This window comes from Phaeobacter sp. 11ANDIMAR09 (assembly GCF_001294455.1).
Lineage (GTDB): Bacteria > Pseudomonadota > Alphaproteobacteria > Rhodobacterales > Rhodobacteraceae > Pseudophaeobacter.
Genome location: NZ_LIKT01000017.1, coordinates 1 through 101,858, shown reverse-complemented (window position 1 = coordinate 101,858; position 101,858 = coordinate 1). Strand labels below are relative to the sequence as shown.

100 protein-coding genes are annotated in these 101,858 nt (G+C 58.9%); 55 read left to right on the top strand and 45 right to left on the bottom strand.

Annotation, left to right across the window (positions count from 1 at the left end; all coding sequences use genetic code 11):
* On the top strand, positions 1–191 hold a 191-nt coding region (locus AN476_RS23405; protein WP_054462346.1), incomplete at its 5' end, for a hypothetical protein.
* Positions 192–302: 111 nt separating this feature from the next.
* Here AN476_RS23405 and leuB read toward each other — a convergent pair.
* Both leuB and AN476_RS14690 read right to left on the bottom strand, forming a co-directional pair.
* A complete protein-coding gene (leuB, locus tag AN476_RS14695; RefSeq protein ID WP_054462345.1) occupies positions 303–1,406 on the bottom strand; it encodes a 3-isopropylmalate dehydrogenase in 1,104 nt (367 codons plus the stop codon).
* 36 nt (positions 1,407–1,442) lie between these two features.
* A complete protein-coding gene (locus AN476_RS14690; protein WP_054462344.1) occupies positions 1,443–2,387 on the bottom strand; it encodes a LysR family transcriptional regulator in 945 nt (314 codons plus the stop codon).
* Between the two features lie 95 nt (positions 2,388–2,482).
* Between AN476_RS14690 and AN476_RS14685 the strand changes: the two genes are divergently transcribed.
* Positions 2,483–3,394 (top strand): epimerase, encoded by a 912-nt coding sequence (locus tag AN476_RS14685; RefSeq protein ID WP_054462343.1) that lies wholly within the window; start codon positions 2,483–2,485, stop codon positions 3,392–3,394.
* Positions 3,395–3,403: 9 nt separating this feature from the next.
* On the opposite strand, the gene AN476_RS14680 is transcribed toward AN476_RS14685, so the two are convergent.
* From AN476_RS14680 to AN476_RS23090, 5 genes are all read right to left on the bottom strand, one after another.
* A complete protein-coding gene (locus AN476_RS14680) occupies positions 3,404–4,486 on the bottom strand; it encodes an endonuclease/exonuclease/phosphatase family protein (protein WP_054462342.1) in 1,083 nt (360 codons plus the stop codon).
* Positions 4,486–5,319, bottom strand: a complete 834-nt coding sequence (locus tag AN476_RS14675; RefSeq protein ID WP_054462341.1) for a hypothetical protein — start codon at positions 5,317–5,319, stop codon at positions 4,486–4,488. The genes AN476_RS14680 and AN476_RS14675 overlap by 1 nt, the downstream gene beginning before the upstream one ends.
* 471 nt (positions 5,320–5,790) lie before the next feature.
* Positions 5,791–6,396 (bottom strand): 3-isopropylmalate dehydratase small subunit, encoded by a 606-nt coding sequence (gene leuD / locus AN476_RS14670; protein ID WP_054462340.1) that lies wholly within the window; start codon positions 6,394–6,396, stop codon positions 5,791–5,793.
* A gap of 13 nt (positions 6,397–6,409) precedes the next feature.
* Positions 6,410–7,816 carry a 3-isopropylmalate dehydratase large subunit gene (gene leuC / locus AN476_RS14665; RefSeq protein WP_054462339.1) on the bottom strand — a complete coding sequence of 469 codons (1,407 nt, stop codon included), beginning with the start codon at positions 7,814–7,816 and terminating at the stop codon, positions 6,410–6,412.
* A gap of 161 nt (positions 7,817–7,977) precedes the next feature.
* On the bottom strand, positions 7,978–8,178 hold the full coding sequence (locus AN476_RS23090; protein ID WP_054462338.1) for a hypothetical protein: 201 nt from the start codon (positions 8,176–8,178) through the stop codon (positions 7,978–7,980).
* Positions 8,179–8,211: 33 nt separating this feature from the next.
* On the opposite strand from AN476_RS23090, the gene rsfS reads away from it, so the two are divergent.
* Together rsfS and rlmH are read left to right on the top strand one after the other, a co-directional pair.
* The gene (rsfS, locus tag AN476_RS14655) at positions 8,212–8,643 is read left to right on the top strand and encodes a ribosome silencing factor (protein ID WP_172684834.1); all 432 of its coding nucleotides are present in this window, start codon (positions 8,212–8,214) and stop codon (positions 8,641–8,643) included.
* Positions 8,644–8,781: 138 nt separating this feature from the next.
* Entirely contained in the window at positions 8,782–9,252 is a 471-nt protein-coding gene (gene rlmH / locus AN476_RS14650; protein ID WP_054462337.1) for a 23S rRNA (pseudouridine(1915)-N(3))-methyltransferase RlmH, read from the top strand.
* Positions 9,253–9,308: 56 nt separating this feature from the next.
* On the opposite strand, the gene rpiB is transcribed toward rlmH, so the two are convergent.
* Together rpiB and AN476_RS14640 are read right to left on the bottom strand one after the other, a co-directional pair.
* Entirely contained in the window at positions 9,309–9,758 is a 450-nt protein-coding gene (gene rpiB, locus AN476_RS14645; protein WP_054462336.1) for a ribose 5-phosphate isomerase B, read from the bottom strand.
* Positions 9,759–9,875: 117 nt separating this feature from the next.
* Positions 9,876–10,232: a hypothetical protein gene (locus AN476_RS14640; RefSeq protein ID WP_054462335.1), complete on the bottom strand. Its 357-nt coding sequence runs from the start codon at positions 10,230–10,232 to the stop codon at positions 9,876–9,878.
* Between the two features lie 150 nt (positions 10,233–10,382).
* Between AN476_RS14640 and AN476_RS14635 the strand changes: the two genes are divergently transcribed.
* The 8 genes from AN476_RS14635 (at position 10,383) to AN476_RS14605 (ending at position 17,717) form a co-directional block, all read left to right on the top strand.
* Positions 10,383–11,831, top strand: coding sequence for an FAD-linked oxidase C-terminal domain-containing protein (locus tag AN476_RS14635; protein WP_054462334.1), 1,449 nt, complete (start codon positions 10,383–10,385; stop codon positions 11,829–11,831).
* 74 nt (positions 11,832–11,905) lie between these two features.
* Entirely contained in the window at positions 11,906–13,015 is a 1,110-nt protein-coding gene (locus AN476_RS14630; RefSeq protein ID WP_054462333.1) for an FAD-binding protein, read from the top strand.
* Positions 13,012–13,320 (top strand): CPCC family cysteine-rich protein, encoded by a 309-nt coding sequence (locus AN476_RS23575; protein ID WP_083464347.1) that lies wholly within the window; start codon positions 13,012–13,014, stop codon positions 13,318–13,320. Before AN476_RS14630 ends, AN476_RS23575 begins: the two co-directional genes overlap by 4 nt.
* 1 nt (position 13,321) lies before the next feature.
* A complete protein-coding gene (glcF, locus tag AN476_RS14625; protein ID WP_054462358.1) occupies positions 13,322–14,644 on the top strand; it encodes a glycolate oxidase subunit GlcF in 1,323 nt (440 codons plus the stop codon).
* Between the two features lie 142 nt (positions 14,645–14,786).
* A complete protein-coding gene (locus AN476_RS14620) occupies positions 14,787–15,617 on the top strand; it encodes a trypsin-like serine protease (protein WP_157063767.1) in 831 nt (276 codons plus the stop codon).
* A 169-nt stretch (positions 15,618–15,786) separates the two neighbouring features.
* Positions 15,787–16,257 (top strand): Hsp20 family protein, encoded by a 471-nt coding sequence (locus tag AN476_RS14615; RefSeq protein ID WP_054462332.1) that lies wholly within the window; start codon positions 15,787–15,789, stop codon positions 16,255–16,257.
* Positions 16,258–16,476: 219 nt separating this feature from the next.
* Positions 16,477–17,082, top strand: coding sequence for a TetR/AcrR family transcriptional regulator (locus AN476_RS14610; protein WP_054462331.1), 606 nt, complete (start codon positions 16,477–16,479; stop codon positions 17,080–17,082).
* Between the two features lie 209 nt (positions 17,083–17,291).
* The gene (locus tag AN476_RS14605; RefSeq protein WP_083464346.1) at positions 17,292–17,717 is read left to right on the top strand and encodes a globin domain-containing protein; all 426 of its coding nucleotides are present in this window, start codon (positions 17,292–17,294) and stop codon (positions 17,715–17,717) included.
* Positions 17,718–17,813: 96 nt separating this feature from the next.
* Here AN476_RS14605 and AN476_RS14600 read toward each other — a convergent pair whose 3' ends face one another.
* Complete coding sequence (locus AN476_RS14600) at positions 17,814–19,286, bottom strand: NAD-dependent succinate-semialdehyde dehydrogenase (protein WP_054462330.1); 1,473 nt, start codon at positions 19,284–19,286, stop codon at positions 17,814–17,816.
* Between the two features lie 188 nt (positions 19,287–19,474).
* On the opposite strand from AN476_RS14600, the gene AN476_RS14595 reads away from it, so the two are divergent.
* The 5 genes from AN476_RS14595 to AN476_RS14575 all read left to right on the top strand — a co-directional run bounded on the left by AN476_RS14595 (position 19,475) and on the right by AN476_RS14575 (position 23,809).
* Positions 19,475–20,263, top strand: coding sequence for an alpha/beta hydrolase (locus AN476_RS14595; protein WP_054462329.1), 789 nt, complete (start codon positions 19,475–19,477; stop codon positions 20,261–20,263).
* Positions 20,264–20,474: 211 nt separating this feature from the next.
* A complete protein-coding gene (locus tag AN476_RS14590) occupies positions 20,475–21,683 on the top strand; it encodes an aminopeptidase P family protein (protein ID WP_054462328.1) in 1,209 nt (402 codons plus the stop codon).
* A 387-nt stretch (positions 21,684–22,070) separates the two neighbouring features.
* On the top strand, positions 22,071–22,820 hold the full coding sequence (gene pssA / locus AN476_RS14585) for a CDP-diacylglycerol--serine O-phosphatidyltransferase (protein WP_054462327.1): 750 nt from the start codon (positions 22,071–22,073) through the stop codon (positions 22,818–22,820).
* Positions 22,821–22,888: 68 nt separating this feature from the next.
* The gene (locus AN476_RS14580; RefSeq protein ID WP_054462326.1) at positions 22,889–23,155 is read left to right on the top strand and encodes a hypothetical protein; all 267 of its coding nucleotides are present in this window, start codon (positions 22,889–22,891) and stop codon (positions 23,153–23,155) included.
* 12 nt (positions 23,156–23,167) lie between these two features.
* Complete coding sequence (locus tag AN476_RS14575) at positions 23,168–23,809, top strand: DUF1523 family protein (protein WP_054462325.1); 642 nt, start codon at positions 23,168–23,170, stop codon at positions 23,807–23,809.
* 65 nt (positions 23,810–23,874) lie between these two features.
* Here AN476_RS14575 and AN476_RS14570 read toward each other — a convergent pair whose 3' ends face one another.
* Entirely contained in the window at positions 23,875–25,452 is a 1,578-nt protein-coding gene (locus AN476_RS14570; protein ID WP_054462356.1) for a DUF5928 domain-containing protein, read from the bottom strand.
* Between the two features lie 139 nt (positions 25,453–25,591).
* On the opposite strand from AN476_RS14570, the gene AN476_RS14565 reads away from it, so the two are divergent.
* On the top strand, positions 25,592–26,410 hold the full coding sequence (locus AN476_RS14565) for a sulfotransferase family protein (protein WP_054462324.1): 819 nt from the start codon (positions 25,592–25,594) through the stop codon (positions 26,408–26,410).
* 506 nt (positions 26,411–26,916) lie between these two features.
* On the opposite strand, the gene ilvD is transcribed toward AN476_RS14565, so the two are convergent.
* Positions 26,917–28,767 (bottom strand): dihydroxy-acid dehydratase, encoded by a 1,851-nt coding sequence (gene ilvD, locus AN476_RS14560; protein ID WP_054462323.1) that lies wholly within the window; start codon positions 28,765–28,767, stop codon positions 26,917–26,919.
* 173 nt (positions 28,768–28,940) lie between these two features.
* On the bottom strand, positions 28,941–30,104 hold the full coding sequence (locus AN476_RS14555) for a benzoate/H(+) symporter BenE family transporter (protein WP_054462322.1): 1,164 nt from the start codon (positions 30,102–30,104) through the stop codon (positions 28,941–28,943).
* A 128-nt stretch (positions 30,105–30,232) separates the two neighbouring features.
* Between AN476_RS14555 and AN476_RS14550 the strand changes: the two genes are divergently transcribed.
* From AN476_RS14550 to AN476_RS14525, 6 genes are all read left to right on the top strand, one after another.
* Positions 30,233–30,796: a helix-turn-helix domain-containing protein gene (locus AN476_RS14550; RefSeq protein WP_054462321.1), complete on the top strand. Its 564-nt coding sequence runs from the start codon at positions 30,233–30,235 to the stop codon at positions 30,794–30,796.
* A gap of 51 nt (positions 30,797–30,847) precedes the next feature.
* Positions 30,848–31,702: a DMT family transporter gene (locus AN476_RS14545; RefSeq protein WP_054462320.1), complete on the top strand. Its 855-nt coding sequence runs from the start codon at positions 30,848–30,850 to the stop codon at positions 31,700–31,702.
* 44 nt (positions 31,703–31,746) lie between these two features.
* Complete coding sequence (gene smpB, locus AN476_RS14540) at positions 31,747–32,223, top strand: SsrA-binding protein SmpB (RefSeq protein ID WP_054462319.1); 477 nt, start codon at positions 31,747–31,749, stop codon at positions 32,221–32,223.
* A gap of 296 nt (positions 32,224–32,519) precedes the next feature.
* Entirely contained in the window at positions 32,520–33,068 is a 549-nt protein-coding gene (locus AN476_RS14535; protein WP_054462318.1) for a hypothetical protein, read from the top strand.
* A 186-nt stretch (positions 33,069–33,254) separates the two neighbouring features.
* Positions 33,255–34,109 (top strand): 3-mercaptopyruvate sulfurtransferase, encoded by an 855-nt coding sequence (sseA, locus tag AN476_RS14530; protein WP_054462317.1) that lies wholly within the window; start codon positions 33,255–33,257, stop codon positions 34,107–34,109.
* Entirely contained in the window at positions 34,109–35,293 is a 1,185-nt protein-coding gene (locus AN476_RS14525; protein WP_054462316.1) for an amino acid aminotransferase, read from the top strand. The genes sseA and AN476_RS14525 overlap by 1 nt, the downstream gene beginning before the upstream one ends.
* Before the next feature lie 143 nt (positions 35,294–35,436).
* Here the strand turns inward: AN476_RS14525 and AN476_RS14520 are convergent, their stop codons facing one another.
* Both AN476_RS14520 and AN476_RS14515 read right to left on the bottom strand, forming a co-directional pair.
* Complete coding sequence (locus AN476_RS14520) at positions 35,437–36,747, bottom strand: ammonium transporter (RefSeq protein ID WP_009810666.1); 1,311 nt, start codon at positions 36,745–36,747, stop codon at positions 35,437–35,439.
* Between the two features lie 23 nt (positions 36,748–36,770).
* Entirely contained in the window at positions 36,771–37,109 is a 339-nt protein-coding gene (locus AN476_RS14515) for a P-II family nitrogen regulator (protein WP_054462355.1), read from the bottom strand.
* A 282-nt stretch (positions 37,110–37,391) separates the two neighbouring features.
* Between AN476_RS14515 and AN476_RS14510 the strand changes: the two genes are divergently transcribed.
* Positions 37,392–39,671: a transglycosylase domain-containing protein gene (locus tag AN476_RS14510; protein ID WP_054462315.1), complete on the top strand. Its 2,280-nt coding sequence runs from the start codon at positions 37,392–37,394 to the stop codon at positions 39,669–39,671.
* 99 nt (positions 39,672–39,770) lie between these two features.
* Here AN476_RS14510 and AN476_RS14505 read toward each other — a convergent pair whose 3' ends face one another.
* A complete protein-coding gene (locus AN476_RS14505; protein ID WP_054462314.1) occupies positions 39,771–40,361 on the bottom strand; it encodes a phospholipid-binding protein MlaC in 591 nt (196 codons plus the stop codon).
* A 3-nt stretch (positions 40,362–40,364) separates the two neighbouring features.
* Positions 40,365–41,126, bottom strand: coding sequence for a VacJ family lipoprotein (locus tag AN476_RS14500; protein WP_054462313.1), 762 nt, complete (start codon positions 41,124–41,126; stop codon positions 40,365–40,367).
* Between the two features lie 194 nt (positions 41,127–41,320).
* Between AN476_RS14500 and AN476_RS14495 the strand changes: the two genes are divergently transcribed.
* The 6 genes from AN476_RS14495 (at position 41,321) to AN476_RS14470 (ending at position 47,207) form a co-directional block, all read left to right on the top strand.
* Complete coding sequence (locus AN476_RS14495) at positions 41,321–43,054, top strand: type I secretion system permease/ATPase (protein ID WP_054462312.1); 1,734 nt, start codon at positions 41,321–41,323, stop codon at positions 43,052–43,054.
* Positions 43,051–44,355 (top strand): HlyD family type I secretion periplasmic adaptor subunit, encoded by a 1,305-nt coding sequence (locus AN476_RS14490; protein ID WP_054462311.1) that lies wholly within the window; start codon positions 43,051–43,053, stop codon positions 44,353–44,355. Before AN476_RS14495 ends, AN476_RS14490 begins: the two co-directional genes overlap by 4 nt.
* A gap of 98 nt (positions 44,356–44,453) precedes the next feature.
* Positions 44,454–44,912 carry a RidA family protein gene (locus AN476_RS14485; protein ID WP_054462310.1) on the top strand — a complete coding sequence of 153 codons (459 nt, stop codon included), beginning with the start codon at positions 44,454–44,456 and terminating at the stop codon, positions 44,910–44,912.
* Positions 44,909–45,682 (top strand): glycerophosphodiester phosphodiesterase family protein, encoded by a 774-nt coding sequence (locus tag AN476_RS14480; protein ID WP_054462309.1) that lies wholly within the window; start codon positions 44,909–44,911, stop codon positions 45,680–45,682. The genes AN476_RS14485 and AN476_RS14480 overlap by 4 nt, the downstream gene beginning before the upstream one ends.
* A gap of 47 nt (positions 45,683–45,729) precedes the next feature.
* Entirely contained in the window at positions 45,730–46,917 is a 1,188-nt protein-coding gene (locus AN476_RS14475; RefSeq protein ID WP_054462308.1) for a GNAT family N-acetyltransferase, read from the top strand.
* Positions 46,914–47,207 (top strand): 4a-hydroxytetrahydrobiopterin dehydratase, encoded by a 294-nt coding sequence (locus tag AN476_RS14470; RefSeq protein WP_054462307.1) that lies wholly within the window; start codon positions 46,914–46,916, stop codon positions 47,205–47,207. Before AN476_RS14475 ends, AN476_RS14470 begins: the two co-directional genes overlap by 4 nt.
* A gap of 59 nt (positions 47,208–47,266) precedes the next feature.
* On the opposite strand, the gene AN476_RS14465 is transcribed toward AN476_RS14470, so the two are convergent.
* Positions 47,267–47,755: a peroxiredoxin gene (locus AN476_RS14465; RefSeq protein WP_054462306.1), complete on the bottom strand. Its 489-nt coding sequence runs from the start codon at positions 47,753–47,755 to the stop codon at positions 47,267–47,269.
* Positions 47,756–47,854: 99 nt separating this feature from the next.
* Here AN476_RS14465 and AN476_RS14460 point away from each other — a divergent pair, with 99 nt between their 5' ends.
* The 3 genes from AN476_RS14460 to AN476_RS14450 all read left to right on the top strand — a co-directional run bounded on the left by AN476_RS14460 (position 47,855) and on the right by AN476_RS14450 (position 50,396).
* Positions 47,855–49,066 (top strand): NAD(P)/FAD-dependent oxidoreductase, encoded by a 1,212-nt coding sequence (locus AN476_RS14460; RefSeq protein WP_054462305.1) that lies wholly within the window; start codon positions 47,855–47,857, stop codon positions 49,064–49,066.
* The gene (gene rsmD, locus AN476_RS14455) at positions 49,063–49,623 is read left to right on the top strand and encodes a 16S rRNA (guanine(966)-N(2))-methyltransferase RsmD (RefSeq protein ID WP_054462304.1); all 561 of its coding nucleotides are present in this window, start codon (positions 49,063–49,065) and stop codon (positions 49,621–49,623) included. The genes AN476_RS14460 and rsmD overlap by 4 nt, the downstream gene beginning before the upstream one ends.
* A gap of 110 nt (positions 49,624–49,733) precedes the next feature.
* A complete protein-coding gene (locus AN476_RS14450; protein WP_054462303.1) occupies positions 49,734–50,396 on the top strand; it encodes an HAD family phosphatase in 663 nt (220 codons plus the stop codon).
* 81 nt (positions 50,397–50,477) lie between these two features.
* Here AN476_RS14450 and map read toward each other — a convergent pair whose 3' ends face one another.
* Entirely contained in the window at positions 50,478–51,287 is an 810-nt protein-coding gene (map, locus tag AN476_RS14445; protein ID WP_054462354.1) for a type I methionyl aminopeptidase, read from the bottom strand.
* Between the two features lie 105 nt (positions 51,288–51,392).
* Positions 51,393–52,094, bottom strand: a complete 702-nt coding sequence (gene sfsA, locus AN476_RS14440; protein WP_054462302.1) for a DNA/RNA nuclease SfsA — start codon at positions 52,092–52,094, stop codon at positions 51,393–51,395.
* Between the two features lie 209 nt (positions 52,095–52,303).
* Here sfsA and AN476_RS14435 point away from each other — a divergent pair, with 209 nt between their 5' ends.
* The 4 genes from AN476_RS14435 to AN476_RS14420 are packed head-to-tail and all read left to right on the top strand — an operon-like array spanning position 52,304 to position 55,342.
* Entirely contained in the window at positions 52,304–53,026 is a 723-nt protein-coding gene (locus tag AN476_RS14435) for a molybdopterin-binding protein (protein WP_054462301.1), read from the top strand.
* 2 nt (positions 53,027–53,028) lie between these two features.
* Positions 53,029–53,754, top strand: a complete 726-nt coding sequence (locus tag AN476_RS14430; RefSeq protein ID WP_054462353.1) for a GNAT family N-acetyltransferase — start codon at positions 53,029–53,031, stop codon at positions 53,752–53,754.
* A gap of 14 nt (positions 53,755–53,768) precedes the next feature.
* Positions 53,769–54,341: a peroxidase-related enzyme gene (locus tag AN476_RS14425; protein WP_054462300.1), complete on the top strand. Its 573-nt coding sequence runs from the start codon at positions 53,769–53,771 to the stop codon at positions 54,339–54,341.
* The gene (locus tag AN476_RS14420) at positions 54,338–55,342 is read left to right on the top strand and encodes an OmpA family protein (protein WP_054462299.1); all 1,005 of its coding nucleotides are present in this window, start codon (positions 54,338–54,340) and stop codon (positions 55,340–55,342) included. The genes AN476_RS14425 and AN476_RS14420 overlap by 4 nt, the downstream gene beginning before the upstream one ends.
* Positions 55,343–55,453: 111 nt before the next feature.
* On the opposite strand, the gene AN476_RS14415 is transcribed toward AN476_RS14420, so the two are convergent.
* On the bottom strand, positions 55,454–56,371 hold the full coding sequence (locus AN476_RS14415; RefSeq protein WP_054462298.1) for a LysR family transcriptional regulator: 918 nt from the start codon (positions 56,369–56,371) through the stop codon (positions 55,454–55,456).
* Positions 56,372–56,516: 145 nt separating this feature from the next.
* Entirely contained in the window at positions 56,517–57,434 is a 918-nt protein-coding gene (locus AN476_RS14410; RefSeq protein ID WP_054462297.1) for an AEC family transporter, read from the bottom strand.
* A gap of 203 nt (positions 57,435–57,637) precedes the next feature.
* On the opposite strand from AN476_RS14410, the gene AN476_RS14405 reads away from it, so the two are divergent.
* From AN476_RS14405 to AN476_RS14395, 3 genes are all read left to right on the top strand, one after another.
* Positions 57,638–58,093: a DUF4399 domain-containing protein gene (locus tag AN476_RS14405; protein WP_054462296.1), complete on the top strand. Its 456-nt coding sequence runs from the start codon at positions 57,638–57,640 to the stop codon at positions 58,091–58,093.
* Positions 58,094–58,244: 151 nt separating this feature from the next.
* Positions 58,245–58,580 carry an NIPSNAP family protein gene (locus tag AN476_RS14400; RefSeq protein WP_054462295.1) on the top strand — a complete coding sequence of 112 codons (336 nt, stop codon included), beginning with the start codon at positions 58,245–58,247 and terminating at the stop codon, positions 58,578–58,580.
* Complete coding sequence (locus AN476_RS14395; RefSeq protein ID WP_054462294.1) at positions 58,577–58,927, top strand: antibiotic biosynthesis monooxygenase; 351 nt, start codon at positions 58,577–58,579, stop codon at positions 58,925–58,927. Before AN476_RS14400 ends, AN476_RS14395 begins: the two co-directional genes overlap by 4 nt.
* A 177-nt stretch (positions 58,928–59,104) precedes the next feature.
* Here the strand turns inward: AN476_RS14395 and AN476_RS14390 are convergent, their stop codons facing one another.
* Entirely contained in the window at positions 59,105–61,132 is a 2,028-nt protein-coding gene (locus AN476_RS14390) for an NADPH-dependent 2,4-dienoyl-CoA reductase (protein ID WP_054462293.1), read from the bottom strand.
* Between the two features lie 198 nt (positions 61,133–61,330).
* Between AN476_RS14390 and AN476_RS14385 the strand changes: the two genes are divergently transcribed.
* The gene (locus AN476_RS14385) at positions 61,331–61,813 is read left to right on the top strand and encodes an RNA pyrophosphohydrolase (RefSeq protein ID WP_054462292.1); all 483 of its coding nucleotides are present in this window, start codon (positions 61,331–61,333) and stop codon (positions 61,811–61,813) included.
* A 38-nt stretch (positions 61,814–61,851) separates the two neighbouring features.
* On the opposite strand, the gene AN476_RS14380 is transcribed toward AN476_RS14385, so the two are convergent.
* Entirely contained in the window at positions 61,852–62,715 is an 864-nt protein-coding gene (locus tag AN476_RS14380) for an EamA family transporter (protein WP_054462291.1), read from the bottom strand.
* Between the two features lie 82 nt (positions 62,716–62,797).
* Between AN476_RS14380 and AN476_RS14375 the strand changes: the two genes are divergently transcribed.
* Positions 62,798–63,292 (top strand): MarR family winged helix-turn-helix transcriptional regulator, encoded by a 495-nt coding sequence (locus tag AN476_RS14375; RefSeq protein WP_054462352.1) that lies wholly within the window; start codon positions 62,798–62,800, stop codon positions 63,290–63,292.
* A 138-nt stretch (positions 63,293–63,430) separates the two neighbouring features.
* Here AN476_RS14375 and AN476_RS14370 read toward each other — a convergent pair whose 3' ends face one another.
* Together AN476_RS14370 and nth are read right to left on the bottom strand one after the other, a co-directional pair.
* Entirely contained in the window at positions 63,431–64,420 is a 990-nt protein-coding gene (locus AN476_RS14370; protein ID WP_054462290.1) for an adenosine kinase, read from the bottom strand.
* A complete protein-coding gene (nth, locus tag AN476_RS14365; protein ID WP_009809966.1) occupies positions 64,417–65,061 on the bottom strand; it encodes an endonuclease III in 645 nt (214 codons plus the stop codon). The genes AN476_RS14370 and nth overlap by 4 nt, the downstream gene beginning before the upstream one ends.
* A 223-nt stretch (positions 65,062–65,284) precedes the next feature.
* On the opposite strand from nth, the gene AN476_RS14360 reads away from it, so the two are divergent.
* The 3 genes from AN476_RS14360 to AN476_RS14350 all read left to right on the top strand — a co-directional run bounded on the left by AN476_RS14360 (position 65,285) and on the right by AN476_RS14350 (position 67,898).
* The gene (locus AN476_RS14360) at positions 65,285–66,148 is read left to right on the top strand and encodes a bifunctional helix-turn-helix domain-containing protein/methylated-DNA--[protein]-cysteine S-methyltransferase (RefSeq protein WP_054462351.1); all 864 of its coding nucleotides are present in this window, start codon (positions 65,285–65,287) and stop codon (positions 66,146–66,148) included.
* 132 nt (positions 66,149–66,280) lie between these two features.
* Complete coding sequence (locus AN476_RS14355) at positions 66,281–66,937, top strand: OmpA family protein (protein WP_054462289.1); 657 nt, start codon at positions 66,281–66,283, stop codon at positions 66,935–66,937.
* Between the two features lie 118 nt (positions 66,938–67,055).
* Positions 67,056–67,898 (top strand): MaoC family dehydratase N-terminal domain-containing protein, encoded by an 843-nt coding sequence (locus tag AN476_RS14350; protein WP_054462288.1) that lies wholly within the window; start codon positions 67,056–67,058, stop codon positions 67,896–67,898.
* A gap of 288 nt (positions 67,899–68,186) precedes the next feature.
* Here the strand turns inward: AN476_RS14350 and AN476_RS14345 are convergent, their stop codons facing one another.
* Positions 68,187–69,227 carry an FAD-binding oxidoreductase gene (locus AN476_RS14345; RefSeq protein WP_054462287.1) on the bottom strand — a complete coding sequence of 347 codons (1,041 nt, stop codon included), beginning with the start codon at positions 69,225–69,227 and terminating at the stop codon, positions 68,187–68,189.
* Between the two features lie 59 nt (positions 69,228–69,286).
* Between AN476_RS14345 and mnmD the strand changes: the two genes are divergently transcribed.
* Positions 69,287–69,970 carry a tRNA (5-methylaminomethyl-2-thiouridine)(34)-methyltransferase MnmD gene (gene mnmD / locus AN476_RS14340; protein ID WP_054462286.1) on the top strand — a complete coding sequence of 228 codons (684 nt, stop codon included), beginning with the start codon at positions 69,287–69,289 and terminating at the stop codon, positions 69,968–69,970.
* The gene (locus AN476_RS14335) at positions 69,967–70,869 is read left to right on the top strand and encodes a DMT family transporter (protein ID WP_054462285.1); all 903 of its coding nucleotides are present in this window, start codon (positions 69,967–69,969) and stop codon (positions 70,867–70,869) included. Before mnmD ends, AN476_RS14335 begins: the two co-directional genes overlap by 4 nt.
* Here AN476_RS14335 and AN476_RS14330 read toward each other — a convergent pair.
* Entirely contained in the window at positions 70,834–72,792 is a 1,959-nt protein-coding gene (locus tag AN476_RS14330) for a lytic transglycosylase domain-containing protein (RefSeq protein ID WP_054462284.1), read from the bottom strand. The genes AN476_RS14335 and AN476_RS14330 overlap by 36 nt on opposite strands.
* A gap of 139 nt (positions 72,793–72,931) precedes the next feature.
* Here AN476_RS14330 and dapA point away from each other — a divergent pair, with 139 nt between their 5' ends.
* Positions 72,932–73,804, top strand: coding sequence for a 4-hydroxy-tetrahydrodipicolinate synthase (gene dapA, locus AN476_RS14325; RefSeq protein WP_054462283.1), 873 nt, complete (start codon positions 72,932–72,934; stop codon positions 73,802–73,804).
* A gap of 149 nt (positions 73,805–73,953) precedes the next feature.
* Here the strand turns inward: dapA and AN476_RS14320 are convergent, their stop codons facing one another.
* The 8 genes from AN476_RS14320 to AN476_RS14285 form a co-directional block, all read right to left on the bottom strand.
* Complete coding sequence (locus AN476_RS14320; protein WP_054462282.1) at positions 73,954–74,862, bottom strand: DmsC/YnfH family molybdoenzyme membrane anchor subunit; 909 nt, start codon at positions 74,860–74,862, stop codon at positions 73,954–73,956.
* The gene (locus AN476_RS14315) at positions 74,862–75,668 is read right to left on the bottom strand and encodes a 4Fe-4S dicluster domain-containing protein (RefSeq protein WP_054462281.1); all 807 of its coding nucleotides are present in this window, start codon (positions 75,666–75,668) and stop codon (positions 74,862–74,864) included. The genes AN476_RS14320 and AN476_RS14315 overlap by 1 nt, the downstream gene beginning before the upstream one ends.
* 91 nt (positions 75,669–75,759) lie before the next feature.
* Positions 75,760–78,585, bottom strand: coding sequence for a molybdopterin oxidoreductase family protein (locus AN476_RS14310; RefSeq protein ID WP_054462280.1), 2,826 nt, complete (start codon positions 78,583–78,585; stop codon positions 75,760–75,762).
* Between the two features lie 40 nt (positions 78,586–78,625).
* On the bottom strand, positions 78,626–79,672 hold the full coding sequence (locus tag AN476_RS14305; protein WP_054462279.1) for a YeiH family protein: 1,047 nt from the start codon (positions 79,670–79,672) through the stop codon (positions 78,626–78,628).
* 144 nt (positions 79,673–79,816) lie between these two features.
* A complete protein-coding gene (gene pta, locus AN476_RS14300) occupies positions 79,817–80,833 on the bottom strand; it encodes a phosphate acetyltransferase (RefSeq protein WP_054462278.1) in 1,017 nt (338 codons plus the stop codon).
* Positions 80,830–81,576: a TSUP family transporter gene (locus AN476_RS14295; protein WP_054462277.1), complete on the bottom strand. Its 747-nt coding sequence runs from the start codon at positions 81,574–81,576 to the stop codon at positions 80,830–80,832. The genes pta and AN476_RS14295 overlap by 4 nt, the downstream gene beginning before the upstream one ends.
* A 5-nt stretch (positions 81,577–81,581) precedes the next feature.
* Complete coding sequence (xsc, locus tag AN476_RS14290) at positions 81,582–83,354, bottom strand: sulfoacetaldehyde acetyltransferase (RefSeq protein ID WP_054462276.1); 1,773 nt, start codon at positions 83,352–83,354, stop codon at positions 81,582–81,584.
* A gap of 263 nt (positions 83,355–83,617) precedes the next feature.
* Positions 83,618–85,078, bottom strand: coding sequence for a PLP-dependent aminotransferase family protein (locus tag AN476_RS14285; protein WP_054462350.1), 1,461 nt, complete (start codon positions 85,076–85,078; stop codon positions 83,618–83,620).
* A gap of 141 nt (positions 85,079–85,219) precedes the next feature.
* On the opposite strand from AN476_RS14285, the gene AN476_RS14280 reads away from it, so the two are divergent.
* Entirely contained in the window at positions 85,220–85,531 is a 312-nt protein-coding gene (locus AN476_RS14280) for a helix-turn-helix transcriptional regulator (protein WP_054462275.1), read from the top strand.
* A complete protein-coding gene (locus tag AN476_RS14275) occupies positions 85,524–86,570 on the top strand; it encodes a permease (RefSeq protein ID WP_054462349.1) in 1,047 nt (348 codons plus the stop codon). The genes AN476_RS14280 and AN476_RS14275 overlap by 8 nt, the downstream gene beginning before the upstream one ends.
* Positions 86,571–86,705: 135 nt before the next feature.
* Here AN476_RS14275 and AN476_RS14270 read toward each other — a convergent pair whose 3' ends face one another.
* Both AN476_RS14270 and AN476_RS14265 read right to left on the bottom strand, forming a co-directional pair.
* Entirely contained in the window at positions 86,706–87,287 is a 582-nt protein-coding gene (locus AN476_RS14270; protein WP_054462274.1) for a GNAT family N-acetyltransferase, read from the bottom strand.
* A 196-nt stretch (positions 87,288–87,483) separates the two neighbouring features.
* Positions 87,484–88,881 carry an aspartate aminotransferase family protein gene (locus AN476_RS14265; RefSeq protein WP_054462273.1) on the bottom strand — a complete coding sequence of 466 codons (1,398 nt, stop codon included), beginning with the start codon at positions 88,879–88,881 and terminating at the stop codon, positions 87,484–87,486.
* A gap of 384 nt (positions 88,882–89,265) precedes the next feature.
* On the opposite strand from AN476_RS14265, the gene AN476_RS14260 reads away from it, so the two are divergent.
* Both AN476_RS14260 and AN476_RS14255 read left to right on the top strand, forming a co-directional pair.
* Positions 89,266–90,042 (top strand): 3-keto-5-aminohexanoate cleavage protein, encoded by a 777-nt coding sequence (locus AN476_RS14260; protein ID WP_054462272.1) that lies wholly within the window; start codon positions 89,266–89,268, stop codon positions 90,040–90,042.
* A gap of 3 nt (positions 90,043–90,045) precedes the next feature.
* Positions 90,046–91,374: an aspartate aminotransferase family protein gene (locus tag AN476_RS14255; RefSeq protein ID WP_054462271.1), complete on the top strand. Its 1,329-nt coding sequence runs from the start codon at positions 90,046–90,048 to the stop codon at positions 91,372–91,374.
* 87 nt (positions 91,375–91,461) lie between these two features.
* Here AN476_RS14255 and AN476_RS14250 read toward each other — a convergent pair whose 3' ends face one another.
* The 3 genes from AN476_RS14250 to AN476_RS14240 form a co-directional block, all read right to left on the bottom strand.
* Positions 91,462–93,651 (bottom strand): methyl-accepting chemotaxis protein, encoded by a 2,190-nt coding sequence (locus AN476_RS14250; protein ID WP_054462270.1) that lies wholly within the window; start codon positions 93,649–93,651, stop codon positions 91,462–91,464.
* Positions 93,652–93,998: 347 nt separating this feature from the next.
* Positions 93,999–96,215 carry a catalase/peroxidase HPI gene (gene katG, locus AN476_RS14245; RefSeq protein ID WP_083464345.1) on the bottom strand — a complete coding sequence of 739 codons (2,217 nt, stop codon included), beginning with the start codon at positions 96,213–96,215 and terminating at the stop codon, positions 93,999–94,001.
* Positions 96,216–96,466: 251 nt separating this feature from the next.
* Positions 96,467–98,017 (bottom strand): hypothetical protein, encoded by a 1,551-nt coding sequence (locus AN476_RS14240; RefSeq protein WP_054462269.1) that lies wholly within the window; start codon positions 98,015–98,017, stop codon positions 96,467–96,469.
* Between the two features lie 244 nt (positions 98,018–98,261).
* On the opposite strand from AN476_RS14240, the gene AN476_RS14235 reads away from it, so the two are divergent.
* Positions 98,262–98,555 carry a hypothetical protein gene (locus AN476_RS14235; protein ID WP_054462268.1) on the top strand — a complete coding sequence of 98 codons (294 nt, stop codon included), beginning with the start codon at positions 98,262–98,264 and terminating at the stop codon, positions 98,553–98,555.
* Here the strand turns inward: AN476_RS14235 and AN476_RS14230 are convergent.
* From AN476_RS14230 to AN476_RS14215, 4 genes are all read right to left on the bottom strand, one after another.
* Positions 98,531–99,094: a GNAT family N-acetyltransferase gene (locus AN476_RS14230; protein WP_083464349.1), complete on the bottom strand. Its 564-nt coding sequence runs from the start codon at positions 99,092–99,094 to the stop codon at positions 98,531–98,533. The genes AN476_RS14235 and AN476_RS14230 overlap by 25 nt on opposite strands.
* 128 nt (positions 99,095–99,222) lie before the next feature.
* Positions 99,223–99,756: a phage tail protein gene (locus AN476_RS14225; RefSeq protein ID WP_054462266.1), complete on the bottom strand. Its 534-nt coding sequence runs from the start codon at positions 99,754–99,756 to the stop codon at positions 99,223–99,225.
* Positions 99,757–99,767: 11 nt separating this feature from the next.
* Complete coding sequence (locus tag AN476_RS14220; protein WP_054462265.1) at positions 99,768–100,286, bottom strand: phage tail protein; 519 nt, start codon at positions 100,284–100,286, stop codon at positions 99,768–99,770.
* 17 nt (positions 100,287–100,303) lie between these two features.
* On the bottom strand, positions 100,304–100,816 hold the full coding sequence (locus tag AN476_RS14215; protein WP_054462347.1) for a phage tail protein: 513 nt from the start codon (positions 100,814–100,816) through the stop codon (positions 100,304–100,306).
* 268 nt (positions 100,817–101,084) lie between these two features.
* Between AN476_RS14215 and AN476_RS14210 the strand changes: the two genes are divergently transcribed.
* The coding region (locus tag AN476_RS14210; RefSeq protein ID WP_216598383.1) for a hypothetical protein at positions 101,085–101,858 on the top strand (774 nt) is incomplete at its 3' end.

The window sequence follows — 101,858 nt, the reverse complement described above, 5'->3', positions numbered from 1 at the left end:
CCATGGCCCTGGCGTTGGTAACGATCCAAAGTGGCGCCATCAGCCTGACACAGCGCATTGTCATTGTGGCGGGGATGAATATAGGCACCACCTGCACGGCCCTGCTGGCCGCTTTGCGCCATCTCGAAAGGCTGGAGCATTACCGCGCGGCGACCAAGGCGGTTTTGCCAAGTGTCCCAAAGCTGCCCTGAGATCATCCCGCCAGTGTTGAGAGTAAAAAAGAGGGCACTGGGGCCCTCTTTCTTCATTCACAGCGTTGCTTTCACGGGGCGGCCCGGTGTGCGCCCCCCAGAGAAGCAGCGTTACAGGCTGGCCTGCAGGGCCGCGACAACGGCGTCGCCCATTTCGCTGGTAGAGATCGGGTCAACACCATCTTCCCCAAGCAGATCGGCAGTGCGTGCGCCGTCCGACAGGACCTTCTCGATCGCTTTTTCCAGACGATCTGCCTCAGTTCCCATGTCAAAGCTGTAGCGCAGGGCCATTGCAAAGCTGAGGATACAGGCGATGGGGTTTGCCTTGCCCTGGCCGGTGATGTCAGGGGCGGAACCGTGCACGGGTTCGTACATCGCTTTGGGGCGGCCATTTGCCATTGGCGCACCGAGGCTGGCCGAGGGCAGCATGCCCAATGATCCTGTCAGCATCGCAGCACAGTCAGACAGAATATCGCCAAACAGGTTGTCGGTCAGGATGACGTCAAACTGCTTGGGCGCGCGGACCAGCTGCATAGCGCCATTGTCGGCATACATATGGCTCAACTCCACCTCGGGGTAGTCCTTGGCCACACGGGTGGCAACTTCGCGCCACAGGATACCGCTCTCCATGACGTTGGCCTTCTCCATCGAGCAGACCTTTTTGTTGCGGCGCATCGCCAGTTCAAAAGCAGAGCGCGCGGCGCGTTCGATCTCGGACTCGGTGTAGCGCTGGGTGTTGATGCCAACGCGTTCGTTGCCTTCTTCAAAGATGCCGCGAGGCTCGCCAAAGTAGACGCCCGAGGTCAGCTCGCGCAGGATCATGATGTCGAGACCGGCAACGATGTCGCGTTTCAAAGAGGAGAAATCGGCCAGAGCGTCAAAGCACTGCGCCGGACGCAGATTGGCATAGAGATCCATTTCTTTGCGCAGACGCAGCAGGCCCCGCTCGGGTTTGACCGAGAAGTCCAGATCGTCATAGGCCGGGCCACCAACGGCCCCAAGCAGAACCGCATCGACCTCTTGCGCCTTGGCCATGGTCTCATCTGCGAGAGGCACACCGTGCTTGTCATAGGCGGCACCGCCGACCAGATCTTCGCTTACATCGAACTGAATGTCGCGGGCTTCACCAAACCAGTTGATGACTTTACGAACCTCAGTCATGACCTCTGGGCCGATACCGTCGCCGGGCAGAATCAGAATCGATGGATTGGACATATGTGCCTCCTAAAAACAGTTGGAAATGGCCTACCCCTATGGGGCCTCAGGGTCAACAACAGCACCTGATTCCCAAGGTGCAGGCGTCGATTTGCCCGCCGGTTTTAGAGCTTTTGCCAAGAGCGACCACACCCGTCGGATGCGAGGCGTTTCCCGCATGGCGCTATGGGTGGTCAGCCAAACCGGCAGCGGTGGGATTTTGATGCCCAGATCCAGCTCGGCGACGCTGGCATCTGCGCGGGCCACATCGCATTGGCAAAACCCGATGCCACATCCTGCCCGCACCAGTTGCCAGTAGGTGGCCTGGTTGTCACAGCGCATGGGAAAGGCAGTGCGATCGACCTGCCATCCCATGGAGCGCATGGTGTTCAGGATCAGATCATTGCTGTCGTAGCCCACCAAATCATGGCGCCATAGCTCCTCTGCTGTTTGCGGCGTGCCGCGTTGCTCCAGGTAGGATTTGGCGGCAAAGATCCCCAACGGCAGATCGGCGACATGCCGGGTGATCACATCCAGCTGGGTGGGGCGATACATGCGCAGTGCAATATCGGCGGCACGGTAAAGCAGGTTCTCGCTTTCATCCGTTGGCACCAGTTCCAGCTCGATTCCAGGTTCAACCCTGCGGATCTCGGCCAGAAGGGGCGGCAACAGATAATGCGAGGCAAACACACTGGCGGTGATACGCACGGTGCCGGCCAGTTCTTCGGACTGGCCCGCAGCCTGAAGTGATAAGCGATACATCTGCGTCTGCATTTCGCGGGCCATAGGCAGCAGCGCAGTGCCCGCCTGCGATAGCTGTAACCCGCGTGGGTGACGCTCGAACAGGTGTTGATTGAGATCTGCTTCCAGGCTTTGAATATGACGCCCGAGGGTGGGCTGGCTGCGGGACAGCCGCCGCGCCGCCGCCGAAAGCGAGCCGGTTTCGGCCACGGCCAGAAAGCTCTGAATCAGCGACCAGTCGGTGAGGGGTATTTTTTCCATTCAATACTGAATGGCAGATCTGAACATTTTGGCAATAGCCCGCAACTTTCGAATGGGTGAAACTGCAGGAAGGTTTCAGCACAGGAGGAATATTGATGGTACAAACGGTTCTCATTCTGGGGGCCTCCGGGCGCTTTGGTCGCGCCAGCGCTCTGGCTTTTGAGCGGGCCGGGTGGCAGGTGAAACGCTTTCAGCGGGGGCAGGATGATCTGGCGCGCGCCGCAGCCGGGGTGGATGTGATTGTGAATGGCTGGAACCCGGCCTACCCAGATTGGGCCAGTCAGGTGCCAGGTTTGCATCGTCAGGTGATCCAGGCTGCGGAAGTCAGTGGCGCGACGGTTATCCTCCCGGGCAATGTCTATGTCTTTGGTCCGCAGACGCCCTCTCCCTGGTCCGAGAACAGTCCCCATGCCGCCGAAAACCCTCTGGGGCGTATCCGAATCGAGATGGAGGCGGCCTATCGGGATTGCAAAGCACAGGTGATCCTGTTGCGGGCCGGAGACTTTCTGGACACCGAAGCCTCGGGGAACTGGTTTGATGCGATGATCACAGCCAAGTTGAGCAAAGGGCTATTTGTCTCTCCCGGGCGTGCGGATATCCCCCATTCCTGGGCCTATCTGCCGGATCTGGCGCAGGCTGCGGTTGGTCTGGCTGAAAGGCGTTCTGAGCTGCCGCCCTTCTTGGACCTGCCCTTTGCGGGGTTTACGCTTTCGGCACAGGAGATGCTTGCGATCCTGAATATGCATCTGCGCCGGCCTGCCAAGTTGAAACAGATGTCTTGGCTGCCCCTGCAGCTCGCCCGCCCTTTCTGGCCCATGGGGCGCTGCCTGCTGGAGATGCGTTATTTGTGGGATACGCCGCATCGTCTGAGCCACGACTTGTTGCAGCAGCTATTGCCAGGCTTTCAGGCGACGCCGCCAGAAAAGGCCCTGCTGCGATGCCTGCCTAAGGCCCTGCTGAAACAGCAGCCCGGCGAAAGGCGCGATCTGGTGGAAAACCCGGTCTAGCCCCGGGGGCTAGTCCAGCAGTAGATCCACCCAAACCAGCCGGTGGCGGCTTGCGGTCGCGGCGGGGGAGGTCGCCCTGTCGGGCCAGACCACGCCGGCCCCCGTCACCTGCCAGTCCTTTGAGGGCAGCAGGTAGTCCACCCGCATGCGGCGCATCTCTCCCCAGTCGACTGTTTCAGTGCCACCTTCAGGGGATTGCGGGCGCGGATCTTGAAGCCGTGGGTCCTGCAGCAGACTTGCAATACTCGCGCGTCGACCTTGGCCTTTCTCGGGGTCGAGATTACTGCCCCCGGCAATGATAAAACCTTTGATTGGCGGCGCAGCAGCGCCAGTTGCGAGCTGCCCATCCAGAAAGACCTGCCAGAGCCGGATCTCATCTGCATTGCGCAGACCGTTGCGGTCTTCTGCTCCGTCGAACAGGGGCGGGGTGGCCTGAAAACACAAAAGGGTCAGCCGTTGGTGTTCCCCCACGGCGACGGGCAGCACCCAATGCGCGGTGGAGGAAAGGCGCTGGATCGCCTGCGCCTGTTCTGAGGGGAAGGGGCTGCCATCGGGGTGCTGAGGCAGCGCGGCACCGGGAAGGTCGCGCCACAGCAGCGGGGTAAGGTCGGTGAGGTCCTCCGCAAGCAAGGGATAGCGCGACAGCACGGCCATACCGCCGCGGCCGGTATAGCCCCCATAGCCCTGAGAATCTCCGGGACCGCCCAGATGGCCATCGCCGTCCAGATCCAGATCGGTGGCAAGCCCCGCATTGGGCTGGCCTGAAAACAGATAGGGATAGGCGGCACCGACCTGTGCCAGCTGGTGTTCCAGCGCCCGAAGTGCAAGGTTCTGATGATCCCAGTCGATCCCCTGAAGCACCAGAATATCGGGTTGGGCCTCGGCAATCACGGTGATCACGGCCGTGATCTGCGGGTCTTCACCACGGGTGATATCGCGCAGCAGCAGACCTGGGCCCTTGCGGGAGAGTTCCGTATTAAAGGTGGCGATACGCAGGGTTTCTGGCTGTGCCCATAGCGGTGAGGCCAGCAGGGTCAGCAGCAAAGACAGAGTGGGCACAGTACAGAGATATCTCTGCAATGCCCCTGTCATTATACGACCTGCAGGGTTTCGGCATGGGCGTAGACGGCCCGTCTTTTTTGAGCAATCAAATCCGCGACCCGTAGCATCGCAAGTCCGCGCATGATCATCGAGGCCGGAACAAAAGCCCAGGCCGCGATCATCCAGATCAGCATCTGAGGAGAGGTCAGATGGCTGATGTCGATCAGACCAGACATCAGCTTGATCGTGGCGGGCATGCCAAAGGGCAGCAAGATACCAATGATGATGTTGATGCGACCGTCCCGCTGTAGCCGGGTAACAACATCACCGCCAGTTGTCGGATCAAACAGCGGCAGGTTTACCCAGACGTTAAAGGCACCATTGGCAATGGGCCAATTTCCAACCCGAATGGCGAGGACAAAGCCCAGGATTGCCAATGCCGAGACCACATAGGCGATGCCAGCTGCGTTGCGGGTGAGCTCGAGACTGTCGATGGGCGTGGCCTGCGGCAGCATCAAGACTGTCAGCTGCACCGGCGAGTAGGCGAAATCCAGTGCCTCGCCTAAACGGGTGCCGAGGGTTTGCACCAGGGCCGTCAACCCGGTTGGGTCCAGCGCGTCGCGGGTCAAGAGGCTGAGCAGGCTGATCATGGCAAAAGCCGCCACAAAGCGCATCCGGTTCAGCGGTGGGGCCTCGCGGAATTCAACAAAGCTGGGATAGTTGGAGAAATACTCGGCAAAGGTCAAAGCTCCGCCAAGTATCGCCATGAGGGCGATAATCTCTGGAGATTCTGTGGCAGAAACCGGCAGTACCATAGATGGCATTGCAATGAGCAATGCAACCAATAGACCACGAGTTGCCGCGCCTGTTATGCGAGCAAACACTGCTATTTTTCCCTTCAAACTGGACTGGACGGTACTTTGCCGTGCCCTTGTTCCAACTTGATGCATCCCAGACTGCCCGGAATGCGCGCCTCAATTTTGCCCCATTTGTGCATGGATTGCCCTTCGGGCTCAAGTTTCCAATTGCGGAATTTTGTCTTTCTTGCAGAAAACCGCACAGGCTGATGCTGGAATGCCGCAATTTTGGCTATGTCTATCAGCAGCTTGCCAGACCCCTACCAGATGTAGTGGTCGGCGATCTTGCAGCACCAATGCGCGGCGCAGCAGGGGTGGGAAGAGGACAGGGAAGGGGGAATGCGGCAAGTTTGTGGCGCATTTGTCTAAATTTACCCACAAATGCCGCCGCCTTGTGCCGACCCACCTAAAAACAAAGCCGCCCCCGGGGATGGGGCGGCTTTGTCTATTCATTCTGTGCCAGGACAGTATTGGGCGCCTGAACAGTCGGTTAGGGGATCAAACCCAGGGGCGTTCCTGCGCCATCTTACCTTCATAGGTCTGCACGGCTGCTTGCTTTTGCAACGTCTGACCAATGTCATCCAGGCCTTCCAGCAGGCATTGCTTTTTAAAGGCATCTACCTCGAATTTGACCACTTCACCGTCGGAGGTGGTGATTTCCTGTGCTTCCAGATCAACGGTCATACGAGCGTTCTCGCCCTTTTCCGCGTCTTTCATCAACAGGTCGACCTGTTCCTGTGGCAGCACGATCGGCAGGATGCCGTTCTTAAAGCAGTTGTTGAAGAAGATATCGGCAAAGGAGGTGGAGATCACACATTTGATGCCAAAATCGGCAATCGCCCAAGGCGCATGCTCGCGCGAGGAACCACAACCAAAGTTGTCGCCAGCCACCAGGATTTCGGAGTTGCGGTACTGCGGCTTGTTCAGCACAAAATCTTCGATTTCGGTGCCGTCGCGGTTGTAGCGCATCTCGTCAAACAGGTTCTTGCCAAAGCCCGTGCGAGCAATCGACTTCAGAAAGACCTTGGGGATGATCATGTCGGTGTCGATATTGACCAAAGGCATAGGTGCGGCGATGCCGGTGAGTTTTTCAAACTTTTCCATCTGTCTCGCTCCTTCAGATCAAATCACGGATGTCGGTCAGCTTGCCGGTGAGGGCAGCTGCGGCGGCCATGGCTGGCGACACCAGATGGGTGCGACCCTTGTAGCCCTGACGCCCCTCAAAGTTGCGGTTCGAGGTGGCGGCGCAGCGCTCACCCTCGGACAGCTGGTCGGGGTTCATCGCCAGACACATGGAACAGCCCGCAAGGCGCCATTCAAAACCGGCCTCGCGGAAGATATCAGCCAGACCTTCTTCTTCGGCCTGCGCCCGCACCAGGCCAGAGCCGGGAACGATCATGGCGCGCATACCGTCTTTGATCTTCTTGCCTTTGACCACTTCGGCCACGGCACGGAAATCTTCGATACGGCCATTGGTGCAGGAGCCAATAAAGACGGTATCGATTTCAATATCGGTCAGTTTCTGACCCGGTGTCAGACCCATGTATTCGATCGAACGACGGGCAGCTTCAACCTTGCCACCGGTGAAATCTTCTGGGTTTGGAACCACGCCAGAGATCGGCAGCACATCCTCGGGCGAAGTGCCCCAAGTGACAACCGGCTGGATGTCTTCGCCCTTCAGGGTGACAACCTTGTCGAAATGCGCGCCCTCATCGGTGTAGAGCGTTTTCCACCAGTTCAAAGCGGCTTCCCACTGCGCACCTTTTGGGGCGTGGGGGCGGCCGTTGACGTAGGCGTAGGTAGTCTCATCTGGTGCGATCAGACCCGCGCGGGCGCCGCCCTCGATGGCCATGTTGCAGACGGTCATGCGGCCTTCCATGGACAGATCGCGGATTGCTTCACCGCAATACTCAATCACGTAACCGGTGCCGCCGCCGGTGCCGGTCTCGCCGATCACGGCCAGTGTGATGTCTTTGGCGGTCACACCGGGCTTCAGCTTGCCGGTGATTTCGACCTTCATGTTCAGAGATTTTTTCTGAATCAAGGTCTGGGTCGCCAGAACGTGCTCAACTTCGGAGGTGCCGATGCCATGGGCGAGGGCGCCAAAGGCACCATGGGTGGCGGTGTGGCTGTCGCCACAAACCACGGTCATACCGGGCAGGGTCCAGCCCTGCTCAGGGCCGACGATATGCACGATGCCCTGACGCACGTCAGAGACGGGGTAATAGTGCACGCCGAATTCCTTGGCGTTCTTGTCCAGCGCTTCGACCTGAATGCGGCTTTCGGCCGTCATCTGCGCGGGATCTTCGCGGCCCGCAGTGGTGGGTACGTTGTGATCCGGCACTGCGATGGTCTTGTCCGGCGCATGCACCTTGCGGCCGGCCAAGCGCAGACCTTCAAAGGCCTGCGGGCTGGTCACTTCGTGGACCAGGTGACGGTCGATATAAAGAAGGCAGGTGCCATCCTCTGCTTCATGCGCGACATGCGCATCCCAGATTTTGTCATAGAGCGTTTTGGGGGACATGTGTCCTCTCCCGTATTTTCGAATGTATATAGCTGGCTTTGGGCTTGGGCTGCGGCCTTATAGGCGCGCCAGGACCGTGCGGGCGGCACCATAGAATCGCTCGCGCAGGCGGGCGCGGTCTTGCAACTCAATAGTCTGGGCCAATACGAGGGTCATAGGCGTCAGATACAGGCGAGCGGGCAGGCGATCAAGGGTTCGCAGGGTTTGATCGCGGCAATCTGGGCGATCTTTGCCTTGAATCCTTGTAAATATACCGCTTGCCCTCTTTCGGCGGGGCTCCAGATCAGGCAAGGAGTGCCGATGATTCGAGTCCCGGTGTCGCTTTCGTTGAAATGTGGCGCGGGAATTGCTATTTTTAGCATATCCCCAGCGCCGGGGGAGGGTCGGCGCGCCTTATGGAGGACAGTGTTCTGTCGACCGAACCTCAAGCGGCTGACGCCGCCGCTAGCGACGCAGCCGAAACCGCTGCCAAGAGCCGCCCAACCAATGTGGAATTGCTGGAGCGGGTCCTGAGCTCTCTGGATGATGACAAGGCCGAAGATGTCGTGCAGATTGATCTGCGCGGTAAGACGGCTATTGCCGATTTTATGGTCATTGCGACGGGCCGTTCGAGCCGCCAGGTTGCAGGCATCGCCGAAAAGCTGACGGACCGCCTGAAGCAGGAATATGGTATTCTCAGCAAGGTCGAGGGCCGTGATACAGGCGATTGGGTCCTGATCGACACCGGCGATGTCATTGTGCATCTGTTTCGCCCGGAAGTGCGCGAGTTCTACCAGATCGAAAAGCTCTGGCAGCCCGGCATGACCCCCGGGTCGGAAGAGAGCTGAGCCTCCCTAGCGGCCTGGGAGATGGCGCCGCTTTGATGCCATCTCAGCCGCGCTGACCTGATCCGGCCTGGCCCCCTGGGCCAGACTGTGGGCCAGATCACACTGTTTAACGGGCACGGTAGAACTGGGGCTTAGCCAATGCGTATCCATATCTGCGCGGTTGGACGGCTGCGCGCGGGGCCTGAAAAGACCCTCATCGACGACTATCTCACCCGATTTGATCGTACTGGCCGTGCGCTGGGCCTGGGCCCGGCCCGTGTTGTCGAGGTCGAGGACAAGAAAAACGCTGGTATGGGGGCAGAGGCTGGCCTGCTGCGTAAAGCCCTGCCCAAAGGGGCGGTAATCTGCACATTGGATGAACGCGGCAAGCTGCTTAGCTCGCCTGATTTTGCGGACCGCCTGGGCCATTGGCGTGATTCGGGCCGTCAGGACCTGGCGCTGATCATTGGCGGGGCAGATGGCATTGATCCCAGCCTGCGGGCGGAGGCGGATTTTTCGATCTCTTTTGGCAAGATGGTCTGGCCACATATGATGGTGCGGGTGATGCTGGCTGAACAGATCTACCGTGCAGCCACCATCCTGTCGGGCAGCCCCTATCATCGTAGCTAGGTAGCAGACTGCGCAGCCGGTGGTATCCAGCTGCGCGTTTTTCTGTCTCTTGGCGGTTAGCCTTTGGCGGGTTCGATCATTTCCATGCGGGTGGCATGGCGGCCGCCTTCGAATTCAGCCGACAGGAAGGCATCGACGATATCCAACGCCAGCCCTTTGCCCACGACACGGGCGCCGATGGACAGCATGTTGGCGTCGTTATGCTGGCGGATCATCCGGGCCGAAAACGTGTCAGAGCACACACCGCAACGGATGCCTTTGACCTTATTGGCGGCCATCATGATGCCCTGTCCAGTGCCACAGACGATAATGCCCAGATCGCTCTCCCCTGAGGCCACGCGCTCGGCGGCTTCGCGACCATGCTTTGGATAATCGGTGCTTTCCGAGGTGGTCGGGCCGAGGTCAAGGACTTCCCAGCCTTGGCTGGCAATGTGATCGGCAATGGTCTGGCGGAGCTGGATGTCGGCGTGATCGCTGGAAAGAACGACGCGTTTTGTAGCGGTCATGGCAGGAGAGGTCCCATAGTAAGAAACAGGTGGCGGAGTGACTGACCTGTGTCACAAGATGGTCTTTGCTGCAAGGAAGACGGCGCAGCGGCGCTGTTTGGTGCCGAGCCTGTCGGCTCAATCCAGATCGAGGGTGAAAAGCTGTTCACCCCAGCCGTCGACGGAACAGCGGGCCTGGATCTGAACCTGGCTGTTGCCTGCGGGCAGGGTGACGCCGGACAGAGAACGGGTAAACGGTTGCTCCTGCACATGCGGATGTGCCAGCACCCGCAGCGCCAGTTCATTGCCCTGCATGTCCAGCACCCGCCAGCCATCGGCATAGTGGTCCCATCCGGTGTCCGGGTGCGACAGGGTTACGTCAAAGCGCCATGTCTCGCCGGTTTGATGGGCGGAGACAGATTCGATTATTGGCGGATCCGCCAGAACCGGAAGGGCGCTGAGGGTCAGGGCAATCGTCAACAGATGCATATTCATGGGGCCAGCCTAGGCGTTTTGCAGCGCGAGCAAAGTCACGAAGGCGTGTTTTTTGCTCTGCACATGGGGGCGCGACAAGTTCGCCCTTGCAAAATTTCGATAATTGGTAATATTAGTTTACCAAATACTGCACCGCCAAAGGAGAGCCCCATGGAGATGCCTGCCCCTGATCCCGCCATTCTGGCCCGCAAGGCCCATCTTGCTGCACGTCTGGCGGCGGTGTTGCCGCAGGATGCCGTGATCCAGGATGAAATGGAGACGCGCGCCTATGAATGCGATGCGCTGGCGGCCTATCGCTGCCCGCCCCTCCTGGCCGTCCTGCCGCGCACGACGCAGGAAGTCTCGGATATTTTGCGGATCTGTCATGAAGAGGGGGTTCCGGTGGTGCCGCGCGGTGCGGGGACCTCGCTGGCCGGAGGGGCGTTGCCCACAGCGGACAGTGTGATCCTGGGCGTGGCGCGGATGAATGAGGTGCTGGAAACGGATTACGACAACCGGGTGATCCGGGTGCAGTCGGGGCGCACCAATCTCAGCGTTTCCGGCGCGGTAGAGGAAGAAGAGTTTTTTTACGCACCGGACCCGTCGAGCCAGCTGGCCTGTGCCATTGCCGGCAATATCGCGATGAATTCGGGCGGGGCGCATTGTCTGAAGTACGGCGTTACCACCAACAATCTGATGGGCGTGACCATGGTGATGATGGATGGCACGGTGGTGGAGATTGGTGGCGCGCATCTGGACGCGGGCGGACTGGATCTATTGGGGGTGATCTGCGGCAGCGAGGGCCAGTTGGGCGTAGTGACCGAGGCCACCCTGCGGATCCTGCGCAAGCCCGAAGGCGCGCGCCCAGTGCTGATCGGCTATGACAGCAATGAGGTGGCCGGGGCCTGTGTTAGTGACATCATCAAGGCGGGCATTTTGCCGGTGGCGATCGAATTCATGGACCGCCCCTGCATTGAGGCCTGCGAAGCCTTTGCCAAGGCGGGCTATCCGATGTGCGAGGCATTGTTGATCATCGAGGTTGAGGGGAGCGAGGCGGAAATCACCCATCAGCTGGACCTGATCATCGAGATCGCGCGCAGCCATAACCCGGTTGAACTGCGCGAGGCCAGGGATGCGGATGAGGCTTCGCGCATTTGGTTGGGGCGCAAATCGGCCTTTGGTGCCATGGGGCAGATCAACGACTATATGTGTCTGGATGGTACAATCCCGGTTGGTGCCTTGCCCCAGGTGCTGCGACGGATCGGGGAATTGTCCGACGCGTTCGGCTTGGATGTGGCCAATGTGTTCCATGCTGGTGACGGCAATATGCACCCGTTGATTTTGTTTGATGCCAATAAACCGGGAGACTTGGAGCGCTGCGAGGCATTGGGGGCCGAGATCCTGAAGCTCTGCGTTGAGGTCGGCGGTTGTTTGACCGGCGAGCATGGCGTCGGGATCGAAAAGCGAGATCTGATGTTGCATCAATATGGGCCGGAGGACCTGGAAGCGCAGCTTCTGGTCAAGGATGTCTTTGATCCCAAATGGCTGCTTAACCCGGCCAAGGTCTTCCCACTGTCGGTGACCAAGGCCCGCCGTGGCCAGGCCCTGGCGGCCGAGTGACGACAGCTGAGTGACCTTCTCCAGTGATGGGGGCTTTGCCCCCAAACCCCCAGAATATTTTTGGAAAGATGATAATGCATAGCCCAAAGAATGAGGCCGAACTTGCCACACTCATTGCCGATGCCAAGGCGCCCTTTTGCATTGAAGGCGGAGGAACACGTGGGTGTGGAGGCAGGGGCGAGCGGCTGAGCCTGCGTGGATTGAGCGGTATTGAGCTGTATGAGCCGGGCTCTTTAACTCTGGTTGCCAGGGCGGGAACGCCGATGGCGGAGATCCGGGCGCTTCTGGCCAGCGAAGGGCAGCGCCTGGCTTTTGAACCGATGGATGCACGTGGGTTGTGTGGCACGGTTGGTGAGCCAACAATTGGCGGCGTTTTTGCAACCAACAGTTCGGGTCCCCGCCGGATCCAAGGCGGTGCGGCGCGCGACTACCTATTGGGGGTGCGCTTTGTCGATGGGATCGGGCAATCTGTCAAAAACGGTGGTCGGGTGATGAAGAATGTCACCGGCTATGATTTGGTGAAGCTGATGGCGGGCGCATATGGAACGCTGGGGGTGATGAGCGAGGTTTCTCTCAAGGTGCTGCCAACGCCGGAAGCCCTGGCCACCGTTTCCGTCGAGGTGCCGGATCTTACCCAGGCGGTGCGGGCGATGTCGGCGGCTCTTGGCTCGCCCTATGATGTCACGGGGGCCGCCTATGACCCGGTGATGAGCCAAGTGCATATTCGCCTGGAGGGCTTTGCGCCCTCGGTGAGTTACCGCAAGGAGCGGCTGGGCGCGGAGCTGGCCGGGTTTGGCGAAATTTCCAGTCAGGAGGATTCGGCAGTGCTTTGGCGGGGGATCCGCGATGTGGCGGGGTTTCATGAACGAGAAGGGGATGTGTGGCGGATATCGGTCAAGCCAAGCGATGCGCCTGCTCTGGCGCCGCTGCTGGAAGCGGAGGCGCTGCAGTTTGATTGGGGCGGTGGCTTAATCTGGGCGCTGACTGCGCCGGGGAGGGATCTGCGCGCCAGGTTGGCACATGCGGGAGTGGCAGGCCATGCCACTCTGGTCCGGGCAGCACCGGAAGTCATTGCGACGCTGGACCGGTTCCAGCCGCAGGCCGCGCCACTCGCGGCGATCTCCGAGGGGCTGCGGCGCAGGTTCGATCCTCGGGGACTGTTCAATCCGGGCCTGATGGGATGAGCTGGCAGGGAAAGCAGTGGCAGATGCGGCCGTGGCGGGCCTGTCAGGCCGCCATCCCTGAGCCGCATCTGTCCGGTCACTGTTGTGACCGTCTGACCAACCACACGCCCGGTTGCTATGAGATCTGTTCGGCCTGTTTCTGGGAGGATGGCCCGGGGCAGAGGCCGGACTTCGACGAGGGCGGATTCACGCCGCTTAGTCTAGAGGAGGCCCGCAGGAACTACCGTGAGATTGTTGCTTGTCGGTCAGATATGTTTCCCCATGTGCGCCCGCCGCGCCCAGAAGAATTACCGCCGGAGGTTTGACGTGCAGACAAGTTTCACCAAAGAACAGCTGAAAGATCCCGGGATTGCCCGCTCCAATGAGATCCTGCGCTCCTGCGTTCATTGCGGGTTCTGTACCGCCACCTGCCCGACCTATCAGGTTCTGGGGGATGAGCTGGACAGCCCGCGCGGGCGGGTCTACCTGATCAAGGATATGCTGGAAAACAACCGCAAGCCGGATGCCAAGACGGTCAAACATATTGACCGCTGTCTCAGCTGCCTGGCCTGTATGACCACCTGTCCGTCTGGGGTGCATTACATGCATCTTGTGGACCATGCCCGCGCCTATATCGAGCAGACCTACAAACGGCCCCTGACGGATCGCCTGCTGCGGGCGGTGCTGGCGCGGATCCTGCCCTATCCCGGGCGCTTTCGTCTGGCACTGCTGGGGGCCAAGATCGCGCGCCCCTTCAAGGCTTTGGTACCGGATGCACGACTGCGGGCGATGTTGGAGATGGCGCCAAAGCACATTCCCTCCGTGAGCCGCAATGATGATCCGCAGAGCTTTGCCCCGCTGGCGCCGCAGAAAAAGCGAGTGGCGTTGATGACAGGCTGTGCGCAAAAGGCGCTGAACACCGATATCAACGATGCTACCATTCGCCTGCTCACCCGCCTGGGCTGCGAGGTTGTGGTGGCCGAAGGCGCAGGCTGCTGTGGGGCTCTGACCCATCACATGGGCCGCGAAGACGAAAGTCATGCCACGGCGGCCAAGAATGTCCGCGCCTGGAGCGCCGAGATCGATGGCAAGGGCTTGGATGCCATTGTTATCAACACCTCGGGCTGCGGCACCACGGTCAAGGACTATGGTCATATGTTTCGCAACGATCCGCTGGCAGCGGATGCGGCGCGGATCTCTGAGCGCAGTCTGGATATCTCGGAATTGTTGATGCAGCTGGAGTTTCCCGAGGGAGCGGATAAGGGCCTGACGGTTGGCTATCACGCTGCCTGCTCGCTGCAGCACGGGCAACAGATTAAAACCCATCCCAAGACCCTGCTAAAGCGCGCGGGATTTCAGGTCGTGGAACCGGCAGACAGCCATCTGTGCTGTGGATCTGCTGGCACCTATAACTTGATGCAGCCGGAGATTTCTGCCGAGCTGAAGGCCCGAAAGGTGAAAACTCTGGAGGCCAAATCCCCGGACCTGATCGCTGCGGGCAATATTGGCTGCATTATGCAGATTGGCTCGGCAACGGGTGTGCCAGTTCTGCATACGGTGGAGCTGCTGGATTGGGCGACGGGCGGGCCAAAACCCGCAGCACTGACGGGCGAGATATCACGGCGAAGTGACGTGCCTATTCTGCGCTGAGGCGCAGGGATACCAGTTGGATATCAGGAGGGGGATGCGGATTTCCCTCTTTGGGGCTGTCTTTTGTACAGGGATGCCGTATTTTTGCCGAAGCTTGCTGGTAGACCGCCTGCAACAAGGTGAGGAGACGGATTTGCTAGGAATGCGGAGCATTGGACAGGGCCTGGTTGGGCTAGCTGCTTTGGTCGGGCTGTTTGCTGTGGCCGCTTCGGCAGCGGACAGTCGCTTGCAGCCTATGGAGACGTCGGATGCCGGGCGCGGCTGGGAGGCTGTCGGGCGACTTGATGTCAATGGCGAGGGCTTTTGTACCGGTTCCTTGATCGCACCGGATCTGGTGCTGACAGCGGCGCATTGCCTGTATGATGCCCGCAGTGGCGCCCGCATCAAGCCCCAGACCATCGAGTTTCTGGCCGGTTGGCGCAATGGCCGGGCCTCGGCCTATCGCACTGTGGCGCGGGCGGTGGTGCACCCGGACTACATCTTTGATGGCGAAGTCTCGACGGATCGGGTGCGCAAGGATATCGCGCTGCTGCAGTTGCAGCGCCCCATTCGCAATACCACTGTTATTCCGTTTCAGACGGATAATCGCCCGCGCAAAGGCACGGATGTGGGGGTTGTCTCCTATGCTCATGATCGTTCTGAGGCGCCCTCGATACAGGAGCTTTGCGCCGTCATGGCAAAACAGGAGGGGGTGCTGATCATGTCCTGCGATGTTGATTTTGGCTCCTCCGGCGCGCCGGTCTTTTCTTTTGAAGGGGGCAAGCCACGCATCGTTTCCGTGGTGTCGGCCAAGGCCGAGGTCGAGGGGCGGCGGGTTTCACTGGGCGCGGCCCTGACGGAAGAGCTACAGATCCTGCGGGCGCAGCTCACCAGTGCCCGTATCGGCAGTCGCATGCCCGAAGGCGTGGGGCGTGTTCAGGTTGGCGGTGCCCGCACAACGGGCGGTGCCAAATTCATTCGTCCCGGCGGCTAAGCGGCTCTTATCTCTCTGCAAAACCTGGGACTCGGGGGCAGGTCTTGTAATCCTTGGGAGCATACATATTTCATGTTGTGTCGGGGCCGCCGGATGTCGGGGCCTGGATGACAAGGGCCCGTCCCCAAAGGGAGGGCACATGAATATCGCTCATATACGAGGATGAAACATGCGTAGATTTGATTTTGCACCGCTGAACCGTGCAACCATTGGTTTTGACCAGATCGCTGATCTGATGGATCGCGCCATGAGCAATGACGTCGGTCAACCCAGCTACCCCCCTTATAATATTGAGAAAACAGCGGATGACAGCTATCGCATATCGATTGCCGTGGCGGGATTCAGCGATGAAGACCTGACCGTCGAGGTCAAGGAAAATGCCCTGGTGGTCTCTGCCCGCAAGGCGGATGAGGACGAGGCCCGAAGCTTTTTGCATCGCGGCATCGCCACGCGGGCCTTTGAGCGCCGGTTTACGCTTGCAGATCATGTCCGAGTGACGGGTGCAAGCCATGCCGATGGGATGCTACATATTGACCTGCACCGTGAAGTGCCCGAGGCGCTGAAACCGCGCCGGATCGAGATCAGTTCGACCGGACCAAAGCAGACTGCGATTGAGGCAGAAGCTCAGTCAATCAACTGATTTTTCAAAGCTAACCCTTCCATTCATTAGCTTTCTCCAGGGAGCTCGGATGGAACGACTATGGCCCCAGAATGTCGATGGACTCTGGGGCCATATTTGTGGGGCCTGGCATTGGCGATGGTTCGATAGAGCCTACCATTCGGTAAGTGAGATAACTTACCAAGTGGTAAGTTGCATAAGATCGCGGTAGGCTGACTCATTCTGATCCGAGGTTCGCCCATGTCGTCTGCCCAACAAACACAAAAAGCGCTATTGCGCGTTGCGCGAGACCATTTTGCCGCCCGTGGATACCAGGGCACCAGCTTGGCTCAGATCTCGGCGGAGCTGGGCATCACAAAGCAGGGACTTCTGCATCACTTTGGCTCCAAAGAAAGGCTTTACCGGGCGGTCCTAGGCCAATTGAACCAGGATCTGTTGCAGCTGCTGTTTGCTGCGATGGATGAGGCGGAAGATCCTGAGGATCAGCTGGAGCGTTTCTTTGTGGCCCTGGCCGATTTTTCTCAGGCTGAGCAGTCAGCTTCGGCACTGGTGATCGGAGCTTTGATTGATGGGCCGGGGCAGGCCATCATTGCACAGGACGCCCCTCCACCCTTGCAGGATTTTCTGGAACCACTGGTGGCCCTCGTTCAGGCCACAGCTCGGTGGCAGAAGGCCGGGTTTCCGGCGGCCTTGTCGATTGCCATGAAGTTGCTGGGGGCAACATGCCTGTTTCCAGCCGTGCGCAGTAGCCTGGCACTGCGATTTGGCCCCGCCCCCCTGGGACAAGCCGAGCAGCAGGCAGGGGCGCATCTGCGCGATCTGGTTCGGAGAATGGTTCTGGAATGAGGGAACCCCAGAAATGTGCAGTATTAATTCCGCACAAATGACGCCCTTGAGGAGAGTTCTTTCTGCGTGTATCAAAACCCAAACCGTTCAAAAGGCTTGAAATAAGTTTGGTTTTGTTCCTTCCTGAATTCGGTGTAGTAAAGATGTAAGCAAAAAGCGTATTTTGCTAAAAATTTGGCTTTTTGTGTTGTTTTTGAAAGGGTTGCAGAATGGAAGTTCAGGACATCGAAGTGATGCAGTCCAGTTTCGCCAAGATCTATGCCAGAAAAGCAGAGTTGGCCGAACGGTTCTATGCCCATCTCTTTGCGCTTTTACCAGAGGTAGAGCAGCTCTTTGACGGTGACTTTGCCAAACAGAAAGAAATGTTTGCATCGATGCTGACCTATTGTCTCAAAGGCGTCGCCAACAACCAGAGCCTGGCCCATACGGGCGCTAGCCTTGCCAAGACACATGCGCGCTATGGTTTGGGGGCTCAGGAAACGGAGATGGCGGGAAGGGCCGTGATGGCAGCATTGCAGGATGTGCTCGGCGACGAGCTTTCTCCGGAGCAGGTGGCTGTTTGGAAGCAGGCCATTCAGGGTGTCATGCAGCTGATCCAGGCCGAAGGGCATGCAGATCTGGAAACGCAGTCCTAACGGGGGACAGGTCAAAGTTTCTGCAGTGAGACCTGGGCCCCAATCTGAAATAGGGGCCCAGGGTCGTGGAACTGTTTTGCAGATTTGCCCTCGGCGTCAAACTGCCATGCAGATGTATTTCATTTCCAAATAGTCTTCGATTCCGTGATGGCTGCCTTCGCGGCCCAGGCCGGATTGCTTGACACCGCCAAAGGGGGCGACCTCGGTCGAGATGATGCCGGTGTTGATGCCGACAATGCCATATTCCAGGGCTTCGGCAACCTTGTAGACCCGGCTCAGATCCTTGGCATAGAAATAGGAAGCGAGACCAAAGATGGTGTCATTGGCCATCTCGATGACCTCATCCTCGCTTTCGAATTTAAACAAAGGCGCCAGGGGGCCAAAGGTCTCGTCAGTGGCAAAATTCATGTCGCGAGTGGCACCGGTCACGATCGTGGGCTCAAAGAAGGTTCCCCCCAGTTCTGACGGGGTGCCGCCCAGGATGACTTCAGCGCCCTTGGAGGTGGCGTCTGCGATGTGCTCTTGCACCTTGGTGACGGCCTTAGCATTGATTAGCGGGCCAAAGAGAATGCCCTCTTCCATTCCGTCTCCGACTTTCATTTTGGCCACGGCCTCTTTCAGCTTGGCGGCAAAGGCATCATAGACTCCGGCCTGCACATAGATCCGGTTGGCGCAGACGCAGGTCTGACCATTATTGCGGAACTTGCACATGATGGCGCCTTCGACGGCGGCATCGAGATCCGCGTCGTCAAAGACGATAAAGGGCGCATTGCCCCCCAGCTCCATCGAACATTTCATCACCGTATCGGCGGCCTGGCGCATCAGGATACGACCCACTTCGGTAGAGCCGGTAAAGGTCAGCTTGCGCACGGCGTTGTTTTCGCAGAATTCCTTGCCGGTTTCCGAGGCGTTGGAGGTGGGCACAACGCTGAAGACACCAGCGGGAATGCCTGCCCGGTCGGCCAGAACTGCCAAAGCCGTGGCCGACAGGGGTGTGAGTTCGGCGGGACGGGCCACAAAGGCGCAGCCCGCGGCCAGCGCAGGACCTGCCTTGCGGGTGATCATGGCATTGGGGAAGTTCCAGGGCGTGATGGAGGCCGCCACGCCGATCGGCTGTTTCAACACTGTGATACGTTTGTCGCGTTGATGGCCGGGGATGGTCTCGCCATAGATGCGTTTTGCTTCTTCGGCAAAGAACTCAATGAAGGAGGCGCCATAGGCGATCTCGCCCCGCGCTTCTGCCAGAGGCTTGCCCATTTCAGCGGTTAGGATGACAGCCAGGTCTTCCTGATTTTCCATCATCAGGTCGTACCATTTGCGCAGCACGTTTGCCCGCTCTTTGCCGGTCCATTTAGCCCATTCTTTTTGCGCAACATCGGCCTGGGCAATGGCGCCAGCTACCTGCGCGCGGCTGACATCTGCCACCTGGGCGATCACATCGCCACGGGCGGGATTGGTGACGTCAAAAGTGCCATCGCCATCCGTGAAGGCGCCGCCGATATAGGCGCGGGTTTCCAGCAAGGTCGGATCGCTCAGCAGAGATTTCAGCGCAGTGGTGGTTTGTAGCATAGGGGCCTCCCGGGGGTGTTTGTGCCGGCATGGAAAACGGTTCTGACTAGATATGTCCAGAAAGATCCATGAGTCCAGAATTTGATCATAAAGTAATTCACTTGTTAATTTTACTGTAGAGCGCAGAAGACCATTTGACAATGGCTGGAGGAGGTTGTCACTTGTTGACCAATGAGGGGAGCAATTGCATGGAACTGGACGACGCCTACGCCAATGGGGCCCATATTGCGGGCGCCGAGGAATTCCCGCCGCGCTGGGCGGCCTCGGCCGAGGATTTCCGCAATAGCCTGCATGAGCGGGCGCGGCTGGACATCGCCTATGCAGAGGGAGAGCGGCATCGTTTCGACCTCTTCCTGCCGGAAGCCGCCCCCAAGGGCGTGCTGATCTTTGTACATGGTGGCTATTGGATGGCCTTTGACAAAAGTTCCTGGTCGCATCTGGCGGTTGGTGCTCTGGCCCATGGATGGGCGGTTGCCATGCCTTCTTATGATCTATGCCCGGAGGTGCGAATTGCTGATATCACCCAGCAGGTGGCCAAGGCGGTGATCCGTATCGCACAGGAGGTGCCAGACGTGCCGATCTCTCTGACCGGCCATTCGGCAGGGGGGCATCTGGTGGCCCGGATGCTGGATCCCGAGATGATTCCGGCTGAGGTTGGAGAGCGTATGAAGGTGGTGGTGCCGATCTCTCCGCTGGCGGATCTGTTGCCGCTGTTGCGAACCTCGATGAACGACAAGTTCCAGATGGACTGTGACGCGGCCAAGGCAGAAAGCCCGGTGGAGATGCAGCAACGCTTCCACAGCGAGGTAACTGTCTGGGTCGGCGCAGAGGAACGCCCGGCCTTCCTGGATCAGGCCCAGTGGTTGGCCGATGCCTGGCAGGCGGATCATGTGATTGCCTTTGGCAAACATCATTTCAACGTCATTGATCCCTTGGCGGATCCGGAAAGCGATCTGGTGCGGCTGCTGGTCAGTTAGGGCCGCAGGGGTCTGTCGGCCGCTGACAGGGGCTGACACATCCTATTGAATGAGAGGGGCGAAGAAATCGCTTGCCTCAATCGGGATTCGCCGCCATGGTCCGGCACAGGGCCAGGCGATGGCGTCGCCGCATGGGAGACATGCTGCCCTTCTAAATCTCAAAATCCGTCCTGAACGCCGGGACCTTTCTTGTAAGAAGGAAGGGTCTAATATGACTTCACGTCCTGAAATGTATCGTTTTCACAACGGTGAAAAAGCGCCGCTGCAGTTTGCAGTCTCGGAATATGAGGCTCGCATTGCGGGTCTGCGTAAAATCATGATCGACAACGGGGTGAGCGCCGCTGTCTTCACCTCGATGCATAATATCTCCTACTACTCGGGCTTTACCTATTGTGCCTTTGGGCGCCCTTACGGCCTGGTGGTCACCGCCGACGAGGCCGTGACGATCTCTGCCGGGATCGATGCGGGCCAGCCCTGGCGCCGTTCTTTCTGTGACAACATCACCTATACCGACTGGCAGCGCGACAATTTTTGGCGGGCGATCAAATCGGTCTCTGGTGCAGGCGTGGTGATTGGCTATGAAAGCGATCATCTGACCCTGATGCAGAAAGCCAAGCTGGAAGGTTTCCTGAACCCGTCAAAGCTGGTCGATCTATATGACGCCACCATGGTTCAGCGTATGGGCAAATCGGAAGCCGAGCTGGAGATGATCCGCGCTGGGGCTGCGGTTGCGGATGTGGGTGGTTTTGCCATCCGTGATGCGGTTAAGGAAGGTGCCCGCGAAATCGACGTGGCCATGGCGGGCCGTGATGCCATGGAGCTGGAAATCGCCAAGCGTTTCCCGGATGCGGAATACCGTGACAGCTGGGTCTGGTTCCAGTCCGGCATCAACACCGATGGCGCTCATAACCCGGTGACATCGCGCACCCTGCAGCGTGGCGACATCCTGTCACTGAACACCTTCCCAATGATTTCAGGCTATTACACTGCGTTGGAACGCACCATGTTTGTGAAGGAGGTGGATGCCGAGAGCCTGCGCATCTGGGAGGCCAATGTCGCCGCCCACGAGCTGGGGATTTCGCTGTTGAAACCCGGGGCCAGCTGCGCCGAGATCACCCATCAGATCAATGCCTTTTTTGAAGAGCAGGATCTGCTGCAGTATCGCACCTTTGGCTATGGTCACTCGTTCGGCGTCCTGTCGCATTACTACGGCCGCGAGGCTGGTTTGGAACTGCGTGAAGACATCGACACAGTGCTTGAACCCGGTATGGTGATTTCGATGGAGCCGATGCTGACCATCGCTGACGGCCAGCCCGGCGCTGGTGGCTACCGTGAGCATGACATCCTGATCATCCACGAGGATGGCAACGAGAACATCACCAAATACCCCTATGGGCCGGAGTTCAACGTCGTGGGCTAAAGTCCTGACGCTGGGCTAGGAAAGGTGGGGGTAGCGCTCCCGCCCGGCCTTGATCCCTGACGGGATCGCGCCCCGTTGGGCCTCGCACCGCGCCGTTGGCGCGGTGCTGCATTCTGATACGGCCAGACCTGTGGCGCGGCCAGACCTGCGGCTTCAGTCCAGGCAAGGGGTGCCAGATGATCCCGCGCGCAGCTCATATTTGTCATGGCCCTATCCTGAGTCGCGCGGCTTTCCCTTGCTTTCAAGATGAAATCTCTTATGAGTGGGCCGCCTCGCCTAGGTGTTGATTTGTTCTTTGCGCGTCAGTTGCGGATTTGGTTTTGACAGCGGGTGGGGCTATGTTCCCAACAGATGATTTCTGTCTCATATAAGTGACCACGCTGCGCCATGGATGAACCTCACGATAAACGCCTGACCGAGTTTGCGCTGATCCAGCTCTTGCCCAATATCATGACGGTCGGCGCAATCTGCGCCGGGCTTTCGGCCATTCGCTTTGGGGTGCAGGGCAACTATGTGCTGGCCGTGCAACTGATCCTAGCTGCTGCCATTCTGGACGGGCTGGACGGACGGCTGGCGCGGGCGCTGGGCAGCGACAGCAAGATGGGGGCCGAGTTGGATTCCCTGGCAGATTTCCTCAACTTTGGCGTGGCGGCGCCGCTGGTGATCTATTTCTGGGCGCTTCAAGATATGAGCAATGCCGGCTGGATCTCAGTGCTGGTGTTCTCGGTCTGTTGTGTCGTACGGCTGGCCAGGTTCAATGTTGCCACCAAATCCGATGAGGCGAGTGAGGTGCCCGGTGGTTACTTCGTTGGCATTCCCTCGCCCGCAGGCGCGCTTTTGGCGATGCTGCCCATGTTCATTTCCTTTGCCTTTGGTGCCGGGACCGGCTTTCCCAAGCTGTTGATCTGTCTGCATATGATCGTCATCGGCTTGCTGATGATCAGCCGCATCCCCACCTGGTCCCCCAAGATGGTGCGCATTTCGCGTGAGAACGTGAAGTATTTTCTGGTGGCCTGCGCCTTTGCCGGGGCAGCGGTTCTGACCTATGCTTGGTCGACCCTTGTTCTGCTCTGCCTGAGCTATGTCTGTTTGGTGGTCTGGGGGTTGATTACCCGTCCCTCGGCCCCCTCCGAGTGAGGTGAGAGCCGCAGGGTTTTGCAACGCGCCCGCTGACTGCTGGGGAGTCGGCCAAACAGGAGCCTGATATGGTTGCCTTTATTCGCCTGTCTTTGCTGCTGCTGGTGGGGCTGACCGTGATCTATGGAGGGGTTTCGCTTTACTCCCGTGAGCGGCGCCGCGCCAAGTTGAAACAGCGGTGGGCAGAGAGGGGGTTGACCGGAGACCGGCGGACCTTCATCCAGCGGGGGCTGAAACAATACGACCACTCCCTGCGGCGCCGGTTGATCCTATTGGTCTATATCTTGCCGCTGAGCGCAATTGCGCTGGTCATCTATATGGTAAACTTTAGCTGAGGGGCATCTGTCATGGCCTATATCAAATGGGGATTTTTGATCACGGTCTGGTCTGTCTTTGCAGCCTTCCTGCATTATACCCTGCCACAATACGATGTGGTGCGGATCGTCAGCACCTATGAGGAACGCCAGGAGCTGGACAATTGGAAGCGGATCTTCTGGTCCACTCCGGACAGTCAGTCACAGGCAGCCGTGACCCGGGATGTTCAGTTTATTCAGTCCTTCCAGGCCAATGGCGATGCAATCGTTTACCGCAACGAGGACACGGGCTGGCATTGGCCGCCCTATTTTAAATTCGACACGGCCAATCTTTATACTGAAGCAAATGATGCGATCTCGACCAAGGATGATCCGGAATGGGTTGTAGTCCTGCACTACGGCTGGCGCAGCGTCTTTTTGTCTACCTTCCCCAATGCGATCTCGATCACGCCGGCGGCAGGCCCCGATGACAAGCCGGTCAATTGGTTCAATATCATCTTCCTGACGCTGCTAGCAGCGCTGTTCTGGGCCATTTACGTGCGCTGGCGCCGGTTCCGGCGCAACCGGATTGATCCGGTACTTGAGGAGGTGGAAGACGGGTTCTATGCGGCGGGCGACGCGCTTTCTGAGCGTCGCGGACGACTGCGCCGCTGGCTTTCTGGCCTGAAAGGCTGAAGCATCAGCCGGCCCGCTTTTAGGCGGGCCGACCAAGGCAAGGTCTAGGGAAGCAGACAAAGCGCTTAATCGGCAAAGAGATAAGGCGTTTCAGCCAGTTCTTTGGCTGTCTCGAAGGGCAGGCCAAAGAACTTGGCCAGCTGGTCGGCGTTTTCTTCGGCACTGTCGGTTTCGCGAATGATCGAATAGTTGGAATAGCCAGAATCGCGAATACGGTCGGACTCGTAGACAATATCGTTGCGGATAGTCGGCAGCAGCCGTTCCAGCGTTTGTTGCGGCGTGCGCTCGCCAGCCAGGCCGACGCGGTGGGCATGGCCGATCAGGTAATCATCGGTAAAATCGCATTCAATTTGCAGGGTTCGCGTGGTTGAGCGATCTGAGTTGAAGTCGTTCATAAGTTCCAGAGCAGCAGGATCCATGCAGATGACCAGGCGGTCAGTATCAAAATACTCAAACAGCATCCGCATTAGGGCACGCCGGTGCCGGGTACGTTTGTTCAAAGAGGCCTGGATGCCGCCAAGATCGGGCAATGGTGTGCCCTCTTCGTGGAACAGATACTCAATGGCTGGAATATTGGTGCTTTTGCGCAGCTGTTCGATCAGCCGCTTGGCCACATGCCATTTTTTGCAGACTACGATCATCAGCTCGCGCTCGCGCCCCAGCGAGCTTTCCTTCTCCCAGAACCGGGTGGCAAAGCGGCGGCCAATACGCCCCCGTTTGACCAGGAATTTATACAGGCTGCGGCCCTCATTGGAGATTTGAAAGCTCACGCCCTGGGCGGCATAGAGACGGCCCAGCCGCAGTTTCAGCTCTTTGGCGTCGGGGCTGATCTTGCGGGCAAAGAGAAAGTCCTGGCTGAGCAGCAGATCATAGTGATCATTGTAGAAATTGACCGGCATGCCGTAGTCGGTGAACATCAAAAAAGTCAGGGTGCGGCTGTCGATTTCGGAGCCCGGAACCAGGTGGCGTACCAGGGTTTGAAAAAAGGTCTCATCCGGAATCCAGGTGGTCTGGAAAAAGCGGATGATGTCTTTGCGCCGGCTCAGAAGGTCAAAAATCGATTCCACAGTGCGGCGGCGCAGGCACCACCACTGACTACCGATCTGTACCTGGATATCGCTGGGAATCTCCCGCTTTAGCCCCAGTTTCTTTTGCAGATTCACGCTGCCATAAAACAGCGCCTTGTTCGTGCGCTCATTAAAGAAGTGCCGATAGGTCAGCCGCTCTTCCTTCATGCCGGTCTTGATCCAGTCGCTCTCAAAAAAATCAAAGCTCTCGACAAAGTCGCAATCGTGACGATCCAGGAAGTCATGGGCGTATTCAGCGGTTTTGATCGCCATACAATCGCCAGACAGCATGTAGAAATGGGTGGCGCGGGGAAACTCTTCGATGGCACTGCTCAGCGCATGCAGAGTGGCCTGAACCAGGGACCATTCGCCCCAGCCACATTTGATGCGCTTCTTGGCAAAACAGACGTTTGGATTGTCTGCCAGGGCCTTTTGAATAGTGGCGTAATCCTCTGGACTGGCACTGCGGTCAAAATGGATGGACATGTAATCGCCGACGGCTGTCAGCTGTTCAGCCTGCTGGATGATCGCTTCAGGATCCTTGTGGCAGAGCAGAATATACGCAATTTTTGCCATTTTGGAGACGATACACCCTGTTTCTAGCTGATTGTCCCCTTGATAAAGGCGCGAGCGCATTGAATAAACCAGATTATTTGAATTTTATGCTTAGATGTGGATTGTACCGCCAAAGCGGCACGACTGGAGGAAGGCTGACATGGGATTTCCGGGCACCTGGATGACCGAGAGCGAAAGCGTGATTTATCGCGTAGTGCCAAAATGCGCCTGCTCGACCATTGGTCAGATCCTGCACTATTCGGATCATGGTGAATTCTTTGACGGCGATATCCATGACGCGCAAAAGGGGCTGCACAAATGGGCGCTGGAGCACAGCCAGGGTCCGATTACCCGCAATGTCCGCGGCCAGCGCACCTATGCCTTCACCTGTGTGCGCAACCCCTATACGCGAGTGCTCAGCTCGTTCTTTGACAAGATCTGCGGCATTCAGCGAAACGGCAAACGGTATCGCGGCAATCTGGTGCCCAAACTGATCTATGAATATGGCATTGAGGTCGGCGGGGAGGATGGCAAGCAGGAGTTTGACCAGATCCAGAGCTTCCGTCGGTTCCTGCTCTTTGTGCGCGACAGCATTCGCTTCCGTCGCCCGATGGATCCCGATATCCACTGGTCTGCCATGTCAGGCCATGTCTCGACCTTTATCTGGAATGGCGGCCGCTACAACAAGATCTTCTGGACCGAGGATTTCAACGGCGGCATGCAGGAGGTTCTGGACGCCATCGAGACGCCTCATACAGTCGACCTGGGCGCGATCCCGCGCTTCAATGAGAGCGAAGGCCATGGCCCCAAACGCGCGCATCCGGTTGAGGACTATTTCGACGATCTGTCTATGCATCTGATCTACGAGATCTACAAACGTGATTTTGAGCTGTTCAAATACGATTTTGAAGATCCCTCCAACAAGATGCCAATTGGAGAGATCGACCTCGACGAGGTGCACGCTAAGCTCGGCGAATAACCTTGTTGGGGCCAGAGCAGGGGGAGCTCCCGCCCGTCTCGGAACAATCTATAGATTGTTCCTCCCCCGTTGGGGATGGCGCCGCGCTGACGCGCGGCGCGGGTGTGGTAAAAACAGACCTCAGTTTTACGGCTCGCGCCTGCTCCCGGGTCAAGGGCGGCAAAGCCGCCGCGCCTTGGCGCGGGCGACCCTTGAGGCGGGATTGTTATTCAGAATCGAAAAGGCGCGTTTAGGGGCAGACCTGCCCCTAAACCGCTTCTCAGCAGATTGTTCCGACACTCCAGCTGTGGCCCTGGTGTTTCGATGGCAAGGCTCGATCAGCGACGAAGCCCGCGCCGGGCTTTGCCCGGCGCCATGCCCAAGGCCTCTGGTTGGCTTTTGCCGAAAGGCAGAAGGCGGGCTGAGGGGGCGGGAGCGCTTTGAAGTGATGCTGCTGGGCCTGCGGCCAAAAAAGCCCTCTGCATATGGAATGCAGAGGGCTGCTTGAGCGGCTAAGTCAAAATGGATCAGCCGTCGTAGTCTTCTGGCAGTTCGCGCACCGCGCCTTTCGCGGCGGAGGTGGCCAGCATCCCATAGGCTTTCAGCGCCTTGGAGACTTTGCGTTTGCGCGGTTTGGCAGGCTTCCAACCTGCAGCATCCTGCGCAGTGCGACGTGTCGCCAGAACCTCATCCGAGACCGCCAGATGGATGCTGCGGTTGGGGATGTCGATCTCGATCTTGTCCCCCATCTCCACCAGGCCGATGGTGCCGCCCTCGGCAGCCTCTGGCGAGGCATGGCCAATCGACAGGCCCGAGGTGCCGCCGGAGAAACGCCCATCGGTCAACAGGGCACAGTCTTTGCCCAGGCCTTTGGACTTCAGATAGGAGGTCGGGTAGAGCATCTCCTGCATGCCGGGTCCGCCGCGCGGGCCCTCATAACGGATCACCACCACATCGCCGGCCTTGACCTTGCCGGTCAGAATATCACTCACCGCCTGATCCTGGCTTTCGCAGACATAGGCAGAACCGGTGAATTTCAGGATCGAAGCATCCACGCCGGCGGTTTTTACGATACAGCCATCCAGCGCGATATTGCCAAACAGCACCGCCAGACCACCGTCCTGGCTAAAGGCGTGTTCTTTGGAGCGGATCACGCCGTCTTCGCGGTCAACATCCACCTCTTTAAACCGGTTCTCGGTGGAGAAGGCCTGGGTGGTGCGCACGCCGCCCGGAGCCGCTTTGAACAGCTGCTCGGCCTCTGGGTTATTGGCGACCTTAATGTCCCACTTGGCAATGGCTTCCCCCATCGAGGCCGAATGCACGGTGGAACAGCCATCATGCAGCAGCCCGGCACGAGACAGCTCGCCCAGGATCGAAAAGATACCACCAGCCCGGTGCACGTCTTCCATGTGGACGTTTTCGATATTGGGGGCGACCTTACACAGGCAAGGCACCTGGCGGCTCAGCCGGTCGATGTCATCCATGGTAAAGCTGACCTCGCCCTCATGGGCAATCGCAAGCAGGTGCAGCACCGTGTTGGTCGAGCCGCCCATGGCAATATCCAGACTCATGGCGTTTTCAAAGGCCTCGAAGCTGGCGATTTCACGCGGCAACAGACCCTTTTCCTCACCCTCATAGTGGCGCTTGGTGATCTCGACGATCTTACGCCCGGCCTCCAGAAACAGATGTTTGCGGTCTGCATGGGTTGCCAGGGTGGAGCCATTGCCGGGCAGGGCGAGGCCCAGGGCCTCAGCCAGGCAGTTCATCGAGTTGGCGGTGAACATGCCGGAACACGACCCGCAGGTGGGGCAGGCATTTTCTTCAATATGCTGGACCTGCTCATCGGTCATGGTCTCGCTGGCGGCGGCAACCATGGCATCGACCAGATCGACTTTTTTGATGTCGAGCCCTTCGAGATCGACCTTGCCGGCCTCCATCGGGCCGCCGGAAACAAAGATCACCGGAATGTTCAGGCGCATGGCGGCCATCATCATCCCCGGCGTGATCTTGTCACAGTTGGAGATGCAGACCATGGCATCGGCGCAATGGGCATTGACCATATATTCCACCGAGTCGGCGATGACTTCACGCGATGGCAGCGAATAGAGCATGCCGTCATGGCCCATGGCGATACCGTCATCCACCGCAATGGTGTTGAACTCTTTGGCAACCCCACCGGCGGCCTCTACCTCGCGGGCGACCATCTGGCCCAGGTCCTTGAGGTGCACGTGGCCGGGCACAAACTGGGTGAACGAGTTGACGATGGCGATGATCGGCTTGCCGAAATCATCGTCCTGCATGCCGGTGGCACGCCACAAACCGCGGGCGCCCGCCATATTGCGGCCATGGGTGGAAGTTCTGGATCGGTACATTGGCATCTTGGCTCATTCCCTTGTCTTTGCCCTCAGACACATCATTTGCGCAATAAACGCAATATCCGGAGGCGGGTTTTGGTTCTTTTCCTCTCAAGAGCGCGATCTTGAGGGGAGTATTCGTCTCTGCGGTGGTGGCTTGATGGCGTTTGGGCGGCCTGGTGTAGGGGGCCTGTGGCTTAGTGGCGGGGGCGGGCAAAGAGGTGATTCACCCCCAGCCCCAGCACCAGGGCCCAAAAGGCCGCTCCAATGCCAAGGAAACTGATGCCGGAAACGGCAGTCATAAAGGTGATCAGGGCGGCCTCGCGTCCTGTTTCGTCTCGCAGCGCATGGGAGAGGCTGTTGCCGATGGTAGACAGCAATGCCAGCCCGGCAACCGCAGCGATCAATGCGGGCGGGGCGATCAGAAACAGGCTGATCACGGTGCCGCCGCCCAGGCCCACGAGGCAGTAGAACAGGCCGGCGGCAGCGCTGGCGAGATAGCGGGTTTGAGGATCGTCATCGGCCTCGGGACCCGCGCAGATGGCGGCGGTGATGGCGGCGAAATTGAAGGCAAAGCCACCAAAGGGGGCAAGGACCAGCGTGGCTGCGCCGGTCACGCTCAGGGTGGCAGAGACAGGCGGGGTATAGCCGGCGGCGCGTAGGGTGACGGTGCCGGGCATATTCTGCGAGCACATAGTGACCACGTAGAGCGGCAGTCCCACGCCGATCAGCACAGGCAGCGAAAACTCTGGCAGTACCGGGGAGGGTAGCGAGAGGCTGGTGTTCAATTGGTCAAAATCGCCAAAGCTGCCTGTGAAACCAGCCCAGATTGCGCCGATCAGCAGCACGCCCAAAATCGTGTAGCGAGCAAACCAGAGGCGCCCTGCAAGAAAGGCCAGGCCCATCGCTGCGACCAATCCTGTATCCTCATTGAGGGCAGTAAAGGCCGAGAGGCCAAATTTGAACAGGATGCCGGCCAAGAGCGCATTGGCGAGACTGTCAGGGATCAATCGCGCCAGGCGTTCAAACCAGCCGGTCAGCCCTGTTAGCGTGAGCAAAGCACCGCAAAAAAGGAAGGCGCCCACCGCCTGATCAATGGGAACCCCCTGCAATCCAACCACCAGCAGGGCCGCGCCTGGTGTTGACCAGGCGGTGAGCACGGGTATGCGAAACCACAAGGACAAGCCCAAGCTGGTCAGCCCCATGCCCAGCCCCAGTGCCATCAGCCAGCTGTTGGCCTGGGCCTGGCTTGCCCCCACAGCCTCGATGGCCTGGAAGATGATCGCCACCGAACTGGTGTAACCCACCAGCACTGCCACGGCACCTGCTGCCAGGTGAGAGAGCTTCAGCTGTGACAACATTCGGGTTTTCCTTCTTTCGGGGCTGGGCTATGGTTTTGTGCGTTATAACGCCCATATTGCATTTGTGCGCTATAACGCACAAGTCCTATTTGAAACCTGCCTGATCCAGGCTCTTTGGAGCAATAGTCATGAGTGAGGATGCCATCGGGGCAAATCTGCGCAAGATCCGCAATGGGGCCGGGATGAGCCTGTCCAAGGCGGCAGATCTGACCGGGGTCAGCAAGGCGATGCTGGGACAGATCGAACGCGGGGAATCCAGCCCGACGATTGCGACGCTGTGGAAAATCGCCAAGGGGTTTCACCTGCCTTTGTCGGCACTGATCGGAGAGTTGGACGCAGCCCAACCAGACCCGGCAGAGCCCTTTAAAACGGTGCAGTTTCCCGGCAGTATCGCGGTGAAAATCGTCTTTCCCTTTGACCCGGAGCTGGGCGGGGAGACCTTTCGCATCAGTCTGACGCCGGGCCAGACACATGTCTCGCAGCCGCATGAGTGCGGGGTGGTTGAAGAGGTCTTTGTCCTGACCGGAGACATGGAGGTGCTGCGCGACGGAGACTGGGTGGCACTGGGCGCCGGAGAGGGGATCCGGTTCCAGGCAGATCAGCCCCATGGCTATCGCGGTGGTGCGCAGGGGGCTGAATTTTTGAATATGCACCATTACCCACGTCACGTCGGTGTCGTTGCACGCGGTTGAGGCGGGTCGCCTTGGACCGTGACAGCAAACCAGCCCAGAGGAGAGCTGATCATGGAAACGCTGCGTGGCAGCCTGTTGATGGCCCTGGCCATGGTGGCCTTTGCCCTCGAGGATATGTTCATCAAACAGGTGGCGCGGGAGTTGCCGGTCGGGCAGATCCTCATTCTGTTTGGACTTGGGGGGATGCTGGTTTTTGCGGCGGTGGCGCGTGCGCATGGGCAGCCCCTGTGGCACCCGGGGTTTTGCACGCGCCCTTTGGTGCTGCGCTCTCTGGCTGAGGTGACAGGACGGCTCTGTTTCACCCTGGCCATTGCCCTGACGCCGCTCTCCTCGGCCTCGGCCATTTTGCAGGCCACCCCGCTGGTGGTGGCGGGTGGTGCTGTGGTGTTTTTTGGCGAAAAGGTGGGCTGGCGGCGCTGGCTGGCAATTGGCCTGGGATTCGCCGGGGTCTTGATGATCCTGCGTCCCGGCGCCAGCGGATTTGAGATCTATTCTCTGTTTGCGGTGATTGGCACCCTGGGCTTTGCGGGACGAGACCTGGCCACGCGGGCGGCTCCCAAATCCATGACCAACCTGCAACTGGGGTTGTTTGGCTTTGCCATGCTGGTGATCGCCGGTGCCATAGCGCTGGCCTGGACGGGGGGTGCCCTCTGGCCCAGCGGTCGGGTCTGGCTCTATTTGGCTCTGACCACCGGTATCGGTGTCATTGCCTATAACGCGCTGACCGGGGCGATGCGGCATGGCGAAATCTCGGTTGTGGCCCCGTTTCGCTATACCAGACTGGTCTTTGCCATGGCGCTGGGCATTTTGGTCTTTGGCGAACGCCCGGACAGCTGGACCCTGCTGGGCAGCGCCGTGATCGTGACAAGCGGTCTCTTCACCCTCCTCCGTAGTTCCAGAAGATAGAGTCACCTTGCGCCCACCCGCAGGGGGGCTTACATCTGCCAGACATGGCCCAGACGAAATCAGACCCGAACTACAAAGTGATCGCAGAAAATCGCCGCGCGCGGTTTGACTACGCCATCGAAGATGACGTGGAATGCGGCATCATGCTTGAAGGCTCCGAAGTGAAGGCCCTGCGCGAAGGCGGCACCAATATCGCCGAAAGCTATGCGGCTGTGGAAGATGGCGAGCTGTGGCTGGTGAATTCCTATGTGCCGCCCTATTCGCAGGCCAAGATGTTCAAACATGAGGAACGTCGTCGCCGCAAGCTGCTGGTCTCGCGCAAGCAGCTGTCGGATATGTGGAATGCAACACAGCGCAAGGGCATGACCCTGGTGCCCATCGTGATGTACTTTAACCACAAGGGGCGCGCCAAGCTGAAGATCGGCATCGCCAAGGGCAAGAAGGCGCATGACAAGCGCGAAGCTCAGGCCAAGCGCGATTGGTCGCGCCAAAAGAGCCGCCTGATGAAGGATCATGGCTGACGCTCAGGCGCTTTGGCCGGGGGCCCTACTGGCAACTGTTTTGACAAGATCCGCTATCAGCCTCTCTGCATGATCAGAGGGGCTGTTTTTGTGTCAGCGCGTCAGGTTCCCGGAAAGGAGAACTGCGGGTGGGACGGGGACGGTTGGCGAAAAATCGGGACTTGATTAATCTGATTAATTTTGTCAGGTATCGCGCAATCCAGATCGGTAGCCCAGTCAGATTGATCCTGCGTGATCCCGCCCGGCACTCCTGTCTTCAAAAACCAAAGCCGCAGCACCGGCCAAAGGACAGATCCATGACGCCTTCAACCAACTCTTCTATATCTTCACACTGCTCGGCACAGCCACAGCGCCGTCCCCTGGAAAAACGGGACATGATGCCTGTGACCTTTTGCGATCTGGATGAGTTCGAGACAGGGCTGTTGCCGGTCTTGCGCCACTTTATGTTGAGCCTGACTCGGCCTGAGAGCCAATCCTGGCAGTTTGCCTATAAGATTGCAGCGGAGCGTTGGGGCGAGACCCTGGGTCTGCCGGTTGCCCAGTCCCTGTTCAAATTGGTCCAATTCACCCTCAAAGCGCGGCGTGCGGGATTTGACGCCATCGACCCATTGGCATTGGACGAACGAGACTTTGTCACACGGGATGAGCAGGCACTGTTGCAGATGTTGCACCACATGCGGCGCGATGACACCCCGCGGGCGCGAGAGGCTGTGGCCAATGTCACCGGTTGCACCATGGATCCGGATGTCATCCGCGCGGGGCTCTCCTTTGCCGATCGCTTCCCGGCGGGGCCCGTGGCCCGCAGTCAGCGCGGCCAAAGACCCGAATTGCGTGTGGTCAGCTAGAGGCTCGAACAGACCCGGCGCGGGACAAGCACGCCTGGCAGCAGCCAGGGTTCGCGCCGCGGCCCCTTTGTTTGCAACTCTCTAGGTCAGGGGGGATCTTTACACAGCCTTGAGCATTCTTTCAGCCTTCCCTTGCACCTCTGGCACGCCAATAGTAGGCATTGACACATATTCAGGGAGGCTTTGATGCGCGACGATCCAAAAACTCTTGTATCCACCGAGTGGCTGGCTGCTCACCTGAAAGATCCGGACCTGCGGGTGCTGGATGGATCCTGGTATCTGCCTCAGGAAGAGCGAGATGCTCAGGCGGAATATGACGCCGGACACATCCCAAATGCGCGGTTCTTTGATATCGACGACATCTCGGATCACCGCTCTGAGCTGCCGCATATGGTGCCCCCGGTAGAGAAATTTATGTCCCGGCTGCGCGCCATGGGCGTTGGTGACGGCCATCAGGTGGTGGTCTACGACGGGGCCGGGCTGAAATCCGCCGCCCGCGTCTGGTGGCTGTTCCGCTTGATGGGTCAGAACAATGTCGCGGTGCTGGATGGTGGCCTGCCAAAATGGCTGGCCGAGGGTCGCGAGACCGAAGACTTGCCGCCGGTGATCCGTGACCGCCATATGACTGTGCGGGTGCAAAACCACCTGGTGCGTGATGTGACCCAGGTCTCCTCGGCGGCAAAGCTGGGCGATCATGAGATCATCGACGCTCGCGCCGCTGCGCGGTTCCGTGGTGAGGTGGCTGAACCCCGCGAAGGTCTGCGTTCAGGCCATATCCCTGGGTCCAAGAATACGCCCTATACGGATCTGCTAAATGCAGATGGCACCATGAAAGAGGCGGAGGCCCTGCGTTCCACCTTTGAGGCCGCCGGCGTTGATCTGTCCAAACCCGCCATTACCACCTGTGGATCCGGCGTTACCGCTGCCGTCCTGAGCCTGGGCCTGGAGCGGATCGGCAAGACCGATCATTCGCTTTATGATGGCTCCTGGTCGGAATGGGGCGCCTTCCCGACCCTTCCCGTTGCAACCGGAGAGAACTGATGTTCGAAACCCTGAAACCGCAGCCAGCTGACAAGATCCTGGCTCTGATGCAAAAGTTCCGCGAAGACCCGCGTGACAGCAAGATCGACCTTGGCGTTGGCGTCTACAAGAACGCCGAGGGCGTGACGCCGGTGATGCGCGCCATCAAGGCCGCCGAGCACAAGCTTTGGGAAGAGCAGACCAGCAAATCCTATGTGGGTCTGGCCGGAGATCCTGCCTATTCCGATGCCATGATCCAGCTGATCCTCGGCAGCGCTGTTGCCCGTGAAAACATTGCTGCGGCGGCCACACCTGGTGGCACCGGCGCTGTGCGTCAGGCTTTTGAGCTGATCAAGATGGCCAACCCTGCTGCCAAGGTGCATGTCTCGGACCCGACTTGGCCCAACCATATCTCGATCCTCAACTATGTTGGCATCGAAACCGTGACCTATCGCTATTTCGACCGCGAGACCCGTGGTGTGAACTTTGACGGCATGATGGAAGACCTGAAAAAGGCCTCCAAGGGCGATGTGGTGCTGCTGCATGGCTGCTGTCACAACCCCACCGGGGCCAACCTGAATCTGACCCAGTGGCAAGAGGTCGTGGACCTGTTGAATGCCAATGGTTTGATCCCGATGATCGACATCGCCTATCAGGGCTTTGGGGATGGGTTAGAAGAAGACGCCCAGGGCGTGCGCCTGGTGGCTTCCAGCTGCCCCGAGGTGCTGATTGCGGCCAGCTGCTCCAAGAACTTTGGCATCTACCGGGAACGTACCGGATTGCTGATGGCGGTCTCCAACGACGCCAGCGCGCAGGCGCTGAACCAGGGCACCCTGGCCTTCCTGAACCGGCAGAACTATTCCTTCCCACCTGATCACGGGGCGCGTCTGGTAACCATGATCCTGAACGACGATGCGCTGCGCTCCGATTGGGCCGCAGAGCTGGAAGAGGTCCGGCTGGGCATGCTGGGCCTGCGTCAGCAGCTGGCCGATGAGCTGCAGCGCCTCAGCGGTTCTGACCGATTTGGCTTTATCGCCCAGCACCGTGGCATGTTCTCGCTCTTGGGCACTTCGCCCGATCTGGTGGAGAAAATGCGAGCGGACAATGGCATCTACATGGTGGGCGACAGCCGCATGAACATTGCCGGTCTGAACACCACCACGGTTCCGATCCTGGCCGAGGCGATCATCGACGCCGGCGTCTGATTGCAGCTAAGCCTTAGCGAGAATGATTATAGCGCGCCCTGGCAGGGCGCGCTTTTTCGTGGGCGGATATCTGAACACAGTAACAGAAAAACGCGGCCCGCTGGGGCCGCGTTTCAGTGTTCTGCTCGGAGTTCTTGGCCAGATTAGCCTGTTTTGAATTCTGGGTAGGCTTCCATGCCCAGCTCCGACATGTCGAGACCGTTGATCTCATCTTCTTCACTGACGCGGATACCCATGGTTGCCTTCAGGATGAACCAGATTACCAGCGAAGCGACAAAGGTGAACACACCGTAGGCTACAATGCCGGTCAGCTGGGTCATCAGGCTGGCTTCGCCGTAGAAGATCACCGCGATGGTGCCCCAGATGCCCGCCAGAAGGTGAACAGGGATGGCGCCGACAACGTCATCGATTTTGAACTTGTCCAGCATTGGGACTGCGAAGACCACGATCACACCACCGACGGCACCGATCCAGAGCGAGCCAAAGAGGGTAGGGGCGAGTGGTTCAGCGGTGATCGATACGAGACCGGCCAGCGCGCCGTTCAGGACCATGGTCAGGTCAACCTTCTTGTACAATACCTGTGTCAGGATCAGCGCGGCAACGGCACCGGCAGCAGCTGCCATATTGGTGTTGGCAAAGATGCGCGACACGTCAGAAACATCGCCTACGGTGCCCATCGCCAGCTGCGAGCCGCCGTTGAAACCGAACCAGCCGAGCCACAGGATGAATGTGCCGAGCGTCGCCAGGGCCAGGTTGGAACCAGGCATTGGGTTGACGCGGCCGTCTTTGTACTTGCCCAAACGGGGGCCAAGAACGATCGCACCAGCCAGAGCAGCCCAGCCACCTACAGAGTGCACAACAGTGGAGCCAGCAAAGTCAGAAAAGCCCATAGCGTCGAGCCAGCCGCCACCCCATTTCCAGGAGCCGGAAATTGGGTACATGAAGCCAGTCAGAACGATTACGAAGACCAGGAAGGGCCACAGTTTGATCCGCTCAGCCAGGGCGCCCGATACGATCGAAGCGGTGGCCGCAACAAACACCAGCTGGAAGAAGAAGTCAGACCCGACCGAGGCATAGTCCAGCGCGGCATCTGCTGCGGAAACCCCTACGGCATCCAAGACCGTTTGGCCACCAATCGAGAAGAAGCCATTGAAATCGCCCGGATACATGGTGTTGAAGCCAACCAGCCAATACATGATGGCCGCGATCGAGTAGAGCGCGATGTTCTTGGTCATCTGCATGGTGACGTTCTTGGAGCGCACCAGGCCGCCTTCGAGCATCGCAAAGCCTGCGGCCATGAAGAACACCAGGAAGCCTGCCATGCAGAACAACAGGGTTGTCATGATGTAGGGGCCGATTTCGTCAAAGCTTGGGGCAGCCGCCTCTTGCGCCATGGCCAGGCCCGGCAGGGTGGCCAGCGCTAGCGCCGACAAAGAGAGAGAGAGTTTACGCATCAGTTATCCTCCAAATGCGGCGCTTACAGCGCGTCTTGATTGGTTTCGCCGGTGCGCACCCGCAGGGCGTGCTCCACGTCGATCACAAAGATCTTGCCGTCACCGATTTTTCCGGTGCGGGCGGTATTGGCGATGGTTTCGACCACTTGGTCGGCCAGGCTGGCGGAAACCACGATTTCCAGTTTCAGCTTGGGGACAAAATTCACTTCATATTCGGCCCCACGGTAGATCTCGGTGTGGCCCGCCTGGGCGCCAAAGCCCTTTACTTCGGACACCATCAACCCCGAAACGCCAAGAGCGGTCAGCGCTTCACGGACGTCCTCCAGTTTGAAGGGTTTGATGGCAGCGATGATCATTTTCATTTCGACATCCTCGTCTTGGAGGGTGCCTGTCACCAAAGGATCTGGCTGGAGCACCCGCGCATTTGCACCTGCAGAAAAACCAAGGCGCCGAGTCGGGGGAACCGGAGGGGGCGTTTTGCAGGTGCAGCATGAGGGCGGACGGTCAAAAAACGAGCGCAAAAAGGTAAACATGCCCGAAATCTGGGCGGTGGGGGGATGGAAATTCCCCATAAACCGCCTCTCTACAAAGCTGTGCGAAAGGGCTAAAGTGGTTAAAACGGGCAAACCGGGCAGGATTTCAAGATGGCGCAGGGTTCAGGGCGAAAGCCACTGGTGGCGGAGAAACGCTATGCAAAGGCAGCAGGCAAGCGGCCAGCCAAACGGGCTGGCGGTCTCTGGGGGCTGCTGTTTGGAAATTCGAAACCCAAGTCGAAACCCAAGCCAAAGCCCAAGTCAAAATCCAGGCCAACCGCCAAACCCTCCTCCAAGCCGCAAGCACAGCGGGCGGCGCCTGCGCGCAGAAAGCCCGCAGGCTCGCGGCGCAAGTCGCGGGGCGTGATCGCCACCCTGTTGATGCCCTTTCGCTGGCTGCTGCGGTTGATCTGGGGGTTCTCTTGGCGGATTGGGGTGATTGTCCTCACTCTGGTGGGCATGGCCGTGGGCTATCAGGCCATCAACTTGCCAGAGGTGGCAACGCTGCTGGATGGCCGGGCGAGGGGCTCTGTTACCCTGCTAGACCACGAGGGCGAGGTCTTTGCCTGGAGGGGCGACCAATTTGGCGGCGTGGTCACCGCACAGACCGTCTCGCCACATTTGAAAAACGCCATCGTCGCCACTGAGGACAAACGCTTCTACCGCCATTTTGGTATTTCGCCGCGCGGCGTGGCTTCGGCTGTGCGCATCAATCTGAGCGAGGGCCGTGGCCCCCTGTCTGGACATGGTGGCTCCACCATCACCCAACAGACGGCAAAGCTTCTGTGTCTTGGCCGGACCTATGACCCCACTGAATGGGAAAGCGAAGCCGCCTATGAAAAGGACTGCCGCCAGGGCTCTCTGTGGCGCAAGGGCACCGAAGCCATCTATGCGCTGGCGATGGAGGTCAAATACACCAAGGATGAGATCCTCTCGATCTATATGAACCGCGCCTATATGGGCGGCGGGGCCCATGGCGCGGAGGCCGCAGCACAGCGCTACTTTGGTAAATCGGCCAGCCAGCTGAGCGCGGCTGAGGGCGCGATGCTTGCAGGATTGCTGACAGCGCCATCGTCATTGGCACCAACCAACAATTTGAAGCGCTCGCAGGATCGTGCCGCGACAGTGCTGCGCCTGATGCATGATCAGGGCTATCTGAGTTCCGCGGAAACCAAAGCAGGGCAGGAGAATCCGGCGCGGCTGAGCCCTGCAGCAGAGGCGCGGGCGGGCGGCTATTTTGCCGACTGGATCATGGACAGCGTGCCCAGCTATTTTGGCGCTCAAACTGCCGAGGATGTGGTGATCCGCACCACTCTGGATCAGCGTCTGCAAACGGCAGCCGAAGATGCGATCACCTATGTGTTTGAAAATAAGGTGCGGGAGGGGTCCAAAGCGCAGGCCGCCATTGTCGTCATGAGCGCAGATGGGGCCGTGCGGGCTATGGTTGGCGGGCGCAGGACCCGTGTCTCCGGTGTTTTTAACCGGGCCACCCAGGCCAAACGGCAGACCGGCTCTGCCTTTAAACCCTTTGTCTATGCCACGGCCCTGGAGCTGGGCTATTCCCCGCTCGATATCTTGTTGGACACAGAATACTGTCTGGATCTGCCCGGCTCTGGGGAGTGGTGCCCCAAGAACTATACCCGCAAATACTATGGTGAGGTGACTCTGGCCCGGGCTCTTCGGGACTCGCTGAATGTGCCAGCGGTCAAGCTCTCCGAGGCGGTGGGTCGCGATCTGGTGCGCCGCGTTGCCTCCGATTTTGGCATCGATAATGCGATGGCTGAAGGTCCGGCGCTGGCGCTTGGGGCCTCCGAAAGCACATTGTTGGAAATGACCGGGGCCTATGCCGGGATCCTGAATGGCGGCTCTTCGGTCACTCCCTATGGCGTAAGCGAGCTGCGACTGGTTACCGATACCGAACCCCTGATGGGACGCAGCGGCGGTATGGGAGAGCGGGTGATCCGGACCGAGGCGGCGCAGCAGCTGGTCTGGATGATGGAGAAAGTCATTGCCGAGGGCACAGGGCGCCGCGCGCAGATTCCGGGTTGGCAGGCGGCTGGGAAGTCCGGCACCACGCAGGCCGCACGTGACGCCTGGTTTATCGGGTTTACCGCGGATTACGTGGCCGGGGTGTGGATGGGCTATGACGACAACACGCCCCTGAGCGGTGTCACTGGTGGTGGCCTGCCGGCAGAGATCTGGCACGAGGCCATGGTGCGGGTACACGAAGGCCTGCCCCCCAAACCTCTGCCGATGTTGGAGCCAGCGCCGATTGTTATTCCGGACCCCGTGCAACCGGTTCCGCAACGGCGCCGCGAACGCAACCGGCCGGGCCAGGAAATCGGCCGTGCTGTGGACGGGTTGTTGCGCGATATCTTTGGCCGCAACTAGGTTTGGCCTCTTTGGCTTCGCGATGTAAAAAAGGCTCCCAACTGGGAGCCTTTTCAATTCAGAGACTGCATGGAGCCCTGCGCCTTGACGCAAGGGGTATCAGCTTAGGCGTTTCAGCTCGGCAATCATGGCGTCGATATCGCCTTTGTTGCTGTCCAAAATCGCCCCGATTTCGGTGCGTTCGGTCAGCAGTAGGTTCACACCCTCAATATACATATTAAAGAAAAGGTCCTTGCCGGAGCGATCAGAGACCAAAAAGGTGACCTCAAACGGAGCTTGGCCCTGCAGACGGGCAAGGGTGCTTACTTCATACCACTTCTTCACGCGCTTCACGCTTTTCACTTCCAGGCTGCCGCCGATGAATTCGCGAAAGCGTTTGCCATATTTGCGGGAAATATAGCCCTGAAAGGTCTTGGAGAAGTTCCGTTTCTGCGTCTTGGTGGCACGACGTGCATCAACCCCAAGCGCATAGGCGGCGATATAGGACGTATCGCTGTAGCGTTTGAAGATCCGCTCAAATTCGCGGAACATGGCGTTCTCGGCTTTGCCCGATGCGATGACTGTGTTGATGTCGGCAACCAGGCTGTTGATCAGCTTGCTGGCCCCGGCCTCGTTCAAAGCCCAAAGCGGTGTGGCGGGCACAAGCGCCGCGCTGGCGGAAAGCCCGGTCAAGAAACTGCGACGATGCATGGCTTAAAATCCTTCGGTATCTAGTTCAAAGGGATCGATTTCACTGATCTCGGCGGTTTCGCCCAGCTCAAAACGCCGGTTCTGCAGATAGAGCAGGCGGGCCTGCGCATAGCTGTCAGCGCTTTCATAGAGAATAGAATCAACCGTATCCGAATATCTGCCACGGTTCCCCATGCGACGCACTATTTCTGCGTAGATGCTGATGTTATCGGCGGGATTGTTCCGAGCATAGCCAATCGGATTGGTGAAGAAATCGACGACAATACCTGTGGCATCGCGTGCGGTAGAGGGACCGTAGAGGGGCAGCTCGACATAGGCGCCCTCACCCACGCCCCAAACGGCAAGCGTTTGACCAAAGTCCGTATTCACCTCGGGGAGGTTGAAATCAGAGGCGGGGTTGGCCAAGCCAAGAAAACCGATCGTGGTGTTCAGAGCAAAGCGTGCAAGTGCCTGGCCGGCGAGCTTAGGATTGCCCTGCAACAGGGCATTGACCGCTTGGCCGGGCATCGACAGGTTTTCGGCAAAAGACGAAAAGCTGGTGACCATCGGCTCGGGAACAATCGCCACATAGCCTTTGGATGCGGGACGGAAGGCAAAGCGATCGACAGCGAGATTGAGCTTGTGCACGGAGCGGTTGGTGTTCTCATAGGGATCAAAAACCTCACCCGCTGCTTTTGCTGCCGGGTCCTGTGCAGCGCAACCTGCCAGGGACAAAACCAACGCAACTGCAGCAAAGACAAAACGAGGTTTGGTGAAAATTAGCATTTGAGTTGTAACCCACTTAATTCGCTATTTAAGAAACACGAGCACCTACTTAGTGGCAATTCCGAAGATTCCCACTGTTCTACAGCAATTTGTTTGCACGTTTGTGGCAGATTCGGAACAGGTTTCCCAAGAGTTGTCGTTGGCGCAGGGTCTAATATGTCGCGGACCGTTTGAACAGATAGAGCATAGTCAATATGGCAAATAAAACTTTTAAGCCCGGATATGATGAACTTACGGCCTGTCGCCGTTCAAGCCGCAGCCTCTATTGGGCGGTTGGTCTCTTCAGTGTCTTTGTAAATTTGCTGATGCTGACTGGCCCTCTCTACATGATGCAGGTCTATGATCGGGTGTTGGGCAGCGGCTCTGAGGCCACTCTTGTGGCCCTGTCGCTGCTGGTTTTGTTCCTTTACGGCATGATGGGGCTGTTGGACTACGTGCGAGGGCGGGTTCTGGCCAGAATTGGCGCCCGGTTCCAGGCGGCGTTGGACAAACGGGTATTTGACGCTGCAGTACGCCGCTCTGCGGTGGCGCAGGATCCGGTGGCGCAGACTGCAACAGCGGATCTGGAAGCCATCCAGCGGTTGATGTCCTCGCCAGTGCTGGGGGCAGGTTTTGATCTACCCTGGACGCCGTTGTTTCTGGCAGGGATTGCGCTGTTTCACCCCTGGTTGGGGCTCTTGGCACTGGGCGGTGGTGCGGTTTTGGTTGCAGTGGCGCTGCTCAATCAGATTTTCAGCCGCGCGCCTTTGCAACAGGCGGCGGTATCGGGGCATCGGGCCAATCTGTCTTCCGAGGAAATTCGTGGCGAGGCCGAGATGATCCAGTCCATGGGTATGCGCGGAGCCGCCTTCCTGCGCTGGCAGAAACTGCGCAACGCAGCGCTCAAGGATACTCTCACCGCCAATGATACCGGGGGGGGCTTTACCACCCTGACCAAAACGCTCCGTCTGTTTTTGCAATCTGCCATGCTTGGGCTTGGTGCCTATCTGGCGCTCAATGGCGAGGTCTCGCCAGGGGCAATGATTGCCGGTTCGGTTCTAATGGGCCGGGCCCTGGCCCCAATCGAGCTGGGGCTTGGGCAATGGGCCATGGTGCAACGCGCCATCAAGGGCTGGCACAGCCTTGCTGAACTGCTCACCAAAGTGCCTGCCGAGGCCGAGCGCATGGCGTTGCCACAGCCCGAGGCGCGTTTGGAGGTTCAGGCCTTGGCCGTGGTGCCGCCCGGGGACAGCCGGGCACAATTGCGCAATGTCATCTTCCGGGTGGAGCCGGGACAGGCGATTGGAGTGATTGGTCCGTCTGGATCGGGCAAATCCACCCTGGCCAAGGCGCTGACCGGCGCCTGGCGGCCTGCCGCTGGGACCATTCGCTTGGATGGTGCGGCTCTGGATCAATATGACCCGGATGTCCTGGGGCGGCATTTTGGCTATCTGCCGCAACGCGTGCAGCTGTTTGAGGGCACTATTGCTCAGAATATTGCCCGGCTGGCCGAGGAGCCGGATGCGGAAAAAGTGGTGGCTGCTGCCAAGAAAGCTGCGGCGCATGAGATGATCGTCAACCTGCCGGAGGGTTATGACACCCGTGTTTCGGCAGGCGGCGGGCGATTGTCGGGGGGGCAGATGCAACGGGTCGCTCTGGCCCGTGCGCTTTATGACACCCCAGTGATCGTCATTCTGGATGAGCCCAACTCCAATCTTGATAACGAAGGCTCAATTGCGCTGAACCAGGCCATCAAGGCGCTCAAGGCGGCGGGGCAATCGGTGCTGATCATGGCGCATCGACCTGCGGCTATTCAGGAATGTGAGATGCTTTTGGTGATCGACAAAGGCGTGCAAACGGCCTTTGGTCCCAAAGACAAAGTGCTGCAGGAAATGGTGGCCAATCATCAATCCATCCGCAAAAACGCTGGGACGGGAGGGGTTCAATGAGCCAGGATAAGGAATGGTCCGCTCGCAGCCCGCTGCTGATTGGCACTCTAACACTGATGATCCTTTTGGGTGGTTTTGGAACCTGGGCGGTGATGTCTTCGATCGCGGGGGCCATCGTGGCGACAGGGCGCATTGAGGTGGATCGCAACCGACAGGTCGTCCAACATCTGGATGGCGGCATTGTGTCTGAGATCCTGGTGGATGATGGCGACAGCGTGACTCGTGGCGACCTGCTCTTGCGGCTGGACGCCAAGGAACTCCGCTCGCAATTGGCCATTACTGAGGGGCAGCTGTTTGAGATGATGGCGCGCCGTGGGCGGCTGGAGGCAGAGCGCGACAGCACCAAGGAAGTGCAGTTTGACGCGGAGCTGTTGGCTTTGACGGCAACCCGCCCTGCCGTGAGGGATCTGATTGAAGGGCAGCAGCGTCTGTTTGTCGCCCGCGCGGAATCCATCGCCCGGGAAATCGAACAGCTGAACAAGCGCAGCGCCCAGACACAGGATCAGATCACCGGGATCAAAGCACAACAGGAATCGATGGCGTTGCAGCTGGAGCTGATCGCTGAAGAGCTGAAAAACCAGAATATCCTGCTAGAGCGTGGCTTGGCCCAGGCTGGCACTGTGCTGAACCTGCGCCGCACCGAGGCCGATCTGAGCGGTCGCCTCGGCGAGCTGATTGCAACCGAGGCCCAGGCCTTGGGACGGATCACTGAGACCGAGATCGAGATCCTGAAACTGGGATCAACCCGCCGCGAAGAGGCGATTACTCAATTGCGTGATCTACGCTATCAAGAACTGGAACTCGGGGAGAACCGTCGCACCCTGATCGAGCGCTTGGCGCGGTTGGATATCACCGCTCCGGTTTCGGGCATTGTCTATGACATGCAGGTGCATACCCCGCGGTCCGTCATACGGGCGGCAGATCCGGTGCTCTATCTGGTGCCGCAGGACCGCCCGCTGGTGATCGCCGCACAGGTCTCGCCCACGGATATCGAGCAGATCTATGTCGGGCAGGATGTTACGCTCAAGTTCTCGTCGTTGGATCAGCGCAATACACCGGATCTGTTTGGCAAGGTGACGCTGGTCTCTGCCGATGCCTTTGAGGACCAGAACACCGGGGTCTCCTATTACCGAGCCGAGGTCGAGCTCAACCCCGATGAAGCGCAGCGCCTGCCGGAAGGCACGGTGCTGATCCCCGGCATGCCGGTGGAGAGCTACATCCGCACCCAGGATCGCTCGCCGCTATCCTATCTGGTGAAACCGCTGGCGGATTATTTTGTCAAAGCCTTCCGCGAAGATTGATGTCCGAACAGAGAGGGATGTTGTCGCTTTTACTCTTTCCGGCGGGTTTCATCAGCGCTAGCGTCGCCTCGAAACATCGGCCGTGAAGGAGCGCGACAATGAGCATCGAAGCAAAACTGAAAGACCTGAGTGTCACCCTGCCAGAGGCCCCTGCGCCGGCGGCCAACTATGTGCCTTTTGTTGTCGCAGGTGACATGGTCTATGTCTCGGGTCAGATCTCGTCGGATGAGAACGGGCTGATCACCGGCACGCTCGGCGCGGATATGGATGTCGATGCCGGTCAGGCCGCCGCCAAACGCTGCGCCATTGCCCTGCTTGCACAGCTCAAGGCCGCCTGTGATGGCGATCTTGAACGTCTGGTGCGGGTGGTGAAACTGGGCGCCTTTGTCAATTCCACCGCTGATTTCACCCAGCAGCCACAGGTGGTGAACGGGGCCTCTGATTTCCTGGTCGAAGCGCTGGGCGACGCCGGTCGTCACGCGCGTTCCGCCGTCAGTGCGCCTTCGCTGCCTCTGGGCGTTGCGGTTGAAATCGACGCGGTGTTCCAGATCAAATGATCCCAAAGCTACCCGCCGAGTTTCTGTCGCAGCCGGTGGCGCATCGGGCGCTGCATGATGTGACCGATGGGCGACCCGAAAACAGCCGCGCGGCCATCCGCGCGGCCATTGCTGCGGGCTATGCGATCGAAATTGATCTGCAGCGCTCCAGCGAAGGCTGTCCAATGGTGTTTCACGACTACATGCTGGATCGCCTTGCGGAGGCGCGCGGTGGGATCATGGTACGCAGTCAGGCAGAGCTTACCCAGATCCCGCTAAAAGGCGGAGATGGCGAGTGCATACCAACCCTGGCCGAGGTTCTAGATCTGGTTGCCGGGCAGGTACCATTGCTGATTGAGATCAAGGATCAGGATGGCAATCTGGGCCCCAATGTTGGGGCCCTGGAAGAAGCCACCGCCAAAGAACTGCAGGGCTATACCGGGACGGTCGCCTTGATGTCGTTCAATCCACATGCGACAGCGGCGCTGGCGCGCTATGCACCTGATATTGCGCGGGGATTGGTGACCAGCTCTTATGACCCTGAGGATTGGGTCCCGGTCCCAGCTGAGACCTGCAATCGCCTGCGCGGTATCCCCGATTTTGACAGCAGCCGGTCGAGCTTTATCAGCCATGAAGTGGGCGATCTGGAGCGTCCCCGAGTGCAGGATCTGCGCGCGGCCGGAATTCCGGTTCTCTGCTGGACAGTGACGTCCCAGGCCGCCGAGGATGAGGCGCGCAAATGGGTCGATAATGTTACCTTCGAGCAGTATCTTTCCCCTTTGCCGGGTTGATTACGGGCGCAACGCTGCTCAAATACTGTCAGGCGCAGGGAGTGCTGATGGATCAGAAACCGGTTGAAATACGCGTCTTTGGCAGCCTGTCGCAGATTGAGGCTGCGGATTGGGACGCCTGTGCCTGCCCGGAAGCCGTGGACGGCTCCCGTCCAAACGACCCCTTTACTACCTATCGTTTTCTCAACGCTTTGGAGCAGAGCGGATCGGTTGGGCCTGGCACCGGTTGGCAGCCGCAGTATCTCACCGCCTATGTCGAAGGCCGCCTGATCGCCTGTGCGCCGCTCTATGCCAAATCCCACAGCCAGGGCGAATACATCTTTGATCACAACTGGGCCCATGCCTATGAGCGCGCGGGTGGTCGCTACTACCCCAAGCTTCAGGTCGCAGTGCCCTTTACCCCTGCCACCGGCCGGCGGCTTCTGGTGCGGCCCGGCTATGAAGGGATCGGCCAATCAGCACTGGTGCAGGGGGCTGTGCAGCTTGCGGCAGACAATCAGGTCTCTTCGCTGCATGTGACCTTTTGCACGCCGCAGGAGGCTGAGATTGGTGCCGAGATGGGGCTGATGCCCCGAGTGAGCCAACAATTCCACTGGCTGAACGCGAACTACGCGGGTTTTGACGATTTTCTTGCCGCGCTGTCCTCGCGCAAACGAAAGAACATCCGCAAGGAACGGTCGCAGGCACAGGGGTTTGGTGGCACAATCTGCAGCTATAGTGGCGACCAGATTCGCCCCGAGCATTGGGATGCATTTTGGACGTTTTATCAGGACACCGGTTCGCGCAAATGGGGCAGCCCCTATCTCACGCGAGAGTTCTTTTCCATCATTCACGAAACCATGGCGCAGGATCTGCATCTCATCCTTGCGGAACGAGACGGCGTGCCAGTGGCAGGTGCCTTGAATTTCATCGGACGAGACACGCTATATGGGCGTTATTGGGGATGTACTGAACATCACCCCTGCCTGCATTTCGAAATGTGCTACTATCAGGCGATTGATTTTGCCATTGCTCACCAATTGTCACGTGTGGAGGCCGGCGCACAGGGCGAACATAAATTGGCGCGGGGCTATCTGCCGGTGGAGACACATAGCTTGCATTGGCTGGGGGATGCCGGGTTTGCCGAAGCCGTGGGCCGCTACCTGGAGGCCGAGCGGGCGGCGGTGGCAGAAGAGGTTGAGGTCCTGACCAGCTATGGGCCGTTTCGCAAAACTGAAGTGGAGGAACAGGAATGACCGAAAGATTATCCGAAGCCACCCGGGGGCCCCTGTTGGATCCCCTGTTCCAAAGCGGATGGGAAATGGTCGAGGGGCGCGACGCCCTGATCAAGACCTTTGCTTTTGACGGTTTTGTCGAGGCCTTTGGCTGGATGACCCGCGCCGCGATTTGGGCAGAAAAATGGAACCACCATCCAGAGTGGAGCAATATCTACAATCGGGTGACGGTGGTCCTGACCACCCATGACGTCGAGGGACTGTCGGCTTTGGACGCCAAACTGGCCCGGAAGATGGACAGCTTGGTCTAACTGCCTGTCACATAGGGTCGGCTGCGCCGGGGAAAGCCCTGGCACAGCCGTGGCTCTGATTAGTCCATTGAGTCCAGCAGGCCTTCACCGGCGGAAAGTTCACACTGACCGGGGTTTTCCTCCATGTTGAGCTTGGTGACGATGCCGTCTTCGACCAACATTGCATAGCGCAGCGAACGCCCGATAAGCCCGGCGGGCGGCGCGTCAAAGCGCATGCCAATGGCATCGGTAAAGGCACTTTCCGCATCGGCCATCATGGTGATGCCGGCGGCATTGGCGCCGGTGGCCTCGCCCCAGGCATGCATAACAAAGGGATCATTGGCAGAGATGCAGATAATCTCCTCCACTCCCTTCGCAAAAAACTGATCCTTGGTTCGGATAAAGCTCGGCACATGGGCCGAATGACAGGTTGGAGTAAAGGCACCAGGAACGGCAAAAATTGCGACTTTCCGGCCAGTTACCTTTTCTGCCATCTGCACCTGAGCAGGTCCCTCTGCCCCCATCACGGTCAGGGTTGCATCGGGGAGTTTCTCTCCTGCAGAAATCATTGCGCGTTTCCTCTCTTGTGGTGATTGCGTTTTGGTTCGCGGCCCCTATAGGGTCACGACAACAGGAGACCAAAACCAGTGTGGGAGGCAAGGGCCGAAATGAGCCATATCGTCGTGATCGGAGCAGGCCAGGCAGGATCGTCCTTGGTGGCGAAACTGCGCAAAGACGGGTTTGATGGCGAAATCACCCTGATTGGGGCCGAAAACCACCTGCCGTATCAGCGCCCGCCGCTCTCCAAGGCCTATTTGCTGGGTGAAATGGAACTGGAGCGTTTGTTCCTGCGTCCCGAAAGCTTTTATGTCGAGAACAATATTACCCTGCGTCTTGGCTCGGCAGTGACGGCGATTGATACCGAGGCTCAGACCGTGACACTGGAGGATGAGGTCATCGGCTACGATCAATTGGCCCTGACCACCGGATCTGATCCGCGCCGCCTGCCCGGTGCTATTGGCGGGGATTTGGCGGGTGTATTTGTGGTGCGTGGCCTTGGTGACGTGGATGCAATGGCGCCGCATGTTACGACAGGCAAGCGGGCTTTGATCGTTGGCGGGGGCTATATCGGGCTGGAGGCAGCAGCGGTCTGCGCCAAGCGCGGTGTTGATGTCACCCTGGTAGAGATGGGTGATCGTATCCTGCAACGGGTGGCGGCAACCGAGACATCTGATTACTTCCGCACCCTGCACGGCGAACACGGTGTGACCATCCTCGAAGGCACCGGCTTGGAGCGACTGGAGGGCGACGCAGGCCAAGTGACTGGCGCAGTGCTGAGCGATGGCTCCCGTGTCGATGTCGATTTTGTTGTGGTTGGCGTTGGTATTACCCCCGGCACGCAGCTGGCCGAACTGGCCGGGCTGGAGCTGGATAATGGCATCAAAACCGATGCCCAGGGGCGCACCTCGGATCCCTCGATCTGGTCGGCGGGCGATTGTGCCTCCTTCCCCTACAAAGGTGGCCGCATCCGGTTGGAAAGCGTACCCAACGCCATCGACCAGGCCGAAGTGGTGGCGCAGAACATGATGGGTGCGGGCAAGGATTATGTGGCAACGCCCTGGTTCTGGTCGGATCAATATGATGTGAAATTACAAATCGCAGGTCTGAACACGGGGTTCGACAATGTCGTTACCCGTGCTGGTGAGGGGCGCACGACCTCATTCTGGTACTACAAAGGTGATGAATTGGTTGCGGTGGATGCGATGAACGATCCGCGGGCTTATATGGTGGGCAAGCGCTTGATTGATATGGGCAAGACGGCGGATAAATCGGTGGTTGCCGATCCTGCCGCAGATCTGAAGCCCCTGTTGAAAGCGTGAGGATCATCGCCGGAGATTTTCGCGGCCGCGCCTTGGCGGCGCTGGGTAAGGGCGATGCGGGCGCGCATCTGCGCCCCACCACCGACCGGGTGCGCGAAAGCCTGTTCAACGTGCTGGCGCATCAGGTTGATTTTGACGGTATGCGGGTGCTGGATCTCTTTGCCGGAACCGGCGCTTTGGGGCTGGAAGCCCTATCGCGCGGCGCCGAGAGCGTGACCTTTGTTGATGATGGCCGGGTATCGCAGGGGCTGATTGCCAAGAATATCGAGATCTGCCGCGCCAAAGATCGCGCCAGCCTGATCCGACGGAATGCACTGAAACTGGGAGAGAACCCGCAGCCGCCCTTTGATGTGGTGTTTCTCGATCCCCCTTATGGCAAAGCTTTGGGAGAAAAGGCATTGCAGGCGGCCGAGACAGGCGGTTGGATCGCAGAGGATGCCTTGATCATCTGGGAAGAAAACGCAGCCATGTCCCCGCCAGAAGGCTATGCGTTGCGCGATGCACGCAGATATGGTGATAGCCATATCACCCTGATGTTGCGTGATGTTTCAGCCTGAAACAGGCGCTCCCCTGACGCGCGACTTTGTGCCAGTGCAGGATTTGCCTCCCTATGCGGAACGCGGCAGAGTGGCGCTGAACTTTGCTGAATTGCACGGGGTTTTTGCACATGCCTACGACCTATCCAACGCCACGGCTGGTCATCTTTGATTGCGATGGGGTGCTGGTTAACAGTGAACCTATCTCAAATCAGGTGATGGTCGAAAACCTGGCGCGAAACGGTTTGCCTATGACCGTTGAGCGCTCAATGGAACTGTTTGTCGGCAGCACGATGTCGGGCGCTATGGCTAAGGCGATTGAACTTGGTGCTGACCTGCATGAGGGCTGGATCGACGAAGTCTATGCCGAAACCTATGAGGCCCTGAGAGCGGGCGTGGCACTGATGCCGGGGGTGATGGACCTACTGGCGCTGCTGGATGCAAAACAGATCCCCTGTTGCGTGGCCTCCAACGGGAGCGAAGACAAGATGCGCATCACTCTGGGACAGAATGATCTGTGGGCGCGCTTTCATCCGGCGGCGATGTTTTCAGCGCAATCGCTGGGCGTGGCAAAACCAGATCCAGGCCTGTTTCTGGCCGCCGCCAGCCATTTTGGCGTCCAGGCCCGTGATTGTCTGGTGGTCGAGGACAGCGCCACAGGGGTGCTGGCGGCAACGCGGGCCGGGATGCGTTGCCTTGGTTTTGCGCCGACCGGCACGGGCGAGAACCTCGCAGCGCAGGGCGCCGAAGTTTTTAGCGAAATGTCAGAGGTTGCCGCGCTAATCGGGCTGTGAAAGAAACTCTTGGCCAAAATGACGACGCCCCGACCGAAGGACGAGGCGCTGCTGTGAGGTCTGGAAAGCTGGGCGAAACGCCTAGCTGTAGGTTGGATGGAACAGGCCACCGGGAGACAGGGTGAAGATTTCACAGCCATCTGAGGTCACGCCGATGGAATGCTCAAACTGCGCCGACAGGGATTTGTCGCGGGTAACCGCGGTCCACTCATCCGCCAGGATCTTGGTTTCGGGCCGCCCTAGGTTGATCATCGGCTCGATGGTAAAGAACATGCCCTCTTCCAGTTTGGGACCGGTGCCGGGGCGCCCATAGTGCAGTACATTGGGCGGTGCGTGGAACACCAGGCCCAGCCCGTGGCCGCAGAAATCGCGCACGACGCTCATGCGCTGGCTTTCGGCATAGGATTGGATGGCATGGCCAATGTCGCCAAAGGTATTGCCAGGCTTTACCGCCTCAATCCCCTTCATCAGGCTGTCATGGGTGACCTGGATCAGGCGCTCGGCCTTGCGCGGCAATTTTCCGGCCACAAACATCCGCGAGGTATCGCCAAACCAGCCGTCAACGATGACGGTCACATCGATATTGAGGATATCGCCATCCTTCAGCTTTTTGTCACCGGGGATGCCATGGCAGACCACATGGTTCACCGAGATGCAGCTGGCGTGCTGATAGCCCTTGTAGCCGATGGTGGCCGATTTGGCCCCGGCCTCATCAACCATATTGGTGATCAGGCGATCGATTTCACCGGTGGTCTGTCCCGGAAAAACATGCGGTGCGATGTCGTCAAGGATCTGCGCGGCCAGTTTCCCCGCCACATGCATGCCGGCGAAATCTGTCTCTTGGTAAATGCGAATGCCGTCTTTGGTGGTACGGCCGTCTTTCGATCTCATCAAGCTGGGCTCCATAGGCTTGTGTCTTGTCGCCTATGTAAGCGGATTTGGTAAAAAGAACCAGTACTGCCGCCGTAAAACCAGCAGCCCTTAGCGCTGCGCCGCCTAAGCCGCAGGCAGGCTGTGTCCGATGCCGATCCCCTGCGGCGAGATGCGGGTGTCGTAGATTAGGCGCTCAACGCCCGCCTTTTGCGCTGTTTCAAAAGCTGCGGCATAGTCTGGGTCGATATCCTGCGCCAGCGCAAAGCGTGCACAATCGGTGCGTTGCACCAAATAGAGCATCACGGCGCGATGGCCCTGTGCTGTCATTTTTGTCAGTTCATTGAGATGTTTGGTGCCACGCGCGGTGACGCTGTCCGGAAATTCAGCCAGCCCCCGCTGCCGCGACAGGGTGACGCTTTTGACTTCGACATAGCAGTCCGGCAGCCCTGCTTGGCTGAGCAGGAAATCAATGCGGCTTTTCTCGCCATATTTCACTTCGGGCTGGACGGTGCCATAGGCTGCCAGCTCAGGGATTTCCCCGGCAATCAGAGCGGCCTTGAGCGCACGATTGGGCACTGAGGTGTCAACGCCGGTAAAGTGACCGTTGTCATGTTCAATCAGACGCCAGCCATATTTCAGCTTTTTCTTTGGGTCATCATTGGGTTCCAGCCAGACTGTGAGACCGGGGTCGGCCAGCCCCATCATCGAGCCGGGGTTGGCGCAATGGGCGGTGATCTCGCGTCCGTCTTGTAGACGACAATCGGCAAGGAAGCGCTTGTAGCGGCGCAGTAGCGTGGCGCGGATCAAAGGCGTGGTGAATTCCATACTGCTTGGGTAGCGCACTGGCAGGCGGTGTCAATCATCCAGGGCGGAGCGCCGGGCACAAAAGACCCGGCACAGGCGCGGTTTTTACCGAGGGGCCTCAGAAACCCTGCGTGAGATCCAGCCTGAGGCGGGATGCCCGCTTGCCCTCCATGCTGGAGCGGCTATCTTGCAGCGAGGATCGCGCAGACCGCCGCAATAGGAGAGAAAAGATGCCCAACCCCAGTGCCGCAATGTTGGTCATCGGTGATGAAATCCTGTCGGGGCGTACCCGCGATACCAATACCCATTTTCTGGCAGGAGAGCTCACCAAACAGGGCATTGACCTGAAAGAAGTGCGGGTGGTCAGCGACGAAGCCGATATGATCATAGCCGCCGTGCAGGCTCTGAGCAAAGCCTATGACCATGTCTTTACCAGCGGTGGCATTGGTCCCACCCATGATGATATTACCGCTGATTGCATCGCAGAAGCCTTTGATGCGCATTTGGGTGTGCGTGCGGATGCCCGCGCCATTCTGGCGGCGCATTATGCCAGCTCAGGCCAGGAGCTGAACGCGGCGCGCCTGCGCATGGCGCGGATCCCCGATGGTGCGGCGCTGATCGACAATCCAGTATCCTCGGCGCCAGGCTTTACCCTGGAAAACGTGCATGTCATGGCCGGGGTTCCCATGGTTTTTCAGGCCATGGTGGCCAGCGTCCTGCCGGGGTTGACCGGGGGCGAGCCGCTGTTGTCGCAAAGCCTGCGGGTGATGCGCGGCGAAGGCGATATCGCCGCCTTCCTGTCTGATCTGGCGGCCCGCCATGGTGATCTGTCCATCGGCTGTTATCCCTTTCAGCAGAATGGGGCCTATGGCGCCAATGTGGTGATCCGTGGACACAACGGCGCCGGTGTAGACGCGGCCATGCGCGAATTGGCACAGGAGATGGGGTTATGAGCATGGAGGCCACTGTGACCGACCCTAAATACTACGCGGTGGTCGAGGCCACCTGGCCCGCTGCTGCCAAACGCAGCCTTGGCCCGGTGACCCTGCGCGAGGGCCAGGGTGGCGGCAGCCGTGTGTCGGCGGCCAGCCTTGAGGGTTCCGCCTCTGCTGACGATTTTGACGCCGCCGAACAGGCGATGCGGGCCATGGGGCAGGATTGTCTGTTCATGATCCGCGACGGGCAGGATGCTCTGGATAACCAGCTGGCAGCACGTGGTTATCTGGTCAAAGACCCGGTCAATCTTTGGGTCTGCCCAATCGAAACACTTACGGATGTGGAGATCCCGCGGGTCACTGCCTTTGCCCTGTGGTCGCCGCTTGAGATTCAACGCGAGATCTGGATTTCCGGGGGTATCGGCCCCGAACGTCAAGCCATTATGGAGCGCGCCGCGGGCCCAAAGGCTGCCCTGTTGGGACGCTACAACGACAAGCCGGCCGGAGCGGGTTTTGTGGCGATACATGAGGGCGTGGCCATGGTGCATGCGTTGGAAATCCTGCCGCATCAGCGCCGTCACGGCATGGGGGCCTGGATGATGCGTCAAGCGGCCTTTTGGGCTGCGGCCAATGGCGCCACCGAGATGGCGGTGCTTTGCACCAAAGAAAACGCTGGGGCAAACGGACTATATGCCTCATTGGGGATGACCCGCAGCGGCCAATACCATTACCGATATTTGCCTTAGGAGCTTGAATTATCATGACCGATCAAACACCCCCAACCGCATTGAACCTACCCCCTTTGGATCCTCTGCCCACGGGCATGCAAAAGTATTTCGACATCTGCCAGGAAAAGCTGGGCATGGTGCCCAATGTGCTGCGCGCCCATGCCTTTGACGAGAACAAGCTCAATACCTTCAGCGCGCTCTATAACGAGCTGATGCTGGGTGATAGTGCCCTCAGCAAGCTGGAGCGTGAGATGATCGCGGTAGTGGTATCGGCAGTGAACAGCTGTTTTTATTGCCTTGCCTCCCATGGCGCCGCCGTGCGCCAGCTGTCCGGAGATCCCAAGCTGGGAGAAATGCTGGTGATGAATTACCGGGTGGCCCCGTTGGAGCCGCGCCAGCGCGCCATGCTGGATTTTGCTGTCAAGGTGACCAAGGCCAGCACTGAGGTGGAAGAGACTGACCGCGAGACCCTGCGCCAGCACGGGTTCAGCGATCGGGACATCTGGGACATTGCCAATGTCACTGGGTTTTACAACATGTCCAACCGTGTTGCCTCGGCGACGGGCATGGTGCCCAACGACGCCTATCACGCGCAGTCCAGATGAGGCGTGGCCCAGCTGTTGTGGCCCTTGGCGTCAGCTTGATGTTGGCGCTCTCTCCCCTTGCCCCCCAGGTGCGGGCGGGGGAGCAGGCCCTGTTGCAGCTGCCCGAGGGGGCGGTGCCGCGCTCGCAGCGTGAAACGGTTTTGGGCACCTATGCGCTGCCAATTGGTGCCTTTGGCGAGGGAGGGATCCCAACGCGCGTGATTGAGGGCCATATCCTGCGCCAAACCTGGCATCTGCAGGGCGATGTGACTGTCTTGCAAGTGGTGGATGTTTTGCGCCGCCAGCTTGCGGATCAGGGCTTTGACCTCCTGTTTCAATGCGAAACCCGTCAATGCGGTGGCTTTGATTTTCGCTTTGGCATCGAGGTGGTGCCTGCCCCGGACATGGTCGTCAGCCTGTCGGACTATCATTTTCTAGCGGCCCAAATGCCTGTTGGTACGGACACTGAGTCCGAAGCTCGCCGGACCCTCTCCCTGCTGGTGTCGCGCAGCGGTGCCACGACCTATATTCAACTGATCGAGGTTGCTCCGGCCAAACAGGCGCCTTTGACACTGAGTTCTGCCGAGCCGACAGCCCTCGATCTCCAGGCCGCGTCCGAGCCGGAGCCGACCCGGGGCGAGACAACATCCGGGCTGGCAGGTCAGTTGACAGATCAGGGTCACGTGGTGCTGGAAGCTGTGGTCTTCAACACTGGTGCCGAGACACTTGGGGCAGAGGCCATTGCCAGTTTGGCGCCCCTTGCGGCTTTTTTGGAGGATGAGCCAAAGGCCCAGGTTCTGATCGTTGGCCATACGGATAGCGTTGGCAGTTTGGAGGACAACAAGTCCCTGTCGCTGCGCCGTGCGCAGGCGGTCAAGGAGGCTTTGGTCCAAAGCTACGCAATTTCTGAAGAGCGTGTGTTGGTTGAAGGGGCCGGGTTCATGGCCCCTGTTGCCAGCAACCTCAGCGCTGCAGGCAGAGAGAAAAACCGCCGGGTAGAGGTGGTTCTGCTCGTCATGTGAGCTACCTGTTAACCCGATTTCACGCGACCAATTTATTGAGACCTGATGAAAAAAACTGCTCCGCCGAGGCGAGAGCAGTTTTGCAAAGAAGGTCGTCTGGAGCGGAGAAGATCAGGCGGACTGACGCCAATCTTCACTGTCCTTGCCGGCAAAGGAATGCGCCAGAAAATCGATAAAGGCGCGCACCTTGGGCTGGGTAAACTTGCCCGGAGGATAGACCGCATAGATGCCTTGGGTCTCCATTGGCAGATTGGGCATGACGTCTTCGACGAGGCCTTCTTCCATGGCTTCAGCATAGAGATAGCTGGGCAGATAGGCGATGCCGAGACCGGAGATCGCAGCGTTGAGCAGGGATTGCCCATCGTTTACTGACAGCCAGCCCGTGGTTCGTACCTGGCGCTTCTCGCCTGACGGGGCGGTGATTTTCCAGACATTGCCACTGGACTGGTTGGAGTAATGCAGCAGCTTGTGGGTGTTGAGATCGTCGATCTTTTGCGGTCGGCCAAATTGCTCGAGGTAGCTGGGAGAGGCAATCATCCGCTTGGTGGTCTCGGTGAGCTTGCGGGCTTTGAGCGAGCTGTCTTCTAGTTCCCCGATGCGCAGGGCCATGTCAAAGCCTTCGGAAATCAGCTCGACGTAGCGGTTGTTGAGCACCATGTTGACGGTGATGTCCGGGAAGTCCCGCAGGAAGTCTGAGAGCACCGGCGACAGGTGGTTGACGCCAAAATCGGTTGCCACAGAGATCCGCAGCAGGCCCGAAGGGGCGGATTGCATCGAAGACACCAGTGCGTCGGCCTCGCCCGCATCATTCAGCACCCGACGGGCGCGGTCATAATAGGCCAGGCCAATTTCGGTGGGCGAGACGCGGCGGGTGGTGCGGTTTAACAACCGGGCGCCGAGGCGGGTCTCCAGACTCGAGACATGTTTTGATACTGCGGATTTTGAAATCCCCATCTTCTTTGCCGCGTCGGTGAACCCGCCTTGGTCCACGACATTGGCAAAGGCTTCCATTTCGGTCAGTCGATCCATCAACAGGGTCCTCTCTTTGCCTCTTCTGGACCTGTGTTTGGCGTTGAATTCGGGCAAGAACGGGGCGGTGGTGGGATAATTGCAGGGTTTTCCCGCTATCGTTCCGTCCCTGGAAACACTTGCACAATGGGGCTGAATTTGGCTTTTAGTTCAGGAAAGCCAGCTTGGTAGCCAGGATCCACAGGGGCAATGTCACCGCAGCCAGCAAAGTAGATTGCGCAATCAAGGTGGCGACCAATCTGCGATCCGCGCCAAAACCAGAAGCCAGCACATGCGCCGCCGAGGCGGTTGGCAAAGCGGCAAACAGGATGAAGACTGCCGACAGCGCGTCGCCGAGCGGCAAGGCCAGGCAGAGGCCAAACACGATTGCTGGGACCAGGACCAGTCGCACCAGACACAGGGTGCCGTTGAAACGGTCAAGCCGCGTCAGCGCGCGCCAATTCATCGTGGCACCAATTGAGAGCAGAGCAATGGGAATGGCGGCCTTTGCCAGCATTTCGGCAGGGGCCAGAAGTGGCGCTGGGATCTTGTAGCTGGAAACCCCGACCGCAACCCCAGCCACGGAGGCAATCAGGAATGGGTTGCCCATGACTTTTCTAAGGGTGGAAACAAAGGACAGACTACCGCCGCGCGACAGGGCTGTGACCGCCAGAATATTGGCCACGGGAACAGCCATCCCTACGGCAATGGCCATCTGCCCGATCAGGGCAGGGTCGAGGGTAGGGATCGCGACAAAGGCGATGGCAGTGTTGAAGCGCCAACTTGTCTGCCAGGCCCCGGCAAAATCAAGAAAGCTGTCCGGCCCCAATCGGCGGGCCAGATAGCCCAAGGCGAGCGCCAATCCGATGATTGCCCAAACAGCCGGTCCGATACGCAGCACTTCAATCGGCGCGATCGGGCGCCCGCAGGCCGCAAAGAACAGCAAAGCCGGAAACAGGACTTCAAAGTTGAGCCGGTCCAACCCTTGCCAGGCTTCGGGGCTGAGGCGGTTGCGAACCAACCCACCGATGGCAACCATCAAAAAGCTGGGGATGAGGCCCAGAAGGATTGTGGCAAAGATCATTGGAGCCTCGAGGGGTGTGGTCCCCTGCACCCTGATAGGGGACAGGGGCTACGGCAAGCGGATTTTCCGGCTTTGGGTCGCAATGACCCGTTTTAAAAACAGGGCTGTACGGAAGGGGCTGGATAAAACGTGAATGACACTGGCTTTGATTTTGCACCCAATCGGCTAAGCTGGCTGGGTTAATTGGTTTGGGAGGAATAAGTATGAAACGTTTCACAGCACTTGGTGCCGCACTCTGTTTTGCAACTCTATTGACGTCGCCCCTCTGGGCCGGCGGCGAGACCGCCGCAAATCCGGAGGCGCGGGTCTATATCGTCAATCTCACCGATGGGGCAGAGGTGAGCTCGCCCGTGAAGGTGGTCTTTGGTCTGTCGGGCATGGGGGTTGCGCCAGCCGGGACAGAAAAGGAAAATACCGGGCACCATCATCTGCTGATCGACCGCCCGCCTTTGGGGCAGGGCGAGGATGGCGCAGATGAATTGTCCTATGGCATTCCGGCGGATGAGAACCACCTGCATTTTGGTGGCGGTCAGACCGAAACCACAGTGGAGCTGGCACCAGGCGCGCATACTTTGCAGCTGGTGATGGGGGATCTGGGTCATGTCCCTCATAGCACTCCGGTCGTTTCGGATGTGATCACCATTACCGTCACGGATTAGACAAGAGGTGGACTTGGTGTTGCAGCGCGGCTGTCGTCGCGCTGCCTGGCAAAGGGGGGCTGGGCGTGTCGCAAAGGGTTCGCTCTGGACCGAAGCGTTTTGTTTCCATTGCGGGCTATGAACGGGGTGCTCAAGCACAAAGGACCTCAGAATGCTCACCTGTATTATCCGCTATCAGATCGATCCGACCAAGACGGAGGATTTTCGTCGCTATGCGCAGAATTGGGGGCGGGCCATTCCGCGCAACGGTGCCGATTTGATCGGCTATTTTGCGCCGCACGAAGGGTCGGCAACCCAGGCCTATGGGATTTACAATATTGCGGATCTGGCCAGCTACGAGGCCTATCGGGCGCGATTGGCCGCCGACCCTCTGGGGCAGGAAAACTACGCCTTTGCCCAGAAAGAGCGGTTTATCCTGCGCGAGGAGCGCAGCTTTTTGAAACTGGCCTCAGCGCCAAATGCACCCACTACAGGAGCGCGCAGGTGATTGCTGTCATCTTTGAAGTTGAGATCGCCGAGGGGCAAAAGGCCAGCTATCTGGAGATTGCCAGCGAGCTGAAACCCCTGCTGGAACAGGTGGATGGTTTTTTGTCCGTGGAACGCTTCCAGAGCCTCAGCCAGCCAGACAAGCTGCTGTCCCTGTCTTTCTTCCGCGATGAGGCAGCGGTGCTGAAATGGCGACAATTGGCTGAGCACCGCGCCGCACAAAGCAAAGGCCGCCAGGGCATCTTTGCCAACTATCGGCTCAGGGTGGCTGAAGTGCTGCGTGATTATGGCCTGCAGGACCGGGAGGAGGCGCCTGCAGATAGCAGAGCCTCCCATGCTGTGGATTGATCTATCAAGGGGGGCTCCCGCCCGTCGTTGGCTTTTGGCAAAGCCGCCTCCCGTTGGGGGTAGCGCCGCGCGTAAAGCGCGCGGCGCTACCCCCAAGGTCGCACGGAAGGTGGCCTGGCCCAAGGCCAGGACATCTGCGGGCGCGGGAGGACTGGCTTTCAGAGCGGCTGTGGCAGCCTACAGCGTGGCCGCCAGTCGGGTCCCCTGGTTGATGGCACGTTTTGCATCCAGTTCAGCCGCCACATCGGCGCCTCCAATGACGTGACAGGAAACGCCCTTAGCCTCTAGCGCATCGGCCAGGCTACGATCGGAGACTTGCCCGGCACACAGAACAATTGTCTCTGCGGCAATCACCGTAGGGTTCTCGCGGGCCTCGCCAAAGCTGACATGCAGGCCTTCGTCGTCAATACGCTCGTAGTTCACTCCTCCAACAAAGTGCACGCCCTTCATCTTTAGTGTTGCCCGGTGAATCCAGCCAGTTGTCTTGCCCAGCCCCTTGCCATGGGCCTGTTTTTTTCGCTGCAGCAGGGTGACCTCACGCGCCGGGGCTTCGGGCTGTGGCCCCTCTGGAGCCAGGCCCGAGCGATGCTCGGCCGGGTCGGTGACACCCCATTCCTTCATCCAGAGCGGCAGATCCACCGTGGGGCTGGTGCCTTCATGCAGCAGGTATTCGCTGACATCAAAACCGATGCCGCCAGCGCCAATCACAGCAACAGTCTTGCCGACGGGCTTTTTGTGGCGCAGCACGTCAATGTAGCTAAGCACCTCAGGGCGGTCCTGCCCGGGGATCTGGGGATCACGCGGGGTGACACCGGTCGCAATGATCACCTCATCATAGCCGGTCAGATCATCAGCCGAGACTTCGCGTCCCAGCTCAAGCGTGATGCCTGCCTCGGTCACCATGGTGCAATACCAATCGACAAATCCCCAGAACTCTTCCTTGCCAGGCACCTGCTTGGCCATATTGAGCTGGCCGCCGATCTCATCGGCCCTGTCAAAAACAGTGACCTGGTGCCCGCGTTCGGCTGCCGCAAGCGCGGTGGACAAACCCGCAGGGCCCGCCCCAACAATGGCCACTGATTTCACCTGATCTGCCTTGCCCAGAACCAGCTCGGTTTCGTGGCAGGCCATAGGATTGACCAGGCAGGAGGTGAGCTTGCCGCCAAAGGTATGGTCCAGACAAGCCTGATTACAGCCGATACAGGGGGCAATCTGCGCGCCCTTGCCGGCCTTGGCCTTTGCCACAAAATGCGCGTCCGCCAGCATTGGCCGTGCCATCGAGACCATATCGGCGCAGCCCATGGCCAGTACCTCTTCGCCGACTTCAGGCGTGTTGATCCGGTTCGAAGTGATCACCGGAATCGAGACCTTGCCCATCAGCTTCTTGGTCACCCAGGCAAAGGCGGCACGTGGCACCGATGTAGCGATGGTGGGGATACGCGCCTCGTGCCAGCCAATGCCGGTGTTGATGATGGTGGCGCCTGCCTTCTCGATCTCCTGAGCCAGCTGCACCACCTCGTCATGGGTCGAGCCATTGGGCACCAGGTCAATCATTGAAAGCCGGTAGATAATGATGAAATCCGTGCCAACGGCCTCGCGGGTGCGGCGCACCACCTCAATGGGCAGACGCATGCGGTTTTCATAAGATCCGCCCCAGCGGTCGGTCCGCTTGTTGGTATGGGTAACCAGGAACTGGTTGAGGAAATAACCCTCTGAGCCCATGATCTCGACCCCGTCATAGCCCGCTTTCTGCGCCAGAGCCGCGGCATTGACGATATCGGCGATCTGTTTTTCAATCCCCGCCTCGTCCAGCTCATTTGGCGGGAACGGAGAGATCGGGGATTTCACCGGGCTGGGGGCGACGCATTTTGGCCCATAGGAGTAGCGGCCCGCATGTAGGATCTGCATGGCGATCTTGCCGCCGGCCTCATGGACCCGGTCAGTGACAATACGATGGCTGGCGACCTCATCGTCATTGGTCATCATCGACGCGCCCGGCAAGACGGAGCCTTCGAGATTGGGGCCGATGCCGCCAGTAACCATCAATCCCACATCGCCCCGTGCCCGTTCGGCATAGAACTCTGCCACCCGGTTCCAGTCTCTGGTTTCTTCCAATCCCGTGTGCATCGAGCCCATAAGGACACGGTTCTTCAGAGTGGTAAATCCGAGATCCAGCGGGGCCAGCAGATTTGGGTACGCAGTCATGATACTCTCCCTTGACGTTAACGTCACAATGGCCTGTTTGGCGGGGGTTTGTCACCGTGAAACGCGGCGTCACCCCCTTGCCTGCCCTGACGACACAGGGTCTAAGGGAAGCCGAGAGAGACATTGCATTGCCGCGATGCATTACAGTGTTGTGCCACGGCTGTTCTTGCCCTGGCACCAATGCCCGAGGAGACCAGAATGACGCCCGAAGAAATTGCAAAGCTGCCCTATCGCCCCAATGTAGGCATCATGCTGGTGAATGCGGCCAATCATGTCTTTGTGGCGCAGCGCAAGGATCGGTTTCAGGACGCATGGCAGATGCCACAGGGCGGGATTGACCGAGGGGAGGACGCCCGGGTCGCAGCCCTGCGGGAGCTGGAAGAAGAAACCGGTGTCACGCAGGACTTGGTTGAGATCATTGCTGAAAGCGATGGGTGGCTGCCCTATGATCTGCCCCATGATGTGGTGCCCAAATTCTGGGGTGGTAAGTACCGCGGTCAGGAACAGAAATGGTATCTGATGCGCTTTCTTGGCCAGGATGATCAGGTGGATATCGAAACCGAACACCCTGAGTTTTCGGATTGGTGCTGGCAGCCGGTGGATCAACTGGTTGAAAAGATTGTTCCTTTTAAACGGGAAGTCTATGCCCGCGTCGTGCAGGAATTTGCGGCGCATTTCTGACGCGGCAGGCCTAGGTTAAAGGCCTGCCCCAAATTGGCCTAGGCTGGTGAGCGGCGTTTCAGGTTCAGATCGCTTTGTCCCAGCCACAGGCTGAACAGGGCGAGCGTGGCGCCCGCAATCTGCGCAGCTGTCAGATCTTCGGCCAGTAAGACCCAGCCCAGGATGACGGCTGTGAGCGGGCTGAGTACCCCCAGCAAAGAGACCTTTGCAGGTTCGATCCGAGCGAGACCGCGAAACCACAGGACATAGGTTAGGGCACCGCCGATCAGGCTCATATAGGCAAGGCCGATGAGATTGGTCGCGGTGAGCGCGGCAATAGCGCCGAGATTCGGGGCAACAAAGGGAAGCAGCAACAGACCCCCAGCGGTCAACTGCCAGGCGGTAAAGGTGAGTGGCGGGACCGGGGGCTGCCATTTGCGGCTCAGAACCACTCCCGCCGCCATGGATGCGGCGCCGCCCAGTCCTGCCAGAATCCCCCAAAGATCCAGTCTTGCAGCCGGGGTCAGCACCAGCAGGGCGACGCCAAAGATGCTCAGCGCGGCTGCCAATAAGGCGGAGGGTCGGATGGGGGTCTTGAGAGCATAGGCAGAGAAGAAAACCACCAAGAGCGGCTGCGCCGCCCCCAGGGTTGCGGCCACCCCACCCGGCAGCCGATAGGCCGAGACAAAGAGCAGGGTCCAGAACAGGGAAAAGTTCAGCGCCGCCAGAATCAGCAGTTTTGGCATCCAGGCAAGGGAGGGCAGCTGTCGGACGAACAGCAGGAGGATCAGCCCGGCGGGCAGCGCGCGCAACAGTGCCACCAGCAAAGGGGACTGGCCCGGCAACAGGCTGGTCGTCACGATGTAGCTGCTGCCCCAGATGGCCGGGGCAAGAGCGGTGTACAGCAGGTCCATACGGGTCATCTCATGTCTCCTATAAGTATCTTGATGTGAAGATAACCGTTTAAATCTTGACTTCAAGATAAATGAGGCACAGACTATGTGCATGGATCATGTGGACTTCATAACCGAGCAATGGGCGCGGGAGCGGCCGGACCTGGACGTTAACGCCATGGGTATCATCGGGCGGGTTGCGCGACTCTACCTTTCCTATCAGGCGGGCATGCAGGCGACCTTTGCGCGCTTTGGGCTGAATGCTGCCAAATTTGACGTGCTGGCGACCCTACGCCGTGCGGGCGCCCCTTACCGGTTGTCGCCGGGGAACTTGCTCGAAGCCACGATGGTGACCTCGGGCACCATGACCAACCGCATTTCCCGCCTCGAATCCGAAGGCCTGGTGCAGCGCCAGATCAATCCTGACGACAGCCGCAGTTTTCTGATTGAGCTGAGCGCCGAGGGGCTGGATTTGATTGATCAGGTTCTGGAGGCGCATGTGGCGACACAGGAAACCTTGCTGGCGGCAATGCCGCGCGCAGAGCGCGAAGCCTTTCAGGTTCTGTTGTCGCGCGCTCAGATCGCAGTGGATCAGGCCCTGGACTAAGGACAAACCCGGGACAGGGGCGGTGACGCGGGGCGGCTGGGCCGGCCCGCGCCGGGCCCAACGGGAGCCCTCTCGCCTATGGCGATAGGGGCGACGGGCGGGAGCCGCCCGCTGTGCTGTTCGGCGACAGGCCTTTGCTTAGAGCAGGCCCGCTTCGCGCAGCAGGTCTTGCATATTTGCTTCGGGGCGCGGCCCGATGTGGCTGATCACCTCGGCGGCGCAGATATTGCCGATCTTGGCACAGGTTTCCAGATCGCGGCCGGTGGCCAGGCCAAACAGAAAACCTGCGGCAAACTGATCGCCGGCTCCGGTTGCATCGACTGGCACCACTTTGGTCACCGGCACGTCGATCCGGGCGCCGTTCCCAATCACGGTGACCCCGTCGCCCGAACGGGTGCAGACCACCAGCGGGCAGATCGCGCTTGTCTTGGCCAGAGCAGCGTCCAGATCATCGGTTTCGAATAGGGATTTGATTTCGTCCTCATTGCCGATGACAAAATCCAGATCATTTTCGATCAGCGACAAGAAATCCGCCCGATGGCGTTCAACGCAGAAAGGGTCGGAAATGGCGATGCCGGATTTGCCGCCGCCTTTGCGGCAATCACGGGCCGCTTCCATAAAGGCGCTCTTGCCTTTGTCCTTGTCAAAGAGATAGCCCTCCAGGAACATGATCTGAGCACTGCCGGCCACCGCGTTGGGCACATCCTTGCTGCTCAGCTCGGAGGAGATCCCCAGATAGGTATTCATCGACCGTTCGCCATCCGGCGAGACAAAGATCATCGAGCGCGAGGTTGGCAGCTCGCCGCCTGCAACGGGCGGATTGACAAAATCCACCCCGTCTTCATTCATCGCATCGGCATAGAAATGCCCCAAGGCATCGTCATGCACCCGACCGATAAAGGCGGCATCCAGACCGAGCGCACCTGCGCCCGCAATGGTATTTGCAACAGAACCACCAGGCGTCTGTACCCGATTTTCCATGGCACCATAGAGCACTTCACCACGATCCCGCTCGATCAGCTGCATGATGCCCTTCTCGATGCCCATATGGGCGAGAAAGCTGTCATCGCTCTGCGAGATCACGTCGACAACCGCATTGCCGATGCCAACGATTTGATAGGTTTTCATAGGTTCTTGTCCTCGTATTGACAGAGATCGCGGATCAGACAGGTGCCACAGAGCGGCTTGCGCGCCTTGCAGTGATAGCGCCCGTGCAGGATCAGCCAGTGATGAGCGTGTTGCTGGAAATCAGCAGGAATATTGTCCTCGACGGCGCGTTCGACCGCATCGACATCTTTGCCCGGCGCAATGCCGGACCGGTTGCCGACGCGAAAGATATGGGTGTCGACAGCCTGGGCGGGCTGATGCCACCACATGTTCAATACCACATTGGCCGTTTTGCGCCCGACACCAGGCAGGGATTGCAGGGCCGCGCGGGAGTTGGGCACTTCGCCACCATAGTCATCCACCAGGATCTGGCTGAGCTTGATGACATTCTTGGCCTTTTGCCGGAACAAACCGATGGTTTTGATATGTTCGGTGACGCCTTCGATGCCAAGGTCCAGCATCTTTTGTGGTGTATCGGCGATTTTGAACAGGGCGCGTGTGGCCTTGTTCACCCCGGCATCAGTGGCCTGCGCCGACAGGGCGACGGCCACCACCAGGGTGTAGACATTGACATGCTCCAATTCGCCCTTGGGCTCTGGTTCTGCTGCCTGAAACCGCGAAAAGATCTCGCGGATGGTATGATAATCGAGTTGCTTTGCCATTGCCGTCCCTTTTGCAGCTTTGGCGTCATGGCTGCAACGGCAAAGCGCCAGCGCGGTTTACAAGGACTTTCCGGCTGGTTCTTTGGTCACAGGGGGGAACAAGACCAGCGCGCCAAACGGTAAGTGTGGACCTTATCGCAAGTTCCGGGTCGCTGAGACTGGGGGCAAGGCGCTATGCTAAGGTCAGGAAATTGACAAGACGACCAGTACAAAGGAGGTGGCCGTGAACATTCAAGCCACTGAGCAAAGCTATCACTATGGCGTTATGCGCCGCGCGATCGAGCTGATCGATGCTGGCGGGGATGATCTGTCGCTGGAGCAGCTGGCAAGTCAGATGGGCATGAGTCCGGCGCATTTTCAGCGTTTGTTTTCGGCCTGGGTTGGGGTCTCGCCCAAACGCTATCAGCAGTATCTGCGGCTTGGCCACGCAAAGTCCCTGCTGCGGGACCGCTTTTCAACCCTGGAAACGGCCCATGCGGTGGGGCTGTCTGGCACGGGCCGGTTGCATGATCTGTTTCTGCGCTGGGAGGCGATGAGCCCCGGTGAATTTGCTCGTAAGGGGGCGGGTCTTGAGATTCTCTGGGGCTGGTTTGACAGCCCCTTTGGGCTGGCCTTGGTGATGGGCACACAAAAAGGCATCTGCGGCTTGGGCTTTGCCGCTGAAACCGGGGCCGAGCCCACTCTGGCCGATATGCGCAGCAGATGGCCGCAGGCAGCGTTTGTTGAGGATCCCATGGCGTTGCGCCCCTTGGTTGATGCGGCCTTTTCCCAAAAGGGCGAAACCGCGCTGCATCTGATCGGAGCGCCGCTGCAGATCAAGGTCTGGGAAGCGCTGCTGTCGATTCCCGATGGGCATGTGACCAGCTATTCGGAGATTGCCAAATCCATCGGATCGCCCAAGGCCGTGCGGGCGGTTGGGACGGCAGTAGGTCGCAACCCCGTGAGCTGGCTTATCCCCTGTCACCGCGCGCTCAAGAAATCTGGCGAGTTAGGGGGCTATCACTGGGGGCAACCGGTCAAACGGGCCATGCTCGCCTATGAGGCTGCCCGCGCAGACAGCCCAAAGTCCGAGGGAACAGAGATCTGAGGGGCTAAGGCAGGGTTTTGCGCAGTATTTCGCCGAAGAGAACAGGCAAGAGCTTGAGCCGAATGCCGCGAGCGCCGATATAGGAGGAAAGGTGCAAAACCTGTACCGATGAGCAGATAAAGAGGTGTCGCAGTGACCGTTTTGAAAATCTCCAGCGCAGTTGTTTTGGCCGCGACCCTTGGGCTGACCGCCTGTACCGATACCGATGCGTTGCGCCAGCCTGGCGAAAAAGAACGCAACGGGCTGATCGCCGGGGCGATTGTGGGTGCCGGATTGGCCGGGCTGTCCAACTCCAGCAATAAGGGCGCTGCGGTTGTGGCGGGTGCTGCTGCCGGGGCGCTGCTGGGCGGTGTCATTGGCAGCCAGCTGGACAAACAGGAGGCAGAGCTGCGTGAGAACCTCTCCAACAACGGCATTACCATCGTCAATACCGGAGATCGGCTGATTGTGTCGCTGCCCAATGATCTGACCTTTGCCAGTGACAGCGCGGCGATCTCGCCGGCAGTGGAATCCGATCTGCGCCAAGTCGCCCAGAGCATTGTGCGTTATCCCAACAGCTCGGTTCAGGTGATCGGTCATACAGACAGCGACGGGGATGCCAGCTATAACCAGACCCTGTCAGAGCAGCGGGCCAATACCGTGGCGGATCAGATCCAGGCCGGGGGCGTGCCCTATAACCGTTTGCAGACCTTTGGACGCGGTGAATCCCAGCCCGTGGCAAGCAACCTGACCACTGAGGGCAAGGCGCAGAACCGCCGGGTCGAAATCGTGATTGTGCCGGTCACCTGACGCGGGGCCCGGGGCCAAGATGAATTCAGATCAGAGGCCACATCACTTTGTGGCCTCTTTTTTGTCTCAGGCGCGATGGAGCAGTTGCCCTAATGGGGACAGCCCGTAAGGTGACGCCATGACAGTTTCCAAAGATACCGCTTTGCCCGCATCTGATCCTGCGAAGGTGTTTTGCACCTCCGATGTGATGGACCCGGCCAGGTCTACGGCCCTGCAAATCGCGCTTGGGCTACAGCCGACCCTTGGGCCAGGATCAGAGCTGCCGACGTTTTTTCATCAGCTCTATTTCTGGACGCCGGTACCACCAGAGGCTCTGGGCCGGGATGGACACCCGGGGTTGAGCAAGACGGGCTTGATCCCCGATCTGGGGTTGCCACGACGTATGTGGGCCGGCGGGCGGTTGCGGTTTATGCATCCGCTGAGGGCCGGGATTGAGGCCGAAAAGCACTCGATTGTGGAGCACTCAGAGCGCAAGCAGGGGCGTACCGGTCCCTTAGGCTTCGTGACGCTGCGCCATGACATTCATCAGGACGGGCAGCTCTGCCTGAGCGAATGGCACGATCTTGTTTACCGCGAAGACCCATCTGCCGATGCGCCCAGACCTGTGCCGCCAGAGGCGCGACGGGATGAGGCGGTGGCGCGGCAGGTCAGTTTTAGTTCAACCCTGCTGTTTCGCTATTCAGCCCTGACCTTCAATGGCCATCGCATCCATTACGATCTGGACTATGCCCGCGAGGTAGAGGGCTATACCGGGCTGGTGGTGCATGGGCCACTGTTGGCGCAGAAATTGATGCTCTTGGCCGAAGAACTGATGGGGCCGCTGGCTGAGTTTTCCTTTCGCGCCACAGCGCCTTTGATGCACTTTGAAGCGGCAAGCCTCTGCTGCAAGGGGTGCGATCTTTGGGTGCGCGCCCCGGACGGGCGCCAGTGCATGCAGGCCCAGGCCATCCCAAAGAACTGACTAAGCTACAGGTGAGAGCTCCCTGCAAACCAAAGGGGGAGGGCTCCCACGCCTTTTTGCGAACCTGCTGCGCAGGTCTGCAAAAGAAGCCTTGGGCCCGGCGCCGCTGGCGCGGCGCAACAAGGGGCTGGGGAGGCGCTTGAGCGGCAGATCTGCCTCTCAAGACGCCTGACCGAGCCTAAGTGGCCACATGCCGCGTAAAGGGTAACCCGCGCCACAGGCGCGGCGGCTGGCGCCGCCCTTGACCCGGCATCTGGCCTGGCGGGAGGTGCGCGGAAGGATTTCACTTTATAGGTTGTCTTCGACCCGAAAGCCCTCTGGGATTTGGTCTTTCCCTTCCAGCACAAGTGCGGCCATGACCTGAGCGGCTTTTGGGGCCATGCCAAAACCGATTTTGAAGCCGCCATTGGCGATGAAATGTCCAGGGCGGTCGGGCCAGGCCCCGAGCATTGGGGCGCGGCTTTTGGCGCGCGGGCGCACGCTGGCCCAACGGGTGATGACTTCGGCCTCTCGCAAGGCGGGAAGCGCCTGAGCGGCGCGGGCAATCACATCGTCCAACTGGCTGTCTGTGCTGGTCGGGTGATCAAACAGGCGTTCGCTGGTGGAGCCAATGGCCAGGGTGCCATCGGCATGTGGAATGATATGCAAGCCATCGGCATAGAGCTGTGGGACGTCGCCGGCGTTGAACCGCAGCAGTGCGGACTGGCCCTTAACGCCGCCACCTATGTTTCCGGCCAAGGCGGCATTGAGCTCCAGCAACCCGGCATAGCCTTTGGAGTGGATTACCTGACCCTGGTCGGGTGCTTCAGGCACGACAGAAACACCCTGCACCGCCAGGGCGGAAACCAAAGCGGCACAGGCCCCGCGGGGATGCATGCGGGCGCTCAATGTATCCTGCACCACCAGCCCGGTGGCGCTGGGCGGACACCAATCCCCGATGTCCTGCGCCGCGAGGACCCGCCATTCCGCATGATCCTGCCAGAACTCGCGGGCGGTTTGCGCGCGCTGGCGGGCCAGTTCCACGGCGCGCGCGTCTTGCAGTGGCTGCAACCGGCCAGTGCGCCCATACCCGGCAGAGACACCACCGGCGGCCTCTATCTCGGTCCAAAAGCCCGAGGCCATCAGCAGACTTTCAAGCTGGAACTGCTTCTTGGGGTTCCAGTTTTCCGGCACATGTGGCGCCAAAGCACCGACAAACCCGCCGCTGGAGCCAGCTCCGGCCCCATGAGGGTCCACCACCTGAACCCGGGCGCCGCGTTGCACGCAGGCCCAGGCGATGGAGAGCCCAAAAATACCTGCGCCTCGGACGGTGATATCTGCCATTGTCATTTGCCAAGCCTTTCGCCAGTGTCGCGCCAGTTTCCAAGCATCATGTAGGGGATATTGCCATGGCAGACCAGCAGGCACAGCTCAGCTGGAGAGAGGATCGCATTCCGGTCTCGGATCGGTTTGATGATCCCTATTTCTCGATCCAGGATGGCTTGGCCGAAACCGAGCATGTGTTCCTTGCGGGAAATGATCTGCCAGCCCGGTTTGGCCCCGGGTTCCATGTGGCTGAACTGGGCTTTGGCACTGGGCTCAACATGCTGGCAACCTGGCGCGCCTGGGAGCAGAGTGGCCAGCAATCGGCGCTGCGGTTCACCAGTTTTGAGGCCTTTCCGATGGTGCCTGGTGATATGAAAAGAGCCCTGGCGGCTTTTCCCGATATCCAGCCCTGGGCCGATCGGTTTCTGACGCATTGGCAGGGGAGCGGTACTTGCGATTTGGGGACACTGCGCCTGGAGGTGGTCACGGGCGACGCGCGACTGTCGCTACCGGAATGGACGGGGCTGGCAGATGCGTGGTTTCTGGACGGGTTCTCACCAGCAAAGAACCCTGAGCTGTGGCAGCAGGATCTGTTGCAGGCGGTTGCTGATCATACTGGCCCAGGGGGGACAGCTGCCACCTATACGGCGGCGGGTTTTGTGCGGCGAGGGCTAGAGGATGCCGGGTTCACCGTGACGCGGGTTCCGGGGTTTGGACGAAAAAGGCATATGACCAGAGCGGTCAGGGCAGAGGTGATTTTGGAATGAACAAGGCAGTGGCAGGCAGTGCCCCCCAGAGCAACAATGTGCCGATGGGCATTTTGTTTATGATCGGGGCGACGATTGTCTTTGCCCTGCAGGACGGGATTTCGCGTCATCTGGCCGGCACTTACAACACCTATATGGTGGTGATGGTGCGCTACTGGTTTTTTGCGGCTTTTGTGGTGTTCCTGGCGATGCGGGCGCCGGGTGGCATAAAAGGGGTAGCACGCACCAGTCAGCTGGGATTGCAGATCTTTCGAGGTGTCCTGCTGGTCGCTGAGATTTGCGTTGCTGTCTATGGCTTTACCCTGTTGGGGCTGGTCGAAAGCCAAGCCGTGTTTATCTGTTACCCGCTTTTGGTTGCGGCGCTCAGCGGTCCGGTGCTGGGGGAAAGCGTTGGCTGGCGGCGCTGGGCGGCGATTGGCGTTGGCCTGATTGGCGTATTGATCATTTTGCAGCCGGGGGTGGGGGTCTTTGATCCCGCGGCCCTGATCCCCTTTGCCTCGGCGCTGATGTTTGCCGTCTATGGCCTGGTCACCCGCTATGCAGCGCGGCGCGATAGCACTGCCACCAGCTTTTTCTGGACCGGTATCGCGGGCATGGTGTTTATGACCGCGATTGGGATCTGGTTCTGGGAACCCATGAGCCAGGGAGATTGGCTCTGGATGGCGCTGCTCTGTGTGTCGGGCGTCAGTGGCCATTGGCTGCTGATCAAATGCTACGAGGTGGCCGAAGCCAGCGCGGTGCAGCCCTTTGCCTATTTTCACCTGATCTGGGCCGCGATTCTGGGCGTCAGCATCTTTGGCGAAGTAATTCGTCTGAATGTCGCCAGCGGCGCAGCCATCATCATCGCGGCGGGGCTCTTCACGCTATGGCGCGAAAGCCGCAAGGCTCGCGCCGGATAACTCCTTTGAGAAAGGCACCGGGAGAGCCACTTGGCCTAACCGAGCCCGATAGGCGGGCAGGCTTTCGGTGACCCGCATCACGTAATTTCGCGTCTCGTTGAAGGGGATGTGCTCGATCCAGTCGATGATATCTGGGCTGCCGCTTCGGGGATCGCCATAGCGTTCTATCCAGGCAGTTGGCCGCCGCGGCCCAGCGTTATAGCCTGCAGCCATCATCACTACATTGCCGTTGAATTCTGCCGCCAACCCGGCCAGGTACTGGCTGCCCAGTTGGGCGTTATAGTCCCATTCCGAGGTCAAGCGGGCGGTGTCATGTTTTGCGAGTATATCCAGCTCTGTGGCCACCAATTTGGCGGTAGCCGGCATCAGCTGCATCAAGCCACGCGCACCCGCATGACTGACAACCACCGGGTCGAATTCGCTTTCGCGACGGGCAATCGCCAATGTCATCTCCGAGGCCATTGGCAGCTTTTGCAGGGCGACCGGATGCAGCGGATAGTAAGCGCCGTGTAGCTCAATGCCGGCGCGGGCGGCACGTTTGGCAATCATCACGGCCAGATGCGGCTCTTTCAGCTCCACAGCCATTTGGCCCATCTGCCCGGCTTCGGTCGGCGACAGGCTCTCGACCTTATGGGTCAGGAACCGCTCCGCCAGCGATAGATCCCCGGCCTGTAGCAGCAATAATCCCGCTTCCACCACCGAAGAGTTCAGGAAATCTGCACTGCGCCAGGGCGGCAGTTGCGGCGGTGTCACCAGGGCCGGGTCAAAAGCCCGCCCCAGTGTTTCTGCAGCCAGCAGCCCATAAAAGGAGCTTTGGAACTCGGCACCTTTGGCATAGGCTTCATGGGCCTTGTCCACATCGCCAAGCGCGGCATAGGCGCGGCCCAGCCAATAGCCGCCACGCCCCACTGAAATGGGCGTCTCGACCGAGTCCAGGAAACGCTGAAAGTGATGCACGGCCAATTCGGCATCTTTCAGTTTTTGCAACGCGATATATCCGGCCAACCATTCGCAATCAGAATAGCCATAGCCCGCTTCCGTTGGGGCAAAGTGGTGCGCGGCGAGCTGATAAGCCCGTTCAACTTTGCCATCGCGCATCAACTGGCGGGCCAGATCCCGGCGACGGCGCAGCCATTTTTCGGGCTGGCCCAAAGCCTCGGCGCTGGTGCTGCGATCCATCATCAAGGCAACGGCATCGTCCTGGCGCCTTTTGCGGTCGCGCCAGACAAAGCGATCATAGGCCAGCCCGGGATCATTCTGCAGCGCGGTAGGGATGGCTTCGATTTTGCCATCGACACCATTTGCCTGGTTTTGCAGGGCGATGCGGGCCTCACCCAGGGCGCGGGGGCCTGCCGCCACCAGGGCCAACATCCGCTCGGCGCTTTGATCATGCCCATCCCACAGCAGTTGGCTCAGCCGGGTGGGGTGATGTGGTGCTAGCAGCCTGCTATGATCCTCCAGATAGGCAGCCTGCGTCTGCGCACTCATCGGCATGCTCTGCCAGGCATGGATCAGCTGGGCCTCCCCCAGGGCCTGATCTCCCTTGGCAAAATAGGCCCGCGCCAGGCTGGCGGCCCCTTCTGGAGTTTGCGGGGGCTGATCGGCAAAAAAGGCACGCACCCGCTTGTGGGATTTCTCGATCATCACCTCTTCATTGCGGCGCCGCAGATAGGGTAGGCCGGGCCAGTCAGAGCGCCGCGCCAAAAAGGCTTCCACATCCTCCACGGTGCCCTCTTTGGCCCGCAAGCGATGCCACTCCACAATGTCGTAGGAGACCGAGCCCCGCGCCCCGGCCAGACGCAGCGCCTGGGCCCAGTTCTTGGCTCGGACCTGTTCCAGAGCGGGCTGTAACGGGGGAGTTTGCGCCTTTGCGACGGATCCAAGCATCAGGATCAGCGATAAGAAGAGCAGAATGCGTGTCATGGCTTGCTTTTTTGGTTGATCCGGGGATAGAGGCATTGACGATAATTCGAGAATGGCCGGTATCAACACAAATTCCGGTCATGTCCACCATGAAGGCGGGCCTCCGCCTGTCAAGACCATCAGCTAAGGGAGCGCACCCATGTTTAAAGGCTCTATGCCAGCCCTCGTCACCCCGTTTCAAAACGGCGCGTTGGATCTGGATGCGCTCAAACGCTTGGTTGAGTGGCACATCGCTGAAGGTTCTAGCGCCCTAGTGCCCGTTGGCACCACTGGGGAAAGCCCCACCCTGAGCCATGAGGAACACGAAACCGTGATCGCCGAGGTGGTCAAGGCCGCAGCGGGTCGGGTCCCGGTGATTGCTGGTGCCGGGTCGAACAACACGGTTGAGACGATTCGCTTTGTCGAATTTGCCCAAAAAGTCGGTGCCGATGCGGCGCTGGTTGTTACACCCTATTACAACAAGCCCACCCAGCGTGGCCTGCTGGCGCATTTCCAGGCCGCCCATGACTGCGCCGATGTGCCGATCATCATCTACAATATTCCTGGTCGCTCGGTTGTCGATATGACTCCCGCCACCATGGGGGAGCTGGCTAAGCTGCCGCGCATCATCGGGGTCAAGGATGCCACCGGCGACATCGCCCGCGTCAGTCAGCAGCGTGCCGCCTGTGGCGCTGATTTTGTCCAACTCTCCGGCGAAGATGCCACCGCACTGGGCTTCAACGCCCATGGCGGTGTGGGCTGTATCTCGGTAACCGCCAATGTGGCGCCAAAGCTCTGCGCCAAATTTCAGGCCGCGACGCTTGCGGGGGACTATGCAAAGGCGCTGGAATATCAGGACAAACTGATGCCGCTGCACGAGGCGATCTTTATCGAACCGGGCCTGGTGGGCGCCAAATACGGCCTCAGCAAACTGGGTCTGTGCTCCGAAGAGATCCGCTCACCCCTAACAGGCCTGGAAGACAGCACCAAAGCCGCCATCGATGCTGCCATGCAGCACGCGGGCCTTCTGTAAGACAGCGCCAGCATCAAAACGTGATGCCAAAAGCCCCGCACCTGCTGCGGGGTTTTTTCTTTCCACTTTCACTTTTCCTTAAATATTCCGGGGTGAATGCGCCAAAGGCGCAGAGGGGCTGGCCCCTTCTTTTATTAAAGGGCCACCCGTCACCGCTTGCCGTAATAGAGCCCGACAACATGTTCGGCCTGGGCAAAGAACAGCCAGCGCGAAACCGCGACCCCGATCATATGGCTGAGCACCGCAAACCCGGCCATCAGATGTTTGATCAGCAGATTTTCCATCGGCAGTGCCAGAAATAGAATGGGCAGGGCAAACCCCAGCGTCAGCGCAATGGCCCGCAGCTTGAAGGCATGTTTGCGGCCGACAACATAGACAAATTCGCGCAACAGGTAATTGCTGCCGGTATGCGGCGGTTCAAAGGCCCGCACGGTGGCACCAGATTGTTTTGCTCCCAGGTTTCCGCCCAGGCCCGTTGCGGTCTTCATCGTGGTGCCAGAAGCAGCAAAGGCGCCATCACCCTTGCCCCAATAGGCCAGCTGCACGGCCCCGGCCAAAAGCAATAGCCAGATCGCCCAGCTTTCTTTGCCGGCCAGGAGCGCGCCCCCCGCGAGCGAGACGCTGAGGAACATCACCGGAGTGAGGGCCATGTTCCAGCGTGGAATGGTTTTCAGCTGGGTGTAGATCATCGAGGTGGTAAAGACTGTTGCGAGGCTCAGGGCCGCGCCCAAGATCCCCAAAAGACGCCAGTCTTGCTGCAGAAAGATAGCGCCCAAAGCAAAGAGACCCATGACCATCAGAGCCGCCACAGCACAGAGCCCCTCGCGGCTGAGCCAGCTGGTCTTCCATTGACTGAAGGCCTTGAGTGCGCGCTCGGGGCGGCCCAGGTGAAAGGTCGAGGCCAACAGGCCACCAACCGCCAGCGCATAGGCAATGGCGTAAAACACAAAGGCGACCCAGCCTGTCACGCCGGGGTAGCCGAGGCCGAGAAAGGTCAAAAGGCCAAAGCCAAGACCAGAGAGGGTGGTAAAGAGAATAACAGAGGGTGCGGGATGCATCAGGCTTGTCCTCCTGAAGATTGATCCGATGTTTGACCGGGAAGCCTGTCGAGTGCCTTGTCCAGCCAGCCCAGGAATCCGCCGGGGGTTTCCGTAACCGGAGCCAGCAGGGGGGCCAGCACGTCGATCTGTTCTTCCAGCTGATCCTTGGGGCGGGGCGGCAGATATTTGTTCACCGGCTTGGTTCCCATTTCCGGCATCAGATCCATGCCACCTCGATCCGCCACAAGTTTGGAGACCTCACTGTTGGGATCGCCCAGGTCGCCAAAATGGCGCGCGCCTGCAGGGCAGCTGCGCACACAGGAGGGCACACGGTCTACTTCGGGCAGGTTATCATTGTAGATCCGGTCCACACAGAGGGTGCATTTCTTCATTACGCCCTCGGCCAGATCCAGCTCCCGCGCGCCATAGGGGCAGGACCAGGCGCAGAGGCCACAGCCAATGCAATTGTCCTCGTTTACCAGGACGATGCCATCCTCAATCCGTTTGTAGCTGGCGCCGGTGGGGCAGACGGTGACGCAGGGGGCATCCTCGCAATGCAGGCAGGATTTGGGGAAGTGGATCAATTGGGCCGCTGGATCCGGTTGGCTGGGCGTTGCAGCTGGCTGGACCTCGAAGCTATGCACTCGGTTCAGGAAGGTGCCTGAGGGATCAGCGCCGTAAGCGTCTTGATCTGACAGGGGCGCGCCGTAGTTTTCGGTGTTCCAGCCTTTGCAGGAGATCACGCAGGCATGGCAGCCAACGCAGGTGTCCAGGTCGATGACCAGGCCCATTTTCTTGGCGGTATTGGTGGGGAGTTCAGTCATGAGAACATAGCTCCGCTCATTTTGAAGTGCAGGACCGGGGCGCTGCCCCGGACCCCGGAATATTTAGGGAAAAGTGAAAGGAAGATCCTGGTCATTTGCCCACCTTCCATGTCAGATCTTTGGGGCCAGTGCCGACGGGAGATTTGATGGGCTCCAGTGCGGGTTGGCTTTCGGTGAAATCTTCCGGAGCGCCGGCTTTTTCGATTTTCACCTTGAGATCAAACCATGCGGCCTGGCCGGTGATGGGATCGGAATTGGCCCAGCGAAGCCCGTCGCCCTTGGGCGGAAGCAGCTCGTGGATCAAGTGGTTGAGCAGGAAGCCTTTGGTGGCTTCAGGTGCATTTTCTTCGAGGGCCCAGGTGCCCTTGCGTTTGCCTATGGCGTTCCAGGTCCAGACCGTATTGTCGTTGAGAGCTGCCATTTCCATCACCGGGACAGTGATTTCACCATGGGGCGACGAAACCCGGGCCCAGTCGCCGTCGTTCAGGTCATGTTTTCGCATCAGTTTTGTGGGCAAGTAGAGCGGGTTGCGCCCGTGCAGTTGGCGCAGCCAGGCGTTTTGCGTGCCCCAGGAGTGATACATCGCCATTGGGCGTTGGGTGAGCGCATTGACGGTGAAGCCTTCGTTGCCTTGTTGATCGGTTTCATACCAGATCGGCAGCGGGTCCATAGTGTCTTTGATGCGCTGGCGCAGATGCTCGGGGGGCTGGCGTTCGCCGTGACCTTCGGCGGCCAGTTGGAATTTACGCATCGGCTCCACATAGAGCTGGAACAGATAGGGCTGGGGGCTGTCGTAGAGGCCAAGGTCGACCGCCCAGTCCTGATAGGCGCGGTTCCAGGGTTTGAAATAGCTGGCCTCTGCCGGGATATGTTCGACAAAGAAACCGCCGTTTTTGATGTATTTGTCCAGCTGCTCTGGGTTTGGCTCACCGCGCCCGGATTTGTCACCATCGGGGCCGCGGAAACCGGCCAGCGGGCCGATACCCGGTTTGCGCTCATGGTTGACGATATAGTCGGCGTAGTCCTGCCATTTGGCGTTGCCGTCTTCAGCGGTAAAGCCTGGCAGCTTCATCTTATTGGCCAGCTGCACCAGTACGGTCTGGAAACCCCGCACATCCCGGTCGGGTTCGATCACCGGCCAGCGGATGGCATCGGCGGCGCCGTCGGCCTCGCAGATGGGGCGGTCCAGCATCGAGATGCAGTCGTGGCGCTCCAGATAGGTGGTGTCGGGCAGGATCAGATCGGCATAGGCTACCATTTCGGAGGAATAGGCGTCAGAGTAGATGATCCGCGGGATCTTGTATTCGCCGTCCTCGCCCTTATCCGTCAGCATGTCGATGACACCGCCGGTGTTCATCGAGGAGTTCCAGGACATATTGGCCATATACATGAACAAGGTGTCGATCTTGTAGGGGTCGCCCGCATGGGCGTTAGAGATCACCATATGCATCAGCCCATGGCTGGACATCGGGTTTTCCCAGGTAAAGGCCTTGTCGATACGCGCTGGGCTGCCATCACTTTTCAGCGCCAGATGTTCGGGCCCATGCACAAAACCCAGATGCGGGCCATCCAGGGGTTTGTTGGGGGTGACCCGGCAATGAGGGGCGGGATGCGCCTCAACCGGTTTGGGGTAGGGGGGTTTAAAGCGGAAACCACCTGGGGCCTCTACCGTACCCAGCAGGATCTGCAGAACATGCAGGGCGCGACAGGTCTGGAAGCCATTGGCATGGGCCGAGACACCGCGCATGGCGTGCATGGCGACGGGGCGGCCAATCATCTTGCTATGGGTTTCACCGCGGAAGTCGGTCCATTCCTGGTCCAGCTCAAAGGCTTCGTCAAAGGCGACGCGGGCCAGCTCAGCTGCGATGGCGCGGATGCGTTTGGCGGGGATGCCACAGCGTTCCGCCACGGCCTCGGGGGAATATTCGTCCTTTAGGTAGCGCTCGGCCATCAGCTGGAACACCGAGACATGGGTTATATCGCCCATCTTGAAAGAGCCGCCGAGATCAGGGCGTACGCCTTTCATATCAAAGGGGGCGAGCTTGCCAGTCTTGCGGTTGATCACCAGCGGGGTGCCGTGGTCATCGCGCAGGAACAGACCTTTGTCGGGGGAATTGGGGTCCTGGTTCACCAGTACCGGGGCATTGGTGTAACGGCTGAGGTAATCCAGATCGATTTTGCCGGCCTTCATCAGCTCATGCACCAGGGCGAGGATGAACAGCCCATCGGTGCCGGGGGTGATGCCAACCCAGTCATCGGCGATGGCGTTATAGCCGGAGCGGATTGGGTTGACGCCAATCACCCGCGCGCCACGAGCCTTGATCTTGCCCAGGCCCATCTTGATCGGGTTGCTGTCGTGGTCTTCGGCAACACCAAACAGCATGAACAGCTTGGTGTGGTCCCAGTCGGGCTGGCCGAACTCCCAAAAGGCGCCGCCCATGGTGTAGATGCCCGCCGTTGCCATATTGACCGAGCAAAAGCCGCCGTGCGCCGCGTAGTTGCAGGTGCCAAAGTTCTGCGCCCAGAAACCGGTGAAGCTTTGGGATTGATCGCGCCCGGTGAAAAACGCCAGCTTGGAGGGATCGTCCTTGCGGATAGGCTCCAGCCACCCGGCGGCGATCTCCAGCGCCTCGTCCCAGGAGATTTCCTCAAACTCGCCCGAGCCACGCGGGCCGACTCGTTTCAAAGGCGCCTTGAGCCGCGAGGGCGCATTGACCTGCATGATGCCGGCCGAGCCCTTGGCGCAGAGCACTCCCTTGTTGACGGGGTGATCCCGGTTGCCTTCGATATAGGCAACTTTGCCATCCTTCATGTGCACGTTAATGCCACAGCGGCACGCGCACATGTAGCAGGTGGTCTGACGGATCTCGTCGGATACCTTGGGGGATGTCTCCACCCGGGGTTGCTGGAATGTCATCTGGCCTCCCTTTTCTTGTTTTTTCTGGTCCTTGTGGATCTCAACTCAGGATCGAAATCCCCGCCAGTATCAAACCGGCGATGAACACTGTTTCTACGATTAACAGGGCGATGGCCGCGCCTCCAACGGACAGCACCTGTTTCAGATTGGTCTTCATTCCGACGGCTGCAATGGCCGTTAGCAGCAGCCAGCGTGACGACTGGCTGAGAAAATCGCTCAGGGCAGCCGGAATCAATCCAAAGGAATTCAGACCGGCGAGCAGTAAAAACGCGACAACAAACCCTGGCAAAAGCGGTGGCCGAGTGCCGTCTTTTGGCAATTCCGCAAAGGAGCGGATCATCAGCGAGGCCACCAGAACAACCGGAGCCAACATGGCGACCCGCATCAGCTTGACCAATGTGGCGGTATCGCCAGTTTGTTCGGAGATGGAAAACCCGGCGCCTACCACCTGCGCCACATCATGGATGGTGCCGCCGAGGAAGACCCCGGCCTGTGTCGGGCTCAGCGCCAGAAATTTCGCCAAGATGGGATAGGCGATCATGGCGATGGTCGACAGTACGGTGACCCCCATCACGGTAAAGATCAGCCGCTCTTCGGAGCGCTCATCGCGGGGCAGGATGGCGCTGATGGCCATGGCGGCTGAGGCGCCGCAGATCGCCACGGATCCGGCGGTGAGGACGGCAAAACGCCATTTGTGACCAAAGAGCCGCGCCACCAGCAGGCCAAAGCCAATGGTGGCAACGACACCGCCCACCACCAAGGCAATGAGATCCCAGCCCAGCCCCATCATCAGCACCATCGAGACTCGCACGCCGAGGAAGGCGATCCCCAATCGCAGCAGGGACCGTGCCGAAAAGGCGATGCCAGGAACGGTCTTGCCCTCTTCACCAAGAAAGCTCACGGCGATGCCCAAAAGCAGCGCCAGCAGCATCGCCGGTGTGGCGTAGTGCTCAGCCAGAAACTGGGCGGTGACCGCAACGATCACAGCAACCGCAATGCCGGGAAACAGCTCCTGCGATTTGGACTTTGCCTGTGCTGTCCATGTGACCTCAGCCTCGGGCTTGGTCTGTGGCTGTGAAAGGGCCATGGTCTTCCTTGTTTGTCGCGCCCGCACAAGCTAGGTCGGATACCGGGCTGTTGGCGAGAATTTTCTGGTTATGACGGTAATACCGGAATGATATTTCGATAATTGCGTCGTCTAGGTTCGCATCCTGTGTCTGTAGGTGATTGGTTAGCTGCTTTGGCTGGCTTGAAGGACGGTGACTGCAATCATCTCCAGCACGTCTTCGGCGGTGCAGCCGCGTGACAGATCATTGGCTGGCTGTGCCAAGCCCTGCAGTATGGGGCCAATGGCGCTATAGCCGCCCTGGCGCTGGGTGATCTTGTAGGCGATATTGCCGGCATCGAGATTGGGAAAGATCATGACATTGGCCCGTCCGGCCACAGCAGAGCCAGGTGATTTCCTGTCACCGATTTCCGGAGAATAAGCGGCATCAAATTGCAGCTCTCCGTCGACATTGAGCTCGGGGTGGGTCCTATGTAGGGCTTCAGTCGCCAGTGTTACCTTGCTGACGGTGGGGTGTTTTGCGCTACCCTTGGTCGAAAACGACAACATCGCCAGTTTTGGGTCTTGGCGCAGCAATTGTTTGCAAGACTTGGCCGAGGCTGCTGCAATGGCCACCAGTTCATCAACATTGGGGTCAATGACCAGACCGCAGTCGGAATAGAGCATGGCGCGCCCATCTGCGGTTGGGTTTTCTGGTGGGTACATCAGGAAGAAGCTCGACACCATGGAGGCATCCGGTGCTTTTCCAATAACTTGCAGTGCGGTGCGCACCACATCTGAAGTCGTGGCCACAGCACCACCAACTGTGCCTGCCGCATGGCCGAGACGTACCAACATGGCTGCATAGATCAGTGGGTCCTGTACTGCTTTGGCAGCTGCTTCGGGTGTTACGCCTTTGTGCTGTCGCAGCTCATGATAGGCTGATGCAAACTCTGCGCGAAACGGAGAAGTGTGGGGAACATGGATTGTAAGTCCGGGCCCAGAGGCTGTGCCAAGCGCGAGCAGTTCGGCCTCCACATCGGCTTGAACTCCGACCAGAATGAGGTCAGCAAGCCCGGCTGAACGCGCAGCAATTGCTCCGGCGACCACACGCGGATCGCTCCCCTCGCTGAGCGCGATGACTGAGCGCTTGACGGTGGGGGTTTGACCCAGCAGGGCCGAGGGAGGCAGGGGCTGTGTCATGCGATCACCTTGGCGATATTGAGAATTGAAAACAGGGTTAGCATCACAACGATCACCCGGCGAAACTGCGCCTGTGACGCTGAGGAAAACCGTAGACCTCCGGCCCAGATACCCAGCCCCAGAATAGGAAAGGCCAGCAAGACCCCGATCAGGGTCTCGCCTCCGGTCAAACCATTGGCATGCATCACCGGGAGGGCCATCAGATCAATGCCGGTCAAAAAGACTATCATGGTGGCGCGGAACACCGCCGGAGCCAGCGGCTGAGCTGTGAGAAAGGCTGCGGCAGGAAGGCCACCAACACCGGCGCTATTGACCATGCCAGAAAGCAGGCCAACCGAGAAATTACCACCAAATCCGATTTGGCGCCGCAGTTGCCAGCCGCTCAGCAGGATAAGGCTCAGCAACAGTATAACGGCGGAAATGGCCAGACGGGCCTGGTTTTCGCCGAGGCTGGCCATGACGGTCACAGAGGGAACAGTGGCAAGTGCCGCTCCCAGCAACAGCGGGCGGATGCGGGACCAGTCCACATGGGGCCAGATGCCGCGGGCCTGAAACAGGGTCATGGCGATCTCACAGGCAAAGATCACCGGGATTAGCGGCAGCGGATTGGTGGTCAGCGCTGCCAGAATGATAAAAATCGCGGAGAACCCAAAGCCGGAATAGCCGCGAATATAGGCCGCCACAAACAATGCGGCGGCCAGATATGCCCCTTGGCCTGCAGTCAGATCAAAGGGCAGGTTCATCGCGATCAGACCTGCTGTTCGCGCATGTCGGCGGCGTTGATACCAGCCACTTTGACCGGCTTTTTCATCGCGTCGCGGCGGAAAGGCTCACCCAGTTCCTGGTTGATCATCGCCTCAATGAGGGTGGTGATGCCGTTCTTCTGGTCTTCAACCGACTGTGCTAGCGCGGCGGTCAGCTCCTCCATGGTGCGAGCAACAACGCCTTTCAGCCCACAGGCATTGGCGATCCCAGCGTAAGAAACCTGCTGGTCCAGCTCGGTGCCCACAAAGTTGTCATCAAACCACAGGGTCGAGTTACGCTTTTCCGCGCCCCACTGATAGTTGCGGAAAACCACTTGGGTTACAGCAGGCCACTCTTCGCGGCCAATGGCGGTCAGTTCGGTCACCGCGATGCCAAAGGCGCCATCGCCGGAGAAGCCGACAACGGGCACATCCGGGCAGCCGATCTTGGCGCCAACCACGGCAGGTAGGCCGTAACCACAGGGGCCAAAGAGGCCGGGAGCCAGATATTTGCGGCTCTCATCGAAGGAGGGATAGGCGTTGCCGATGGCACAGTTGTTGCCGATGTCGGAGGAAATGATGGCGTCTTTCGGTAGCGCCGATTGAATTGCGCGCCAGGCCATGCGGGGGCTCATCCACTCAGGTTTGTCGTCGCGGGCGCGTTCGTTCCAATTGGTGCCTGGATCGTCATCCTCGTGATCCATTGAGGACAGCTGCTGTGCCCAGGTGGACTTGGCGGTAGAGATCAGCGTCATGCGTTCGTCGCGGCCCTCGTCTCCAGCAGAAGCTGAGAGTTTTTCGAGGATCGAGGTTGCAACCTTTTTGGCGTCGCCAACGATACCAACGGTGACTTTTTTGGTCAGGCCGATGCGATCGGGGTTGATGTCGACCTGGATGATTTTGGCCTCCGTGGGCCAGTAATCAATGCCATAGCCGGGCAAAGTCGAGAAGGGATTGAGGCGCGAGCCAAGCGCCAGAACGACGTCGGCCTTGGCGATCAGCTCCATACCGGCCTTGGAACCGTTATAGCCCAATGGACCTGCAAACAGCGGGTGCGAGCCAGGGAAGGCATCGTTGTGCTGATAGCCAACACAGACGGGGGCGCCCAGACGCTCAGCCAGTTCTTTAGAGGCCTCAATGCCGCCAGCCAGAACCACACCGGCACCGTTTAGGATCACTGGGAACTTGGCAGCGGAAAGCAAATCCGCGGCTTCCTGCAGGGAGGCTTCACCGCCTCCAGGGCGTTCAAATTCAACAATCTGCGGCAGCTCAATGTCGACAATCTGGGTGAACATGTCGCGTGGAATGTTCAGCTGAGCAGGGGCAGAGCAACGTTTCGCCTGCATAATCACACGGCTCAGTACTTCGGCCACACGCGATGGATCGCGGACCTCTTCCTGGTAGCAGACGCAGTCAGCAAACATGCGCATCTGTTCCATTTCCTGGAAGCCGCCCTGGCCAATGGTCTTGTTAGCGGCCTGCGGAGTCACCAGCAGCAGGGGGGTGTGGTTCCAATAGGCGGTTTTGACGGCAGTCACAAAATTGGTGATGCCGGGGCCGTTCTGGGCGATCATCATCGACATCTTGCCGGTGGCGCGGGTGTAACCGTCAGCCATCATCCCGCCGGAGCCTTCGTGGGCGCAGTCCCAGAAGGTGATGCCGGCGTCGGGAAAGATATCGGAAATCGGCATCATCGCTGAGCCAATGATCCCAAATGCATGCTGAATGCCGTGCATTTGCAGGGTTTTTACAAAGGCTTCCTCGGTGGTCATTTTCATGGCGGGTGCTCCTGAGTGAGACGTATAGAGCCCCGGCCAGATACCGGGGATTGATACCGGTTTATGCAGACAATGCCGCCTCAGTTAGGGCCAGTTCCAAACGCGGATAGGGCCAAAAAGGGCTAAGCGGCAGAGAAACCGTGAATTCCTCAACAGTTTCAAGGCCGTCCGTCAGAGAGGCATATCTTCGCTATGAATAAATGAGTTGAAACGTCTCATTTTATCACATTGCAGGTGCGCGCTCCTATTGGGGAGCCCTTGTTTCATACGCCCTTTAGAGCCTTTGCCAGGAACTCCATTCCAGGGGCGATGCGATTGGCCGAGATTGAGGAATAGCCAAGCCGGAAATAATTGTGTTTGCGATTCTGGGCCGAAAAGAACGGAGCCCCGGGTTCAACAATGACGCTGTCGGGTTTGAGCCGTTCCGCAACCTCTGCCATGTCGACGCCCTCCGGCGCATGCATCCACAGGGATGACCCGCCATAGACGCCGGCACCCGAGACGGTGAGGCCATGGGCTGTAATGGCCTCTTCGATGACATGGCGGCGGTCCTGCAGAACCTTGGCCGTGCGGCGGATCTGGGCGTCATAGTGGCCCAGCGACAGAAAATAGGCGACGGTGCGCTGCACATGGCCGGGAGGGTGGCGCAGCACATTGGCACGCAGGGCACGGGCCTGGCGAATAAAGGCTTCGGAGCCAACCATGTAGCCCAGCCGTAGGCCCGGAAACAGCGATTTGGAAAAACTGCCGACATAGATGACCCGACCGTCGCTATCGAGCGATTTCAACGCGGGCGAGGGAGCGGTCATGAACGACATCTCAAATTCATAGTCGTCTTCGACAATGACCGCGTCAATATCATGGGCCCGTTGCAACAGTTCGCGGCGACGGGCCATGGGCATGGTCGCGGTGGTTGGGCTTTGGTGGCTTGGGGTGCAGAAAATCACATCTGTGTCGTCCGAGATTTCCTGAGGCGGCAAGCCGTCCTTATCCACGGGGATGCAATCGACCTGGCATCGGACGTGATGCAACTGATCCCGCAGAGTGTAATAGGTTGGGTCTTCAATGGTGGCCTTGCGGCCCCGGTTCAACAACAATTGCCCCGCCAACCACAGTGCATTCTGAGCCCCAAGGGTGATCAGGATCTGTTCCGGGCGGGCAATGACTCCGCGCCGTGGCAGCGTGTGGCGGGCGATATATTCGATCAGCAGCGGATCATCCTGATCGAAGTAGTCATCGGTCAGGGCGGCAAAATCCTTTTGTCCCAAGGCCCGCAGGGAACAGAGCCGCCAATTGGCATGGTCAAACAAGGAAGGATCGGCCTGACCATAGATAAAGGGGTAGCGATAGCTGCGCCAGTCGCGCGCTTTGCGCGGGGTGTCGCCTCCGGTGAACCGCCGCACCAGCATATGATTCCAGTCCACCGCTTCGGTGGATTGTACCGGCGGGGTATAGCTGGGCGGGACCGGAGCATTCTCTGACACGTAGTATCCCGACCGGCCGCGCGAGGTCAGATAATCATTGGCCAAGAGCTCGGTATAGGCCAGCGTCACGGTGATGCGGCTAATGCTGAGGTGCAGCGCGAGTTTGCGCGAGGAGGGCAGTTTTTCTCCAACGCGAAAGCGTCCCGAAAGGATGCCTTCGGCAATCATTTCCTGGATCTGCGCCTGCAGGGTGCCCTGGGCGTCCGGGTTCAGGAAGAATGTGTCAACAGATATAGCCATGCGAGACACCATAGGTTGGACATAAACCGGGTGCAATCTGGACTTACGACACTGTGAAGGGTTTTGGCGGCAAAATTGAGGCTTGCAGGGAGACTTTAAAAACTATATAACTAGTTTTATCGAATCAATTGGAGTTGCACAATGCAGTGGGAAGAAGCGGCACAGGGCTTTGCCGCCATGGGATCAGAGGCACGCCTGCAGGTGCTGCGCTGCCTGATCCGGGCTGGCCAAGAAGGGCTGACAGTGAGCGAGATTCAGGAACGCACGGGCATCGCGCCCTCGACCCTGGCGCATCACCTCAAGTTCCTCAGCGGAGCCGAGGTCATCGAACAGGAACGCGCGGGGCGCAGCATCCTCAACCGGGCCAATTTTGATCAGCTGGAGCAACTGGCTGGTTTCATCCTCAGTGAATGTTGTGCTGACGTTGCAAAAAAGGCGGCAAATGATGGCTGATATTTCTCAAAACTCATCGGGCCCGGCGCCCAAGGCCTCTGGTGTGTCTCTTGCCTGGCTCAAGACCCCCTGGACACTGAGCGTTCTGATCCTGATTGCCGTGGCCATACTGGATCCGGGCAACTTCCAGGCGGTGATTTCCTTTGCTGCCGGGGCTCTGGCCCATACCGGGCAGTACATCCTCTTTGCGGTTCTTCTGCTGTCCTATCTCAAGGCAACTGGCGCAGAAACTATGGTGGCACGAGCCTTTGTTGGGCGCGAGACCCGGATGATCTTCCTGGCAGCACTCTTTGGGGGGCTGGCACCATTTTGCTCTTGCGAAGTGATCCCCTTTATTGCCGGGCTGTTGGCGCTGGGCGCGCCGCTGTCGGCTGTGATGGCCTTTTGGCTCGCTTCACCCCTGATTGATCCGCCGACTTTGCTGATTACCGCAGGGGCACTGGGCTGGGACTTTGCCATTGGCAAGGCGGTGATTGCCGTGGCTTTGGGGCTGTTTGGCGGCTTTTTTATAAAAACCCTGATGGGGCAGGGGGCCTTTGCCAATCCGCTGAAACAGGGGAAGAGCTGCTCGAGCTGCTGCAGCGCGGGGCCAAAACTGGATGATAAGCCGCATTGGAAGTTCTGGCAGGAACCTGCGCGTCGGCTGAAATTTCGCGAGGAATTCGTCAGCAATGGCCTGTTCCTGCTGAAGTGGCTGGCGCTGGCCTATGTGCTGGAAGCCATCCTGGTGAATTATGTGCCCGCAGACCTGATCGCCCAGGCCGTTGGTGGCGAAGGGGTCCTGCCGATTGCTGTGGCAGCCTTGGTTGGCATGCCTGCTTATCTCAATTCCTATGTAGCCCCCCCCTTGCTGGCTGGGCTGATGGAGCAGGGAATGACAGCAGGTGCTGCTATGTCCTTTATGGTGGCAGGCGCAGTGAGCTCTATCCCGGCAATGGCAGCCGTCTGGTCACTAGTGAAACCACAGGTCTTTGCCACATATCTGGGGATGGGGGTCAGTGGGGCGATTGTGTCAGGAATCCTGTTTCAGCTGATCTGACTTACAGGAGCACCCGGCGGGGCTCCCGCCCGGAGTTGTCATTCAAAGAATGCCTTCCTCCCGTTGGGCCCAGCGCCGCGCTGATGCGCGGCGCTGTGGCGGTTGGAGCAGGCGGCAGGAACCAGTTTTCGCGCCTTAGCGGGCCATCTGATGAGCCAGATGGGCTTTTACCGTAGGCCATTCTGGGGCGATGATCGAATAGACTGCGGTGTCGCGAATGGTGCCATTGGCCATCTGCATATGGGCGCGCAGGATACCGTCCAACCGGGCGCCAAGACGTTCGATGGCGCGGCGGCTTTGATGGTTGATCACATGGGTGCGAAACTCGACCGAGATGGCATCAAGATCTTCAAAGGCATGGCGCAGCATCAGCAGCTTGCATTCGGTATTCAGCCCTGAGCGCTGTACCGATTTGCGATACCAGGTGGACCCAATTTCCAACCGCTGATTGACGTGGTCGATATTCATATAGGTGGTCATGCCAACGGCGCGACCGGCGGAGTCCAGAATGGCAAAGGGCACCATACTACCGGCCTCCTGAAGAGCGAGCCTCCGGTCAATTTCGTCTGGCACCCCTGCTGGAGCCGGGATCATAGTGTACCAAAGCCTAGAGAGATTTCCATCGGCGCTGGCCTCGGCCAGATCGTCGGCATGGTTTTGCGAGAGTGGTGCAAGCGTGACCTGCTGGCCGGAGAGAGTGACGGGTTTGGCCCACATGGGATAAGTCCTTCGTCGTGGTGGATTTTGGAACAAGCTGCAGGATTATTGGTTTTCTAGAAAGGTCCACTTTCTAGAAAATGGGTCAGTCCAAAATGAACGAGCGGCATGCGTCAGGCTATGCCACGGCGGGGCACACAAAAACGCCCCAGAGGATTCTCCGGGGCGTTTCAAAACTCTTGCGAAAGCTTAGGGTCTAGCCAAAGACCTTGGTCAGCGCCTTGTCGACGGCATCGGTGATGGCATCAATGTCATCGGCGGTGGCGATCAGCGCTGGGCTAAAGCAAAGCGTGTTGTTTTTGCCGGGGACAGAGCGGTTGGTGACACCGATGATCACGCCCTGGGCGCCACAGTCTGCCACGACTTGCTGGGCGAGTTTCTCGTCCACGGGCTCTTTGGTCTCGCGATCCGAGACCAACTCGGCGCCGATGAACAGGCCTTTGCCGCGCACATCGCCAATGACGCTGTGCTTTTCCTGCAGCGCCTTGAGGTTGTTCATCATCCGCTCGCCCATGGCGGTGCAGTTGTCCAACAGGCCTTCTTCTTCGATGATGCGCATGTTCTCCAGCGCCGCAGCCGGGCCGGCAGTGCAGCCACCAAAGGTGGAGATGTCGCGGAAGTAGTTCATCGGATCAGAGGCATCGTCCTTGAACATGTCAAAGACTTCTTCGGTGGTGACCAGCACGGCGATGGCCGCATAGCCGGAGGCAACGCCTTTGGCCATGGTCACGAAATCGGGCTTGATGCCATAGTGCTGATAGCCAAACCAGGTACCGGTGCGGCCCACGCCACAGACCACCTCGTCGATGTGCAGCAGGATGTCATACTGTTTGCAGATTTCCTGCACGCGTTCCCAATAGCCCTCGGGGGCCTCGATCACACCACCGCCTGCAGTCACGGGCTCCAGGCACAGGGCGCCAACGGTTTCCGGACCTTCGCGCAGGATGACCTCCTCGATTGCATTGGCCGCTGCGATGCCGAACTCACGGCCCGACAGATGCTCAAGACCCAGCTCGTGCTTACGGTATTCCATGCAGTGGGGCACGCGGATGAAATCAGGCGCAAAGGGACCATACTGCGCGTTGCGCTCATCCTGGCCACCAGCGGACATCGCTGCCAGGGTGGAGCCATGATAGTCGCGGTCGCGATACAGGATCTTAGTTTTCTTGCCGCCGTATTTCTTGTGCGCGATCTGGCGCACCATCTTAAAGGCTTTCTCGTTCGCCTCGGAGCCGGAGTTGTTGTAGTAAACGCGGCTCATGCCGGGCATTTTTTCGATCAGCTTCTCAGCGAACAAAGCGCCAGGGATCGAGCCTGCGGACTGGGCAAAATAGCACAGCTTCATCATCTGATTGTAGACGGCCTTGCAGATGTCTTCGCGGCCATAGCCAACATTGACGGTCCAGACACCGCCAGAGACTGCATCAAGGAATTCCTTGCCGTTCTGGTCCCAGACCCGCATGCCTTTGCCTTCGACGATGATGCGCGGATCATTTTCTTCAAAGGGTTTATGCTGAATCAGGTGGTGCCAGACATGGGCCTTGTCAGCCGCAACTACCCGGCTGAGATCGTTTTCGTTGAACGTGCCGTCCATGACATGTCCTTCCATAAATATAAGAGTGGGGTGTCTGCCAGCTGCCTGTCAGCCGGAGTCGATCTAATGTGACGAAACGCCAAAACGGGCGGATACTCTAGGGCCAGATGGTGGGGTGTTCTGCGTCCAGTTTTGGCGTATTTTGCCGAGGGGCATAGGAAGTGCAATTTTAACCTTCTGGTAAAAAAGAGTTTTTCTGAAGGGCAGCAATCCAATGCCCTCGTAGCGGTGCAACAGGGGCGCACTGTTTGAGGATCAGAAATGCCAGCCTGGGTCACATTGCAGTGAGACATGGGCGAAAGAACGGATGTTCTGCATTCGCCACCTTGAGATCGCATCGCGCTCCACCCAGTGTTTGGTGCAAGACAGAACACGAGGTCAGATGTGGCAGACTACCAGGTGACAGTGGCGCCCAATGGGGCGCGGCGGCAAAAAACGGATCATCCTGAGCTTCCGATAACGCCACAGGAATTGGCAGAGACGGCCCGTCTCTGCCAAGCAGCAGGCGCCGGCAGGGTGCATTTGCATGTCCGCGATGCGGCGGGGGGGCATTCCCTGGATGCCGCAGCTTACCGCCAAGCCATGGCAGCGGTGCGCGGGGCGGCTCCCGGCATGGGAATACAGATCACCACCGAAAGCGCCGGGATCTATCCGCCGTCGGCGCAAATGGCCTGCCTGCAGGCGTTGTGCCCCCAAGCGGCCTCGATTGCGGTGCGGGAAATGGCTCAGGATCCTGCAGTTGCAGCGCGCAGCTATGCACTTTGTGCTGAAAGCGGCACCGAGGTTCAGCATATACTCTATGGCCCCAGCTGCATTGCACAGCTCGAGGCCTGGTATGCAGAGGGGGTCGTGCCTGCCCAGATGCGGGATGTGATCTTTGTTCTGGGAAAGTATGCCCCCGCGACTCCGGCCCGGCCTCAGGAACTTGTCCCCTTTGTGGCAGCGGCGCAGGCGCTGGATCTCAGCTGGAGCCTCTGTGCCTTTGGCCGAGACGAGCGCGCCTGCCTGCTGGCGGCGATCCAGGCGGGCGGCAATGTGCGCATTGGGTTTGAAAACAATCTGGAATCCCCGGACGGGGGACTTCTGCAAGACAACGCCGCCTCGGTTGCTGCGCTGGTTAAGGCGGCCTCTGAGGCTGGCCATATTTTAAAAAGGACCTAAGGAATGAGTCATGTTTTTCCACGCCACACCAAAGCCAAACTCCCCACGGCCGTTGGCGGTGAGGGGTGTTATCTGATTGATGCAGAGGGCAAGCGCTACTTTGATGGTTCCGGCGGTGCGGCGGTCTCTTGTCTTGGCCATTCGGATGCGGCGGTGATTTCGGCGGTGCAGGAGCAGGTCGGCAAACTGGCCTTTGCCCATACCGGCTTTATGACGTCCGAACCGGCAGAGGCGCTGGCGGATCTGCTGGTTGAACAGGCTCCAGAGGGGCTGGATCGGGTCTATTTTGTCTCTGGCGGGTCTGAGGCCACAGAGGCGGCCATCAAGCTGGCGCGGCAGTATCATCTGGAGCGGGGAGAGCCCAAACGCCGTCATCTGATCGCGCGGCGGCAGAGCTATCATGGCAATACATTGGGGGCCTTGGCTGCAGGCGGCAATGCTTGGCGGCGGCAGCAATTCGATCCGCTGTTGATCGGCGTATCCCATATCGCGCCTTGCTATGAATATGCCGAGCGCGAGGGCGGCGAAAACGCCTATGACTATGGACAGCGGGTGGCCAACGAGCTGGAAGAAGAAATCCTGCGGCTGGGGCCAGAGACGGTCATGGGTTTTATCGCTGAACCTGTTGTTGGGGCGACGCTAGGTGCGGTGCCAGCGGTGCCCGGGTATTTCCAGCGCATCCGTGAGATCTGCAATAAATACGGTGTTCTATTGATCCTGGATGAGGTCATGTGCGGCATGGGGCGCACTGGCCATCTGTTCGCCTGCGCAGCGGATGAGGTTGCACCCGATATCCTGTGTATCGCCAAAGGCTTGGGGGCCGGATATCAGCCCATAGGCGCAATGCTGTGCAGCGCCGAGATCTACGCCGCCATTGCCGGTGGCAGCGGTTTTTTCCAACATGGCCACACCTATATCGGCCACCCCGTTGCCACCGCCGCGGGGCTCGCCGTTGTGACGCAAATGCGCGATCGCGATCTGATTTCTCAGTGCCGCGAAAAAGGCGCGCAGTTGCAAACAGCGCTGGTCGAGCGCTTTGGCGCGCATCCACATGTGGGGGACATTCGCGGGCGCGGCCTGTTCCGTGGCATTGAATTGGTGGCGGATCGGGCGGGCAAAACGCCCTTTGACCCTGGCATAGGGTTGGCGGCCAAGGTCAAGCGTGCGGCCTTTGATGCGGGGTTGATCTGCTATCCGATGTCGGGAACACGCGATGGACAGTTGGGAGATCACATCCTGCTGGCCCCCCCCTTCATCATCTCGAAAGATCAGATTGGTGAGGTCGTCGACAAGCTGGAGTTGGCGATTTCGGCTGCCCTGCAGGACGTCTAGACCAATAGGATTTAGACCCTATCAAAGACAAAAGGCCGCGCTGGATCTGCGCGGCCTTTGTTGAGTCTAGCTGGTGACGGGCTGGGCCTAGGCGGCCCAGGTATCGTCACCGTACAGGGCATCCTCTTGAAAGGGGGCATCCTGGTCGGCGAAATCTCCGGTTTCAGGCAGCTTGGTCGGCAGCTCGAATTTGGATACGATCTGAACCAGATTGCTGGCCTCATCCCGCAGCATCTGACCGGAGGCGGCGGTTTCTTCCAGCATGGCTGCGTTTTGCTGAGCATCGCTGTCCATCGCATCTACGCGGCCGTTGACCTGGTTGATGCTCTTGGATTGCTCGACAGTTGTATCTGCAATCTCGTTCACTTTTGTAACCACCTCTTCAACCATGGTCAGGATCTCTTCCAGGGAGGCGCCAGTCTGGCCCACCAGTTTGACACCCTCGGCGACTTCCTTTTCGCTGGTAGAGATCAGATCGTTGATTTCCTGCGCCGCTTCGGCTGAGCGATGGGCAAGTGAGCGCACCTCAGAGGCGACGACGGCAAAACCACGCCCCGCTTCGCCAGCCCGCGCCGCCTCTACCCCGGCGTTCAGCGCCAGAAGGCTGGTCTGGAAGGCGACATCTTCGATCATGCTGATGATCTTGGCGATTGCACCCGAGGAGGCCTCAATCCGCTTCATGGCCTGATTGGTCTGCTGGGCAATTTCCTGTGTCTCCCGGGCACGGTCCTGAGCTCCGGACACAATTTTTCTGGCCTGTTGCGAGCTGTCGGCTGTACCTTTGACGGTCTCACCCAGGGTTTGCAAGGCGCCGGCGGTTTCCACAATGGAGGCCGAAGTGCGTTCGCTGCGTTGCGAGGCGTCATCCGCGGCCGCAGCAATCTCGTTGGAGGTGTTTTTCAGCAGATCACTGCTGTTGGTCAGCTGTCCAACCAGACTGCCAAGGCTGTTGTTGAGATTCTCTGTGGCATCTGAAATCTCTTTGAAGATACCTTTTTGTCCCTCCGGCATGCGTTTGGTCAAATCTCCCTCGCTGAGGGCTGCCAACGCCGTGAGAACATCACCCAGGCCCTTTTGCGCTGCTTCCCCGATGGAGTTCACCCCTTTGCCCAGTTCGGCAAAGGTGCCGTCGGAGTCATCTGTTGCGATCCGGCGGGTGAAATCGCCCTCGGCGCAGGCAGAGATGACCTCCGAGATGTCCTGAGTGAGTTGGTCCTTCTTCATCTCTCCCTGGCGGAAGACAGCCACCGCGCTGCTGATCGAGGCGATTTCGCCCAGGCGGGATTTTGGCGGTTCTTCGGAAAAGTCATGATCTACGATGCCCTGCAGAACGGACTCCAGTTTGCTCAAGGGGCGCGCGATGCTGCGTGCCAGTAGGAAGGCAAGTACCAGGAAGACGGCAGTGCCGATGGCGCTAGTGAGCAAGGAATAGTACTTTGCATCGGCACTGGCGACATGGGTGGCCTCAACAATATCGGCGAGACGCGCTGCGGCAGCTTTGTGAATGTCGATCAGGATTGGCTCAGCTTCTGCATACCGGGCCGATAGATCCTTGCGCAGGGCCGTTTCCTCCATGCTCACCTTTACATAAGAGGCAAAGGCAGTCTGATAAGTCTGCAACAGAGATTCAATTTCGCTGCGCTGGTCTGCACTGTTGTAATAGCTGTCCGGGAAGGCCAGGAACTCGTCTACGCGGGCGTTCAACCGGTCCAGATATTTGGTATTTTTGCGCATAATGAAGTCTTTTTCATGCCGCCGCATCATCAGCATTTTGACCGTCATTTCAGCGTTCCCCATCTCGGACAGGCGTTCTTCGATCCCGTGAACCGCCGAGCGCAGTGCACCCTGCAGACCGGATTTTTCATCGAGACCCAGGGTGTTGTGGCTGTCGACCAGGGTTGCAAAGCTTTGGTCATAGGATTTCGCCGCTGCCATCAGCGCACGCAGAGGCTCGATTTGATCCCGCATGCTGTCTAGCAGTGGCATTTCTTCTTCGAGCGAGTGCTCTGTATCGTAAAGATGCTGCATCGCGCTGGCGTGGCGATCAATGTATTTGGGATCCATTCGCAGCAGAAAATCTTTCTCAAAGCGCCGCGCCATGAGGAACTCGATCTCCATCTTGTCCAGAGACTGGTAGATATGTTCAATGACAAGAACATCCTCTTCCAGCTCATCACGTACTTCATGGGTGTAGTAGGAAATCCCCGCCAGTCCAAACATGATGGCGCCTGCCATCAGGATGATAAAGAGGAAGATAAAGTTCACCGAAATTTTCATGTCACAGCACTCGTCAGCTAAAATTCGTTGAGCGCCAAAAGGCAGGAAAAGGGTTAAGATTGGTTTCCCGTTGCGAAAGGGAGAACCCTGGGAGGACCCAGAGAGCGAGGGGTAAGGCCTTGTGAAGCTGTAGAATTTCTCAAATTGATACTTTTTAAAGGTATCTTTTGGGCGTATAGCTTGCCGAATTCCCTTAAGGGTTGTGGCGTACAGACGTGAAGATGAAGCTTCACAACCTTTGGGTTTGTTGGGGTTTAGGTCAAATTGTTGATATTTTTCCCAGAGGCCAAACCAAAAAAGGCGGCCTCTGAGCCTTGTTTTCCAGGGAGCGTTCCCTAGGAGTGGTGCTAGGTCAGGTCAAACCGATCCAAATTCATCACCTTGACCCAGGCTGCCGCGAAGTCCTGCACGAAGCGTGTCTTGGCGTCGTCCTGCGCATAGGTTTCAGCGATGGCCCGCAGCTGCGAGTTGGAGCCAAAGACCAGATCGACCCGACTTGCCGTCCATTTCGCGGCCCCGCTGGTGCGATCCGTTCCGGCATAGCTGCCATCTTCCTGGGGCGCCCATTGGGTGTCCATATCCAGCAGGTTTACAAAGAAATCAGTGCTCAGGCTGCCAGGGTTGCTGGTGAAGACCCCCATGTTAGAGGCGCCGTGATTGGCACCAAGAACCCGCAGCCCACCGACCAGAACGGTCATTTCCGGTGCGGTCAGGGTCAGGAGCTGTGCCTTGTCTAGCAGCATTTCCTCAGGCGAGACGCTATAGCGCTTCTTTTGATAGTTGCGGAACCCGTCGGCTTCCGGCTCGAGAACCGCAAAGCTGTCCACATCGGTCTGCGCCTGCGTTGCATCGGTGCGGCCCGGTACAAAGACAACCTCGATCTCCTGACCTGCTGCCTTTGCGGCTTGCTCTACCGCAGCAGAGCCTGCCAGGACGATCAGATCCGCCATGGAGATCTGACCGGCGCTTGATGCATCATTAAAGGTGCTGCGGATGCCTTCCAGTGTTTCCAGCACACCAGACAATTGGGCGGGCTGGTTTGCCTCCCAATCCTTCTGAGGGCTCAGCTGGATCCGGGCGCCATTGGCACCGCCGCGCTTGTCAGATCCCCGGAAGGTCGAGGCAGAAGCCCAGGCCGTCGAAACCAGATCAGCAACTGAGAGGTCAGCGGCCAGGACTTGCGCCTTAAGGGAAGCGATATCCGCTTCATTGACCAGGGGGTGATCCGGGGCGGGCACACAGTCCTGCCAGATCAGTTCCTCGGTGGGGACCTCGTCCCCCAGATACAGCGCGCGGGGGCCCATGTCGCGGTGGGTCAGCTTGAACCAGGCGCGGGCAAAGGCTTCGGCCAGGTCTTCGGGGTTTTCATGGAAGCGTTTGGAGATTGGACCGTAGATCGGATCCATCCGCATGGCCATGTCCGCCGTGGTCATCATGGTTTTGACCTTTTTGCTGGCATCATGGGCTGCGGGGGCCATGTCCTCTTCGCGCACATTTACCGGCTCCCAGATCCAGGCGCCCGAAGGCGATTTGGTCAGATTCCAATCATAGCCAAACAGCAGGTCGAAATAGCCGTTGTCCCATTGGGTCGGATTGGCAGTCCACGCGCCCTCAATCCCGCTGGTGGTGGTGTCATCGCCTTTGCCGCTGCCATGGCTGTTGATCCAGCCCAGGCCCATGGTTTCGATCGGTGCGGCTTCGGGCTCGGGGCCAACCAGGGCCGGGTCGCCAGCGCCATGGGCCTTGCCAAAGGTATGGCCCCCGGCCACCAGCGCCACGGTTTCCTCATCGTTCATGGACATACGAGCAAAGGTCTCGCGGATGTCCCGGCCCGAGGCCAGCGCATCTGGCTGTCCATCCGGTCCTTCGGGGTTCACATAGATCAGGCCCATCTGCACCGCGGCCAGCGGGTTTTCCAGGTCTCGCTCACCGGAATAGCGACTGTCTTTGGCGGAACTATCTGCCAGCCATTCGTCCTCGCGGCCCCAATAGACGTCCTCTTCGGGCTCCCAGACATCGGCGCGCCCACCAGCAAAGCCAAAGGTTCGGCCGCCCATGCTTTCAATGGCGCAATTGCCCGCCAGGATCATCAGATCGGCCCAGCTGATCTTGTTGCCATATTTCTTTTTGATCGGCCAAAGCAGGCGGCGCGCCTTGTCCAGGTTGCCATTGTCGGGCCAGCTGTTGAGCGGGGCAAATCGCTGCTGACCAGTGCCGCTGCCGCCACGTCCATCCGAGGTGCGATAGGTGCCGGCACTGTGCCACGCCATGCGGATGAACAAGCCGCCGTAATGACCATAATCGGCTGGCCACCAGTCCTGACTGTCGGTCATCAAGGCTACGAGATCTTGCTTCAGTGCCTTGAGATCCAGCGATTTGAAGGCCTGCGCATAGTCAAAATCCGCCGCCATCGGATCGGATTTTTCAGAATTCTGGTGCAGGAGCTTCAGATTGAGCTGATTGGGCCACCAGTCCTTGTTTGATCTGACACCGGTAGAGGCGGCCTGTGCGCCGCTATGCATCACCGGGCAGCCGCCTGAATTTGGGGGGGTGTTTGTGTCCATTATGGTCTCCGATCTGGCTTGCTATTCTGGGCTCGTCGAAAGGGAGAGGGCAGGATCCTTGCGTCCTCTCTCACGGGTGTGAGGAGAGGGTAGCAAGGCCTTCTCATAAAATGAAATCGCACTTTCATATGTGTTCGATAGGATTTAATTATAACGTGAGGGTGCAATGTCTGAGTCTCAAAACAGATCGAGAAAGGCGCTGCCCCGTGAAGAGGCAGCGCCGGTCAGCGCGTTAGGTTGGCAAAGCCGCTTCAGAAATCCGCGCGCAGCGCAAAGATGTGCTCACAGATTTGCAGATAGCTGGTTGCGCCCTGAAAGTCGGAGCCCAGAACCTGTTTCAATCCGATGTCATCAAAGCGGGATGACGTATTGATCAGAAGTGCAAAAAAGGCGTGAATTGTACGGGCATCCATTGCCGAAATCCGCTGGGAGATGGCCTCGTCCAGCAAAACCCCCTGAAAGTTGGCATCATAATCCACCAGGGCCGGATACAACCGATCCTGCCAGATTTCTTTCTTAATGCTGAACTGGCGGGACGTAGAGCTCAAGCCACCTTGCAAGGGTAAGCACCCATTTGCTCGGATGCGGATCATGGGGACAACTTGACCAACGGATTTGGCTATGTCCCTGCGCTCAGGCCGGGCGGCTGCGGCATCAGCCCAATGTTGCGGGTGTGGCCACTGAGCCGAGGGCAAGGCCGCTTCAGTGTCGTGGGACAGGTCTGCATAGGTTCTTTGGCGCTGCGTCAGCGTGGCACTTTGGCCATTCTGCGCGAGAAGATCCTCGAAAGAGGCTAGGCGCACCTCCAATCGCTCGAGGATGGGCGTGACCTCACAGGCAATGATCCCCTGCCCGGCGCGTACAGTGTTCTGATTAGGGAGAATTTGCCCGCCGACCTGCAAGGCAACTGCTTCGCCGGTGGAGACCGCGACCCAGACCGCGCCGCTATCACCGGCTGCAAAGGTCCTGCCGTCTTTTGCCGGAATATCTGTGTCATAGACGAGGTTCAGCCCAGCAATATCACGGTATTCTAACACCCCAGGCCGTGTTTCATATTGGAGCCGGTACAGCCCTTTGCCATCAACACGCGCGCGCGCAGTTTTGGGGCAGCGCGAGGTCTTTTGCAGGATTTCTCCAAGCTGGGCGGAGCGGGTCTTGGAGATCGTTTCCAGGGCACCGAACTGAAGGGGCAGCCAGGGCTGGTCCGGCAGCAATTCCGCCAGAGCCGCATCTCCCTCCCGATCCAGCATCCATCGCTTCAGGTTGGCAATGTGGTTCCGGGGATCAAATTCATCTCCCTGTTCACCCAGTAGCATGATCGGATCGTTGCGGCGTGCCCCAGGGCCGGCCAGAACATGCCAGTTGGACAGGATGCCCGGTTTACCATTGGTTTTATCAATGACCACTAGGCCAATTGTTCCGGCGCCTTGCCCGGTTCTGCCGCAGGACAGCCCCCCCATTGTATAGGGCTGCCGTGCGCTGGGGCGACGGGTGGCCCCAGGTTCGAGAGAAGGCTGGTAGGCGGCCTCAATCACGTCCAGCGGGATGCCGTCAACATGGCTGGGCAGGCGTTGCGAAGAAAGCAGAGCCGTATCGGGCAGTTTGCGCTGCAGATGCAGCCGCAGGCAGATGTCATTTGTCCGCTGCCCATCCGTCCAGCGGTAGCCAATGTCCACGCCGCGAAAACTTGAGCGACAACCGAAAGCCTGATAGGCCCTGTGCAGCACGTGATCCAAGTCCGCAGGCAGGTCAGTAAGTGGGGCGGCATTGCCGATTTTCTCAGCTGTGTGAAGGTCAGCCATATCTCTCTCCCGATTTCACCACTTTGGTGTTTTGGGAAACAGACTAGAATTGGCCTGTGAAGGCAGCGTGATTTTTCTGTGAGGGCTGGGTGGCAAATGTGGTTTATGGCCTATTTTCTCATCTCTTTGACTGTCACGCAAGGTGAATTTCGACCTAAAGGAGAGGCGAGGCCAAGAAAGCACTTGGAGGGTGAGTGTTTTGCGGGCACAGTTGACACGAGATTTCCCAAGAGAGTGTGCCGCTATGATTGATGTGATCACCGCAACTGTTGAGCAATTTGCCAGGTTTCAGGACCAGGACTTTGAGGTCATCACCGACGAGGGGCCTATCACTTTGAAACTGATCGAAGTGTCCAAGCTTGGCTCGGGCGAGCGTGAAGGTGGCGCTTTTTCAGTCCTGTGGCAGGGGCCCGAGACCCCATTCGTGGACCAGCAAACCCACCGGTTGAAACATCCCGAAGCAGGTGAACTCGCTCTGTTTTTGGTGCCAGTCGGTCAGCAGGATGCCGGATTTCAGTATGAGGCGGTGTTTACCTGATCGCCTGCAGGGTCTGAAGCGGGTTGGTCGGCTTCGGTCGGCGCCCAGAACAAAAGATCGTAGACGCCTTTGTCTTCACGCTTGGTAAATCCCAGCCTGTGGTAAAGCGCCATGGCCGGGTTGGCTTTTTCCACGTGGATGCCAATGCCGCGTGCGCCATCCACTGCCGCAGCGTCTTGCAAGTCCCGCAACAAATCAGTGCCAATGCCGCGCCCGCGTGCGTCAGGGGTCAGCGCAATATCAATAATCCTGTGCTCATTGGGCCAACGCTCGAGATACAACCGTCCAATCGGGGCCTGCGCTTGTTCGATCATGAGCCAAAGCGCATCTGGGTAATGTTGTTGATAGTGACTGTGCTGAGCCTCAAATTGCATCTTGCAAAAGGCCTGCTTCTCCTTATCGCTCCAATCAACCTGCGCCAGCTCCGCTTCTCGGGTTGAGCGGTAGAGCGACAACAGGAACATTTTATCCTGATCCGTGATCTCGCGAAAGCCAATGCCGTGGCGCGCGGCATGATGAAGCGAAGGAGGGGCAGTCATAGAAGCGCCTTTGTTTTCGAAGGTGATCATTGTCAGGGGGCGGAGAAGCGCCATAGAGCTGAACCGTTAGGAGAGCGGGGAGCTACGCAAGGGGCCCTCTTGTTGGGCAAGGCGTTGACGAATTCACCCTAGCCACGCGATGGATACAGGCCCTGCAGCGCGATAATGAAATTCATCGCCAAATAGGGCTGCATGTTATCATGCGCCTGGCCGCCGCCCGTTGTGCTCAGCGTTGAGCTGGACATGTCCACGGGTGTTTGGCCGGACCCCGAATGATAGAGTCTGTCCCCGAACCCATTTTTTGCCAAAGACGTGGATGTTGAGGGAGCAAGACCGGCAGTGCCCGGAGCGTTGGTCGCGCGTCCAGTATGACTGTGCGATGGGATTTGTGCTTCACTAAGAGTGACCGTTTCAACTCCTGCGCGCTGGCCCAGTCGCCGCGCAGTCAGACCTGGGCCGCGTCCCGGATGCATAGGGGCGCGGCCCTGCAGGTTGGGTAAGGCCGTGGTTGAGCGACCATCACCGCCATAGGTGGTGCCGATTAACGAAAACAGGGCAGTATTCTGCGAGACTGGCAACAGTTGACCGTTGCAAAAAGCCCAGGATCGAGGGGCGAAATTGCCGGCAAAGATGCGAATTTCAGCGATAAATGGTTCTGACATCTTGGAAACTCCTAGTGACGGCTTGGGTAAATGCCAAAGAGAGCAATAATGAAATTGATGCAAAGAGTAGGCATTAGGTTCGTATGGCTTCGCGATCCACCCGAATTCGCAACCATGTTTGACGCCATGCTCAGGTCCTGCCCTGACTCGTTGAAGTAGTTGACGCCTAGACCCGTCGCGAGCACTTTGCCTTGGGGGCTTTGTGCCTCCGCAATGGCCTTGCTCGCATTAAAGTCATGTGAGTGACTCGCCAGCTGATTGGTTGTTAATGTGACCTTTTCTGCTCCACCTTTGGCGCCAAGCCGACGCGGCGAAAGACCAGGACCTGTTCCCGGATGAATTGGCAAACGTCCGCGCAGATCGGGCAATCCAAAGGTGGTTCTACCATCGCCGCCGTAGATGGTTCCCAATAAGGAAAACAATGCATCATTTTGCGAAACCGCCAAAAGTTGGCCATCGCAAAACGCCCATCCGCGTGGAGCAAAATTGCCTGCAAACATGCGAATCTCACCAACAAAAGGTTCAGACATTCAATGTCCTCCAAGGATTAATTGCGTGATGGAAACAGCCCCTGTAGGGCGATACAAAAATTGACAGCGAGATAGGGCTGCATATTTTCATGGGCCTGCCCGCCGCCGGCATTTGAAATTGTGCCACTGCGTAGAGCGGTCATTTGGCCAGCCTCCGGGTCCCTATAGGCAAAATCCGTTGCGACCTCTTCGGCCAGTAAGTTGTTAGATGGGCTGTCTTGGTTACCTACAACGGCCAAAGCCCTGGCGGTGTGGCTATGGGCGCCGATCTGTGCAGCTGTCAGGGAGATGGTTTCTTCTCCGCCTTTTTGCGCCTGAGGATGGCCATCTCCGACATGTATTGGCGTACGCCCGCGCAGATCAGGTAGCGCGAATGTGGTTCGCCCATCACCGCCATAGGTGGTTCCTAAAAGGGAGTATAGGGATTGATTTTGATTTATGGGCAGAATTTGGCCATCCAGAAAGGCCCACCCTCTTGGGGCGAAATTGAACCCCATCATACGAACTTCTGCAAGAAAGGGCTCTGACACAAAAACCTCCAATACCCCGTTTCGGGGTGATTCTTACGAATAAACCTCTTTAGTTGTTTGGATTACAACACAAAGAGGAATTTAATGATTGATTAACGATTTTGGGTAATGAAACGCTTGCATTTTTAAGTTTAATGCGCAATCCAAAATTGTAAAATAAGTTGAATGTGGAATCAGGGGGGCTTGAGGGGTTTCTCGCTATGATGGTCCGGTGGCGTGCCATGTGCTCTGTTGGAACATTGGCGGGGCCGTTCGGCTATTGCGTATTATGGACCATTTTTCAAAGTCAGTTTCTGTAAGGGTGAGCCGTCTTTTACTTTTTGGAGCACTCAGCCTGCTCATTTTCTTGGGCCTGCCGGGGGCAGCCAAAGCGGCTTTCGATTCCGGCTGCCCAACCGTGACTTTTGTCTTGAGCGGCAACCAGATCGCATTCAATTTTACCGATGATCTCTGTATTGATACCGACCCGACGCCTGCCAGTTTTGATGGCACTGAAAAAGCGTTGACGATCGAGGCAGTCGGGGCGACGGGAAGTACAAGTTTTTTCCCCTATGACGGTGGCGGAGATCCAAACCCTCTTGTTATACAGATTAATGGGGTGAATTTAACTGGGACGGGGATAACCACAAGTTGCTCCAGCAGTTGTTCCATTACCGGCAGCTATAATGGTGTGCCTTTCTCCTCCAGCTATCAGTTTTCCGCTGGAACGGGGGTGGTGAATGGAGGCGGTCCGGGGCCAGCCGCGGCCTTTTCTTCGCCAACCGGCGGCGGTCAAAGCGCCACCATTTCAACGGCATATTCCTCTGTTCTGACAGTCGTAGTTGAAGATTCGGGCAGCACGCCTGTGCCTGGCACCTCGGTCACATTCTCGGCGCCGGGGTCCGGTGCCAGTGGCACATTTGCCAGCACGGGCACGGCAACTGAAACGGTGACAACAGATGCCTCCGGCGTTGCCACTTCCAGTACTTTCACGGCAAATTCTACCGCAGGGTCTTTCAATGTGACGGCCTCCAGTTCTGGAATATCGGATCAAACTTTTGGC

What these genes read in the sequence shown, in the direction of transcription:
- AN476_RS14620 (WP_157063767.1), top strand. Translation starts at nt 14,787, where the DNA reads ATGCGGAGCATTGGACAGGGCCTGGTTGGGCTAGCTGCTTTGGTCGGG.
- AN476_RS14465 (WP_054462306.1), bottom strand. Translation starts at nt 47,755, where the DNA reads ATGATTTCTGCAGGAGAGAAACTCCCCGATGCAACCCTGACCGTGATG.
- AN476_RS14295 (WP_054462277.1), bottom strand. Translation starts at nt 81,576, where the DNA reads ATGAACCTGCCCTTTGATCTGACTGCAGGCCAAGGGGCATATCTGGCC.
- AN476_RS14570 (WP_054462356.1), bottom strand. Translation starts at nt 25,452, where the DNA reads ATGGCAAAAATTGCGTATATTCTGCTCTGCCACAAGGATCCTGAAGCG.
- AN476_RS14415 (WP_054462298.1), bottom strand. Translation starts at nt 56,371, where the DNA reads ATGGATCGACTGACCGAAATGGAAGCCTTTGCCAATGTCGTGGACCAA.
- AN476_RS14500 (WP_054462313.1), bottom strand. Translation starts at nt 41,126, where the DNA reads ATGCTAATTTTCACCAAACCTCGTTTTGTCTTTGCTGCAGTTGCGTTG.
- map (WP_054462354.1), bottom strand. Translation starts at nt 51,287, where the DNA reads ATGAGATCGAAAGACGGCCGTACCACCAAAGACGGCATTCGCATTTAC.
- xsc (WP_054462276.1), bottom strand. Translation starts at nt 83,354, where the DNA reads ATGAAAATGACCACCGAGGAAGCCTTTGTAAAAACCCTGCAAATGCAC.
- AN476_RS14630 (WP_054462333.1), top strand. Translation starts at nt 11,906, where the DNA reads ATGCATAGCCCAAAGAATGAGGCCGAACTTGCCACACTCATTGCCGAT.
- leuD (WP_054462340.1), bottom strand. Translation starts at nt 6,396, where the DNA reads ATGGAAAAGTTTGAAAAACTCACCGGCATCGCCGCACCTATGCCTTTG.
- AN476_RS14480 (WP_054462309.1), top strand. Translation starts at nt 44,909, where the DNA reads ATGATCCCAAAGCTACCCGCCGAGTTTCTGTCGCAGCCGGTGGCGCAT.
- AN476_RS14285 (WP_054462350.1), bottom strand. Translation starts at nt 85,078, where the DNA reads ATGGCTATATCTGTTGACACATTCTTCCTGAACCCGGACGCCCAGGGC.
- AN476_RS14515 (WP_054462355.1), bottom strand. Translation starts at nt 37,109, where the DNA reads ATGAAAATGATCATCGCTGCCATCAAACCCTTCAAACTGGAGGACGTC.
- AN476_RS14320 (WP_054462282.1), bottom strand. Translation starts at nt 74,862, where the DNA reads ATGCATCCCGCACCCTCTGTTATTCTCTTTACCACCCTCTCTGGTCTT.
- AN476_RS14250 (WP_054462270.1), bottom strand. Translation starts at nt 93,651, where the DNA reads ATGAAAATTTCGGTGAACTTTATCTTCCTCTTTATCATCCTGATGGCA.
- rpiB (WP_054462336.1), bottom strand. Translation starts at nt 9,758, where the DNA reads ATGACCGCTACAAAACGCGTCGTTCTTTCCAGCGATCACGCCGACATC.
- AN476_RS14495 (WP_054462312.1), top strand. Translation starts at nt 41,321, where the DNA reads ATGGCAAATAAAACTTTTAAGCCCGGATATGATGAACTTACGGCCTGT.
- AN476_RS14555 (WP_054462322.1), bottom strand. Translation starts at nt 30,104, where the DNA reads ATGTTGTCACAGCTGAAGCTCTCTCACCTGGCAGCAGGTGCCGTGGCA.
- AN476_RS14605 (WP_083464346.1), top strand. Translation starts at nt 17,292, where the DNA reads ATGGAAGTTCAGGACATCGAAGTGATGCAGTCCAGTTTCGCCAAGATC.
- AN476_RS14680 (WP_054462342.1), bottom strand. Translation starts at nt 4,486, where the DNA reads ATGACAGGGGCATTGCAGAGATATCTCTGTACTGTGCCCACTCTGTCT.
- dapA (WP_054462283.1), top strand. Translation starts at nt 72,932, where the DNA reads ATGTTTAAAGGCTCTATGCCAGCCCTCGTCACCCCGTTTCAAAACGGC.
- AN476_RS14525 (WP_054462316.1), top strand. Translation starts at nt 34,109, where the DNA reads ATGTTCGAAACCCTGAAACCGCAGCCAGCTGACAAGATCCTGGCTCTG.
- AN476_RS14475 (WP_054462308.1), top strand. Translation starts at nt 45,730, where the DNA reads ATGGATCAGAAACCGGTTGAAATACGCGTCTTTGGCAGCCTGTCGCAG.
- AN476_RS14640 (WP_054462335.1), bottom strand. Translation starts at nt 10,232, where the DNA reads ATGAATATGCATCTGTTGACGATTGCCCTGACCCTCAGCGCCCTTCCG.
- pssA (WP_054462327.1), top strand. Translation starts at nt 22,071, where the DNA reads ATGGATGAACCTCACGATAAACGCCTGACCGAGTTTGCGCTGATCCAG.
- AN476_RS14510 (WP_054462315.1), top strand. Translation starts at nt 37,392, where the DNA reads ATGGCGCAGGGTTCAGGGCGAAAGCCACTGGTGGCGGAGAAACGCTAT.
- AN476_RS14405 (WP_054462296.1), top strand. Translation starts at nt 57,638, where the DNA reads ATGAAACGTTTCACAGCACTTGGTGCCGCACTCTGTTTTGCAACTCTA.
- AN476_RS14370 (WP_054462290.1), bottom strand. Translation starts at nt 64,420, where the DNA reads ATGAAAACCTATCAAATCGTTGGCATCGGCAATGCGGTTGTCGACGTG.
- AN476_RS14330 (WP_054462284.1), bottom strand. Translation starts at nt 72,792, where the DNA reads ATGACACGCATTCTGCTCTTCTTATCGCTGATCCTGATGCTTGGATCC.
- AN476_RS14265 (WP_054462273.1), bottom strand. Translation starts at nt 88,881, where the DNA reads ATGGACGGCACGTTCAACGAAAACGATCTCAGCCGGGTAGTTGCGGCT.
- AN476_RS14280 (WP_054462275.1), top strand. Translation starts at nt 85,220, where the DNA reads ATGCAGTGGGAAGAAGCGGCACAGGGCTTTGCCGCCATGGGATCAGAG.
- AN476_RS14550 (WP_054462321.1), top strand. Translation starts at nt 30,233, where the DNA reads ATGAGTGAGGATGCCATCGGGGCAAATCTGCGCAAGATCCGCAATGGG.
- AN476_RS14235 (WP_054462268.1), top strand. Translation starts at nt 98,262, where the DNA reads ATGATTGATGTGATCACCGCAACTGTTGAGCAATTTGCCAGGTTTCAG.
- katG (WP_083464345.1), bottom strand. Translation starts at nt 96,215, where the DNA reads ATGGACACAAACACCCCCCCAAATTCAGGCGGCTGCCCGGTGATGCAT.
- AN476_RS14470 (WP_054462307.1), top strand. Translation starts at nt 46,914, where the DNA reads ATGACCGAAAGATTATCCGAAGCCACCCGGGGGCCCCTGTTGGATCCC.
- AN476_RS14385 (WP_054462292.1), top strand. Translation starts at nt 61,331, where the DNA reads ATGACGCCCGAAGAAATTGCAAAGCTGCCCTATCGCCCCAATGTAGGC.
- AN476_RS14420 (WP_054462299.1), top strand. Translation starts at nt 54,338, where the DNA reads ATGAGGCGTGGCCCAGCTGTTGTGGCCCTTGGCGTCAGCTTGATGTTG.
- leuC (WP_054462339.1), bottom strand. Translation starts at nt 7,816, where the DNA reads ATGTCCCCCAAAACGCTCTATGACAAAATCTGGGATGCGCATGTCGCG.
- AN476_RS14590 (WP_054462328.1), top strand. Translation starts at nt 20,475, where the DNA reads ATGACTTCACGTCCTGAAATGTATCGTTTTCACAACGGTGAAAAAGCG.
- sseA (WP_054462317.1), top strand. Translation starts at nt 33,255, where the DNA reads ATGCGCGACGATCCAAAAACTCTTGTATCCACCGAGTGGCTGGCTGCT.
- rlmH (WP_054462337.1), top strand. Translation starts at nt 8,782, where the DNA reads ATGCGTATCCATATCTGCGCGGTTGGACGGCTGCGCGCGGGGCCTGAA.
- AN476_RS14225 (WP_054462266.1), bottom strand. Translation starts at nt 99,756, where the DNA reads ATGTCAGAACCATTTATCGCTGAAATTCGCATCTTTGCCGGCAATTTC.
- AN476_RS14425 (WP_054462300.1), top strand. Translation starts at nt 53,769, where the DNA reads ATGACCGATCAAACACCCCCAACCGCATTGAACCTACCCCCTTTGGAT.
- AN476_RS14350 (WP_054462288.1), top strand. Translation starts at nt 67,056, where the DNA reads ATGACAGTTTCCAAAGATACCGCTTTGCCCGCATCTGATCCTGCGAAG.
- AN476_RS14435 (WP_054462301.1), top strand. Translation starts at nt 52,304, where the DNA reads ATGCCCAACCCCAGTGCCGCAATGTTGGTCATCGGTGATGAAATCCTG.
- AN476_RS14310 (WP_054462280.1), bottom strand. Translation starts at nt 78,585, where the DNA reads ATGACATTCCAGCAACCCCGGGTGGAGACATCCCCCAAGGTATCCGAC.
- AN476_RS14520 (WP_009810666.1), bottom strand. Translation starts at nt 36,747, where the DNA reads ATGCGTAAACTCTCTCTCTCTTTGTCGGCGCTAGCGCTGGCCACCCTG.
- AN476_RS14375 (WP_054462352.1), top strand. Translation starts at nt 62,798, where the DNA reads ATGGATCATGTGGACTTCATAACCGAGCAATGGGCGCGGGAGCGGCCG.
- ilvD (WP_054462323.1), bottom strand. Translation starts at nt 28,767, where the DNA reads ATGCCAATGTACCGATCCAGAACTTCCACCCATGGCCGCAATATGGCG.
- AN476_RS14315 (WP_054462281.1), bottom strand. Translation starts at nt 75,668, where the DNA reads ATGACTGAACTCCCCACCAATACCGCCAAGAAAATGGGCCTGGTCATC.
- AN476_RS14685 (WP_054462343.1), top strand. Translation starts at nt 2,483, where the DNA reads ATGGTACAAACGGTTCTCATTCTGGGGGCCTCCGGGCGCTTTGGTCGC.
- AN476_RS14610 (WP_054462331.1), top strand. Translation starts at nt 16,477, where the DNA reads ATGTCGTCTGCCCAACAAACACAAAAAGCGCTATTGCGCGTTGCGCGA.
- AN476_RS14430 (WP_054462353.1), top strand. Translation starts at nt 53,029, where the DNA reads ATGGAGGCCACTGTGACCGACCCTAAATACTACGCGGTGGTCGAGGCC.
- AN476_RS14635 (WP_054462334.1), top strand. Translation starts at nt 10,383, where the DNA reads ATGGAGATGCCTGCCCCTGATCCCGCCATTCTGGCCCGCAAGGCCCAT.
- AN476_RS14595 (WP_054462329.1), top strand. Translation starts at nt 19,475, where the DNA reads ATGGAACTGGACGACGCCTACGCCAATGGGGCCCATATTGCGGGCGCC.
- AN476_RS23575 (WP_083464347.1), top strand. Translation starts at nt 13,012, where the DNA reads ATGAGCTGGCAGGGAAAGCAGTGGCAGATGCGGCCGTGGCGGGCCTGT.
- AN476_RS14615 (WP_054462332.1), top strand. Translation starts at nt 15,787, where the DNA reads ATGCGTAGATTTGATTTTGCACCGCTGAACCGTGCAACCATTGGTTTT.
- AN476_RS14535 (WP_054462318.1), top strand. Translation starts at nt 32,520, where the DNA reads ATGACGCCTTCAACCAACTCTTCTATATCTTCACACTGCTCGGCACAG.
- AN476_RS14450 (WP_054462303.1), top strand. Translation starts at nt 49,734, where the DNA reads ATGCCTACGACCTATCCAACGCCACGGCTGGTCATCTTTGATTGCGAT.
- AN476_RS14390 (WP_054462293.1), bottom strand. Translation starts at nt 61,132, where the DNA reads ATGACTGCGTACCCAAATCTGCTGGCCCCGCTGGATCTCGGATTTACC.
- AN476_RS14335 (WP_054462285.1), top strand. Translation starts at nt 69,967, where the DNA reads ATGAACAAGGCAGTGGCAGGCAGTGCCCCCCAGAGCAACAATGTGCCG.
- AN476_RS14410 (WP_054462297.1), bottom strand. Translation starts at nt 57,434, where the DNA reads ATGATCTTTGCCACAATCCTTCTGGGCCTCATCCCCAGCTTTTTGATG.
- AN476_RS14505 (WP_054462314.1), bottom strand. Translation starts at nt 40,361, where the DNA reads ATGCATCGTCGCAGTTTCTTGACCGGGCTTTCCGCCAGCGCGGCGCTT.
- AN476_RS14270 (WP_054462274.1), bottom strand. Translation starts at nt 87,287, where the DNA reads ATGTGGGCCAAACCCGTCACTCTCTCCGGCCAGCAGGTCACGCTTGCA.
- AN476_RS14485 (WP_054462310.1), top strand. Translation starts at nt 44,454, where the DNA reads ATGAGCATCGAAGCAAAACTGAAAGACCTGAGTGTCACCCTGCCAGAG.
- AN476_RS14690 (WP_054462344.1), bottom strand. Translation starts at nt 2,387, where the DNA reads ATGGAAAAAATACCCCTCACCGACTGGTCGCTGATTCAGAGCTTTCTG.
- AN476_RS14460 (WP_054462305.1), top strand. Translation starts at nt 47,855, where the DNA reads ATGAGCCATATCGTCGTGATCGGAGCAGGCCAGGCAGGATCGTCCTTG.
- AN476_RS14345 (WP_054462287.1), bottom strand. Translation starts at nt 69,227, where the DNA reads ATGACAATGGCAGATATCACCGTCCGAGGCGCAGGTATTTTTGGGCTC.
- mnmD (WP_054462286.1), top strand. Translation starts at nt 69,287, where the DNA reads ATGGCAGACCAGCAGGCACAGCTCAGCTGGAGAGAGGATCGCATTCCG.
- AN476_RS14490 (WP_054462311.1), top strand. Translation starts at nt 43,051, where the DNA reads ATGAGCCAGGATAAGGAATGGTCCGCTCGCAGCCCGCTGCTGATTGGC.
- AN476_RS14545 (WP_054462320.1), top strand. Translation starts at nt 30,848, where the DNA reads ATGGAAACGCTGCGTGGCAGCCTGTTGATGGCCCTGGCCATGGTGGCC.
- AN476_RS14565 (WP_054462324.1), top strand. Translation starts at nt 25,592, where the DNA reads ATGGGATTTCCGGGCACCTGGATGACCGAGAGCGAAAGCGTGATTTAT.
- AN476_RS14220 (WP_054462265.1), bottom strand. Translation starts at nt 100,286, where the DNA reads ATGTCTGAACCTTTTGTTGGTGAGATTCGCATGTTTGCAGGCAATTTT.
- AN476_RS14255 (WP_054462271.1), top strand. Translation starts at nt 90,046, where the DNA reads ATGAGTCATGTTTTTCCACGCCACACCAAAGCCAAACTCCCCACGGCC.
- AN476_RS14275 (WP_054462349.1), top strand. Translation starts at nt 85,524, where the DNA reads ATGGCTGATATTTCTCAAAACTCATCGGGCCCGGCGCCCAAGGCCTCT.
- AN476_RS14400 (WP_054462295.1), top strand. Translation starts at nt 58,245, where the DNA reads ATGCTCACCTGTATTATCCGCTATCAGATCGATCCGACCAAGACGGAG.
- AN476_RS14575 (WP_054462325.1), top strand. Translation starts at nt 23,168, where the DNA reads ATGGCCTATATCAAATGGGGATTTTTGATCACGGTCTGGTCTGTCTTT.
- pta (WP_054462278.1), bottom strand. Translation starts at nt 80,833, where the DNA reads ATGACACAGCCCCTGCCTCCCTCGGCCCTGCTGGGTCAAACCCCCACC.
- sfsA (WP_054462302.1), bottom strand. Translation starts at nt 52,094, where the DNA reads ATGGAATTCACCACGCCTTTGATCCGCGCCACGCTACTGCGCCGCTAC.
- AN476_RS14380 (WP_054462291.1), bottom strand. Translation starts at nt 62,715, where the DNA reads ATGACCCGTATGGACCTGCTGTACACCGCTCTTGCCCCGGCCATCTGG.
- AN476_RS14305 (WP_054462279.1), bottom strand. Translation starts at nt 79,672, where the DNA reads ATGGCCCTTTCACAGCCACAGACCAAGCCCGAGGCTGAGGTCACATGG.
- AN476_RS14240 (WP_054462269.1), bottom strand. Translation starts at nt 98,017, where the DNA reads ATGGCTGACCTTCACACAGCTGAGAAAATCGGCAATGCCGCCCCACTT.
- AN476_RS14580 (WP_054462326.1), top strand. Translation starts at nt 22,889, where the DNA reads ATGGTTGCCTTTATTCGCCTGTCTTTGCTGCTGCTGGTGGGGCTGACC.
- AN476_RS14600 (WP_054462330.1), bottom strand. Translation starts at nt 19,286, where the DNA reads ATGCTACAAACCACCACTGCGCTGAAATCTCTGCTGAGCGATCCGACC.
- AN476_RS23090 (WP_054462338.1), bottom strand. Translation starts at nt 8,178, where the DNA reads ATGCTAAAAATAGCAATTCCCGCGCCACATTTCAACGAAAGCGACACC.
- rsfS (WP_172684834.1), top strand. Translation starts at nt 8,212, where the DNA reads ATGGAGGACAGTGTTCTGTCGACCGAACCTCAAGCGGCTGACGCCGCC.
- smpB (WP_054462319.1), top strand. Translation starts at nt 31,747, where the DNA reads ATGGCCCAGACGAAATCAGACCCGAACTACAAAGTGATCGCAGAAAAT.
- AN476_RS14230 (WP_083464349.1), bottom strand. Translation starts at nt 99,094, where the DNA reads ATGACTGCCCCTCCTTCGCTTCATCATGCCGCGCGCCACGGCATTGGC.
- leuB (WP_054462345.1), bottom strand. Translation starts at nt 1,406, where the DNA reads ATGTCCAATCCATCGATTCTGATTCTGCCCGGCGACGGTATCGGCCCA.
- nth (WP_009809966.1), bottom strand. Translation starts at nt 65,061, where the DNA reads ATGGCAAAGCAACTCGATTATCATACCATCCGCGAGATCTTTTCGCGG.